Below are 111,922 nucleotides of genomic sequence, written 5' to 3' on the forward strand. Positions count from 1 at the left end.
CCACCCCAACCACCGCGCCCGGCATGACCACCCTGCGCCCCACCTTGCACCTGGACCGGCTCGGGAGCGTGATCGCGGGGCTCATTGGCGTTGCGCTCTTCGCGAGCCCCTTCGTCACGTACCGGGCCAACCGCATCGTCTCGGGTGAAGGGCGCCTGCTCGTCGATGCCCTGCCGCCCGCAGGCGCTGTCGGCACCATCGCGGTGGTGCTCGGCGTCGCGCTCTGCGCGGTGCTGGCCCGCAAGGCCCTCGTGCGGCTGGCCGCCGCCTCCCTCGGATTGTCCGTGATCTTCCCCGCAGTCGGCTTCTCCGCCGGCTTCGTCACGCCGGCGGGCAACACCTTCGCCCGCGTGTCGCCTGCTCTCGGCTTCTGGCTTCTCGCCCTCGCCTTTGCGCTGTTGGCCGCCGACGCGCTGACGCGCCTGCGCTTCGGGCCTTGGGGCAGGCTTGCGGCTTTGAGCATCGCCGCCGGAGCGCTGGCGCTTCTGCTGCTCTCGGGAGCCTGGAGCGACCTCTCCCTGATGAAGGAATATGCGAACCGGGCGGAGAGCTTCTGGCGCGAGGCGCGCCAGCATCTGTGGCTCGCCTTCGGGTCGATGCTGGCCGCGTGCCTCGTGGGATTGCCGCTGGGCCTCGCAAGCCATCGCTTTCGCGTCTTGCGGGCAGCGATCGTGCAGGGGCTCAGCATCGTGCAGACGGTTCCGAGCATCGCACTGTTCGGCATTCTGATCGCGCCTCTCGGCTATCTTGCGGCGAATGTTCCGCTGGCCGCAGCGCTCGGTATTCGGGGCATCGGCGCGGCGCCCGCCTTCATCGCGCTGTTCCTGTATTCCCTGCTGCCGTTGGTGGCCAACACCATGGCAGGCCTGAGCCAGGTGCCGGCCGATGTGACCGAGGCCGCGCGCGGCATGGGCCTGTCGTGGCGGCAGCGTTTGGTTCAAATCGAACTTCCCCTCGCGCTGCCCCTCATTCTGGCGGGCATCCGCATCGTGCTGGTGCAGAACTTCGGGCTTGCCACGATCGCCGCGCTGATCGGAGGAGGAGGCTTCGGCACCTTCGTGTTCCAGGGCATCGGCCAGTCGGCCATCGACCTGGTGCTGCTCGGGGCCCTTCCGACCGTGGCCCTGTCCTTTGCCGCCGCCGTCGTTCTCGACGCGATCATCGACCTGACACGACGGGGCGCGCATGATCGAGATTGAGCATCTCAGCAAGCGCTATGGCGACACCATCGTGGTCGATGACGTGTCCTTCACGGTCGGGGAGGGTGAGATTGCGGTCGTCGTCGGCACCTCGGGGGCAGGCAAGTCGACCCTGCTGCGCATGATCAACCGGCTCGTCGCTCCCGATGCGGGTCGCGTTCTCATCGACGGACAGGACACGACAACCGTCCCGGAGGATGAGCTCCGTCATCGCATCGGCTACGTCATCCAGGGCTACGGGCTGTTCCCGCACCGCACGGTCGCCGAGAACATCGGTACGGTGCCGCGCCTTCTCGGCTGGGACAGGCGGCGCATCGCGGCCCGCGTCGAGGAACTGCTCGATCTGTTTCAGCTTGAGCCAAGCGAGTTCGCGCAAAAATTTCCGCATCAATTGTCCGGCGGCCAGCAGCAGCGCGTCGGCGTTGCTCGCGCGCTTGCAGCAAAGCCCGCGCTTCTCCTGATGGACGAGCCTTTCGGGTCCCTCGATCCTGTCATTCGCGGCAAGGCGCAGGACGACCTTCTGACGATCCAGCGGCGGCTCGGCACCACCATCGTGCTCGTCACGCATGACATGAACGAAGCCTTCCATCTGGGAGACCGCATCGCCGTCATGGATCAGGCGCGCCTCCTGCAATATGCAAAGCCTGCCGATCTGCTGACCCATCCGGCGGAAGCCTTCGTCGAGCAGCTCGTGGGCACGGCGGAGCGGCCTTTCCGCCTGCTGTCCCTCGTGACGGTGAAGGATGCGATGGAGCCCGGATCCGCAGAGGGAGAACCGATCATCGTCACGGCGACCTTGCGCGATGCGCTGGCGCGGCTGATCTGGCGCGGCCTCCCCGCTCTTCCCGTGGCCGACGCATCGGGTGCGCCCATAGGGCGCATCAGCGTCGACGGCATCCTCAAGCACGGGCGGGCGTCCCTGTCATGAGCGCGCGTGCCGTCATCCTGCGCATTGCGGCGCTGCTCCTGCTCGTGGCCTTCGTGACGGCGCCGCAGCTCTTCGCCTTCGCATTCGCGCCGCTGACCGCCAACAACGCACCGGCCATCTACAATCAGGGCAGCCTGCTCGCTCTCACCCTGTCGCACCTGCGCATCGTGGTCCTGGCGACGCTCGCCAGCACAATCCTGGCGGTGGCGCTCGGCATCTTCGTGACCCGCCCTGCGGGGCGCGAGTTCCTGCCGCTCTCTCGCAGCCTCGTGAATATCGGCCAGACCTTTCCGCCCATCGCGGTGCTGGCGATCGCCGTGCCGCTCGTGGGTTTTGGGGAAAAGCCCACCTTCATCGCGCTGTTTCTCTACGGCCTCCTGCCGATCTTCGAGAACACGCTGGCCGGCCTGACGGAGGTGTCGCCCCGCACGCTCGATGCCGCCAGGGGCATGGGCATGAACGCGCGCCAGCGCCTGTGGCAGGTGGAACTGCCGCTCGCCCTGCCGGTGATTCTTGCCGGCATCCGCCTCTCGGTCATCATCAGCTTAGGCACCGCCACCATCGGCTCCACCGTTGCGGCGAAAGGGCTGGGGGAGGTGATCATCGCCGGGCTTCAATCCAACAATGTCGCGTTCATCCTTCAGGGTGGATTGGTGGTTGCCTTGCTGGCCGTTTTGATTCACGACGGGTTGGGATTGGCCGAGCGGGCGGCTGCCAGGCGGCTGGGCCGTCCCTTGGACGAGATTGCATGACGATTTTGGCGCGACTCAAGCTGGAGACCCGGGCGGCGCACGACCGGATCGAGGCAGCGATGGACCTCGACCGCCGGATCGCCTCGCGCGATGCTTACCGGGACCTGCTGATCCGGTTCTACGGGTTCCACAAGGCCTGGGAGGAGAATGCAGCCGGCAAGGCGCCCGACCGGGGCTTCTTCGAGCGCCGCCGCAAGACGCAGCTCCTGGTCCAGGATCTCGAGGCCCTAGGACTAAAATCTGAAGACATCATCCGTTTGCCACAATGCCAGCCTCTGATGCCGCTTCCAGCCCCGGAGGCGGTGCTGGGAAGCATGTATGTAGTCGAGGGTTCCACGCTCGGCGGCGCCATCATCGCGCGTGACGTGGAGCGCCGGCTCGGATTGACCGCGGAGACGGGCTGCGCCTATTTCCGCAGCTACGGACGTGATATTGCGGCCATGTGGAAGTCGTTTGGCGAGGTGCTTCTGGAAGCATCGTCGCCGGAAGTCGACGATCTGATCGTCGAGTCCGCACAGAAGACCTTCGATGTAATGCATGACTGGCTGTGCGAGACCCTATGACCCTGCAGACGCAAGATATCGACCTGACCGCCTGCGAGCGCGAGCCGATCCACATCCCGGGCAGCATCCAGCCGCACGGGCTCCTTCTGGCGGTTCGGCTCGCTGACCGGACCCTGGCCTATGCCAGCACCAACATCGCGGAGGTCTTCGGGCTCGACCCGGCTGGCACCCTGGGCCGGCCCTTCGCCGAGATCCTGCCGGATCTGAGCCGGGAATTCGAGGCACCGCTCGCCGATCCGCCTCCGGCCGGCACCACGCGCTATCTGCGCACGGTCGAGATTGCGACAGCCCAGGGCCAGCGGACCTACGAGGCCGCGATCTCCCGCTCGGGCGAATGTGCCGTGCTGGAACTTGAGGAGACGCCCCCGGAGGCCGTCTCGAGCCTCGACTCGCTCTATCCCACCCTGCGCCGCTTCGTGGAACAGCTGCAGGGCGCCTCCAGCATCGATGTCCTGTGCGGTCTCGCGGCGCAGGACATCCGCCGCATGACGGGGTTCGACCGGGTGCTGATCTACCGCTTCGACGAGCTCTGGAACGGCACCGTCATCGCCGAGGACCGCAACGAGGTCCTGCCGTCCTATCTCGACCTGCGCTTTCCGGCCTCCGACATTCCGGCCCAGGCGCGGGAGCTTTATCGGCGCAACCGCCTGCGCATCATATCCGATGCCAACTACACGCCTGTCCCGATCCAGTCGCGGAGCCCTGAGCCGCTGGACTTGAGCGACTCGGTGCTGCGCAGCGTTTCGCCTGTGCATCTCGAATACATGCGCAACATGGGGACGCTCGCCTCCATGTCGATCTCGATCCTGCGCGACGGCCAGCTGTGGGGCCTGATCTCCTGCCACAACAAGGCGCCGAAGCGGGTCTCGCTGCAGGTGCGCAACGCCTGCGATTTCCTTACCCAGATCTTCTCCCTGCAGCTCGAGGCGCGCGAGAACACGACGCTTGCCGAAGACCGGGTGCGTCTCGGCGCCGTGCAGACGCGGCTTCTCGCCCATATGGCGGCGGAGGACCATTTCATCGCCGGTCTCGTGAACCATCCGGACGACCTCATGCTCCTCGCAGGAGCGGAAGGTGCGGCCGTCCTCACGCAGGACCATTGCTGGTGTCTCGGCCAGACTCCCGCCGAGGAGGACGTCAGGACCCTGTTCGCCTGGCTCTCGCGTCACCACCAGGAGGATGTCTTTGCGACAGACTGCCTGTCTCAGGTCTACCCGGCGGCGAAAGCCTATACGGATCGAGCGAGCGGCCTCCTGTCGATTTCGATCTCGAAGGCGCATTCGAGCTATGTGCTCTGGTTCCGTCCCGAGGTGGTGCAGACGGTGAAATGGGGCGGCAATCCCCAGAAGCCCGTGCAGGAAGAAGCCGGCACCTCGCGGCTCCACCCGCGCCGCTCCTTCGAGATCTGGAAGGAGACCGTGCGGGAGCAGTCTCTCGCCTGGGACCGGAGCGAGATCGAGGCGGTCAGGGAGCTGCGCAACGCCATCGTGGGCATCGTGCTGCGCCGGGCCGAGGAGCTGGCGTCCATCTCCGAGGAGCTGCGCCGCTCCAACAAGGAGCTGGAGGCCTTCTCCTATTCGGTCTCCCACGACCTGCGCGCGCCGTTCCGGCACATCGTGGGCTATTCCGAACTCCTCAAGAAGCAGGAATGGGCGGATCTGTCCGAGAAGGGCAAGCGCTACATCGACACGATCATCGATTCGGCCTACACGGCCGGAACCCTCGTGGACAACCTGCTGCGGTTCTCGCAGATGGGCCGCACGGCCCTGAAACCCCGTCGGGTGGACATCCATCACCTGATCGACGAAATCCGGCAGCAGCTTACCGTGCATGCGGCCAGTCGCCGGATCGACTGGGTGATCGGCGACCTGCCCGAGGTGACGGCCGATCCGGTGCTGATCCGGCTGGTGTTTGAAAATCTTCTCGACAACGCGGTAAAATACACCCGCCCCCGGGAGAAGGCCCGCATCGAGATCGGCTCCACGCGCAACGACGGGGAGACGGTGTTTTTCGTGCGGGACAACGGCGTCGGGTTCGATATGAAGTACATCGACAAGCTGTTCGGCGTCTTCCAGCGGCTGCACCGGATGGAAGACTTCGAGGGAACCGGCATCGGGCTCGCCAATGTTCGCCGCATCGTCGAACGGCACGGGGGCCGGGCCTGGGCCGAAGGCGCGCTCGACCGCGGCGCGACCTTCTCCATCGCCCTGCCGGACCATATTATGACTGAAGGAGCGGCGTGAATGCCGGATTTGAAACCGATCCTGCTGGTTGAGGACAACCCGAAGGATCTCGAACTGACCCTGGCAGCCCTGGAGCAGAGCCAGCTTGCCAACGAGGTCGTCATCGTGCGCGACGGCGCCGAGGCGCTCGACTTCCTCTACCGCCGCGGCGCCCATGAGAGCCGCAACACCAGCGACCCCGCCGTGGTCCTGCTCGACCTCAAGCTGCCGAAGATCGACGGGCTCGAGGTGCTGGAGAAGGTGAAGTCCGACCCGCATCTCAGGCAGACCCCGGTCGTGATGCTCACCTCCTCGCGGGAAGAGAGCGACCTCGTGCGCAGCTACGAGCTCGGGGTGAATGCCTTCGTGGTGAAGCCGGTGGGCTTCCGCGAGTTCTTCGATGCGATCCAGGATCTCGGCGTGTTCTGGGCTATCCTCAACGAACCGCCGCCGCGGCGCAACGGAGGGTAGCGCCACCGATGAGCGTGCAGGCCCATCCCCAGTCCGGCCCGATCCTGCGCATCCTCCTCCTGGAGGACAGCGCGCTCGATGCTGAGCTGGTGACGGAGGCTCTGGCCTCCGCTGACCTGAATATCGCGGTGGAGCGCGTCGACACGGCTGCGGACTTCACGAGAGCGGTGCAGGACGGGCGCTGGGACATCATCCTGGCCGATTACAGGCTGCCTGCCTTCGACGGGTTGAGCGCGCTGGAGATCGCGCAGGCGCGGGCTCTCGGCACGCCTTTCGTTTTCGTGTCCGGAGCGCTCGGCGAGGAGGTGGCGGTCGAGGCGCTCAAGCGCGGCGCCACGGATTACGTGCTCAAGCACAGCCTCGACCGGCTCCCGGGCACGGTTCTGCGCGCCCTTGCCGAGGCCCACGAGCGGACGGAGAAGCGGCACGCGCAGGATGCCCTCCAGACGCTTCTCGAGCAGCGGACGGCGCTTCTGCACGAACTCGACCACCGGGTGAAGAACAACCTCCAGCTCCTCCTGTCCCTGATCGGGATCGAGATCCGCCAGGCCGACGACGATCATGTGCGGCAGGTGCTGAGTCGCATGAGGGAGCGTCTGCAGGCGCTGGCTGCGGCGCATCGGGATCTCTATGACGGCAGGGGCGCGGCGCGCTTCGACGCGTCCAGCTTCGCAAAGGGACTCTGCCAGGAACTCACGTCTGCGCTTCCCGACGTGAGGATCGTACCGGAATTCGAGGTCGAGAACGTGGAGGTCGAGCCCGCCAAGGCGGCCCCCATCGCGCTCCTGTTCAATGAGATCGTCGTCAATGCCCTCAGCCACGCCTACCAGGAGCGTCACGGCAAGCTGAAGCTGACCTTGCGCATCCGGGACGGGGTTCTGCTGTTCCAGCTCTCGGACGATGCCTTCAGCCCGGAGGAGAAGCAGGCGGCGCAGAACAGCGCGTCCGGCACGATCCTGAAAGCCCTGTCACGCCAGCTCGATGCCCAGGTGGAATGGCCGCTGAGCGAGCCGGCGACTCTCGTGCGCGTCACCATGCCGGCGCAGGACGTGAGCTAGCTTCATGGTGCGGGAACCCAGAGCCGGAACGAACGCGATGGATCGTCCCGAAAGAGCCCGAACATCCCTGCGTCAGGTGCTATGGGGGTTGGTGCTCGCCATCTCGCTGCCGATCATTCTGGTGGCGGCCGGAGGCTTCTACTCGGGTTACAGGGCCGAGCAGCAGGCCGTCGACCAGCGCATGCAGGAAACCGCCCGGGCCATGAGCCTGCTGCTGGATCGTGAAATCGACAAGTCGGTACTGGTCATGCGGGTCCTCGCCCAATCGCCAACCATTGCCAGTGGCGACTTCGAGGGTTTCTACAGACGGATGAAGGATGCTCGTCTCGCAGATCCTTTCTGGATCGCTCTCTTCGAGCCGGACGGTCGCACCGTCTTCAACACCCGAGTCCCATACGGCGTCCGCCTGCCGGACAGCAACCGACTGGATGTTCTTCGGCAGGTTCGGGAAACGCGCGAGCCCCATGTCTCGAATCTCTATACGGGCTCCCTGTCGGGAGAGCGCCTCATCACCATCGATGCCCCGGTCATCATCGACGAGACGGTGGCCTATATCCTGACGCTCGCCATCACGCCCGAGGCTTTTCAGAACATCATCCGCGATCAGAGAATCGTCGACGGCTGGAATGCCGCCGTGCTCGACCGCGGCAAGCGGATCGTGGCCCGGTCCCGCGCGCCGGAGCGGTTCGTCGGCCAGATGGCCAGCGCCAATGTTCAGGATGCCCTCGCTGCGTCCTCCGAGGGCATCCTCCAGAGCGTCACGCTCGATGGCGTTGCGGTTCGGACCTATTTCAACCAGTCGCCGGCTTATGGCTGGTCCTTCATCATCAGCGTCCCGACCTCGGAGCTGGCGCAGTCGATCCAGCGCTCGCTCTTCTGGCTCATGATCTTGGCCGGGGTTGTCCTCGGCGGGCTCATCTTGGCGGCCCTTCTGGCACGGGCCATTGCGAGACCCGTGGATCAGCTCGTTGCGGCAGCCCAGGCGCTCGGCCGCCGGGAGAGCGTCTCCGGTCCGGACAGCACCCAGGTTCTGGAGTTCGACACGATCAGGACGGCGCTGGCAGAAGCATCGGCGGATATCCGCACACACGAGCGCGACAGGGAGGACGTTCTCGCCCAAATGGCGGAGAGCGAAGCCCGCCTGCGCTTGGCGCTCAATGCCGGGCATTTCGGCTCCTGGGAGTTCACGCCGGAGACAGGCACCTTCATCACCTCCGCGACCTGCCGGGCCAATTTCGGCCGCGGCCGCGACGAGCCGTTCTCTTACGCGGATCTGGTCTCGTCCATTCATCCCGAAGACCGTGCCATGCAGGCCGAGGCCGTCGCGCAGGCGATCGCGGACAACACGGACCTTCATGTGGAGTATCGCACGATCTGGCCTGACGGGAGCGAGCATTGGATCCGTGTCAGCGGGCGGACGCGGATGGGAGAGAACGGCCAGTTGTCCATGGTCGGCGTCTCGCAGGAGATCACCGAGCGCAAGCTTGCCGAAGAACGACAGAGGCTTCTGCTGCACGAGTTGAACCATCGCGTGAAGAACACGCTGGCCACCGTTCAGTCGGTGGCCTCGCTGACCCGCCGTTCGGCTCAGAACACAGATCCTGCGGCCTGGAACGCCTTCATGGATCGTCTCCACGGGCTCGCCAAGACTCACGATCTTCTGACGACCACCCACTGGCAGGGCGCGCTCCTGGAAGATGTGCTGAAGAACGAGCTTGATCCTTATCAGGACGCCATCCGCCAACGCATTCGCCTGAGGGGGCCGAGGATCAACCTGCAGCCGAGCGCCGTGCTGGCCTTGGGGCTCGCCATCCACGAAATGGCGACGAATGCCGTCAAATACGGCAGCCTCTCGGTTCCGGACGGAAAGGTGCATGTGATGTGGGCTGTCACGTCGGGAACCGTCCCGCCCTCGCTCCTCGTCGAATGGACAGAGAGCGGCGGCCCGACCGTGAAAGAGCCGGAGCGTCAGGGCTTCGGAACCAAGCTCATTCAGCGCGGCCTAGCACAGCAGCTCGGAGGCGAGATCAAGCTCGATTTCGCCCCGTCGGGCGTTCGCTGCGTGATCACCTTCCCGATCGAGACCATGATGGCCGATGCCGACGATGCCGGTGAGACCCGGCAGCGCTATGCGTCCTGAGGCGGAAAAACCGGCTGCTTTTCAATCGTGTGCCCTCTGGGTCGTTGACACAGCTCTCCGGGTCAGCACGATGTTCTAAGTTGAACCATCCGGTGCTCTCATGACGACCATCCGCAGCAAGCTCGAAACCATCCTGGAGCGTCTCGACGCGCGGGCCGCCGACGAGCGCGTGTTCGTCCGTCTCTACCGGGATGCGGCCCTGGCCGCTGCCGACGCTGCCGACGCGCGCCGGAATGCGGGCATTTCCTTGGGCCCGCTCGATGGGGCCATCGTCTCGATCAAGGATCTGTTCGACGTGGCGGGCGAGACCACGCTCGCGGGCTCCATCGCCCTGCGCGACAGCCCTCCGGCGGCCAGGGACGCCGTCATCGTCCGCCGTCTTCGCCAGGCCGGTGCCGTCATTCTCGGCAAGACCAACATGGTTGAGTTCGCCTATTCGGGCCTCGGCCTCAACCCGCATTACGGCACGCCGGGCAATGCGGCCGATCCCCTGCGCATCCCGGGCGGCTCGTCCTCGGGTGCCGGCGTCACCGTGGCGGAGGGCACGAGCGAGATCTCCATCGGCAGCGACACCGGCGGGTCGGTGCGCATTCCGGCGGCGCTCAACGGCGTGGTCGGGTTCAAGCCGACCGCGCACCGGGTGCCGCTGGACGGAGCTTTTCCCCTTTCGCCGTCGCTGGACTCGGTCGGGCCGCTCGCGCTGTCCGTTCAGGACTGCGCCACCACGGACGCCATCCTGGCCGGCGAAGAGCCGTGGACGGTGAGCCCCCACCCTCTGTCGGGATTGCGGATCGGCATTCCACGGGGACGCCTGTTCGCGGACACGGAACCGCTCGTGGAGCAGGCCTTCGAGAGAGCGTTGAGCCGCCTGTCCCAGGCCGGCGCGAAAATCGACGACCACAGCATCGAGGATCTGCTCACGGCGATGGCGGAGACGACCGCCGCAGCGTCGATTGCTTCCATCGAGGCTTCCGAGGTTCACGCGGACTGGCTGGAGACCAAGGCCGCGGAGATCGATCCGCGCGTGCGATGGTCGATTGCGCGCAGCGGCACCGTTCCGGCACCGGCCTATATCCGCATGATCCGCCACCGCCGGGCGCTGGCTGCCGCCATGGACGAGCGGCTGTCGCCGGTCGACGTGCTGGCGCTGCCGACCACGGCCGTCTCGGCGCCCCTGATTGCGCCGCTCGAGGCCGACGACAGGCTCTACAACAAGACGGACTGGCACATCCTGCGCAACCCGATGTTCTGCAATCAGTTCGACCTCACGGCCATCTCGCTGCCCGTGGCCGGCTGCGAGCGCCCGGTGGGCTTCATGCTGGTGGCGCGCCACGGGCAGGATCGCCGCCTGCTGGAGATCGCGGCCGGCGTGGAGCGCGTATTGGCCAGCTGACCCAACCGCACCGACATCCTCTTTCGTCCGAGGCGGGAAAGATCGCGTCGATCGGGCCGCTGGCACCGATCAGGCCAACAGACGTTATGATCCTTTCTGCACGCCCTGGAGAGTCCGAGCCGGATGATGCGCCACCTCTATCTCTGTCTCGGCTACGCAAGCCTTGCCCTCGGGGTGATCGGGATCTTCCTGCCGGTTCTGCCGACGACGCCGTTCGTGCTCCTCGCCGTCTGGTGCTTCGCCCGGTCGAATCCGGCTCTCGCCGAGCGGCTCTACAGGCATCCCCGCTTCGGGCATCTGCTGACCACGTGGCGCGATCAGAAGGCCATTCCGCGACGCGCCAAGATCTATGCCTTGAGTATGCTGGCCGTCTCCTACGGCTTCGTCCTGTGGCTGACGGACATCGAATCGCTGCCCTTCATTCTCGCGATCATCATGGGGAGCGTTGCGCTCTACATCGCCACGCGCCCGGTCCCACGTGACAGGCCGGAAGATCGGATCCCGGAAGCCTGAGACGAGTGGGATCGGAGGCTTCTCGCATTTGGCCAGGGTTGCGCCATGTTGCGGTCATGGTTCCGGTTAGGCTGCTGGCATCTTCACGGGGAGGGATGTCGTGCGCAGTCTCAGTCTGTCTGTCTTCCTGCTTGCCTCGGCCGCGATGGTCGCACCGCTTCTGATTGCCATGGCCTATGCGGCCAGCATCGTGACCTCAGCCCTGATGTTTCCCTGAAATCTCACGACGACTCAGCGCCGACAAGTTCATTCAGCTGCGCGGATTCGCGATCTCCGCCGTCAGCTTCGGCAGTTCCTTGGTCATCCAATCGACCATCTGATCGCTCGTCTTCAGGTGAGCCGGCATGGGGATGAAGGGACTGTGCGATTCATAGATGGCCGTGGGATCCCTGGGTCCCAGAATAGGATCGAGATCGTCCTCGATCTCCGGCGTGATGCTTCTGCTGCCGAACCAGGTCAGGAGCAGGAGGAGCATTCCGATGGCGCCCGCGAGGACGACCAGCAAGGATATCGCCAAGTCTGCCACCTGTTCCTTCCCTGCGATAAGAGGCCCACTTTGCTCGACTTCGAGCTTACCATCGAACGATCTTTCTTCCAACGATGCAAGCCGCAGCCTTGCGACATGATGTTCCCTGTTTGATGTCGGGCCGTTGAGGTCTACAATTGGTGCAAGAGCAGGCCTCATGGCGGCTCATCGATTGGGAAGGGGGCGAGGCGATCGATCCTGTTGCAGGGGAGGCGCTCATGCGAACCTATTACGTGTTCCAATCCAAGGCGGAGCCCGGTCTCCGCGGATTCGCCGAAACGGCTACAGGCGATGCCTTGCCGGCCGATGTGGGGCCATGGGTCCTCACGCAGCAGATCGGCCCGAACGAGGAGTGGAACCAGGGCATCAGCCGCGCCATCGTTGCGGCCGGGATTCTGGAGAACGGCTTCTACCTCTGGGGGGCTGTCAACCGGGCAACCTCATCCCATCCGGTGATCGAAAGCGACCGGGTGGAAGGCACCGCCGTCTACAATCCGCACGGGACGCAGATCGGCACCATCAAGCGCCTCCTGATCGAGAAGGTGAGCGGTCGCGTGCTCTATGTCGACGTCACCTTCGGGGGCTTCTTCGGACTGGGTGTCCATCACCGCACGATCCCGTGGGACAAGCTGTCCTACGACAAGGAATTCGAGGGCTATCGCACCGACGTGACGGAGGCGCAGGTGCAGGGTGCGCCGGCCTTCTACGGCGACGATACGGTCTGGCCAGACCGCCGGCGCGAGCAGGAGATGCGGGACTACTGGCACGACATCCCGCGAGGGCCGATCTGACATCGTCGCTCCGTCATATCTTGCATATCTTGGAGGATGGCCATGATCGCGCATGTGTTCAAAGTCGGCCAGGCCGTCAGGCCCGGTCCATCCTGCCGCGCTCTTCCGAACGATGTCTTCAGGGTGCTGCGCCTGCTTCCGGCAACAGCCGGCGGCATGCCGCTCTACTGCATCAAGGGCGAGATGGAGATGATCGAGCGCGTCGTCGAGCAGAACGAGATCGAGGCTGCGCCGCGTTGATGGTTTCGCGCAGAATCGCGGAAACGTGCATGATCGCGGAACCGGCTCGAGGCTTGGCCGTTGATCTCCTGAATCCCTTCGTTCCCTCTGGCAACTCGACGGCCTGACGGTCATCCGTTCAGGCCTTTTCTTTGTGGTGCCGGCTCGACTCAGCGGTCCGCGAACGTGGATCGCAAGATCCTGTGTGGCTCCTGCATTACGCCGCTGCGGGCTGATGCGTGATCGCCGGTGTCATCATGCGCCCGCGATTGATCAGAGTGGCGGCGCAGGTCGCGAGCGCGAGGGCAGCCCGATCCGAGCGCCTCGTCCGCAGGCAGACCACGTAAAGGCGCATCACTTCGACGGTGACATAATGGAAAGCCACGTCCGACCCCCGGGCGAGCCTCATGCGCCGGGAAGCCGTGTCGAGCTTGTCGAGATAGAGCGCCTGCTCGGTCTGCGGCTCCGCCAGGAATCCGCTCAAGCCCCCGAAGGTATCCTCGAAGTGTCCCCACAGGAGCGCCAGGTTCCGGGCGGCCTTGTCCTGCTGGTCGGGCGCAAGCGTTTTGAACTCCCCCAGCAGGTGCCAGATCGGGTCCTGCTCCAGGGCCTCGTCCTCAGCGCTCTTCACCAGCGGAACGAAGGGAAGCAGGGTTCGTGCATTTGACATCAGGATGGGGCGCAGCCTGTCCCACTCGGCAAAGACTTTGGGGAGCACGATCAACGCAGTAGCCAGAGCTGTCTGATCGAGCACCCTGCCGATTTGCCGAAGCGCAGGGCGGGCCGCTTCGCCGTATTGCTGCACGATGCGCCAGCGCAGATGGCAAAGCCTGTAGACCTGTTCGAGCTTCTCGACGAGTTCATGGCGCGACCGGTCGTCAGCAGACCAGGGAAAGGCAAAGCCGTCTCGAGACTGTGGCGAAGAACTCATGGTGCTGACGGTTCGCTCCGCAAATCACGCGATGTGTGACGCTCCGCTCATACCGGGGCAATCGCGGCAACTTTGAGGCTCCGGCACAGGAATGACATGGCTGCGGCGATGCTAGCCGACTTGCATGAGTGCGATAGGACGTTGGTCTCAACAGACGAAAGATTTCACCTCCCGGAGACAAACTCTGCTCCGACAGTCGCGACAGAGGAGGGCGCAACATCATCTGTCCCGCCGAGCCGATCTTGAACCGCGACCGTTCATGCTTACGTTTCGAACAGACCCCTGATCCGGGCCCCTCTGACGCAGGAAGCGGTGGCGCTTGCGTGATGTCGGATCGTTACCGATCCGTCCGCCGGCACAGAGATGATCATGTTTCAAGAAATCCTGGCTTCCCTCGTCAGCCTGCTGATCGTCGATCCGCTCCAGGCGGAGATCAGCGAGCGCCTGACCCAGGTCCGGGCGCCTCAGGCCGTCATTGCGGATGTGAGAACCTGCGCTGAGGCCTCGCTGCCGGGGTTGGCCGAGCGCGCCATGGCCGAGCCCCTTTGGGTCGTGAGCACAGCCCTGAACGTCTGGACCGGCCAGACCGCTCCCGAGACCATCCTCGGCAATACCCCCCAATGCGAGGCCGCCCTCAAGTCGGCCCGTGTGTATCTCGAGAGCCGCGGGGCGTGAGCGGACATACGACAGGTCGGTCCCGCGCTCCTGCGGGACCGATAAAGATGCCAAGGTGAGCAGAGCACTCCTCAGTGCGCTGTCGCCGCACTCCCTTCGCCAGGTGCAGAACTGGCGACTGGCGACTGGATCGGATCCATCTTATGAGCCGATGGACGCGCCACCTGTGTCGGTTCGAAAGCCTGCATGAATTGTGGTCGGTTGCGCAGATCCATCAACGAACGCAATTCCGTCGCCGGCAGATCCATCGACTTCGCGTCCCTCCAGCGCCTGCGGAACTTGCGCTTCTGCGAGAAGAGCCCCCATGTGCTCTCCACTTCCTCTTCGACCTGCAAAATGATCCGTCCGGAAAAAGATTTCCTGAGATTAAAACGCCCCGTCAGAGCCATTGTTATTGTCCTTTGATCTGGATCTTTGACCCAGAAGAACTCATAGCAACAAAGTATCGAAAAAGCTTTAAGACATAAGGTAAATGCCGCAGACCTGTGTGAGGCGGCACGCGCCCTTACCCGAACTTGCCGGAAGGCCCGCGCACTCTGAGGCCAGCCGGACGCCGTTTGGACGAGTTCAGGGTGTGAGACCGTTGCGGCGGCAACGTCGTAAAACGGCTTGAAGCGATCAGGCCCGCATCAGCGGCGAGCGTATGCAACGCCGTTGTCCTACAGGAATATAGCGGTTTCAGTGATAATGCTGTAGAATCAGAGACTTGGTGGAGCTGAGGGGATTCGAACCCCTGACCTCTGCAGTGCGATTGCAGCGCTCTCCCATCTGAGCTACAGCCCCGGTCGATCACATCGAGCCAAGTGGCGGAAGTTTTAGGCCCGGCGGCTTTGGTCTGTCAATCGGCCGGAGGAGGGGCCTTCAGGGCTTCCGGACCGGGAAGTGGCCCACTCGTGAAGCGGTTATGGGTTGTTCAGCCCCGCTTCAATCGTTACATGAGCAACGCCGATCCCTGACAGGTTTCCCATGCGCGCGCTCCTCAATGTCATTCTTCTGGCCCTCCAGCTCTACACCTATCTCATCATCGCCTCGGCGATCCTGAGCTGGCTGGTGGCCTTCAACGTGGTCAACACCCGCAACGACTTCGTCCGCTCGATCTGGAATTTCCTCGATGCGGTCACCCAGCCGGTCCTGCGGCCGATCCGGAACATCCTGCCGAACCTCGGTGGCGTCGATATTTCGCCCATCATCCTGATCCTGCTGATCATTTTCATCCAGAACCTGATCATCGACTACCTGATGCCGATCGCCTTCTAAGGGCACCGAGCCGTGCCCTGGCGCATCCGTCCCGAGGGCCTCGAGGTCCGGGTGCGCGTGACGCCCCGGGGTGGGCGCGATGCCATCGACGGAGTCGAGACCCTTTCGGATGGTCGGCCGGTGCTGAAGGTCCGGGTCAGGGCGGTGCCGGAGGACGGGGCGGCGAACGAGGGCGTCCGGCGGCTCCTCGCCAGGACCTTGAAGCTTCCGGCCTCGGCGGTGAGCCTGGAGGCCGGCGCCACCGCCCGACTGAAGACCTTTGTGATTTCAGGCGAGGGCGAGGCGCTGGCCGAAGCCCTCGCCGCCGTGACAGGACGGGAGAGCCCATGAGCGCCACGATCATCGACGGGAAAGCCTACGCGGAAGGCCTGCGCGGCCGCATTGCCGGGGCCGTGAAGTCTCTGGCCGGGCAGGGCGTCACGCCGGGGCTTGCGGTGGTGATCGTCGGCGAGGATCCGGCGAGCCAGCTCTACGTGAAGAACAAGGCGCGCCAGACCGTCGAGGTGGGGATGCGCTCCTTCGAGCATGTGCTGCCCGCCTCCACCCCTGAGACGGAACTGCTCGATCTCGTCGCCCGGCTCAATGCCGATCCGGCCGTGGACGGCATTCTCGTGCAGCTGCCGCTGCCGGGGCAGATCGATGCCCAGAAGGTGATCGAGGCCATCGATCCGGCCAAGGACGTGGACGGTTTCCACCCCATCAATGCCGGCCGGCTCATGACCGGCGTGCCGGGCCTCGTCTCCTGCACCCCGCTTGGCTGCCTGCTGCTGGCGCAGTCGGTGCGTCGCGATCTTGCCGGGCTCAACGCCGTGGTGGTCGGGCGCTCCAACATCGTGGGCAAGCCCATGGCGCACCTGCTTATCGCCCAGAGCTGCACGGTGACGGTGGCGCACTCGAAGACGCGCGATCTGCCGGATGTATGCCGCAGCGCGGACATTCTCGTCGCGGCGGTCGGTAGACCTGAGATGGTGCGCGGCGACTGGATCAAGCCCGGCGCCATCGTGATCGACGTGGGCATCAACCGGGTGCCGAACCCCGCCGCCGGCGAGGGCAAGACCCGGGTGGTGGGCGACGTAGCCTATGCGGAAGCGGCCAACGTGGCTTCCGCCATCACGCCGGTGCCTGGCGGCGTCGGCCCCATGACCATCGCCTGCCTGCTGCGCAATACGCTGGAGGCCGCCTGCCTTCGGCGCGAACTCAGCATGCCGGCAGTAGATTTCGCCGCCTGATCAGTTGGCCGCGAAGCAGTAGAACAGGCCTGCGCCGCCGGTGCCCCGCAGGGCGTCCTGGCTGCATCCGCCCCGTGTGGCGTGCGACGAGTTCCAGGACTTGGCCGGCGGCGACTCGTCGAGGCCCATCCGGTCGTGGTGTCCCGTCATGGCAGCGCCCTCGGTGCCGCTCTTCGTCCAGTTGCCGCAGGTCATGTCCTGATTGCCCGCGAAGGCGGTGCCGTCGGGCTGCGATCCGGTGAGGATGTCGTGCTGGTTCGGCTGATCGCCGCGGCCCTTCACCAATTCGCCCTTTTCGGTAAGCGCCGTCTGCTTGGTGATGTTGTTGTTAGGCCCGTGCAGGTCCGCCACGTCCTTGGCGACCACGGCGCCCTTGGCGTTCTGCCAGGGCCCGCGGCCAATCCTGTCCTTGGCGTTGACGGCGTTCGCGCCCTGGGTCGAGAGATAGGCGCGCCACATCTTGCCACGAATGCCGGCGGCTTCGGCAAGAGTCTCGCAATGCCGGTCCGCGCCGTCCAGGCCGCCGAGATCGGCGCCCTTGCCCGACCCGACGCTGGTGACGAAGAAGGTGGTGTCGGCCGAGGCCGTCTGCGCCTGGGCGATGCCGGGAGACCCCAGAGCCATAAGGCCGATGAAAGCCGTGAGCTTTATGCCGTCCATTCCACGCATTGTTTCCTCCAAGGAATTCAGCCCCGTCTAAGACTGACGGTTTCGAGGCAACAATCATCCCCTGATCACGGCGATTTGAGCATCGGGACCCGGCAATTTATTGCCGCCCATAGGGCGCCTGCCTCAAGCGCCCTTGCGCAGATGCTCCACCAGCTGCCGCGCCGAGGCCGGCAGATCCTTGAGCGAGCGGATGCACAGGGTGAGGTCGCGGGCGGCCCAGGGATCTTCCAGGTCGACCGCCCCGATCGCCATGGTGCGGGCGGCGCGGCGGGCCGTGGTCTCGGGCACGATGCCCAGCCCCACGCCCGCCTCGACCATGCGGCAGACGGCGTCGAAGCTGCGCAGCTGCACCCGAAGGCGAATAGGCTTGCCGGTGCGGCTGGCCTTGCCGGCCAGGAAGCGCTGGAGGGCGCTGGCCCGGTCGAGGCCGACGAAATCGTGCTCCAGCACCTCCGTGAAGGAGATGCCCGGCCGGGAGGCGAGGGCGTGATCCTGCGGCACCACCAGAACGAAGCGGTCGCTGCGGAACGGGTAGGTCTCGAGCTGCCCGGTATCGACCGTGCCGGCCACGATGCCGATATCGCCGACGCCCTCGGCGATGAGCCCCACGATCTCATCGCTGAGGCGCTCCTCCAGGTCGATGGAGACCTGCGGGTGCCCGGCGAGAAACGCGCCGAGCGCCTCGGGCAGGAACTCGGTCAGGGCATTGGTGTTGGAGAGGATCCGGATCTGGCCCGTGAGGCCGCCGGTGTAGGCGCCCAGATCCTCCCGCAGGCGCTCGGCCTGGGCCAGGAGGGTCCGGGCGTGCTGGAGCAGGGTTCGGCCGGCCGGCGTCGGGGTCACGCCCGCCCGGGTGCGCAGGAGGAGGGAGGCCCCGAGGGACTTTTCCATGTTGCGGATGCGCGTGCTGGCAGCGGCGAGCGCCAGATGAGCCCGCTCGGCCCCATGGGTGATGCTCCCGGCCTCAACCACATGGCGGAAGAGGCTCAAGTCCGTCAGATCGAATTGCATAGGTTCCCTTCGTCTTTGGCGAAGGCAGATAAGAATTATTAAAGATTGCACTCTATGGGCGCTTGAGCAATCTTCGCGGCTGACGAAGTATGTGCCTCTGTCACCGGATTGGGCGGAAGGCGCATTGCGGTGCCGCCGCGCATCTTATACGAACCGTTCCAAACGACACGCGACCGGCGGTCGCCGATCAGGAGTGAACATCATGGCTGAGGCGAAAGTGGCCCCGAGGCCCCTGTCCCCGCATCTTCAGATCTACCGGTGGAGCTGGACGATGGCGATGTCCGTCGCCCACCGCATCACCGGCACCGCGCTCTATGGCGGCATCGCGCTCTTCGCCATCTGGCTCGTGGCCCTGGCCTCCGGACCCGATGCCTTCGACACCGTACAGTGGTTCTTCGGCTCGCCGATCGGCTACCTGATCCTGTTCGGCTACACCTGGATCCTCATGCACCACATGCTGGGCGGCGTGCGCCACCTGGTATGGGATTTCGGCCATGGCATGGAAGCGGCTCAGCGCATCAACATGGCCCGCTTCACCCTCATCGGCTCGGTCGTGCTCACGCTCGCGATCTGGGTCGTGGCCTTCCTCGCGTTCTAAGGAGACCGGACCATGGCCGACAACAGGGCTGACGCCCGCGTTTCCATGCGCACCCCGCTCGCCCGTGTGAAGGGCCTCGGCGCCTCCGGGCATGGCGTCGAGCATTGGTGGATCCACCGCATGACGGCGGTGTCGAACATCCCGCTCATCATCGCCTTCGTGATCATCGTGGCGGCGCTCGCCGGCTCCTCGTATCAGGAAGCGATCGCCATCATCTCGCACCCGCTCGTCGCGATCATCCTGCTCCTCGCGGTCCTCTCGGTGGCGAACCACATGCGGCTCGGCATGCAGATCATCATCGAGGACTACGTGCACGACAAGGGCCTCAAGATCATGGCCGTCATCGCGAACAATTTCTATGCCGTGATCATCGGAGTGGCCTGCCTCTACGCCATTCTCAAGGTCAGCCTCGGCCGCATCCTGGTTTAAGGAATTTTTCCATGGCTCAAGCAACGAACGGCGCAGCCATCAACGGCAAGGCCTACACCATCATCGACCACACCTTCGACGTGGTGGTGGTGGGCGCGGGCGGCGCGGGTCTGCGCGCCACCGTCGGCTGCTCGCAGGCCGGTCTTCGCACCGCCTGCATCACCAAGGTGTTCCCCACGCGGTCGCACACGGTGGCCGCACAGGGCGGCATCTCGGCCTCGCTCGGCAACATGGGGCCGGACGACTGGCGCTGGCACATGTACGACACCGTGAAGGGGTCGGACTGGCTTGGCGACCAGGATGCCATCGAGTATCTCGTGCGCAACGCGCCCGCGGCCGTCTACGAGCTGGAGCACTGGGGTGTTCCCTTCTCCCGCACCAGCGAGGGCAAGATCTACCAGCGTCCCTTCGGCGGCATGACCACCGAGTTCGGCAAGGGCACGGCGCAGCGCACCTGTGCCGCCGCCGACCGCACGGGCCACGCGATCCTGCACACCCTCTACGGCCAGGCGGTCCGCAACCAGACCAACTTCTTCATCGAGTACTTCGCCCTCGACCTGATGATGGATTCCGACGGCCGCTGCATCGGCGTCGTGGCGCTGAACCAGTCCACCGGCGAGATCCACCGCTTCCGCGCCCACATGACGATCCTGGCGACAGGCGGTTACGGACGCGCGTACTTCTCGGCCACCTCGGCCCATACCTGCACGGGCGACGGCAACGCCATGGTGCTGCGCGCAGGCCTGCCGCTGCAGGACATGGAGTTCGTGCAGTTCCACCCCACCGGCATCTACGGCTCGGGCTGCCTCATTACCGAGGGCGCGCGCGGCGAGGGCGGGTATCTCACCAACTCGGAAGGCGAGCGCTTCATGGAGCGCTATGCGCCCTCCGCCAAGGACCTGGCCTCCCGTGACGTGGTCTCCCGTGCGATGACCATGGAGATCCGCGCCGGCCGCGGCGTGGGCAAGAACAAGGATCACATCTACCTGCATCTCGACCACCTCGACCCGAAGATCCTGCACGAGCGCCTGCCCGGCATCTCGGAGAGCGCCAAGATCTTCGCGGGCGTGGACGTCACCAAGGAGCCGATCCCGGTTCTGCCGACCGTGCACTACAACATGGGTGGCATTCCGACGAACTATCACGGCGAGGTGCTGACCCTGAAGAACGGCAACCCGGACACGGTGGTGCCGGGCCTGATGGCGCTGGGCGAGGCGGCCTGCGTGTCCGTGCACGGCGCGAACCGCCTCGGCTCCAACTCGCTCATCGACCTCGTGGTGTTCGGCCGCGCGGCGGGCCTGCGCTGCGCCGACATCCTGGAGCCCAACGCCCGCCACGCGGACCTGCCCAAGAGCGCCGACGAACTCGCGCTCTCGCGCCTCGACAAGTTCCGCTATGCCAACGGCTCCACCTCGACCGCGGAGCTGCGCCTCCAGATGCAGAAGACCATGCAGAACAACTGCGCGGTGTTCCGCACCGGCGAGGTGCTGGAGGAGGGCAAGCAGCTCATCCACCAGGTCTGGTCTGCTGCCGCCGACGTGAAGGTCACCGATCGATCGCTGATCTGGAACACCGACCTCCTGGAGACGCTGGAGTTCGACAACCTGATCGGACAGGCGGTCGTCACCATGGAGGGCGCGGCCAACCGTCAGGAATCCCGCGGCGCGCACGCCCGCGAGGACTTCTCTGAGCGCGACGACAAGAACTGGATGAAGCACACGCTCGCCTGGCTCGACGACACCTCCCACAAGGTGACCCTCGATTACCGCCCGGTGCACACCTACACCATGTCGAACGACATCCAGTACATCGAGCCGAAGGCTCGCGTGTACTAAGGATGATGCGAATGAAGTGCCGCATCTGGCGCACCCAGGTCGTTCCGGACCGGTTCGGGGACTACGAACGGTTCGCCCGTGAAACTTCACTGCCGATGTTCCGGTCCCAAACGGGCTATCGGGGCGTGATGATGGCGGGCGACGGTGCGGATCGCGTCGTCATCACCCTTTGGGAGAATGATGACGCGATTGCGGCGCTCGACGCATCGCCCACCTACCGCGAGACCGTTTCCAAGATCATCGCCACAGGATTCCTGACAGGCGATCAGTCTGTCGAAGTTTATGACACCCACCTGTCGGATCTCGACGCGATCCGCGTGTGAGTGACCCAAAGGATTAGGGAGAAGTCGCCCATGGCTCAGTTCACGCTTCCCAAGAACTCCCAGTACACCGAAGGCAAGACCTGGCCGAAGCCGGCCGAGGGGGCGAACCTTCAGGCGTTCCGCATCTACCGCTGGAACCCGGATGACGGCGCCAATCCGCGCATCGACACCTATTATGTCGACCGCGACGATTGCGGCCCAATGGTTCTCGACGCGCTGTTGTGGATCAAGAACAACGTCGACTCGACGCTGGTCTTCCGCCGCTCCTGCCGCGAGGGTATCTGCGGCTCCTGCGCCATGAACATCATGGGCAAGAACACGCTCGCCTGCACCCTCGGGATCGAGGATTGCGACAGCGACACCATCAAGATCTATCCGCTGCCGCACATGCCGGTGCTCAAGGATCTGGTGCCGGATCTCACGAGTTTCTTCGCCCAGCACGCGGCCATCGAGCCCTGGCTGCAGACGCAGACGGCGGAGCCCGAGACCGAGTGGCGCCAGACGCCGGAAGAGCGCTCCAAGCTCGACGGGCTCTACGAGTGCATCCTGTGCGCCTGCTGCACCACCTCCTGCCCGAGCTACTGGTGGAACGGCGACCGTTTCTTAGGGCCGGCAGCCCTGCTCCAGGCCTATCGCTGGCTCATCGACAGCCGCGACGAGTCCACGGGCGAGCGCCTCGACAACCTGCACGATCCGTTCCGGCTCTACCGCTGCCACACGATCATGAACTGCGCGAACACCTGCCCGAAGGGCCTGAACCCGGCCAAGGCCATCGCCGAGATCAAGAAGATGATGATCGCGCGCGCCGTCTGAGGCGTCCTCGCAACACTTTTACCAAAAGGCGCCAGAGGCGCCTTTTTTTATGATTTGCGATCCCATATGTCGAAGCCGGAACGATGTTGGTCTAGGTTCATATTCCTCAGGATAGCCTGAGGCCAAACACTAAGCCGTCGTTGAAGGCGGCTCCGCACAAGAGGATCACGATGAAAGCTTCCTTCTGGCTCGCGACGGCCGTGATGGGCTCCGCTCTCGCTCTCGGAGCGTGCTCCTCGACCCGTCTCGGCGGTCCGCCGGTCCGGAGCGCGAATGCCGCTCCCATCGTCGAGGCGCCGCCGGTCGAGGCGGTCCCGTCCGGACCCATCGAGGCGACTCCCCTGCCGCCTGTCGCCGGCGCCCCGGTGCCTGCCGACCCCATGGCGCCCCCGGCTGGAGGCACCGACATCGCCGGCCTGCCGCCCGCCCCGCCACCGCCGACCGTGCCGGCGCCCGCGCCCGCAGCGGCCCCGGCGCCGGCAAGCCGCACCGCCATGGTCGGCAACTGGAGCGCCCAGACGTCGGGCGGCAGCTGCCGCATCCAGCTCTCGAGCTCGCCGGCGCTGGATCTCTATCGCGCCTCGGCCTCGGGCTGCTCCAACCAGGATCTGTCCCGGGTGAATGCCTGGGATTACCGCGACGGCGAGGTCTATCTCTACCAGACCGGCGGTGCGGTCGCGGCACGCCTGCGCGGCTCGTCCGCTTCGCTCAGCGGCGTTCTGGCCAAGTCCGGCGCCCCGCTGTCGCTCTCGCGGTAAAGCATCGGACCTGAAAGTGGATCTGCACTTTCGGGCTCCATCCTGTGCTTCCTTTCGGAAGCGGCGTTAAGACGTTTGCCCTGATGCTTCGAGAGGGGTATCGATCATCCCGTGAACGACACCCCCTTCTCCTCGCCCCATTCCATCACGGCCCGCTACAACGCTCTGGTCGCGTCCGGCGCCATCGAGCGCGACCCGGCGCAGGTGGCGCTGCTCAAGCGTCTGGAGGCGCTGGCCGCGGCCCTCGGCTCACACCGCCTCGCCCGCAAGCCCAGCGCCCTCGGGTGGCTCTTCGGCAAGAAGAGCCCCGCGCCACCGAAGGGCCTTTACGTCTGGGGTTCGGTCGGGCGCGGCAAGACCATGCTCATGGACCTGTTCTTCGAGGCGGTGCCCGAGCGGCGCAAGCGCCGGGTCCATTTCCACGCCTTCATGTCGGACGTGCACGAGCGCATCCATGCCTATCGGCAGAAGCTGAAAAGCGGCGAGGTTTCGGGTGACGATCCCATCGCACCCGTGGCCGAGGCGCTCGCCGATGAGGCCTGGGTGCTCTGCTTCGACGAGTTCACCGTCACCGACATCGCCGACGCCATGATCCTCGGGCGCCTGTTCACGGCGCTGTTCGCCCATGGGGTCGTGGTGGTGGCCACCTCCAATGTGGAGCCGGACAGACTTTATGAGGGTGGCCTCAACCGCTCGCTCTTCCTGCCCTTCATCGGGCTCCTGCAGGAGCGGATGGCGGTGGTGAAGCTCGAATCCCGCACCGATTTCCGCCTCGAAAAGCTCGCCGGCAGCCCGGTCTTCTACACACCGGCCGATGAGCCGTCTCGAGCGGCCATGACCCGCGCCTTCAAGAGCCTCACGGGCCGGGAGCAGGGCAAACCCGTGACCCTGACCGTGAAGGGCCACCCGGTGGAGGTGCCGCAGGCGGCCGGCGGCGTCGCGCGCTTCTCGTTTCCGGACCTGTGCGCCAAGCCCCTGGGTGCCGCCGATTACCTTGCGGTCGCCGAGGAGTTCCACACGGTCATCCTGGAGAACATCCCCCGGATGACCTTCGATCAGCGCAACGAGGCCAAGCGCTTCATCATGCTCATCGATGCGCTCTACGATGCCCGTGTGAAGCTGCTGGCCTCGGCGCAAGCCGAGGTGCCGGAGCTCTACCATGCGGATTCAGGCCGCGAGGCTTTCGAGTTCGACCGCACGGTCTCCCGCCTGATCGAAATGCGCTCCGAGGAATACCTGTCCCTGCCGCACGGCCGTTCGGACTCGGAGGCCTCCGGCAGCACCACGGGGCTAGCCGAGACATGAAGCGGCCGGCCGGCAGCCTGGGGAAGGGGGCGGATTCCGCCCCGGCCGACACCCGGCTCCTTGCCATCGCGGCCGATCAGCTGAAAGAGTTCGGGCCTAAGCACATCACTGTGGTTGGCATCGCCGATGCCGCTGGCATGACCCACGCCAACGTCTACCGCTACTTCACCAACAAGGCCGCCCTCATTGATGCGGTCGCCGGCCAATGGCTGCGGGAGATGGAGGCGACGATTGCCGACATCGCGGACTCCCCCGATCCGGCCGATGACAAGCTCGAGCGCCTGATCCAGGCCTGGGCGCGGGTTCACCGGGATCTCCTGAAGGAGGACCGCCACCTCTTCGATGTCTATTGCACGGCCACCGAGACCTCGCGACCCCTCGTCCGCAAGCACCGGGCCCGCATGCGCCAGCTCATCGAGCGGGTGCTGGACGAGGGCATCGTCACGGGCAAGTTCGACCCCCGGGATCGGGAAAGGGCCCACGCCTTCATCAGCGATGCGGTCTATCGCTTCATCAATCCCCTGACCGTGCGCCTCGATGCGGAGGTGCCTCAGGACATCCTCGACCAGCGCTTGGCCGCCATGATCCGGGTGGTGCTGAGGGCCTTGGCGAACGGCAGCGTCTAGGGACAGTTACAAATTTCGAAAAATGTAACAGGAAAATTCCGAGCTCCTTGAGCCAGCAAGTTCCTGTAACTACGAAGTATTTCCTGATTGTTAAGCTTGAGAACACTTTTCCGGGGTCTCGAAGCCTGGCCTGTTAACCTTTTGATCGCTTGATGGCTGCCCATTTCTGGTGTCATACAGCGCCACCTCAAAAAGGCTCATGCCAACAATCCAAGGACAGACCATGGCCCGGAAAAAGATCGCGCTCATCGGTGCAGGCCAGATCGGCGGGACGCTCGCCCATCTCGTCGGCTTGAAGGAACTCGGCGACGTTGTTCTCTTCGACATCGCGGAAGGTATCCCCCAGGGCAAAGGTCTCGACATTGCGGAATCCGCGCCGGTCGACGGGTTCGACGCCAAGTACAAGGGCGCGAACGACTATTCCGCCATCGAAGGCGCCGACGTGATCATCGTCACCGCCGGTGTGCCGCGCAAGCCGGGCATGAGCCGCGACGACCTCATCGGCATCAACCTGAAGGTCATGGAAGCCGTCGGAGGCGGCATCAAGCAGTACGCTCCGAACGCCTTCGTGATCTGCATCACCAACCCGCTCGACGCCATGGTGTGGGCGCTCCAGAAGTTCTCGGGCCTGAAGCCTGAGAAGATCGTCGGCATGGCCGGCGTGCTGGACTCCGCCCGCTTCCGCCACTTCCTGGCCGAAGAGTTCAACGTGTCGGTCGAGGACGTGACCGCCTTCGTGCTCGGCGGCCACGGCGACGACATGGTGCCGCTGGTGCGCTACTCCACGGTGGCCGGCGTGCCGCTGCCCGACCTGGTGAAGATGGGCTGGACCACCCAGGAGAAGCTCGACGCCATGGTCGAGCGCACCCGCAAGGGCGGCGGCGAGATCGTCAACCTGCTCAAGACCGGCTCCGCCTTCTACGCGCCGGCCGCGTCCGCCATCGCCATGGCCGAGAGCTACCTCAAGGACAAGAAGCGCGTCCTGCCCTGCGCGGCCTACCTCAACGGCCAGTACGGCGTGAAGGACATGTTCGTGGGCGTTCCGATCGTGATCGGCGAGAACGGCGTCGAGCGCATCGTCGAGGTCGAGTTCTCCGGCGAGGAGAAGGCCATGTTCGAGAAGTCGGTGGCGTCCGTGCAGGGCCTCGTCGACGCCTGCAAGCAGATCAATTCGACCCTCGCTTAAATCTTGCACGTCATGGCCTCCCCGGACTTGTTCCGGGGATCAGCCGGCCATCCACGTCTTCAACCGCTGCCGCGGAGAGAAACGAATGAACATCCATGAATATCAAGGCAAAGCTGTCCTGAAGGAGTTCGGCCTGCCCGTCTCCCGCGGCGTCGCCATCTTCTCCGCCGACGAGGCGGAAGCCGCCGCCAAGGAACTCGGCGGTCCGCTCTGGGTCGTGAAGTCTCAGATCCACGCGGGCGGCCGCGGCAAGGGCAAGTTCAAGGAAGCCGATGCCGGCGAAAAGGGCGGCGTGCGCCTTGCCAAGTCCGTCGACGAGGTGAAGCAGTTCGCCCAGCAGATGCTCGGCAAGACGCTCGTCACGATCCAGACGGGCGAAGCCGGCAAGCAGGTCAACCGCCTGTATATCGAGGACGGCTCCGACATCGAGAAGGAGTTCTACCTCTCTATGCTCGTCGACCGCGAGACCGGCCGCGTGGCCTTCGTGGTCTCCACGGAAGGCGGCATGGACATCGAGCAGGTTGCCCACGACACCCCTGAGAAGATCCTCACCTTCTCGGTCGATCCGGCCACCGGCGTGATGCCGCATCACGGCCGCACCGTCGCCAAGGCGCTGGGCCTCACCGGCCCGCTCGCCAAGGAAGCCGAGGACGTGGTCGCCAAGCTCTACAAGGCCTTCATCGCGAAGGACATGGAGATGCTGGAGATCAACCCGCTCATCGTCACCAAGGACGGGCACCTCAAGTGCCTCGATGCCAAGATCTCCTTCGACGGCAACGCCCTGTATCGCCACCCTGACGTGGTTGCTCTGCGCGACATCACGGAAGAGGACGAGAAGGAAATCGAGGCCTCCAAGTACGACCTCGCCTATATCGCGCTCGACGGCACCATCGGCTGCATGGTCAACGGCGCCGGTCTCGCCATGGCGACGCTGGACATCATCAAGCTCTACGGCGAAGAGCCCGCGAACTTCCTCGATGTCGGCGGCGGCGCATCGGAAGAGAAGGTGACGGCGGCGTTCAAGATCATCACGGCCGATCCGAACGTGAAGGGCATCCTGGTCAACATCTTCGGCGGCATCATGAAGTGCGACGTCATCGCCCGCGGCGTGATCGCGGCGGTGAAGACGGTCGGCCTGCAGGTTCCGCTGGTGGTGCGCCTCGAGGGCACCAACGTGGAAGAGGGCAAGCAGATCATCCGCGAGTCCGGCCTCAACGTGATCCCGGCGGACGACCTCGACGACGCCGCCCAGAAGATCGTGAACGCCGTGCGCGGCGGAAAGTAAGGTTTCGACCCGATGTCCATCCTCATCACCAAAGACACCAAGGTCATCTGCCAGGGCTTCACTGGCAAGAACGGGACCTTCCACTCCGAGCAGGCCATCGCCTACGGCACCAAGATGGTCGGCGGCACCTCGCCGGGCAAAGGCGGATCCACCCATCTCGGCCTGCCCGTGTTCGACACGGTCATGGAAGCGCGCGAGAAGACCGGCGCCGACGCCTCGGTGGTGTACGTTCCGCCTCCGGGCGCGGCCGATGCCATCTGCGAGGCCATCCAGGCCGAGATCCCGCTCATCGTCTGCATCACGGAAGGCATTCCGGTGCAGGACATGGTGCGCGTGAAGCGCTCGCTCCAGGGCTCCAAGTCGCGCCTCATCGGGCCGAATTGCCCCGGCATCGTGACGGCGGGCGAGTCGAAGATCGGCATCATGCCGGCCAACATCTTCAAGCCCGGCTCGGTCGGCATCGTGTCGCGCTCCGGCACGCTCACCTACGAGGCCGTGTTCCAGACCACCAATGAAGGCCTCGGCCAGACCACCGCGGTCGGCATCGGCGGCGACCCGGTGAAGGGCACCGAGTTCATCGAGATGCTCGACATGTTCCTGTCCGACCCGAAGACCGAGTCGATCGTCATGATCGGCGAGATCGGCGGTTCGGCCGAGGAAGAGGCGGCCGAGTTCATCGCCCGTGAGGCCAAGAAGGGCCGCAAGAAGCCGATGGTGGGCTTCATCGCCGGCCGCACGGCGCCTCCCGGACGCCGCATGGGCCATGCCGGCGCCATCATCTCCGGCGGCAAGGGCGGTGCCGAGGACAAGATCGCCGCCATGGAGGCCGCGGGCATCCGCGTGTCGCCGTCGCCGGCCCGCCTCGGCAAGACCCTCGTCGAGGTTCTCAAGGGCAAGTAACCGATAAAGGCCGCCTCGAACCCGGGGCGGCCCACAGTCATTTTGAAAATCGAGTATTGTCATGGCACGCCAAGACGCCAACGAAAAGCTTCTCAACACCGCCTTCCTCTATGGGGCGAATGCGTCCTACATTGAGGACCTTCACGCCCGCTACGAGCAGGACCCGTCCTCGGTCGACGCCGAGTGGCAGGCCTTCTTCGGCGCCTTGAAGGACGACAAGCAGGCTGTCGAGAAAGCCGCCAAGGGCCCATCCTGGGAGAAGGCGAACTGGCCGATTCACGCCAATGGCGAACTCGTCTCCGCGCTCGACGGCAACTGGGCGCAGGTCGAGAAGGCGGTCGGCGACAAGATCAAGGCGAAGGCGCAATCGAAGGGCGCCGAGATCAGCCAGGCCGACGTGCAGCAGGCCACCCGCGATTCCGTACGCGCCATCATGCTGATCCGCGCCTACCGCGTGCGCGGCCACCTGCATGCCAAGCTCGATCCGCTTGAGATCAACCCGCGTCCGAACGATCAGGAGCTGCACCCGTCCCATTATGGCTTCACGGAAGCCGACTGGGACCGCAAGATCTTCCTCGACAACGTGCTCGGCCTCGAATTCGCAACGATCCGCGAGATCGTCGCCATCCTCGACCGCACCTACTGCCAGACGCTCGGCGTCGAGTTCATGCACATCTCCGATCCGGTCGAGAAGGCCTGGATCCAGGAGCGCATCGAAGGTCCCGACAAGGAGATCACCTTCACCAAGGAAGGCAAGCGCGCCATCCTCAACAAGCTCGTCGAGGCGGAAGGCTTCGAAAAGTTCCTGGACGTGCGCTACACCGGCACCAAGCGCTTTGGCCTCGACGGCGGCGAGTCGCTCATTCCGGCCCTTGAGCAGATCATCAAGCGCGGCGGCAATCTCGGCGTGAAGGAAATCGTGCTCGGCATGGCCCATCGCGGCCGCCTCAACGTGCTGACCCAGGTGATGGGCAAGCCGCACCGGGCGCTGTTCCACGAGTTCAAGGGTGGCTCCTTCGCTCCCGACGACGTCGAGGGCTCGGGCGACGTGAAGTACCATCTCGGTGCCTCGTCGGACCGCACGTTCGACGGCAACAACGTCCACCTGTCGCTGACCGCCAACCCGTCGCATCTGGAGATCGTCAATCCCGTGGTGCTCGGCAAGGTGCGCGCCAAGCAGGACCAGCACGGCTGCACGCCGGACAACCGCACCGCCGTCATGCCGCTCCTCATCCACGGCGACGCGGCCTTCGCCGGTCAAGGCGTGGTGGCGGAGTGCTTCGGGCTGTCGGGGCTTCGCGGCCACCGCACCGGCGGCTGGATTTCCTTCATCATCAACAACCAGATCGGCTTCACCACCGATCCGCGCTTCTCGCGCTCCTCGCCCTATCCGTCGGACGTGGCGAAGATGGTCGAAGCGCCGATCTTCCACGTGAACGGCGACGATCCGGAAGCGGTGGTGTTCGCGGCAAAAGTCGCGGCCGAATACCGGCAGAAGTTCCAGAAGCCTGTCGTCATCGACATGTTCTGCTACCGCCGCTTCGGCCATAACGAGGGCGACGAGCCGGCCTTCACCCAGCCGCTCATGTACCGCAAGATCCGGTCGCATCCGGCCATCGTGGAGCTCTACTCCAAGAAGCTCCTCGCCGAGGGCGTCGTCACCGAGGCCGAGCTCGAGGAGATGAAGTCGAGCTGGCGCTCGAAGCTCGATGCCGAGTTCGACATCGCCGGCAGCTACAAGCCCAACAAGGCCGACTGGCTCGACGGACGCTGGTCGGGCCTCAAGGCCGTGCGCGAGGATCAGGACGATCCGCGCCGCGGGCAGACGGGTGTTGCGGTCGAGACCCTGCAGCAGATCGGCAAGGCGCTCACCACCATTCCGGAGGGCTTCCACCTCCACCGGACGATCCAGCGCTTCCTCGACAACCGCAAGAAGATGCTGGAGACCGGCGAAGGCTTCGACTGGGCCATGGCCGAGGCTCTGGCGTTCGGTTCGCTCCTGCTCGAAGGGCACCGCGTGCGCCTCTCCGGCCAGGACGTGGAACGCGGCACCTTCTCGCAGCGCCACTCGGTTCTCACCGACCAGGAGAACGAGGAGCGCTACACCAACCTTAATCACATCACCGAGAACCAGGCTCGCTACGAGGTCATCAACTCGATGCTCTCGGAAGAGGCGGTGCTCGGGTTCGAGTACGGCTACACGCTCTCCGAGCCCAATGCCCTGACCCTGTGGGAGGGGCAGTTCGGCGACTTCGCCAACGGCGCGCAGGTGGTCTTCGACCAGTTCGTGTCGTCGGGCGAGCGCAAGTGGCTGCGCATGTCGGGCCTCGTCTGCCTGCTGCCGCACGGCTACGAGGGCCAGGGACCGGAGCATTCCTCGGCCCGCCTGGAGCGCTTTCTCCAGATGTGCGCCGAGGACAACATGCAGGTGGGCTACTGCTCGACCCCGTCGAACTACTTCCACATCCTGCGCCGTCAGCTGAAGCGCGACTTCCGCAAGCCGCTGATCCTGATGACGCCGAAGTCCCTGCTGCGCCACAAGCGCTGCACGTCCTCGCTCGCGGACATCTCGGAGGGAACGTATTTCCACCGGGTCCTGCAGGACGATGCGCAACGCGGCACGGACGGCGTCAAGCTGGTGAAGGACGACAAGATCCGGCGCGTGGTGATCTGCACGGGCAAGGTCTATTACGACCTGCTCGAAGAGCGCGAGAAGCGGGGCATCGATGATGTCTACCTGCTGCGCGTCGAGCAGCTCTATCCGTTCCCGGCGAAGTCGCTGGCGGCCGAGATCGCCCGCTTCAAGAAGGCCGACGTGGTGTGGTGCCAGGAAGAGCCCAAGAACATGGGCTCCTGGACCTTCGTCGAGCCCTATCTCGAGTGGGTGCTCAAGACGGCCGGCTCCAAGGTGGATCGCCCGCGCTATGTGGGCCGCCCCGCCTCCGCCGCCACCGCCACCGGCCTCATGTCCAAGCATCAGGCCCAGCTGCAGGCCTTCCTCGACGAGGCTTTCGCGGCCTAAAACCCGCGAAATCCCTCATCCGATTCCGAGGGGCCGGGAAACCGGTTCCGCAAAGACCAAAAGACGACCATGGCAACCGAAATCCGCGTACCCACCCTTGGCGAATCCGTGTCAGAGGCCACCATCGGCCGCTGGTTCAAGAAGCCCGGCGATCCCGTGAAGGCCGACGAGCCCGTGCTCGAGCTCGAGACCGACAAGGTCACCCTCGAGGTCAACGCGCCGGCCAGCGGCACGCTGGGCGACATCATCGCCAAGGACGGCGAGACGGTGAGCCCCGGCGCGGTGCTCGGCTCCATCGTCGACGGTGGCGCGGCGGCGGCTCCTGCCGCTGCCCCGAAGGCTGAGGCTCCCAAGGCCGCCCCGGCTCCCGCTGCAGCGCCTGCTCCGGCAGCTGCCGCTCCCGGCGCTGCCACGGACCATGGCCCGGCGGTCGCCCGTCTTGCTGCCGAGAGCGGCGTGAGCCCGTCCAATGTCGGCGGAACCGGTAAGGATGGCCGCGTGACCAAGGGCGACATGCTCGCCGCCATCGCCACCGGCAGTGCCCAGGCTCCCGCACCGGCCGCGCCGGTTCAGGTGCGCGCGCCTTCCGCGCCGAGCGATGCCGAGCGCGAAGAGCGCGTGAAGATGACCAAGCTGCGCCAGACCATCGCGCGCCGCCTGAAGGACGCTCAGAACACCGCCGCCATGCTGACCACGTTCAATGACGTGGACATGAGCGCGGTGATGAGCTTGCGCAGCCAGTACAAGGACGTGTTCGAGAAGAAGCACGGCACCAAGCTCGGCTTCATGGGCTTCTTCACCAAGGCGGTGATCCAGGCGCTCAAGGACGTGCCGGCGGTGAACGCCGAGATCGACGGCCAGGACCTCGTTTACAAGAACTACTACCATATCGGCATCGCGGTCGGCACCGAGAAGGGCCTCGTGGTGCCTGTCGTGCGCGACGCGGACGACCTGTCGGTCGCCGGCATCGAGAAGAAGATCACGGACTTCGGCAAGCGCGCCCGCGACGGCAAGCTCTCCATCGACGAGATGCAGGGCGGCACCTTCACCATCACCAACGGCGGCATCTACGGCTCGCTCATGTCGACGCCGATCCTCAACGCGCCGCAGTCGGGCATTCTCGGCATGCACCGCATCGAGGACCGTCCGGTGGTGCGCAACGGCCAGGTGGTCGTGCGTCCGATGATGTATCTCGCGCTCTCCTACGATCACCGCATCGTCGACGGCAAGGAAGCCGTGACCTTCCTCGTGCGGGTCAAGGAAGCCCTGGAGGATCCGGCGCGCCTCGTGCTCGATCTGTAATCGCAACACTCCGTCATGCCCGGCCTCGTGCCGGGCATCCCGATTTTCAAGCCGGGCGGCCGTCCCAAGATGTGGATGGCCGGGACAAGCCCGGCCATGACGTCCAAGGGGATAACTCCCATGTCCTACGATCTCATCGTCATCGGCACCGGCCCCGGCGGCTATGTGTGCGCCATTCGCGCCGCCCAGCTCGGCCTCAAGACTGCCGTCGTGGAGAAGCGCAAGACCCATGGCGGCACCTGCCTGAACATCGGCTGCATTCCCTCGAAAGCCCTGCTGCACGCCTCGCACATGTTCCAGGACGCGCAGCACTTCGCCGACATGGGCATCGGCGTGAGCGCGCCGACCCTCGATCTGCAGAAGATGCTGTCCTTCAAGCAGGAGGGCGTCGAGGGCAATACCAAGGGCGTCGAGTTCCTGCTGAAGAAGAACAAGATCGATGCCTTCATCGGCACCGCGCGCATTGCTGCTCCGGGCCAGGTCGAGGTGACGGCCGAGGACGGCTCGAACCAGATGCTGGAGACGAAGAACATCGTCATCGCCACGGGCTCCGACGTCACGCGCCTGCCGGGCATCGAGATCGACGAGAAGGTGATCGTATCGTCCACCGGAGCGCTGGAGCTCGAGAGCGTGCCGAAGCGCCTCGTGGTGATCGGCGCCGGCGTGATCGGCCTGGAGCTCGGCTCAGTGTGGCGCCGCCTGGGCTCCGAGGTGACGGTGGTGGAATATCTCGACCGCATCCTGCCCGGCATGGACGGCGAGGTCGCCAAGAACTTCCAGCGCATCCTCGGCAAGCAGGGCTTTCAGTTCAAGCTCGGCGCAAAGGTCACCAAGGTCGAGAAGACCGGCAACGGCGCAACGCTCACCGTGGAGCCCGCCGCCGGCGGCAATGCGGAAACCATCGAGGCCGATGTGGTGCTCGTGGCGGTCGGCCGCGTGCCTTATACGCAGGGCCTCGGGCTCGATCATGTTGGCGTCCAGCTCGACAACCGCGGCCGCATTCAGACGGATGCGCATTTCTCCACCAACGTCACCGGCATCTACGCCATCGGCGACGTGATCGCCGGCCCCATGCTCGCACACAAGGCGGAGGACGAGGGCGTTGCCGTGGCGGAGATTCTCGCCGGCAAGGCGGGCCACGTGAACTACGACGTGATCCCGAGCGTGGTCTACACCTTCCCCGAGGTCGCCTCCGTCGGCAAGACCGAGGAGGAGCTGAAGGCAGCCGGCATCGCCTACAATGCCGGCAAATTCCCCTTCACGGCCAATGGCCGCGCCAAGGTCAACCGCACCACGGACGGGTTCGTGAAGATCCTGGCCGACGCCTCCACCGACAAGGTGCTCGGCGTCCACATCGTCGGCCCGGAAGCGGGCAACCTCATCCACGAGGCGGCCATCGCCATGGAGTTCGGCGCGTCGTCGGAAGACATGGCCCGCACCTGCCATGCGCACCCGACGCTTGCGGAGGCTGTGAAGGAAGCAGCACTCGCGGTGGAGAAGCGCGCCATTCACATGTAAGATGGTGAGATGGCAAAGCTCCACTTCATCTACTCGGTGATGAATGCAGGCAAGACGACCCATCTCCTGCAGGTTCGCTACAATTACATCGAGAACGGCGGCAACGTGCTGCTGTTCACCAGCCTGATCGACGACCGTTTCGGCGTCGGCAAGGTGAAGTCGCGCATCGGCCTTGAGGCCGATGCGATTCCCTTGCGGAAGATCGACGATATCGGTGCCATCGTGGCGGCCGAGCATGCGAAGAAGCCGGTCACGGTGGTGCTGGTCGATGAAGTCCAGTTCATGACCGCCGATCAGGTCCGCCAGCTGGCCTGGATCGTGGACGAATTGAACGTGCCCGTCATGGCCTACGGGCTGAAGAACAATGTCTACGGCACCCTGTTCAGCGACGCGATCATCGCCATGATGGCGCTGGCGCAGGATTTTCAGGAAATCAAGCAGCTCTGCCATTGCGGCCGCAAGGCCACGATGATCCTGAAATACGACCGTAACGGCGAGGCTGTGCGCTCGGGTCCCGTGGTCGAGATCGGCGGCGAGGGACGCTACGTGTCCGTCTGCCGCCCGCACTGGACCGCGGGAGACATCGGGCCTGCCGCACGGCAGCTGCTGGCCGAGGCCGTCGTCGCTGCGGAATAAGCTCGATTCTCGTCGATCGTCTTTGAGACGAGCCCTGCTCCCAACTGTGCCATCCTCCACGTCATCCCCGGACTTGTTCCGGGGATCCATGTCTTTGCGGCGGCTGCAGATGTGGATGTCCGAGACGAGCCCGGCCATGACGCAGTGAGGGTGAAAGTATGTTCTCATTTTGTTCTTGATTTTGGTCCTAAGCTGGGCTATAGCTATGGACATCCTCGCCCGACGAGGGGCGCGCTCGCGAGGCGTCGCAGATGCGGGGCAAGGAGCGGTCCCGCCGCAGGTCTCGCAAACCTGTGATCGCGGGTGGCCGATCCTGGCTTGATCCAGGTCCGCTGAAACAAACCGTGCGTGACGAGCAGCTTGGCTCTCACCTTCCACACCATAGCATCGAGCCGGGCTGCCCGACGCGCCACCCTCGACACACCTTCAGGCTCGCAGCTCACGCTGCGGGCCCACAGGTGCTGGCTCTTTGACAAATCACCACCAGCGTCATCCCGGACGGCAAAGCCGATCCGGGATCGGGCAAACCAGTCCAGCCCTGTCATCCCGGGGCGGCGCAGCCGAGCCCGGGATCCATAACCACTAACCATATTGAACGAGGCTTAAGCCCGATCGCCCTTCTTGACATGTCCGGCGGTTCTGGATCCCCGCCTGCGCGGGGATGACAGTTGAAGTTCAGGCGCTCGATTCTGGCGATCATCCCGCTCCGCTAGTCCGGGATGACGCTATCCTTCAAACCCCTGCTTCACCCTGGCTCTCGGATGCGCCGCATTGAACGCGTCCATCAGCCGGGCCGCATCCACCTTCGTGTAAAGCTGCGTGGTCGAGAGCGAGGCGTGGCCCAGGAGCTCCTGGATGCCGCGCAGGTCGCCTCCCTTGGCCAGCAGATGCGTGGCGAAGGAGTGGCGCAGGGCATGGGGCGTGGCGCTGTCGGGCAGCCCCAGGGCGCCGCGCAGCTCCTCAACGGCCAGTTGGATGATCCGGGGCGAGAGCGGCCCGCCGCGGGCCCCGACGAAGAGCGGCCCCTCGGGCGGGATCGCGTAGGGGCAGAGCGCCAGGTACTCCTCCACCGCCCGCTGGATCGGCGGGATCACCGGCACGCTGCGCACCTTAGCCCCTTTGCCGGTGACGGTGATAGCGTCGAGCCCGTTGATGGGCGCGTCCCGCCGCTGCAGGCCGAGCGCCTCGGAAATGCGCAGCCCGGCTCCGTAGAGCAGCGACAGCACGGCCGCGTCCCTGGCCAGGATCCAGGGCTTGCGGTTCTCGGACGCCCGGGTCTCCGCATCCGTCACGGCCACCGCCGAGGAGGCGGAGAGCGGGCGCGGCAGGTTCTTCTCCACCTTCGGGGTGCGAATCGCCGCAAAGGCCGAAGCGGTCCCGAATCCCTCCCGCTCCAGGTGCCGGGCGAAGGAGCGCAGCGCCGCCAGCTGGCGCATGAGGGACCGGCTCCCCACGGAATTCATCCGCCGGGCGGCCAGGAACGCGCGGATGTCGAGAGGCTTCAGGCCCAGGATGCCTTTGACGCTCGGCGGCTCGCCGAGATGGTTCGTCAGAAAGACCAGGAACTGGCGCAGGTCCCGCGCATAGGCCTCGACGGTTTTTGCCGACAGGCGCCGCTCCTTGGCGAGCGAAGCGAGCCACGTCATCGCCTCCCGGCGGGTGTCGTCCGCGCCGGGCAGGACAAGATCGAGTGCATTTGGCGTGGCGCTGCTTGACATGAGTCCCATTTATGCAAGGGCAGAACCCTAACAGCCACAGGTTAACCTCTTATCCAATGACAAGCCGCATTGCCGATGTCCTCATCCCGCTGGCGCTGGACACGGCCTATTCCTATGCCGTGCCGGACGGCCTCGGCCTTGAGGAGGGCGACGTGGTGCAGGTGCCGCTCGCCAACCGCGAAGTGGCAGGCGTCGTCTGGTCCATGCGCGAAGGGCAGGGCGGCAACCTGAAGAAGGTCTCAGGCCTCATCGACGCGCCGAATCTCTCGCCGAAGATGCGCAAGTTCCTCGACTGGATCGCCTGGTACACCCTGGCGCCCAAGGGCTCGGCGCTCGCCATGGGCCTCAAGATCCCCGACGCTGACCGGCAGGAAGTCGCCCGGGTCGGTGTGAAGATGGCGGGCGCTCTGCCGAAGCGCATGACCCCCGCGCGGCAGAAGGTGGTCGAGATTGCCCAGGATGGGGTCGTGCGGCTCAAAAGCGAGCTTGCCCATGCGGCGGGTGTCAGCAACGGCGTCATCGACGGGCTGATCGACGAGGGGACGCTTGAGACGGTGACCCTCCTGGCCGAGCCGGTGGCCGAGATGCCCAATCCTGCCTTCGGCAACACCGCTCTCTCGGACGGGCAGGGCGAGGCGGCGCAGGAACTCGTCGCTGCCATGGGCGAGGAGCATCCGCCTGTGATCCTTTTGGAGGGCGTCACGGGCTCCGGCAAGACGGAGGTCTATTTCGAGGCGGTGGCCGAGGCTTTGCGCCATGGCCGGCAGGCCCTGATCCTCATGCCGGAAATCGCCCTTACCGCCCAGTTCCTCGACCGGTTCGCCGCCCGCTTCGGCGTCAAGCCCGCCACCTGGCATTCCGGGGTCACGGGCCGCAGGCGCGAGCGGCTTTATGCAGCCATTGCCTCGGGCGAGGTGAAGGTCGTGGCGGGCGCCCGCTCGGCCCTGTTCCTGCCTTACGCCGATCTTGGCCTGGTCGTGGTCGATGAGGAGCACGAGACCGCCTACAAGCAGGACGACGGGGTGCATTACCATGCCCGCGACATGGCGGTGGTGCGTGGCAAGATCGAGAACGCCACCGTCATCCTGGCCTCGGCCACGCCGTCCATCGAGAGCCGGGTCAATGTGGAGCGCGGGCGCTACCGCCATGTGAAGCTGCCCGAACGATTCGGTGGCCGCTCCATGCCGAAGATCCGGGCCGTGGACCTGCGCCGGGAGGACATCCCCAAAGGCCGCTGGCTCTCGCCGACCCTTGTGATGTCCGTCGAGGACACCGTCGCTCGCGGCGAGCAGGCCCTGCTGTTCCTCAACCGGCGCGGCTATGCCCCGCTGACCCTCTGCCGGGCTTGCGCCCACCGATACGAATGTCCGAACTGCTCCTCCTGGCTGGTGGAGCACCGGTTCCGGCGCTCCCTGGTCTGCCATCATTGCGGCCATGTGGAGCGCACGCCGCAGGCTTGTGTCGAATGCGGCAGCGTCGATTCGCTGGTGCCCTGCGGTCCGGGCGTCGAGCGGATCGCCGAGGAAGCGGCGGCTTTGTTCCCGGACAAGCGCTGTATCGTGCTCTCCAGCGATTTTCCCGGCGGCACCGAGCGGCTGCGGGCGGAGCTTGCCGCCATCGCGGCGGGCGAGTTCGACATCGTCATCGGCACCCAGCTCGTGGCCAAGGGCCACAACTTCCCGCTCATGACCCTCGTGGGCGTGCTCGATGCCGATATCGGCCTCACCTCCGGCGATCCGCGCGCGGCCGAGCGCACCTTCCAGATGCTCCAGCAGGTCACGGGCCGGGCCGGGCGCGGCGAGAAGCCGGGCCGCGCCCTGGTGCAGACCTGGCAGCCGGACCATCCGGTGATCGCCGCCCTGATCTCGGGCGACGCCGAGCGGTTCTACGAGGAGGAGACCCGGGTCCGCGAGATGGCGGGCCTGCCCCCTTTCGGGCGCCTGGCCTCCCTCATCGTCTCGGCCGCCGAGCGCGAGGCGGCGGAGGCTCATGCCCGGGCCATGGCGCTGGTGGCCGAGCCTACCCCTGGGGTCACGGTCCTCGGGCCCGCCGAGGCCCCGCTCGCCCTGATCCGAGGCCGCTACCGCTTCCGGCTTCTGGTCAAAACCGAACGGGAGGTGGACCTCCAGGGTTACCTGCGCGGCTGGATGGCCCGCTGCCCCAAGATCCGCGGCAACACGCGGGTCTCCATCGACGTGGATCCCCAAAGCTTTTTGTGATCAGCCCAATAATCATTGAGACAGGTACCATGCCCAAGATCGTCCACTGCATCCGCCACGGCCAATCCACCTTCAACGCCCACTGGGCCGAGCACGGGGAGGACCCGGGGCAGTTCGATGCCCCCCTGACGGAGCTTGGCCGGAGCCAAGTGGCCGAGCGCGCCCTGGAGTTGCGCCAGCACCCTTATGAGCTCGTCGTGACCTCGCCGCTCACCCGGGCGATCCAGACCACCATGGGGCTGTTCGGGACCCATCCCGCGTCCCCGACGATCCTGGTGGAGTGCCTCCACCGGGAGCACCTGGAGAGCAGCTGCGACGTGGGCCGGGCGGTCTCCCACCTGGCTCAGGACTTCCCTCACCTGCATTTCGGCCACCTGGACGAGGTCTGGTGGCACAACGAGGGCGAGGTGAACGAGCGGGGCTTCGTCTACGAGCCCGCCCATGTTTTCGAGGAGCGGGTCGAGCGGTTCCGCGGCTGGCTGGCGGAGCGGCCGGAAGCCATGATCGCCGTGGTGGGCCACGGCACCTTCTTCAGCCGCCTCACCGGGCGGTTCCTGGCCAACTGCGAAGTCGCGACCCTGGAACTTTAGCCTCAGCCCGACCGGCGCCCGGTTTTTCCCGGACGAACAGGGCTCAGCTCGCCTTGCGCCTCAGAAAAACCCATGCTAGTGCACCCTCGCCTGACGGGCGGAGAAGGCTCCCGTCCCGGGCTCATTTCCACACCTGACGGGTCTCCCGGATGCCGCGTTCGCAGGCTTTCCCGGTCCGAGGCCCGTTATGACAAGAGAGACGGTTACGTGGCGCAAAGCGGTTCCCAAGAAGGACCCCTCCTGTCGGGCGTAGCGTTGCGCTATGCTTCGGCGCTGTTCGAACTCGCCCGCGAAGCGAACGCGGTGGACGCTGTCGCCGGCGATCTCGCCCGCTTTGACCAGCTGATCCGCGGCAGCGAAGACTTGCAGCGCCTGATCTCAAACCCCATTTTCACGGCTGAAGAGCAGTCGAACGCGATCGGTGCCATTCTCGACAAGGCTGCTTTGTCCGGCCTTGCGGGCAATTTCATCCGTCTCGTGGCGTCCAAGCGCCGGCTCTTCGCCCTGCCGGACATGATCCGCGCCTACCAGAACCTGGTGTCCGACGCGAAGGGCATCGTTCGGGCGCAGGTCACCCTGGCGGAGGCTCCCTCCGACACCGTTCTGAACGAAATCAAGGCGGCGCTGCGCGACGTCGCCAAGGCTGACGTTGCTGTCGACGTCAAAATCGACCCGAGCCTCATCGGCGGTCTCATCGTGAAGATGGGCTCCCGCATGGTGGATGCCTCGGTGCGCACCAAACTCAATTCCATTCGTCTAGCGATGAAAGAGGTCCACTGATGGACATTCGAGCCGCTGAGATCTCCGCGATCCTCAAAGAGCAGATCAAGAACTTCGGTACCGAAGCTGAAGTCACCGAAGTCGGGCAGGTTCTGTCCGTCGGTGACGGTATCGCCCGTTGCTATGGCCTCGACAAGGTTCAGGCCGGCGAGATGGTCGAATTCGAGAGCGGCGTGCGCGGCATGGCCCTCAACCTCGAGACCGACAACGTCGGCGTCGTGGTGTTCGGCTCCGACCGTGAGATCGCCGAAGGCCAGACCGTGAAGCGCACGGGCGCTATCGTGGACGTGCCGGTCGGCAAGGGCCTGCTCGGCCGCGTCGTCGACGCGCTCGGCAACCCCATCGACGGCAAGGGCCCGATCCAGTCCACCGAGCGCCGCCGCGTGGACGTGAAGGCTCCCGGCATCATTCCCCGCAAGTCGGTGCACGAGCCGATGGCCACGGGCCTCAAGGCCATCGACGCCCTGATCCCGGTCGGCCGCGGCCAGCGCGAGCTGATCATCGGCGACCGCCAGACCGGCAAGACCGCCGTCGTGCTCGACACGATCCTGAACCAGAAGCCGCTCAACCAGGGCAACGACGAATCGCAGAAGCTGTACTGCGTCTACGTCGCGGTCGGTCAGAAGCGCTCCACGGTCGCCCAGTTCGTGAAGGTTCTCGAAGAGCAGGGCGCGCTGGAATACTCCATCATCATCGCGGCCACCGCCTCGGACCCGGCTCCGATGCAGTTCCTGGCGCCTTTCTCGGGCTGCGCCATGGGCGAGTTCTTCCGCGACAACGGCATGCATGCCGTGATCGTGTACGACGACCTGTCCAAGCAGGCTGTCGCCTACCGTCAGATGTCGCTCCTGCTGCGCCGTCCGCCGGGCCGCGAGGCTTACCCGGGCGACGTGTTCTACCTGCACTCCCGCCTGCTCGAGCGCGCCGCGAAGCTCAACGACAGCCAGGGCGCGGGCTCGCTCACCGCTCTGCCGGTCATCGAGACGCAGGCCAACGACGTGTCGGCCTACATCCCGACCAACGTGATCTCGATCACCGACGGCCAAATCTTCCTTGAGACGGACCTGTTCTACCAGGGCATTCGCCCAGCGGTGAACGTCGGTCTCTCGGTGTCACGCGTGGGCTCCTCGGCCCAGACCAAGGCGATGAAGAAGGTCGCGGGCAAGATCAAGGGCGAGCTGGCGCAGTACCGCGAGATGGCGGCCTTCGCCCAGTTCGGCTCCGACCTTGACGCCACCACCCAGCGCCTGCTGAACCGTGGTTCGCGCCTGACCGAGCTCCTGAAGCAGCCGCAGTTCTCGCCGCTGAAGATGGAAGAGCAGGTCGCCGTGATCTACGCCGGCGTGAACGGCTACCTCGACAACCTGCCCCTCAACCGGGTGCGTGCGTTCGAGGACGGTCTGCTCTCGCTCCTGCGCGGCAAGCACGCCGATATCCTCGATGCCATCCGCACGTCGAAGGACCTGTCGAGCGACTCCGAGGCGAAGCTGAAGGACGTCGTCCAGAACTTCGCCAAGTCGTTCTCGTAAGCGTCGTTCTCGTAAGATCCAGCCGGAACTCCGGAGAGGGTAGGGCCGCTCGATGCCGAGCTTAAAAGACCTTCGTAACCGCATCGCCTCGGTCAAGGCGACGCAGAAGATCACCAAGGCCATGCAGATGGTGGCCGCCGCGAAGCTGCGCCGCGCGCAGACCGCGGCGGAGGCCGCTCGTCCCTATGCGGAGCGCATGTCCTCGGTGCTCGGCAACCTCGCGTCCGGCATCGTCGTCGGGCCCGAGACGCCGCGCCTGCTCGCCGGAACCGGTTCCGACCGCGTTCACCTGCTGATCGTCTGCACCGCCGAGCGTGGTCTCTGCGGTGCATTCAACTCCTCGATTGCGCGTCTTGCCCGCGATCATGCCAACCGGCTCATGGCCGAAGGCAAGACGGTCAAGATCATCTGCGTCGGCAAGAAGGGCTACGACATTCTGCGTCGCCAGTTCGCCCAGCAGATCATCGAGCTCATCGACCTGCGCTCCGTGCGCCAGCTCGGCTTCGAGCAGGGCGACATGATCGCCCAGAAGGTCCTCGCCCGCTTCGAGGCCGGCGAATTCGATGTGGCGACCCTGTTCTACTCGCGCTTTCGCTCGGTGATCGCCCAGATCCCGACGGCGCAGCAGATCATCCCGGCGCAGATCGAGGCTTCCGGCACATCGTCCGACGCGGTCTACGACTACGAGCCCGAGGAAGGCGAGATCCTGGCGACGCTCCTGCCGCGGAACCTCACCGTGCAGATCTTCCGCGCGCTGCTCGAGAACGCCGCTTCCGAACAGGGCGCCCGCATGAGCGCCATGGACAGTGCAACCCGCAACGCGGGCGAAATGATCAAGAAGCAGACGATGACCTACAACCGGTCGCGTCAGGCGATGATCACCAAGGAACTGATCGAAATCATCTCGGGCGCCGAGGCGCTCTGACGAAATCCGAGAGGAGCCAATCATGGCCAACACCGCTACCCCCGCCCGCAAGGCGACCGGTCACATCACCCAGGTCATCGGCGCCGTCGTCGACGTGCAGTTCGAAGGCCACCTGCCTGAGATCCTGAACGCCCTCGAGACCACGAACGGCGACACCCGCCTCGTGCTCGAAGTGGCCCAGCAGCTCGGCGAGAGCACCGTGCGCTGCATCGCCATGGACACCTCCGAAGGCCTCGTCCGTGGCCAGCCGGTCACCGATACCGGCGCCCCGATCTCCGTGCCGGTCGGCACCGCCACGCTCGGCCGCATCATGAACGTCATCGGCGAGCCGGTCGACGAAGCCGGCCCCATCGTCGGCGAAAGCACCCGCGCCATCCACCAGCCGGCTCCCTCCTATGCCGAGCAGTCCACCGAGGGTCAGATCCTCGTGACGGGCATCAAGGTCGTCGACCTGCTCGCTCCCTACGCCAAGGGCGGTAAGATCGGCCTCTTCGGCGGCGCAGGCGTGGGCAAGACCGTGCTCATCATGGAGCTCATCAACAACGTCGCGAAGGCCCACGGCGGCTACTCCGTGTTCGCCGGCGTCGGCGAGCGCACCCGCGAGGGCAACGACCTCTATCACGAGATGATCGAGTCGAAGGTGAACGTCGACCCACGTGAGAGCGGCTCGGCTGCCGGCTCCAAGTGCGCCCTCGTGTACGGCCAGATGAACGAGCCCCCGGGTGCCCGCGCCCGCGTCGCGCTCACCGGCCTCACGGTCGCCGAGAACTTCCGCGACCAGGGTCAGGACGTGCTGTTCTTCGTGGACAACATCTTCCGCTTCACCCAGGCAGGCTCCGAGGTGTCGGCGCTTCTCGGCCGTATTCCTTCGGCCGTGGGCTACCAGCCGACCCTGTCCACCGACATGGGCGCCCTGCAGGAGCGCATCACCACCACCACCAAGGGCTCGATCACCTCGGTTCAGGCCATCTACGTGCCCGCCGACGACCTGACCGACCCGGCGCCGGCCACGTCCTTCGCCCACCTCGACGCCACGACCGTGCTGTCGCGTTCGATCGCCGAGAAGGGCATCTACCCGGCCGTGGACCCGCTCGACTCGACCTCGCGCATGCTCTCGGCGGCCATCGTCGGCGAGGAGCACTACAACACCGCCCGCCAGGTCCAGCAGGTGCTGCAGCGCTACAAGGCGCTCCAGGACATCATCGCGATCCTGGGCATGGACGAGCTCTCCGAAGAGGACAAGCTCACCGTCGCCCGCGCCCGCAAGATCGAACGCTTCCTCAGCCAGCCGTTCCACGTGGCGGAAGTGTTCACCGGCTCGCCCGGCAAGCTCGTGGCACTTGAGGACACCATCAAGGGCTTCAAGGGTCTCGTCGACGGCCAGTACGACCACCTCCCCGAGGCTGCCTTCTACATGGTCGGCACCATCGAGGAAGCCGTCGAGAAGGCCCAGCGCCTCGCGGCCGAAGCTGCCTAATTCAAGCTCATGCCATCCCGGAGCCGTGCTCGCACGCTCCGGGATGACTTTGTCCTAGCGTATCTCCCAAACGACTCCCGATCATGATCGGGATGACGAGGAGCTCCAATGGCTACCTTCAATTTCGAACTCGTGTCTCCTGAGCGCGTGCTGTTCTCCGGCGACGTGGATGCGGTCGTGCTGCCGGCCACGGAAGGCGACATGACGGTTCTGGCCGGCCACGCGCCGACCATGACGGCGCTCAAGACCGGGTTCCTCGTCATCACCAGCAATCCCGGCAACGGCCGGCGGATCCTGGTGCGTGGCGGCTTCGCCGACATCAACCAGAACGGCCTTACGGTTCTGGCCGAGCGGGCTCTCCCGGCCGAGGAGCTGACCCAGGAAACCCTCGATCACGAGATCCTCCAGGCCGAAATGGCCTACGACGCCACCAACGATCCGGCCGCCAAGCACGCGGCAGAATCGGCCGTCGCGCAGTTGCGCGAAGCCAAGGCGGCGCTGAACTTCTGAACCTGAAACAACCCGGCCCCGAGCCGGGTTTTTCCTTTCATGGACAAGACCGCACCGCTCATCCTCACGCTCCAGCTCGACGAGCGCTCCTTCGCATTCTTCGACGAGCAGCGACGGCGCTACTTCCCAAAAGGGCGCAACTTCATCCCGGCACACCTGACGCTGTTTCATGCTCTACCGGGTGAGCAGCTTGCGGCTATCCAACACGACATCGAGGCCGCGATCTCCGGTCAACAACCTTTCAAGCTCGACGTGACAGGCCTACGCTCCCTCGGGCGCGGGGTCGCCTATGCGCTCGAATCCTCCGAGCTGAACAAGATGCGTCGTCATCTCGCGTTAGGGTGGAACGACTGGCTCAAGCCACAGGACCGGCAGAATCATAATCCGCATGTAACGGTGCAGAATAAGGTGGATCCAACACAAGCAAGGGCTCTGCTTGGCGACTTGAGAGAAGGATTTCAGCCGTTCGAGGTCACGGGAATGGGGCTGGACCTGTGGTGGTATCGCGGCGGGCCCTGGGAAAAGGTGCGGACCTTCGTGTTCGAGCGATAACCTACCCAGGTCACGGCCGGCCTTGTGCCGGCCATCCCGATCCCGTGAAACGCTACACCTCTCCAAGCGGGATCACCGGCACAAAGCCGGTGATTGGATCGAGCAAATGATCCGGATGTGGAGCACTACTCACCCATGGCGATCAGGTTCGCATTGCCGCCGGCGGCGGCCGTGTTGATCGTCACCGTCTGCTCGGTGGCAAAGCGCAGGAGGTAGTGCGGACCGCCCGCTTTGGGCCCTGTGCCGGATAGCCCGTGCCCGCCGAAGGGCTGCACGCCGACCACGGCGCCGATCATGTTGCGGTTCACATAGACGTTGCCCACCGACAGGGCCTCGACCACGCGCTCCACCGTGGCATCGATGCGCGAATGCACGCCGAGCGTCAGGCCGTAGCCTGTGCCCTCAATCGCTCGCAGCACCTCCTCAAGGCGACCGGCCTTATACCGCACCACGTGGAGCACCGGGCCGAACACCTCCTGGGCGAGATCGTGCGGCTTGTTGAGCTCGAAGATGTGCGGCGCCACATAGGTGCCGGTCGCCGGCGCCTCCCCGGCATAATGCACCTTCGCCTGCCGCTTCATGTCGGCAATATGCGCGTCGAGCTTGTCCTTCGCCTCGCGGTCGATCACGGGGCCCACATGGGCCGAGATCTCGCGCGGATCGGCAAGCTTCAGCTCGCGTGCATTGCCGGCAACCATTTCGATCATGCGGTCGGCCACGTCCTCCTGCACGCAGAGCAGCCGCAGCGCCGAGCAGCGCTGCCCGGCGGACCGGAAGGCCGAGGTCACCACGTCGTCCGCCACCTGCTCGGGCAGGGCCGTGGCGTCGACGATCATGGCGTTGATGCCGCCGGTCTCGGCGATCAGCGGCACGATGGCCGCGTCCTTGTTCGCGAGCGTCCGGTTGATAATGCGCGCCACCTCCGTGGAGCCGGTGAAGACCACGCCGGCCACACTTTCATGCTCCACAAGGCGCGCACCCACACGCCCGTCACCTGGCACGAGATGAAGGGCGGTCTTCGGCACGCCGGCCTCGTGCAGGATGCGCACGGCAAGATCCGCGATCAGCGGCGTCTGCTCGGCTGGCTTCGCCACGACCGCATTGCCGGCCATGAGAGCGGCGCTGACCTGACCGAGGAAGATGGCGAGCGGGAAGTTCCAGGGCGAGATCGCCACGAACACGCCGCGGCCGCGCAGGCGCAGCATGTTGCTCTCGCCGGTTGGGCCCGGCATGAGATCGCCTTCATCGAAGAGAGCGCGGCCCTGAATGGCGTAGTAGCGCAGGAAGTCGACCGCCTCGCGAACTTCGGAGAGGGCATCGTCGAGGGTCTTGCCGGCTTCGATCTGCAGAAGGTGCAGCAGCGCGCCGCGCCGCTCCTCCAGCAGGTCGGCGGCGCGCTGCAACGCCTTGGCGCGCGCGTCCGCATCCGTGCGGCTCCACTTCGTGAAACCGGCCTGGGCCGCCACCATGGCACGTTCCGCCACCTCCGGCGAGGCCTCCGTCACCTGGCCCGCAACGGTGCTGCCATCGATGGGACTGACGATGGCCCGTGATGTTCCGGAGGCCGCCTTGCCGTCGATCAGGGCTTCTGCCTTGAAGCTCTGCTGCCCGCTTTTCCTGATCTCCGCCAGAAGCGCATCGAGGGATGCTTGGTGACCGAACTCCACGCCCCGTGAATTCGCGCGCTCGGGCCCATAAAGATCGCGCGGCAGGGGCAGCTTGGGATGACGCGCCTTGTCGGCGGACACGATGATGTCGGCTGGACGCTTCAGCAGCGCCTCGACAGGCACGTTGGGATCAGCCGCCACGGACACGAAGGAGGAATTCGCGCCGTTCTCCAAGAGACGGCGCACGAGGTAGGCCAGGAGATCGCGGTGGCCGCCTACCGGCGCATAGGCGCGGCAGGCGAGACCGGGGTTGTCCTCCAGAAGACGCCCGTAGAGCGCCTCGCCCATGCCGTGCAGGCGCTGGAACTCGTAGCCTTCCGTGCCGCCGGCGCGTTCGATGATGGATGCGACGGTCAGCGCGTTGTGGGTGGCGAATTGCGGGTAGATGCGCGGGCGGAGGCTCAGCATCTTCTCGGCGCAGGCCATGTAGTGCAGGTCCGTCATCGCTTTGCGGGTGAAGACCGGGTAGTCGTCGAGCCCACGCTCCTGGGCGCGCTTCACCTCCGTGTCCCAATAGGCGCCCTTCACGAGGCGCACCATGAGCTGGCGGTCGTACTTCTCCGCCATGGCCGCGATGGCATCGATCACCGACCCGGCGCGCTTCTGGTACGACTGGATGGCAAGCCCAAAACCCTTCCAGTCGGCGAGTGACGGATCGGCCAGCACGGCCTCGATCACCTCGAGCGACAGTTCGAGCCGGTCCGCCTCCTCCGCGTCGACGGTGAAGTTGAGATCATAGGACTTGGCCTGTCGAGCGAGCTCGATCACCAGCGGCACGAGTTCGCGCATCACCCGCTCCCGGCTCGTGGCCTCGTAGCGCGGGTGGAGGGCGGAGAGCTTCACCGAGATGCCGGGGCGGTTCGGCAGGGGCTCGTTGCCGGCGGAGCGGCCGATGGCATCGATGGCCGATGCATAGGAATCGAAATAGCGGCGCGCATCATCGGCCGTGCGGGCGCCTTCTCCCAGCATGTCGAAGGAATAGCGGTAGACGCGGCCCTTTGACGAGCCGGCGCGTTTCAAAGCTTCCTCGATGGTCTGGCCGAGCACGAAGTGGTTGCCCATCACCCGCATGGCCTGACGGGTGGCGGTGCGCACCGCCGGGAGACCGAGGCGCTTGGTGAGCTGGCCCAGAATGCTCTCCGGCGTCTCACCGGGCTGGATGACCCGCGCCGTGATGCCGAGCGCCCAGGCCGAGGCCGAGACGAGGAAGGCGTCGGACTTGGACTCATGGCCGGCGAAATCCGCCTGTCCCAGCTTGTCCTCGATGAGGCGGTCGGCGGTGGCAGCATCCGGCACCCGCAGCAGGGCCTCGGCCAGCACCATGAGGGCGAGCCCCTCCTTGGTGGAGAGCGCATATTCCCGCAGCATCTCCTCGACGCCGCCGAGCCCGCCGCCCTTGGCGCGAATCGCCTCGATCAGGCGGCTGGCCTGCGCGTCCACCCGCTTCTCCCGTTCGGGCGACAGCCGGGAGTTGGCGAGAAGGCGGGCCGCAATGGCCTTGTCGTCTTCCGCATAGGGCGGGTTGAAAGGCAGGGCAGTGCCGGGGGCAGGGGTCATGGCGATTTCCTCTGGGTGTTTCCCGGAATATATGAGGTCCCTGACCGTGCTTCGATGGCAAAATAGCTGACATCGCCTTATGAAACGCGGGGAAAAATGTAGAAGGCCGCGATAATGACGGATTTGGACAGGACCGATCGCAAGATTCTGAAGGCGCTTCAGGCCGATGGCCGCATTGCCAATGTAGATCTGGCCGAAAAGGTCGGGCTGTCGCCCACCTCCACGGGCGACCGGGTGAAGCGCCTGCAGCGGGAGGGCTTCATCGCCGGCTACGGGGCGAGGCTCGACCCGCACCGGCTCGGGCTGGGTTTGCTGGTCTTCGTGGAGGTGTCCCTCGACAAGACGACGCCCGACGTGTTCGAGAAATTTGCCGAGGCGGTGAAGCGCGCCCCGGAGGTTCTGGAATGCCACATGGTGGCGGGCGGCTTCGATTATCTGGTGAAAACCCGGGTGGCCGACATGGCCGCCTATCGCCGTTTCCTCGGAGAGATCCTTCTCGCCCTGCCGGGCGTGAAGGAGACCCGCACCTATGCCGTGATGGAGGAGGTGAAAAGCGACGGGATGCTGCCGGTGTAGACATGAAAAAGGCGGCTTCGAGCCGCCTTTTCCTTTTTCAGTATCCCTTACGGCATCAGCCGGAAATGGCCTCCTGCTCGTCTTTCGTCTTCCACAGGGAGAAGACGACGCCGCCCACAATCAACGCGAGGGTCACGCCGAGCGAGATGGTGGGGTCGAGCTTGCCCACGAGCTGGTTCCAGAAGATCTTGCCACCGATGAACACGAGCACCAGGGCGAGAGCGTACTTCAGGTAGTGGAACCGGTGCACCATGGCGGCGAGCGCGAAGTAGAGCGCCCTCAGGCCCAGGATCGCCATGATGTTGGCCGTGTAGACCACGAAGGTGTCCGTAGTGATGGCGAAGATCGCCGGCACCGAGTCCACCGCAAAGATCAGGTCGGCGACGTTGATCACCACGAGGGCGAGGAAGAGCGGCGTCGCCCAGGTGACGATCCTGCCGGTCTTCGGGTCCGGCTCGCGCACGAAGAAGTGCTGCTCGTGCAGACGGTTCGTCACCCGCATGTGGTTGCGCAGGAAGCGAACGAGCGGGTTTTTCTCGAAATCGGGATCGCTCTCGGGCACGATCAGCATCTTGATGCCCGTGGCGATCAGGAAGGCGCCGAAGATGTAGAGCATCCAGGCATATTCCTGCACCAGGGCGGCGCCGAGTGCGATCATGATGCCGCGCAGGACGATGACGCCGATAATGCCCCACACGAGAGCGCGGTACTGATACTTTCGAGGAATCGCGAAGTAGCTGAAGATCAGCGAGATCACGAAGACATTGTCGATGGACAGGGACTTCTCGATGAAGAAGCCCGTGAAGTAGGAGATGCCCGCATGGCTGCCGTCCTGGGTCACCAGGAGGCCGGTCTCGAACGACCACCAGATATAGGCACCGAAAGCACACGCGATGCCGATATAGAAGGCAGAGAGAAGAAGGCTCTCCTTCACGCCGAGTTCTTTGTCCTTTTTGTTCAGGACACCGAGATCGAAGGCGAGGAGAAAAACGACAAGGCTCAGGAAGGCCGTCCACATCCAGACGGGCTTTCCCAGCCATTCCATAAGCAGGAATTCTGGCATAACCGGACCTTTGATTGCTTCTGTTCAAGCATCGGCTCCGACATCGCAGTCGCGGTTGCGTCCTGCCAGAGGGGCCCGGTCGCCGATAAGGTTCAACGTGGGGAGGGCCTCCGAGACCGTCAAGAGCCCCGGCTTCTGGAATTTTTGCTCAATTTTCTGTCAGATGCCGGTTCCAACGGCAGGGATGCTGCGGCAAGAGACTTGACCCCCGCTTCCTTTCTGCTTGCATGGTCAAGAACAGGGCAGGCGGCTTAAAAGGGCGTCATGAGGCCCGGACAATCATAAAACAGAGGTGACAGTGATGTTTGCGGATCGTTCAATGAAGGCAGGATGGATCAGGGGAATGCTGGCAGGCGCCGCCGTGCTGCTCGGGTCCGCGGCTGCCCAGGCCCAGACGCCCGTGCGGTTCTCCCTGGACTGGCGCTGGGAGGGGCCGGCGGCGCCCTTCGCGGTGGCCCTCGACAAGGGTTACTTCAAGGCCGAAGGCCTCGATGTCACGATCGATCCGGCCGCAGGCTCCCGCGAGCCGATCTCCCGGGTGGCCTCCGGCACCTATGACATGGGCTTTGGCGACGTGAACTCCCTCGTGCGCTTCCGCGACGAGAATCCCGGCACCGACATCAAGGCCGTGATGGTGGTCTACGACCGGCCGCCCTTTGCCCTCATCGGCCGCAAGAGCCGCGGCATCAGCAAGGAGGTGTCGAGCCTCCAGGGCAAGAAGTTCGGTGCGCCGGCCGCCGACGGCGCCTATGCGCAATGGCCGATCTTCAAGGCCGTGAACAAGATCGACGACTCCAGCATGAAGTTCGAGAACGTGGGCTTCCCGGTCCGGGAGCCCATGCTGGCGCAAGGCGAAGTCGATGCGGTCTTCGGCTTCTCCATGTCGTCCTACATCAACCTGAAGTCCCGCGGCGTGCCGGCGGACGACATCGTCGTGATGCTCATGAGCGATTATGGCGTGGACCTCTACGGCAACACGATCATCGTGTCGCAGAAATTCGCCCAGGAGAAGCCCGAGGCCGTGAAGGGGTTTCTGCGTGCCTTCATGAAGGGCGTGCAGGACACGGTGAAGGATCCGTCGAGCGCCGTTGACTCGGTGATCAAGCGCAACGACGTGGCCAAGAAGGACGTCGAGCTCGAGCGCCTCAAGATGGTGCTGGAGCAGAACATGATCACCCCGTGGGTGAAGGAGAACGGCTTCGGCGGCATCGACAAGGCCCGCTTCGCCAAGGCCCTCGAACAGATCGGCCTGACCTTCACCTACAAGGCCAAGCCCAATGTGGAGGACGTGTTCACGGACCAGTTCCTCCCGGCCGCCGACCAGCGCAAGGTGAACTGAGATCCTCCCTTACCCTCCCCTTGAGGGGGGAGGGTCGCGAGCATAAGCGAGCGGGGTGGGGTGGAAATGCTACGTTCTGCAAGGTCACGCTACTCACCCCACCCCGGCCTGACGGCCGACCCTCCCCCTCTAGGGGAGGGTGAGACCACGGAGCGCTCTGTGTCTGCTTTCGTCGACATCCACGACGTGACCCACGTCTATGCGCGGGCCGAGGACGGTCTGCCGGCCGTCCAGAACCTGAATCTCAAGGTGCAGGAGGGCGAGTTCGCCGCCATCGTCGGCCCCTCGGGCTGCGGCAAGTCCACCCTGATGAAGCTCGCCACCGGATTGCAGTTTCCCCGTGAGGGAACCGTGATCGTGGATGGCAAGGAAGTGGGAGCTCCTGTCAAACTGGCTGGCATGGCCTTTCAAAACCCCACGATGCTGCCCTGGCGGACCACCCTCGACAACATCCTGTTGCCGCTCGAAATCGTGGAGCCGCATCGCTCCCGGCTGCGCCGCCACAAGGCGGAGTATGTGGCCAAGGCCGAGAGCCTTCTCGCCCAGGTCGGCCTGAAGGGGCAGGGTGACAAGTTCCCCTGGCAACTCTCCGGCGGCATGCAGCAGCGCGCCTCGCTCTGCCGTGCGCTCATCCACGAGCCCAAGCTCCTGATGCTCGACGAGCCGTTCGGCGCGCTCGACAGCTTCACCCGCGAGGAGTTGTGGTGCGTGATGCGCGACCTGCATGCGGCCCAGAAGGTCACGATCATCCTCGTCACGCACGACCTGCGCGAGGCGGCGTTCCTGTCGGACCGCATCTTCTGCATGAGCGCGCGGCCCGGGCGTATCGTCGCCGAGCGGGAGGTGGAGTTCCCGAGACCGCGCGACCTCGAGATCACCTACACGCCGGAATTCTCCGCCCTCGTTCACGAGCTGCGCGGCCACATCGCGCAGGCGCGCCAGGCGGCCTGAGGAACCCATGAAAACCAAGAACAAGCTTGCCCTCGCGCCATGGGTCTTCACGGTCGGCTTCTTTGCCCTGTGGGAGATCCTCTGCCATACCTTGAAGATCTCGAGCTTCATCCTGCCCGCACCCTCGACGATCCTCTGGGCCGTGTGGGAATACCGGAACCAGCTCACCTACCATGCCATGCACACCCTCTGGATGACGCTCGCGGGCTTCGGTCTCGCGGTCGGCTTCGGCCTTCTGCTCGGGATGGTGCTCGGCTCCTCGCGGCTCATCAATGCGGGCACCTATCCGCTGCTCGTCGGCTTCAACTCGATCCCAAAGGTCGCCGTGGTGCCGATCCTGGTGTTCTGGTTCGGTGTCGGCTGGGTGCCGCCGGTGATGACCGCATTCCTGATCTCGTTCTTTCCCATCGTGGTGAACGTCGCGACGGGCATCGCCACGGTGGAGCCCGAGATGGAGGACGTGCTGCGGGCCCTCGGCGCCTCGAAGCGGGACATCGTGTTCAAGGTCGGCGTACCGCGCGCCATGCCGTATTTCTTCGGCTCGCTGAAGGTGGCGATCACGCTCGCCTATGTGGGGTCCGTCATCGGCGAGCAGAACGCGTCGAATGTGGGCATCGGCAACCTGCTCACGCGTGCGTCCGCCGCCTTCGAGGTGCCTCTCGTGTGGGCCGCCCTCGTGGTGCTCGCGGTGCTCGGCGTCATCATGTACGCCATCACGGCCTATGCGGAGCGCTCCATGACCGGCTGGGCGCAGCGCTCGCAGATGGCGGCGTGATGCAAACACCTCACACGACTCTACCCTCATCCTGAGGAGCCGCTGAAAGCGGCGTCTCGAAGGAGCCTCCAGAATTCGCTGGAAACGCCTCGTCCTTCGAGACGCGAGCAAGCTCGTTCCTCAGGATGAGGCTCTGGTTGGAGATCCGCGAAAGGTGCTCACCGCCTCAACGACAGCGGATTATCCGACAGCGCCGCCGCATCGGGCCGGTCGACGGCGGGCTTGCCGAGGAAGGCGTCCCAGAGCTTCTCCACGGTCTCGCGTTCGAGATCGTCGACGATGAACACGATGCGGCTGCGCCTGTCCTCGCTCGGCCAGCGCGGCAGCACGGCCGGCACGTGGATCACGTGCTGCACGCCGTGGATCACCACCGGATGCTCCGGATCCTCGGCCAATGCCACGAGCCCCTTCACGCGCAGGAGCTTCGATCCCTGCGAGGAGCGCAGGAGGTCCAAGAACATGTCCAGGGTGCCCTGGCGGATCGGCTGCTCGCTCGTGAGGCAGAAGGCGCGGATGCGCTCGTCGTGCCGGTTCACGTCGTGATGATGGTGGGAATGGTCATGACCGTGATGGTGGTGATGGTGCCCGTGCTGGTGCGCGTGGCTTTCGCGTTCGGCCTCTTCGACGGCCTCCGTCTTCAGCCACTCCGCCACATCGGCGATCCTGCCGTCGAGATCGAACAGGCCGCCGGCGATGACGGCCTCGGCCGGCGCATCTGCTCCGAGCAGGGTTGCCCCGGGATTGAGCTGACGCAGCCTCTCCCGCAATTCGGAGAGCTTTGATTCATCGGTCACGAGATCGGTCTTCGACAGGACGATGCGCTCGGCCACGGCGGCCTGCTTTACGGCCTCACGATGGGCGTCCAGGGTCCCGGTGCCGTTGACGGCATCGACCACCGTCACCACGCCCTCCACGGCGTAGCGCATGGAAAGATACGGATGATAGAGCACCGCGTGCAGGATCGGGGCCGGATCGGCCAAGCCCGTGGTCTCGATGATCACCCGCTTGAACGGCATGATGCGGCCGTTGTCGCGCTTGCGCAGCAGGTCCTCCAGCGTCGCGATGAGGTCGCCGCGCACGGTGCAGCAGAGGCAGCCGGCGGAGAGGAGCACCATGCCTTCGTCGACGGTCTCCACCAGCAGATGATCGAGGCCGATCTCGCCGAACTCGTTGATGATCACGACGCTGTCCTGCAGCGCTGGATCCTTCAGAAGCCGGTTGAGCAGGGTGGTTTTGCCCGAGCCAAGAAAGCCCGTGAGGATGGTGAGCGGAAGAGGGGCGGGTGGAGTCATCGGGCTGTTCGTCATCGTGTTCAATCCGCAATCGGCACCAGGGGCGCGTCCCTCAGACGGCGCTGCTCCAGCACAACGTTGGCCATGATGGCCCCAAGCACAAGGGCGCCGCCTGCAATCTGCAGGGGAGACAGGACCTCATCGAGAATGAGAGCCGACGAGATGGCGGCCACCACGGGCTCGGTGCAGTAGATGATCCCGGCAGCCACCGCCGTGATGCGCCCCAGCGCCAGGAACTGCAGCACGAAGCCGAAGATGTAGCCGCCGATGGTCATGGCGACGGCGAAGGGCGCTGCGGCCAGCGAGGAGGGCGGCGCAAGCTGCCCGGCCGCCAGGCTGATGAGCGCTGCGGTGGGCAGGACGAGCACATGGATCCAGAAGGTCTTGGCCATGACGCCGGTCCTGCGGCAGCGCGCGGCGGCGAAGAACTGGATGGCCGTGGCGATGCTTGCCCCGAAGGCAAGCGCAAGGCCCCGCCAGTCGAGGCCGCCGAAGGCCGGGCCGACGACGAGGGCCACCCCGAGAGTGGCCACGGCCACGACGCCCAGCAGTGACGGCGTAAGCCTCGTGCCCTCCACGAAAGGGCTCGCGAGCACGATCAGGATCGGGAAGGTATAGAACACCACGGCCGCCACGGTGACCGGGATATAGGCGACGGACGAGAGATAGCAGATGCCCACGAAGGCCGTGGCGACGCCGAGCAGGATCAGGGTGCCGCGCTCCTCCTTCGCCGCCTTCAGCGATTTCCCCATGATTGCCGCCACGATGCCCACCAGAACGAGCATCAGGAACACCCGATACACCACGATGGCCGAGCCGCTCGCGCCGGCAAAAGAGGCTATGCGGGCATACACGATGTTGAAGCCGTAGAGGCTCGCCGAGACGAGGGCGAAGAGCAGGCCGCTGGCGGGGGAGGAGCGATTCATGTCGGGCTTTGCATGGCGGGGCCGAAGGGTTCGCCCGGACGCACCGGAATTGCAAGAGCTAAGAAAAACGCCCGGTCGATGACCGGGCGTTGCGAGAATGGGTCTTCTTGTTCCCGTCGGCTCAGTTGGCGACGGATTTGGGCTTTCCGGCCGCATCGGCCTTCTGAGGCGCCTTGGCCTTCGCGTCAGTCTTGGCCTTGCTGTCCGTAGCAGGCTTGGCATCCGGCTTCGCACCCGTCACCGGCTTGACGGTGACGCTGACCCGCGGCGTGGCCTTGCCTTTGTCCGCGCTCTTGGCCGTGGGCTTTGCGGGTTCGCTCTCGGCAGCCTTGGTGTCGTCCTGCGTGGCCGCATTCTCCTGCTTGGCCGCAGCCTTGCCCTTCTTGGGAGCGGCCGCCTTCTTGGTCTTGCGAGCCTGCTCGGCTGCAGCCTCGGCAGCTGCCTGAGCGGCGATCTCGGCCTCGCTGGGCGGATTCAGACCCACCCAGACCCGCTCCGGCTGCACGGCGGTGCGGGGACCAAGCACGGTGCGCACCGGCTTGTCGGCGGCTGTGCCGGCAAAAGCCATGACCTCGGAGGAGAACAGGTTCGGAATGTTGCTGTCGGTCTCAGCGACGGCCGGGGTGTCTTCTTCCTGCGGCATCGGTCCGCGGCGGTCGCAGATGACCGGGCGCATGTCCGGCGGGCTGGTATTGCCCGAGGCCGGCAGTGCTGCAAGCTCCGGATTGGTGAAGTTCACCTTGCTGTTGAAGCCGCGGTCGAACAGCTCGGCGGCCTTGATGGTGCGCTCGTTGGCCGACGGCGCCCCGAGCACGACCGTGATGAGGTGACGGCCGTCGCGGTGGGCGCTCGCCACCACGTTGAAGCCGGACGAGCAGATGAAGCCGGTCTTCATGCCGTCCGCGCCGGGGTAGCGGCCGATGAGGCCGTTGGTGTTGCGCATGATGCGGCGGCCGAACTGGACGGCCCCGATATCGAACAGGTCCCTGTGGTCCGGGAACTCCTTCAGCAGCGCGCGGGCGAGGAGCGCCATGTCGCGGGCCGTGGTCTGGTTGCGGTCGTCGGGCAGGCCGTGGGGATTGGCGAAGCGGCTGCTCACCATGCCGAGGCGCCGGGCGTGGGCGTTCATCAGCTCCGAGAAGCCGTCGATCGACCCGCCGATGTTTTCCGCAATGGTGGCCGCGACGTCGTTCGCCGACTTCACCATCATGATCTTGAGGGCGTTGTCGAGCCGGATCTCCGTGCCGGGCTTGAAGCCCATCTTCGACGGGGGCAGGGCGGCGGCGCCCTCGGACACGATCAGAAGCGTGTCCATGCTCATCTGGCCGGAGCGGATCTTGTCGAGGGCCACATAGGCCGTCATCAGCTTGGTGATGGAGGCCGGGAACCAGGGATCGGTGGCCCGCTCGGCGTGGAGAACGCGGCCGGATTCGAGTTCGACGACAAGCGCAGGGCCGCCGGCGGCCAGAGCCGAGCCGCTCATTAGGGCGGCAAGGGCAAAGGCAGTCACGCGGAGGACACGGCTAACGTTCATGCGGAACGACTCCTTGGCTTCGTTCGACGAAAGGTGAGGATGGATCAGCCCCGCCTGTCAGCTGGGCTATTTCTAGTGCCAAACCTTGGCCTTGGCTAGGTTGGGCCGCTTGTTGATTGCTTAAACTCCCCTTCTTAACGAATTCCATGGCAAGAGAGTGGCAAGAGCCGCGCGGATTGAAGACCGACATGACGACCTCCCTTCTCTGGATTCCCGTGACCTTGGCAGCCGCGGCCGCCCAGACGGGCCGCAACGCCACCCAGCGTCGCCTCACCGAGACGATCGGAACCGTGGGGGCGACCCAGGTCAGGTTCCTTTACGGTTTTCCCTTCGCGCTCCTGGCCTTGGCGGGAATGAGCCTCGCCACCGGTGAGACGCCGCCTGCCCCCAACGCCGCCTTCCTGGCCTATGCGCTGACGGGTGCCCTGACGCAGATTCTCGCCACCGCGCTCATGCTCTCGGCCATGCGGGAGCGCGCCTTCTCCGTGGTCACCGCCTATACCAAGACCGAGTCGGTGCAGGTGGCCCTGTTCGGGTTGGTGCTCCTCGGCGATCCGCTCACCCCGGCCATGGCGCTCGCCATCGTGGTTGCCACAGGCGGCGTGCTGCTCATGTCCGTGAAGCCGGGCACGAGCCTGACCTCGTCCGGCCTCAGGCCGGTTCTCTTCGGGATCGCCTCGGGAGCCTTCTTCGCCCTGGCCGCCATCGGATTTCGCGGCGCGATCCTGTCCCTCGACGGGGGCTCGCCGCTCATCCGGGCGTCCACGACCCTGGTCTGGGGTCTCGGCCTGCAGACCGCCGTTCTCCTCGTCTGGCTCGGCCTTTTCGATCGCAAGGCGCTGGCGGCGAGCTTTGCGGCGTGGCGTCCGTCCTTAGGGGCAGGCTTCCTCGGGGCGCTGGCGTCCCAGTTCTGGTTCATCGGCTTTGCGCTCACCACGGCTGCCAATGTGCGCACCCTCGCCCTGGTGGAGGTGCTGATGGCCCAGGCCGTGTCCCATCACTTCCTGGCGCAGGCGACCACGAGGCGCGAACTCTTCGGAATGCTGCTGATTCTCGGAGGGGTTGCCCTGCTCCTCATGTCCCAACGTTAGCTTGTCGCTGCGGCAGTCGCGTGATAACGAACAAAGTTGCATTGATCGTGAACGTATTCTGGATTGCCGATGACCGACGCCGCCGCTCCTGACACCCTGCAGCCTGCCTATCGTGTCCTCCAGGTTGGGGATCCGGTTCCGTGGTTCAAACAGAACTCGACCAGCAATCCGAACTTCAGCTTCGACACGGTGGCCGGCCGCTATGTCGTCCTGTGCTTCTACGGCATGGGCTCGGACGAGGTCGGCCGTGCGGCTCTGGCATCGTTTCAGGACCAGCACCGCTCCCTCTTCGACGACGACAAGATCGCCCTGTTCGGCGTGAGCGTCGATCCGTCGGATCAGTCCGAGAGCCGAGCCAGGCAGATCATCCCGGGCATCCGCCACTTCTGGGATTTCGACGGCACCGTCGGCCGCCTCTACGGCGCCCAGCCGCGAAACGTCCAGCCGGGGCAGGGTCCCGTCCCGATCCGCCGCTTCTGGATGGTGCTCAATCCTTCCTTGCGCGTGCGCGCTATCTTCCCGTTCGAACAGGATGGCAGCGACCGGGAGAAGGTGATGGCCTACCTGCGCGACCTGCCGCCGGTCAGCCACTATGCAGGCTTCGAGCTGCCGGCGCCCGTTCTCGTCATCCCGGACGTGTTCGAGCCCGAGTTCTGCCGCCACCTGATCGGTCTCTATGAGGAGCATGGCGGCGAGGAATCGGGCTTCATGCGCGAGGTCAACGGCAAGACCGTTGCGGCGCACGATCCGAACCACAAGCGCCGCAAGGACTATACGATCGACGATCCCAACCTGATCCGGCAGGTGCAGCACCGCATCATCCGCCGCATCAATCCCGAAATCGAGCGGGTGCACTTCTTCAAGCCCTCACGCATGGAGCGCTACATCGTCTCCTGCTATGCGGCTGAGGACGGCGGGCATTTCCGCGCTCACCGGGACAACACCACGAGCGGCACGGACCATCGCCGCTTCGCGGTCTCGATCAACCTCAATCACGACTTCGAGGGCGGCGAGGTGAGCTTCCCGGAATACGGACCGCGCAGCTACAAGGCGCCGCCCGGGGGCGCCGTGGTGTTCTCCTGCCCGCTCCTGCACGCGGTTTCCAAAGTCACCAAAGGCCGCCGCTTCGCCTTCCTGCCCTTCCTCTACGACGAGGAGGCCGCGAAGGTGCGCGAGGCGAACAACGCCCATCTCGGCGAGGGTGTGGGGGCCTATAGAGCGTAAGCCTGATTAGCGCTCGCCCGCCTTGATCCACTTGTCGACCTTCGGCGGTTCGTAAGCGCGAATGGCTTGAATCAGGGCCGCCGGGTCACTCTCCACGATCAGCATGGCGCGGTGGATCGGCTTCACGAAGCCGCGTTCCACCACGTCGTCCAGGAAGTCGGTGAGCTTGTCGTAGAAGCCCCCGGCATTCAGGAGCGCGCAGGGCTTCCGGTGATAGCCGAGCTGCGCCCAGGTCCAGACCTCGAACAGCTCCTCGAAGGTGCCGAGGCCGCCGGGCAGAGCGATGAAGCCGTCGGCGAGCTCCGCCATCAGGGCCTTGCGCTCGTGCATGGAGCCCACCACCCGCAGGTCGCTCAGGCTCTTATGGGCGATTTCCTTGTCCACCAGCGCCTGCGGCATCACCCCGGTCACGTCGCCGCCCTTGGCGAGAACGGCATCGGCGACGGCACCCATGAGCCCGACCGAGGCGCCGCCATAGACTAGGCCGATGCCGCCCGCGGCCAAGGCTTCCCCAAGGGCGCGCGCCGAGGCGATATAGACAGGATCCTGACCGGCATTCGAGCCGCAGAAGACGCACAGGCGCATGGGCCGTCCCTCATGATTCGCTTCGCGCCATGATGAACCGCAGCTTGGCGCCGATCTCAAGACGGCATCCGTCTTGCTGAAAGGCGCAAAGAGGGCCACTTTGTGCCTCAACAGCACAATTCTTGAGGAGATCCCCATGACCGCCTGCATCGTCGGCTGGGCCCACACCCCCTTCGGCAAGCTCGACGCCGAGACCGTCGAGAGCCTGATCGTCCGTGTCGCCGGAGAGGCGCTGGAGCATGCGGGCCTCAACGCCGAAGACGTGGACGAGGTGGTGCTCGGCCATTTCAACGGCGGCTTCTCGGCTCAGGATTTCACCGCCTCCCTGGTGTTCCAGGCCAATGACCGGTTCCGCTTCAAGCCTGCGACCCGGGTCGAGAATGCCTGCGCCACCGGCTCGGCCGCCGTGCACCAGGCGATCAAGACCATCGAGGCCAGGCGCGCCAAGACCGTGCTCGTGGTGGGCGTCGAACAGATGACCCGCACGCCGGGGCCTGAGATCGGCAACATCCTGCTGCGCTGCTCCTACGTGCCGGAAGACGGCGAGACGCCCGGCGGCTTCGCCGGCGTGTTCGGCAAGATCGCGGGCGCCTATTTCCAGCGCCACGGCGACCAGTCCGATGCGCTCGCCCTGATCGCCGCCAAGAACCACAAGAACGGCGTCGACAATCCCTATGCTCAGATGCGCAAGGATTTGGGGTTCGACTTCTGCCGGGCCGAGAGCGACAAGAACCCGTTCGTGGCGGGCCCCTTGAAGCGCACCGACTGCTCGCTGGTCTCGGATGGCGCCGCGGCCCTGGTGCTGGCCGATACGGAAACGGCGCTTCGCATGAAGCGCGCGGTCGCCTTCCGGGCCACGGCGCATGCGCAGGATTTCCTGCCCATGTCGAAGCGCGACATCGTCCAGTTCGAGGGCTGCACGGAAGCCTGGCGGCGAGCGCTGTCCCAGGCCGGCATCCAGCTCTCCGACCTGTCCTTCGTGGAAACCCATGACTGCTTCACCATCGCCGAGCTCATCGAGTACGAGGCCATGGGCCTGACCCCTCGCGGCCAGGGCGCGATCGCCGTGAAGGAAGGCTGGACCAACCGCGACGGCAAGCTGCCGGTGAACCCGTCCGGCGGCCTCAAGGCCAAGGGGCATCCCATCGGGGCCACGGGCGTGTCCATGCACGCGCTGTCCGCCATGCAGCTCTGCGAGGAGGCCGGTGGCATTCAGGTGAAGAACCCGGTGCTCGGCGGCATCTTCAACATGGGCGGCGCCGCGGTGGCGAACTACGTCAGCGTGCTTGAGCGGATCAAGTGACAAAGCCCTAGGGCTTTGTCATCCTCAGGCCAAGCGGAGCGAGGGAAGGGGATCCATGGCGCCGAGCGTGCTGGTGGTTTCCCTTCCCCTCCGCTGCGCTCCGGCCGGGAATGACACTGAGATAAACAGCCTACTCCCCCGGCGCCTTGGCCTGGATCGCCAGGGCGTGCAGCCCCCTGTCGAAAGCGCCCTTCAGCGTGTCGTTCACGAGGCGGTGACGCTCGACCCGGCTCTTGCCGGAGAACGCCTCAGACACGATATGAATGTGGAAGTGAGTTTCACCGCCCTCCCGCCATCCCGCATGGCCGTGATGCTTCTCTGATTCGTCGGTGACGGTCAGTTCGGTCGGATGCAGGTTCTCCTGCAAAGTCTGTGTGATCCAGTGGGTGAGGGTCATGCTGATTGATCAATCCTTTTTGAACGGGTCTGCGGCCAAAAGCGCTCAGGCCTTGGCTCAGGGCCTGAAGCCACTCATAATCGCTGAATCATGGATCTCAACTCGCCTCTTTTCGACCGCATCCGCATCAAGTCCTCCTGTGACGAACCGCAGGAGACCAAGGGGCCTGTCTGCGAGCATCCGGCCTGCAAGGCCGCTGGCGAATACCGCGCGCCCAAGGGGCGTGACCGGGAGGGCCAGTACTGGCGCTTCTGCCTCCAGCATGTGCGCGAGTACAACGCGTCGTACAATTATTTCGCCGGCATGTCCGATACCGCCGTGGCGGCTTTCCAGAAGGATTCCGTCATCGGCCACCGACCGACCTGGGCCATGGGGGTGAACTCCGCGGCCTCCGGCGAGGGGCAGGGCGCCAAGGCCGAGCCCCGCGAGTGGGAATATGTCGATCCGCTCGGGGTTCTCCGGGGAGAGGACTTTACCCAGGCCCGCGCGCGCCGGGCCTCCCCTGAGCCGAAGCGGCCGCGCTATACGGGGGCGGTGCGCCGGGCCCTGGATGTCCTCGGCCTGGACGAGGCCGCCGACGGGCCGGCCATCAAGGCCCAGTACAAGGCCCTGGTGAAGCGGTTCCACCCGGATGCCAATGGGGGCGACCGCTCCTTCGAGGAGCGCCTGCGCGACATCATCAAGGCGCACGACATCCTCAAAAGTGCCGGCCTCTGCTGAAGACGATATCCTTTCAGGCAGACCCGATAGGCTTATTAGGAAATTGCACCATCCGGTTATGGGGTTTAAGAAACCCATGACACCTTCACGACATGTATCCGAACAAGAGGCCCCTTATGACGGCACATACCGAGACAGCGACCCTTACGCCTGACATGAAGGTGTCCGTGCGACAGGTCTTCGGCATCGACTCGGATCTGGAGGTCCCGGCCTTTTCGCAGGCCGAACAGCATGTGCCCGACCTCGACCCCGACTACCTCTTCGACCGGGACACGACCCTGGCCATCCTGGCGGGTTTCGCGCGCAACCGCCGCGTGATGATCACCGGCTATCACGGCACCGGCAAGTCGACCCATATCGAGCAGGTGGCCGCCCGCCTGAACTGGCCCTGCGTGCGCGTCAACCTGGACAGCCACGTCTCCCGCATCGACCTCGTCGGCAAGGACGCCATCGTGCTCCAGGAGGGCAAGCAGGTCACGGCCTTCCAGGACGGCATCCTGCCCTGGGCTCTGCAGAACAACGTTGCCCTCGTGTTCGACGAATACGATGCCGGCCGTCCCGACGTGATGTTCGTGATCCAGCGCGTGCTGGAGCAGTCGGGCAAGCTCACGCTCCTCGACCAGAAGCGCGTGATCCGGCCTCATCCGGCCTTCCGGCTGTTCGCCACCGCCAACACGGTGGGGTTGGGCGACACCTCGGGCCTCTATCACGGCACGCAGCAGATCAACCAGGGCCAGATGGACCGCTGGTCCATCGTGACGACCCTCAACTACCTGCCGCACGACAAGGAGGTGGACATCGTCCTCTCCAAGGCGAAGCACTACCAGGAGGATCCGGCCGGCCGGGACATCGTCAACAAGATGGTGCGCGTGGCCGATCTCACCCGCTCGGCCTTCATGAACGGCGACCTTTCGACCGTCATGAGCCCGCGCACGGTGATCACCTGGGCGGAGAACGCCGAGATCTTCGGCGACACGGGCTTTGCCTTCCGCGTCACCTTCCTCAACAAGTGCGACGAGCTGGAGCGCACCCTCGTGGCCGAGTTCTACCAGCGCTCCTTCGGCAAGGAACTGCCTGAGAGCGCCGTGAATATGGTTCTGTCTTAAAACGGCCCTGTCATTCCGGGGCGGCGCAGCCGAGCCCGGAATCCATAAACGCTGACGTCTCAGGATTAGGTGGATACGCAGCAACCATCCTCATTCTGTCGTGGTTATGGATCCTTAGCCTTCGCGGGGATGACACAAGACGAAGCGTCAGGGAGGTGAGATGTCCATCTCGAACCGCAAGCCAGGTGAGAAGAAGGAAGCGCCGGCGGAGCCGCTGAAGCGCTCCATCGCCGGCACCATGAAGGCGATCGCCAGGAAACCCGACCTCGAGGTAGCCTTCGCGTCCGACCGCCCGGTGCTCATGGGCCAGGACAAGGCCCGCCTGCCGGAGCCGCCGCGGCGGCTGACCTCGCAGGACGTGGCGATCCTGCGCGGCAATGCCGACGCCATGGCGCTCAGGCTCGCCTGCCACGACACCAATCTGCACCGCAAGCTGGCTCCTGACGGTCAGGCGGCGCGTGCCGTGTTCGACGCGGTCGAGCAGGCGCGCGTGGAATCCATCGGCTCGCGCCGCATGGCCGGCATCTCGTCCAACATCACGGCCATGCTGGAGGATCGGTATCATCGCGGCGGCAAGTACGAGGAGATCACGGATCGGGCCGATGCGCCGCTCGAGGATGCGCTCGCCCTCATGGTGCGCGAGCGCCTGACGGGGCAGAAGCCGCCCGCTTCGGCGGCCAAGATCGTCGATCTCTGGCGCGACTTCATCGAGGACCGCGCCGGGCGCGACCTCGACGGCCTGCTCAAGAACATCGAGAACCAGCGCAGCTTCGCCCGCAACATCCGCGACCTGCTCTCCTCCCTCGACATGGCCGACGAGGCCTCCATGGATTCCGAGGACGAGGAGGACGAGGAGGAGAACGAGTCCGAGCAGCAGGAGCAGCAGGGCGAAGGCGAATCCGAGCAGGAGAGCCAGGGCGACCGCGCCGAAACGGAGATCAGCGAGGACTCCAGCGACGAAATGGAGGACGGCGCCACGGAAGAGGCCGACGGTCCTTCCGGCGAGATGCCTGAGGAATCCGAAGAGGCCGAGTCGGAAGATGCCGGCGAATCCTGGCGCCCGCCGTCGCGCTCGAACGAGGCGCGAGGCCCCGACTACAAGGCCTACACTCAGAAATTCGACGAGATCATCCATGCGGAGGATCTCTGCGATGCGGACGAGCTGACGCGCCTTCGCGCCTATCTCGACAAGCAGCTCGCCCATCTCCAGGGCGTGGTCGGGCGTCTGGCGAACCGCCTGCAGCGCCGCCTCATGGCGCAGCAGAACCGGTCCTGGGAATTCGACCTCGAAGAAGGCACCCTCGATCCCGTGCGGCTTCCCCGCATCATCATGGACCCGTACCAGCCCCTCTCCTTCAAGCAGGAGCAGGACACGAATTTCCGCGACACCGTGGTCACGCTGCTCCTGGACAATTCAGGTTCCATGCGCGGACGCCCGATCACGGTGGCGGCCACCTGCGCGGACATCCTGGCGCGCACGCTCGAGCGCTGCGGCGTGAAGGTCGAGATCCTCGGCTTCACCACCCGCGCCTGGAAGGGCGGGCAGGCCCGCGAGAACTGGCTGCAGGCCAGCAAGCCGGCCAATCCCGGCCGCCTCAACGACCTGCGCCACATCATCTACAAGTCGGCGGACGCACCCTGGCGGCGCGCGCGCAAGAACCTCGGCCTCATGATGCGCGAGGGTCTCCTGAAGGAGAACATCGACGGCGAGGCCCTCGACTGGGCGCACAAGCGCCTGCTCGGCCGGCCCGAGCAGCGGCGCATCCTGATGGTGATCTCGGACGGCGCGCCGGTGGACGACTCGACCCTCTCAGTCAATCCCGGCAACTATCTCGAGCGGCACCTGCGCTACGTCATCGAGGAGATCGAGACCCGCTCGCCCGTGGAGCTCATCGCCATCGGCATCGGCCACGACGTGACGCGTTATTACCGCCGCGCCGTGACCATCGTCGACGCCGAGGAGCTCGGCGGCGTCATGACCGAGAAGCTTGCGGAGCTGTTCGAGGAGAATGCCGGGCCGCCGGCCCGCGGGGCTCCCCGCCGCAAGGCCGTCGCTTGAGGCTCACCCGGCGCAGCTTCCTGATCGGCGGCGGTGCCGCTGCCGCGACGCTCGCCTGCACGGGCGTCGCCGTGGCGCAGCGCCCGCAGGCTTTCAAGGCGGCAACGGCGATCCGGGTCGAGGCGCAGCCGATCAGCCGTCTCTCGACCACCGATCCCGACCGCAGCCGCTTCGGCGCGCTGATGTTCCGCTCCGGCGCCATCCTGCGCTCCGACGTGCCGGCCTTCGGGGGCTTTTCCGGCCTGTGGCGCTCAGCCAGCGGGCAGGAGATCATCGCTCTTGCGGACAATGCGCAGATCCTGAAAGCCCGAATCGAGACGGCGGACGGGCGGCTCGCGGGCCTGTCCGGCCCGGTCCTCTCTCCCCTGATCCTCGGCAACGGCGTCCCGATGCGGCGCTCGCGCTACTACGACACCGAGAGCTTCGCACTCTCGGGTAATAACGTGTTCATCGGCACCGAGCGCAACCATGCCGTCATCCGTTTCGAGCGCAATGCTGCGGGCAGCATCATCCGGGGCGTCCCGATTCCGGTTCCTCAGGCTTTGAAGGACCTGCCGAGCAATGGCGGCCTGGAGGCGCTGGCCGTTGCGCCGCAACGCTCGCCCCTGAGCGGTGCTCTGGTGGGCATCGCCGAGGGTGGCAGCGGCTTCATTCTCACGGGAGGCCGGCAGGGAGCCTTTCAGGTGGCTCTCACCAATGGCTTCGACGTCACCGATCTGGCCTTCCTGCCCGATGGCGACGCGGTGATCCTGGAGCGGCGGTTCTCGCTCTTCGGCGGCTTCGCGTGCCGCCTGCGCCGCCTCGACGCGGCGGCTGTCCGACCGGGAGCACGGGTCGACGGGGAGGTGCTCTACGAGAGCGAGCCCTCACATCAGGTCGACAATATGGAAGGACTGGCGATTCACCGCGAGGGCGGCGAGACGGTTTTGTCCCTGATCTCCGACGACAATTTCAGCGCGCTGCAGAAAACCGTGCTGCTGGAGTTTTCCCTAGTCGCCTGAAATCCGGCCGCCTGAATCAGGCGTGCCGCTGCAGCCGCGGGCGCATGAACGCCAGGATGGCCCCGTAGGGGGCAATCGCCATGGTGGCCAGCGCAAGCTTCACCCCGTAATCCGCGACCGCGAGGTTGACCCACGGGAGGGCGATGCACTGGTCCACGATCCCCGTCTGGCCCAGCATCTCGCTGATGGTGAGACTGACGCCCGGCACCACGCCGCAATAGAAGGCGAATGAGAAGAAGATCGCCGTGTCGAGCCCCGAGGAGATCACCGAGGAGATGAACGGCGGCATCCACCAGGCCTTGTCGCGCAAGCGGGCGAAGATGCTGATGTCGAGAAGCTGGGCCGTCAGGAAGGCCGCGCCGGACGCGATGGCGATGCGCGGCGTCGCCAGGACGACCGAGAGGGCCACGGCCAGCACGAAGCCGACATAGACCACGCGACGGGCGCCCTTCGTCCCGAAGCGGCGGTTCGACAGGTCCGTGACCAGGAACGAGAACGGATAGCTGAAGGCGCCCCAGGTCAGGTAGTCGCCCATGCCCCAATGGGTGAAGGGATGCTGGACCAGGATGTTCGACGAGAGGACGACCAGGGTCATTGCGGTGAGCGCAATGAGGAAGTCGCGGCGATCAATCCGGGTCATAGACATTCTCTTCCAGGCAGAGCTTAAACACCAACGCAAAACGGGCGGCACCAGGGCCGCCCGCAAAGCCAATTTTCCGGCGATCCGAGATCAGCTCGCAGCGGCGAGCTTCTTCTCGAGTTCGCGCTTCACCGCCAGCGCGGTGGTGGAGAGCTCCTCAGCCTTGGCCTTGGCCAGGAAGGCATCGAGGCCGCCGCGGTGCTCGACCGAGCGGAGCGCATTGGCGGTGACGCGCAGGCGGAAGGAGCGCTGCAGGGCGTCAGATTGGAGCGTGACGTTGCAGAGGTTCGGCAGGAACTTCCGCTTCGTCTTGCGGTTCGAGTGGCTCACCAGGTGGCCACTCAGCACGGCCTTGCCGGTCAGTTCGCAACGGCGCGACATGGGTTCAATCCTATTCGTCGTGTGAGGGTCGCGACCACAATTCGCGGGTTTGCAAGATCGCAGATCCCACGCGGCCGGACACCAGAAGTCCTTGGAAGGTGCGAGCCTATAAGCCGAAACAGGGGTGTGGGTCAAGAATAGCGCGACGTCGCACCCTCTTTTTTTCGGCCGCGTGGTCACGATTTATTGCGAATCTCGTGCGATGCAACAGAATAGACTATCGGAACAGCCCTATGCGCCTCACCGCCTCAGCTCTCGTAACCTTGGCCTTTGCAGGAACGGCGTCGTTCGCTCATGGGCAGACCCTCAAGGTGACGTACGACCTCTCTCTCGCTGGCTTGCCCCTGGGGAAAGCAGACTTGGTCTCGTCCTTCAAGGGCAAGAAATACCAGATGCAGGGCAATGCGAAGCTCACCGGCCTCGCCATGATCCTGACCGGCGGCAAGGGCGAGGCTTCCGCGTCAGGCACTCTCGCCGGAGCCGGCCCGCGCTCGACGAGCTTCGCCGTGGTGTCCAAGACCTCCGACAACCAGCGCAGCGTCCGCATGGGGTTGAAGGGCGGGCACGTGGCCGACGTCGAGATCGACCCGCCCCTCGAGCCCAAGGAAGACCGCATCCCGGTCCAGCCTGCGGACAAGAAGGGGGTCGTCGATCCCATGAGCGCGCTGCTCATGCCGGCTCTGGCGTCGAAGGCTCTGACCGATCCGGACAATTGCAACCGGACCCTTCCCGTCTTCGACGGCGCCTCCCGCATGAACGTGGTTCTCAGCTATGCGGAGACCAAGAACGTCGAGGTGGCGGGCTATTCCGGTCCGGTTCTCGTCTGCAATGCCCGCTATGTGCCGGTCTCCGGCCACAGGCCCGAGCGGCCGGCCACCAAGTTCATGCAGGAAAACCGGGACATGTCTGTCTGGCTTGCTCCCGTCGAAGGCCCGCGCCTGCTCTTCCCCCTGAAGGTCTCCGTGCGCACGATGATCGGCGTCGGCGAGATGCAGGCCTCAGCCTGGTCGCTCGAAGGGGACGGCAAGGCGTCCCGGCCCATGCGCCGGGCCGTGCGGGCGGACGAGGCCGTCCAGGCCGGGGCTGTCCAATAGGCTCTCAGATCAAGCCCAGAGAATCCTTGGCGAAAGCACTTGTAGCGGGTGGCGAAAGTGGCGCCCGTCCCCATATAAGGGCATAGCCCGCAGCCGGCCGCGAGGGCCGGGCTGCCTTGAAGAGAAGGCTTCCGGCTCCGGCATCCGGCCCGCACAGCCTCTCGTATCCGGGACGTTCAAGCATTACCCGTCATCCAGGCATGGCCCGTCGTTCCCTTCCCCCGCAGGCGCGCTCGCGCGGCGTCACGGCCGTGCTCGGCCCGACCAATACCGGCAAGACCCATCTGGCCATCGAGCGCATGCTCGGCCATGACAGCGGCATGATCGGCCTGCCCCTGCGCCTGCTTGCGCGCGAGGTCTACAACCGCGTGGTGGAGAAGGCCGGACCCCACAACGTCGCCCTGGTCACCGGCGAGGAAAAGATCAAGCCGGATCGGCCGCGCTATTGGATCTCCACCGTCGAGGCGATGCCCCGGGATCTCGATGTCGCCTTCGTGGCCGTGGACGAGATCCAGCTCGCCAGCGATCTCGACCGGGGCCATGTCTTCACCGACCGCCTGCTGAACCAGCGTGGGCGCGAGGAGACGCTGCTCATCGGCTCGGCCACCATGCGCCCGGTGATCGAGGCGCTGATCCCGGGCGTTCACGTGGTCACCCGGCCGCGCCTGTCGCAGCTCTCGTTCGCGGGCGAGAAGAAGGTTTCGCGCCTGCCCCGGCGCTCGGCCATCGTGGCCTTCTCGGCCGAGGAGGTTTACGGCATCGCCGAGCTCATCCGCCGCCAGAGCGGCGGCGCGGCCGTGGTGCTCGGGGCGCTTTCGCCCCGCACCCGCAACGCCCAGGTCGAGCTCTTCCAGAATGGCGACGTGGATTACCTCATCGCCACGGACGCCATCGGCATGGGGCTCAACCTCGACGTGAACCATGTGGCCTTCGCGTCCGACAAGAAGTTCGACGGGTTCCAGTTCCGCAAGCTGAACAATCCTGAACTGGCCCAGATCGCCGGCCGCGCCGGCCGCTACATGCGCGACGGGACCTTCGGCACCTCCGGCCGCTGTCCGCCCTTCGATGCGGAAACCGTCCAGGCGCTCGAAAACCACGTCTTCGACCCGGTGCGCATCCTGCAATGGCGCAACCCCGATCTCGACTTCTCCTCGCTCGCCCGCCTGCGCGATTCGCTTGGGAGCCAGCCGCGGGAGCATGGGCTCGTGCGGGCCCCCACCGGCGAGGACGTCACGTCTCTCGAAGTTCTGGCCCGGGAGGACGACATCCAGGCCATGGCCCGCTCGCAATATGCCGTGGAGCGGCTCTGGCAGATCTGCCAGGTTCCGGACTACCGAAAGGTTTCTCCGCAGACCCATGCGGATCTTGTCGGCCAGCTCTACCGTTTTCTCATGAAGGACGGGGCCATCCCGGCCGACTGGTTTGCCCGCCATCTGTCCGCTATGGATCGGACCGATGGGGATATCGATACCCTCTCCAACCGCATCGCCCAGGTCCGCACCTGGTCCTTCGTCGCCAATCGTCCCGACTGGTTGAAGGATCCGGAGCATTGGCAGGATGTTGCGCGTCAGGTAGAGGACAAGCTATCGGATGCGCTCCATGAACGCCTCGCCCAAAGGTTCATCGACCGGCGGACGAGCGTTCTCATGCGGCGCTTGAGAGAGAACAAGATGCTCGAAGCGGAAATTACGACCACCGGCGACGTCACCGTCGAGGGTCAGCACATCGGTCACCTGCACGGCTTCCATTTCGTGCCGGATCCCCAGGCCGACACCACGGAGGTCAAGACCCTGCGCAACGCCGCCAGCAAGGCGCTGGCCGGCGAGATCGAGGCGCGGGCGGACCGGTTCGCCGAAACCGCCGACACGATGCTCGTGCTGTCCAACGACGGCACCATCCGGTGGATGGGCGACCCGGTGGCCAAGCTGGAGCCCGGCGACAAGCTGTTCGATCCCAAGCTTCGCATCCTCTCGGACGAGCACCTCACGGGTCCCGCCCGGGACAAGGTGGACATCCGCCTGCGCGCCTGGCTCAAGGCCTATGTGGTGCGCCTGCTCGGCCCCCTGCTGCAGCTTGAGGACAGCCAGGAACTCACGGGCCTGGCCCGCGGCATCGGCTTCCAGATCGGTGAGGCGCTCGGTGTCCTGGAGCGGTCCAAGGTTCTCAACGATGTCCGCAGCCTCGACCAGGATGCCCGAGGCGCCCTGCGCAAGGCGGGCGTGCGCTTCGGCGCCTATCATCTCTACCTGCCGGCCCTGCTGAAGCCGGCGCCCCGCGTGCTCGCAACCCAGCTCTGGGCCCTGCAGAACGGCGGCCTCGACCAGAAGGGCATCGACGAGATCGCCCATCTGGCCCAGTCCGGCCGCACCTCGATCCCGGTGGATCAGGAGATCGCCCACGGGCTCTACCGGGCCGCAGGCTTCCGGGTGCTCGGCGGCCGCGCCGTGCGCGTCGACATCCTGGAGCGACTGGCCGATCTCATCCGTCCGGCGATCGCCTACCGTCCCGGCATCACCCCCGGCGAGCCGCCGGCGGGCGCGGCCGACGGCGAAGGCTTCGTGCCGACGGTCGCCATGACGTCCCTCGTGGGCTGCGCCGGCGAGGATTTCGCCACGATCCTGAAGTCGCTCGGCTATGTGATGGATCGTCGCGCCGGTCCCGCCATCACGGTTCCGCTCGTGGAGGCCCCGCGGGCCATCGAGGCCCCAACCGCGCCTCCCGAGGGCGACGCTGCCGCTCCGGCCGAGGAAGCCTCGTCCGAGGCAGCTCCCGCTGAGACGGCCGAGGCTGCGGTCGGCACCGATGCAGTCGGCACCGAGGAGATCGGCGCGGTTGCCGTGGAGGCTCCCGAGGCGTCCGTCTCCGAGCAGGAAGTCGAGGCCAGCGCCGCCGAGGCCGTGGCTTCGCCCGAGGGCGACGCGATGGCTCCCGCGGAGGCGTCAGCCGAAGTTCCTGCTGAGGAGGCAGCTCCCGCCGAGCCCGAGATGATCGAGGTTTGGCGCCAGGGCCGCCGCCATCACGACGGCGCTCAGGCTCATCGCGGTCGCGACGCCCGTGGCGGCCGTCACGATCGCGGCGAGCGTTCCGACCGCCAGGAGCAGCGCCAGGATCGCGGCGACCGTCGCCCGCGCCATGGAGCAGGCCAGGGCGACCAGACAGGCGAGCGCCGGCCGCGTCCCGAGCGCCGGGAAGCGCAAGGGGAGGGCGGTCGTCCGCAGAACCGCCCGCCGCGCGGCCCCCATCAGGGGGAAGGCCGTCGCGGGGAGGAGCGCCGCGGTCCGCGTCCCGACAAGCGCGCCGACAACCGCCAGGACGGCGGCCGCGAGCGGCGTGAGAAGCAGCCGGATCCGAACTCGCCCTTCGCCAAGCTGATGGCCCTCAAGGCCCAGCTCGAGGACAGCAAGAAGTGAGGTCCTGAGTGCATGCGTGAGGACCGTCAGCGGCTCGACAAGTGGCTGTGGTTCGCGCGCTTCGCGAAAACCCGGACGCTGGCCGCCAGGATGGTGACCAGCGGCCATGTCCGCCTCAACGGACAGCGCACCGACAACGCCGCCAAGGCGGTGGCCATCGGCGACGTGGTGACCATCGCGCTCCCCCGGGCCACCCTCGTGGTCCGGATCGAGGGGCTCGGCGAGCGCCGGGGCCCTGCACCGGAAGCAAGGCTGCTCTACCTGGATCTCAGCCAGGACAACGGGGCGCTTGTCAGCGCCTCCGACAAGGGCTAGAGCGGCATCAACCCTTTCTCTCGATTGGAACAGACTCCGAAGGACCGTGCATGACCTACGTCGTCACTGAAAATTGCATCAAGTGCAAATACATGGACTGCGTCGAGGTCTGCCCTGTCGACTGTTTCTACGAGGGCGAGAACATGCTCGTCATCCACCCGGACGAGTGCATCGATTGCGGCGTCTGCGAGCCGGAATGCCCGGCCGAGGCGATCAAGCCCGACGCGGAGCCTGGCCTCGAGCAATGGCTGAAGCTCAATGCCGACATGGCCAAGAGCTGGCCCAACATCACCCTTAAAAAGGATGCGCCCGCCGACGCGAAGGAGTTCGACGGAGTGGCGGGCAAGTTCGAGGCGTTCTTCTCGCCCAATCCCGGCGAAGGGGACTAGCGCGGCCCGTCTCGAACGGGTCTCTTTAACGCTATGCTTTGAAATATTTTTGCTTTTTCGGCCGGACTGTGGTAGGGTCCGTGAATGCCGTCGCTTGCGCTCAAGCCGTGCACCGTCCCCGCAGACTGGCGGTTCACATAATGAAGCAAAGATTCGCGTCCTTTGACTTAAGGGAGCGTTGCTGCCTTGGTCAAGGGCATGAGCGTTTGTAGCCGCTGGCTTACATCAGGGAGACGAGCGGAGCAGTCAAGTTCCGCGACACTCACATCCTATCCTCGTTCCACCGGGACCCTGTCCGGTGGGGCAACAGCTCCCTCGCCGTTCAGGCGAGGGCCATGCAAGGAGGCCTCTCTCGCATGACAACCGCCAAGAAGTCCGCCCAGCGCCTTGGGTTCAAGTCCGGTGAAGCCATCGTTTATCCCGCTCACGGTGTCGGCCGCATCACGGCCATCGAAGAGCAGGAAATCGCCGGCTTCAAACTGGAGCTGTACGTCGTCTCCTTCGACAAGGACAAAATGGTCCTCCGTGTCCCCACGGGTAAAGCCTCCAGCGTCGGCATGCGCAAGCTCGCCGAACCGGCTCTGGTCCAAAAGGCCCTGGACGTTCTGACGGGTCGTGCCCGCGTGAAGCGCACCATGTGGTCGCGCCGCGCCCAGGAATATGAGGCCAAGATCAATTCCGGCGACCTGATCGCCGTCACCGAGGTCGTACGCGACCTCTACCGCTCCGAGGCCCAGCCCGAGCAGTCCTATAGCGAGCGTCAGCTTTACGAATCCGCCCTCGACCGGATCGTGCGCGAGATCGCGGCCGTGAACAAGATCACGGATACTGAAGCGCTCAAGCTCATCGAGCAGAGCCTTGCCAAGTCCCCGCGCCGCGTGAAGGGCGCCGAGGGGGATGGCGACGCAGAAGGCGACGACATGCAGGAAGAGGCCGCCTGAGCGGACGCCTTTCAAGGTTCAAAAGCCCGGCTCGCAGCCGGGCTTTTTTGTGCGCGGAGCCTTGTTTTTCAAAGGCCGGAATCTATTTTGCGGAACTTGGCTGCTGGAAGTGAACTTTTTGCGGCTCCGCTCGTTGTGTCTCTGCCAAGGGAGAGCACACAATGGGAGAAATCTCAGGGGTTCGCCGCCGGTTCGTCCGCGCTGCCATGAATGCGCCTTTTCTCGAAAGGGAAGAGGAGCACCTTCTTGCCGTGCGCTGGAAAGAGAACCGCGATGAGGCGGCGCTTCATCAACTGACTGCTGCCCATATGCGCCTTGTGATCGCGCTGGCAGCTCGTTTCCGTCATTATGGCCTGCCCATGGCCGATCTGGTTCAGGAAGGCCATGTGGGTCTTCTTGAAGCCGCGGCCCGGTTTGAGCCCGAACGGGAAGTTCGCTTCTCGACCTACGCGACCTGGTGGATCCGCGCCTCCGTGCAAGATTACATCCTTCGTAACTGGTCAATCGTCCGCGGCGGAACGAGTTCCGCCCAGAAGGCCCTTTTCTTCAATCTGCGCCGCCTGCGCGCCCGTCTGACCCGCGGCGGGGAGGAGCGCATCTCCTCCGACGTGCACGCAAAGATCGCCGAGGCGATCGGCGTGTCGAAGGCCGATGTGGCGCTGATGGATGCCCGCCTGTCGGCGCCGGACACCTCGCTCAACGCGCCGGTCATGGATGCCGACCCGTCGAATTCCGCCGAGCGGGTCGAGTTCCTCGTCGACACCAGCCCTCTGCCCGACGAAACCGTCACCGACTCGATCGATACCGAGCGTCGCGTGCGCTGGCTTCAGCAGGCGCTGGAAGTTCTCAACGAGCGTGAATTGCGCATCCTGCGCGCCCGCCGTCTCGACGACGAGCAGGTGACCCTGGAGTTCTTGGGAGATCGTCTCGGAATCTCGAAGGAGCGCGTCCGTCAGATCGAAAACCGCGCCCTGGAAAAGCTCAAGCGCGCCTTGGTGGAGCGCTATCCTCAAGCCTCCGGCGCGTTCGTGTAAGGCACGGGATTTTCCTGGAATCATCATCGGCGAGGCAGGCAACTGCCTCGCCGATGCCGTTTTATGGTCCGGGAACGAGGCTCTATTCCACGACGATCTTATAGCGGTCGCCCACCTTGAGGGGGGCATTCCTGTCGAGGCCGTTGAGCAACAGGAAGCGTTCGAGCGGCCGGTCGATCGGCATGCGGGCGGCGAGCGCCTGCGCGGTGTCGCCCTGCTGACCGGTGACGATCTGCAGCTTCAGGGGCCTGATCCGTCTAGCCTCTTCGGGCTGCACCTGCCGGACGCTGTTCAGGGTCTGCTGGAAGATCGCATCCAGATCGCCCCTGTTGCCCCGGGTCGCCATGATGAGCCGGTAGGTGGTGCTGCCGATCCGGACGGCCGAGAGGCGGAAGGTCCATTCCTTGCCGTTGGACAGGGCCGTCACCACAGGAAGGCCGTTCACCGTGCCGGGCGTGAGGGTGCCGGGCTCGATGGTGTCCGTCCAGGTGGAGCGCAGCACGTCTTCCAGGCTCTGGCCCTCCGGCGTATCGGCGGCGTCGAAAAGCAGGCGCCGCTCGCCGTCGGCCGAGGATCCGAGCACCGCCTGGGAGGTGTTCTCGAGGCTGAAGCCCTCAGGTGCCTCGAAAGCAACCCCGAGCCGAGAATGAATGAAGCGGCGGCCCTTGACCACACCGTCGGCCGGATCGTCGCCATAGGACAGGCCATCCAGGGCGGTGAGATAAGCCAACCGCCCGGTTTCGCCGCCGCCCGGCAGTTCCGTCCGCCGCGCGGCCTGCAGGGCCCGTGAGACGCGGTCGTTCGTACTCGGATGCGAGGCCAGCCGGTCCCCCGTCTGGCTGTCGGAACTCGTGCCCGAGCGCCCAAGCGACGTCAGGAAGCGCGGTGCCCCGAAAGGATCGAAGCCGGCGCGGGCGAGAACCTTCACGCCCGTCTGGTCCGCCTCGAGCTCCTGCGCCCGGGAGAAGCTGGCCAGCGTCGAGCGGGACTGGCTCTGGGCCGTGGCGGCTTCCTCGGCGTCGTTCAGCACGTTCTCGGCCACCCGTTCGATCAGGGCCGAGCGGGCCTGCAGCTCGGTGCGCTGGGAGGCGTGGCGCAGGGTGACGTGGGCGATCTCATGGGACAGGACCGCGGCCACCTCGGAGGTGTCGTTGGCCAGCGCCAGGAGCCCGCGCGTCACGTAGAGCCGTCCGTTGGGCAACGCGAAGGCATTGACCGCGGGCGAGTTCAGGATCGTCACCTGGAAGGCCTCTTCCGGCCTGTCGGTGGCCATGACGAGCCGGTTCGTCACATCGGTCAGGAGCTGCTGGAGCTGCGGTGCGCGGCCCTCGCCGCCGAAGGCCCTGACGAGGCGCACATGATCCCGGTCGCGATCCGGGCCGATCACCCGCGGGGCGTTTGCCGGCAGAGAGACGTCTCCCCCAAAGCCGGAGCAGCCCGCGAGAAAGGCCGCGAGCATGAGGCTGCTGAGAATTCCGGTGCTACCTGGTCGACGTGTTGTGATCATGCTCGTTCATCGTGGCAGATGATCGCCTTCGAGACGTTCGATCATGTCCGGTATGACAATCGAAAAAGCAGTGCCTTGCCAAGGCTGCAAAATGCCTCGGGCCCTGATCCGCCGGCCTTTGAGGGAGTCTGCGCCCAGGCCGCGATCCGACATCTGCTTCCAGGTTGCCCTAGAAATGATGATCGTGAAGTCTTCTGCCCAGAGCCCCCCGAAATTCAAATAGGTGCGCTGCTTGCGCTCGCCGATGCTCCTGACGCGGCCTTCGATCAGCGCGAAGCTGCCGATCCGCTCGCGCAGGCGCTCGGAATGATTTGCATCAAGGGGTTTATAGCGGTCATCGGCCCAAACACCAAGGCGTCGTTCGCGGGCCGTGGCCTCGATGGCGAGGAGTTCGGGCTGGCAGAACACCCTGTCCGAGCCCGGATCCACCAGGGCGAGGCCGGCCTCGACCAATCCATGGGCCCAATCGAGTGACGCGGGCTCGCCGGACGATCCGATGCGAACGGACGCTCGATCCCACCGGGCGCGCCTGTCAGGGCCCTGCATGAGGACCGTCTCGCCGATTCGCGCCCTCAGCCAAGAGAGGGCGTCCTCGCGATGGGGAGGCGTGTCGGGCAGGCGAATTCCGGACAGGCGAGCCAGTTGTCCCGAAGCCAGGATGAGATCATCCTCCGGCGTGAGGCCCTGCAGCCGATCGCTGCGAGCCTCACTGAGGCATTCCGCAGGCCGCTGCATGGAACGCGCCTGTGCATGGGCCTCCTGGATTCCGATGTCCAGGGCAGGTCCGAGGCACAGGGCCAGCAGCATCCGCAGGGTCGATCCCGTCATGGGACGGGATCATACCCTTTCAGACCCAAACGGCTACGCTCAGGATGTCCGGATCAGTGCTTTTCCTGCGCCGGGCTGTGCTGCTGTGGCTTGTGCCCGCTCTGCCCCGCGTTGTTGTGCTTGTTGTGGTCGCGGCTTTCCTGGTGGGTCGCGCCGCCCTGCTGGCCGATTTCGGGCTTGCCGCCCGCGTTGACGTTCGGCTCGTCGTGCTCCTGATGGCCCGAGATGCGCGTCTGGTTCGGATTGCTGCGGTTGCCGGTGCTGCTCATGACTTCTTCTCCTGCTGCCGCTTCTGGGCGCCGTTGCCGTCCTTGCCCTGCTGGGCTTGAGTGCCGCGCGTGTTCGAGCCGCCATGGCCTTCCTGCGGGATGCCTTCCGGGTTCGTGCGGGAGCCTGGGATGTTCTTCGTCATGGTGAGATCCTGACCGATTTTCATTGTGTTCTGGAGCGGCATTCCGGGGCCCGGATGCCGCCGCCATGGCAAGTCAATCGAGGAGCCACCAAATCGTTGCGGCCAAGATCGGCAGGTTTTATCGGCGGATTTTCGCCAGGAAAGCTGCTTCTTTCAGGCTACCAGCGGATCACCACAACCCGTTCTTTGCCGTTCCCGAGTTCCACCGCCTCAGTGCCTTCCGCTTTCCGATTCTGAGACTTCGCATCCTCGATGATCTCGATCTCCGCCACATGGGCGGCGAAGGCCTCGTCCACCTCGGCGACGCAGAGCAGGGTGTCGGGGGGAAGGTTCTCGACCTGTTTCAGGAAATCGCGAAGCGTCTGCGCCATGTTGTGCCTCCAGTTGCCTTCACCAACCGGCTTGGCCGTGGGGAGTTCCTTCGGCCTGACGCGACAATCGTTCGGGAGAGCCGCGCGATCCCGAGCTCGCGGCCGCAACCCACTGGAATGCCCCTGCCGACCGTGCTAAATCCCGTTTCGTCAGCGGTCCCGTAGCTCAGCAGGACAGAGCAGCGGTTTCCTAAACCGAAGGTCGGAAGTTCGAGTCTTCCCGGGATCGCCAGTTAAATCCTTGTTCTTTTTCACTCTTGATCTCCAGTGGTCTAGCCCGGCTAGCTGGGTTTGACACTTTCAGACGCCCGGTTTGACAACCTTCGTGCGCCGTTTGTTCAATTCGCTATCGAGATCCTTGACCATCCCAAGCATCTTTGGACGTAAATCTGCACCCTTCGCGTAGTGCCTTGCCATTTCGATAGTCTTCTGCCCCAAGGCGTCGGCGATATCTCGCTCATCGCGACCCATCTCTCTCAGGATCACAGCGATCGTGTGCCGGAGGCCATAAAGCGTGAGACCGGAATTGATCTCGCTGTTCTGTTCAAGTTGGAGTCGCACCTTTCGCCAGGAGGCCCGAAATCCGTCGTTTGTCCACGGCAAGCCTGCCGAATTGGCACACAAGGTAACGGCGGTATGTGTCGGGGCCTCTGCTAGAGCTTGCACAAGCGGGGCAGGAGCAGGCCAGTACACAGGCTCGCCAGTCTTCGAACGCCGCGTTGCAATCTCCCCCTCACGGTAGAATGAACGTGGTAGGGTAAGTGCGTCGTTTGGTCCTAATCCGGTGAACATCATCAGTGCAAGTGCAGACTTCATGTGCGCTGGGGCAGCGTTGAGAACAGCCTCGCGTTCATGATCGGTCCATGGGCGATTTGCTTCAGGTGCGCCGCGAGGGCGGCGAATGCCTTTGATCTTCTCGGCCGGGTTGCTCTTGAGATGGCCTCGTTCTACTCCCCAGGCAAACAGTGTAGAGAGGAAGGAACGGGTATAGTTTGCAAAGCGCCTGCCCTTACTTGTTGCCTTGTCCCTCACCTGGACAACGTAGGCTCGATCAAAACGCGCCAAGGAAACGTTCGATAAAGGGGCAAGGTAGTTGAGAATACTCTGATAGTCGGCCTTTGTACGGGGTGCGAGATCGAGGAAGGCAGGATTGGCCCGGTACTCGGTCACAAGCAGGCCGAACGTCCCAGCTTTCGGGGTGATAGCCTTAACTTGATCTGCGATGCGGTTGCATTCAGCAAAAAACTCGGCCGACCCAATTGGAGCCTTGTTGATGTCCACAGGTGTACGAGTCTTTCGGTGGTAGCAACGCCACTTACCGTGGCGGTCCTTAAAGATTTGAAAGCCCTTCACACGGATGACTGTCATTAAAGCCTCGCCAGAGCTTGGTCAGCCTCATCCAGAGAGCCTGTTTTCAGACCATCAATCCAACGATCGAGATCTTGGACATCCCAAAGAAGGTCCCCATCGGCCATCTTTAGTGGCGGAATCGGGCATTGAACCTCAAACTTTCTGACTGAGCGGCGGCAATAATGTGCAGCCTCTGTCTTTGTAAGGAGACGGTAGGGTTGGACCCGGAGGTTGAGGGTTGCACTGGCCATCGATCACATAGCCTCTGGGTGTCCTAGGCCGAGCATCCGGCGTAGAGGCGCAGTTGGTACCCGAATTGCGCCGCCAACTTTCACAGTTGGGATTTGACCTCGCTTGGCCGCTGCGTAGGCTGCGTTGCGCCCGATCCCTAATGCTCTGCCTGCAGTCTCGACATTCACAGTCAAGCCTGTGAGAGCTTTCTTGATTTCATTATCCATCATCGGCCTCATATTAATGGCACGTAATATTACGTGCCATTAATCAACATTGATTCCAATGATCGCGCTTGTCAATATATAGCACGTGATTTAGCGTGCATTTATGTGATGAGATGGTACGGACAGGACAGCTTCCTGATGACAACAAAGCCTGAGACAAAGCGCCGAGGCCGACCCGCTAAGCCAGAGGGCACTACTAAGCGGGGAAATCTCACCTTCAGGACACGGGATGCGCTCCGCCAAATGCTTGCTGCTGCCGCTGCTCAGTCAGGCAGGTCCATAAGCGAGGAAATCGAGAGGCGAGTGGAGAAATCGTTTGAGCCCGATGCTCTCGAAAGGAACCTTGGGATCGAGAATGCAAACGACCTTATAAAAGAGATCGGCCTCATAATCGTCTTCCAGCTCGCTGAGTCGGGTAAAGATTGGCAGAAGGATAGAGCCACTCGCGATGCAATACGGGCTCATATCAACAGCCTATTCGAATCCTTAGATGATGAAAGTGGACACGCTGCGAAGAAAGCCTCTCAGAAGCTGTATGAAGACAGAGTAGCTAATGCGTGGAAGTCTCCTTCCCAACACGAATCCTTTGCTCGTGAAAGTCCTTTTGAAGACGAAAGATAAATTACTATGATTCATCGTCGACTAGGGGACTGACGTGGCACATTGGCAGAATGGAACGGGAATACTGTCTGCACCTAGTATCGCTTGAGGGACAATGAAAACTAACGGACGTGCGATGCAGCTCACCCGGCAGATTGGGGAGCATCTTGTTGCTGCGGAACTCGGGCGCCGGGGCTACCTAGCCGCCCCATTTGCCGGAAATGTTCCGATGTTCGACCTCTTAGCGGCCGATGCACGCGGATATTCAATCCCTGTCCAGGTCAAAGCGATCAACGGAGGGTCATGGCAGTTCAGCGCCGACAAGTTTCTTGAGATCGTAACGGAGAATGGCACACAGGAAGTCAGGGGTAGGATTACATTGCTGAATCCCGAGCTTGTGTGCATTTTCGTTGTACTTAAGGGCCTTGGCAGGGACGAGTTTTATATCTTCCAGCTTCGTGATCTTCAGGACCATTGTGAGCTGGTTTACAAGCCGAGAGGCCCCGGCTCCAAAAACCCCACCTCGTTCCATTGTGCTGTCTCACCTAAGGAGTTCGAGCGGTTCCGCGATAATTGGGACCTGTTGGAGCGCGCTTTCGAGGCAATGCAGTCAACAGGCTCCCCTCTTCTATGGGACTGATTACGCAAACCGCTCGATAATGCGGTTCGCCTATTTCGCGTGCTCTATGCTACGGAGCGCCTAATAGCCGAGCCAGCCAGCTTCGACGCTTTTCGGCGGGAGGTGCCGCATCCGGAGTTTGTAAGTCTCTATCGAAGTTAGATGCGACGCCAGCTATTCCCATGGTCTTTAACTCTGCCTGTGAGGCATTACGGTAAGCGGCAATGCATTTGTCGATTTCGTCTAGCAAACGTTGCGCTACGTTCTCAGCGTAAACAGCACCTTGCTCCTTTGCAGACTTGGTCCCCTGCGTACGCATTGTCTCGGCAAAATGCTTCGCCACCATGGCATTGGAGATGACACCCCAATGGTCCCCGCTTTGTCGGGCCGCTTGACGTTTCCGGGCTATTTCGGAGGCATGCAACGAAGCGCGATCAATCTCAGCACCGCTATAGGATCTCAGGGCCGAGCATCCGACGCGCTTTACATCGTTGAAGGACATTCTCGCGATTTCGCTGACCGCCAGTATCGAAACGAAACCAAACTCGACTTGAGCCGATCGGTTCTTATCGAGATGGTCGAAAAGCTTATTGACGTCGCGCATGATAGTATCAAGCAACGACAGAGCTTTCTGCTCCTGCATCAGGCGGTTAATATCATTATCGTCAATCATCGACTTGCTCCCCAGAGCTTCTTTAACTGACAATAATTCAAAAAATTACTAACTTTAGCAGACTAGGTTCTGTAAGTTTACGGCTCGGTCAATGATGCGCCTCACCTGTGTTGCCTGCCAAACCTCAGCCCCACGCGGCGTCGGGAACTTGCCAGTCAGAATGTCGGCTAGGTCCTTGTAGGTCGTGATGCCCTTCGCCTGCCATTTCCTGATCTCGCCAATGATCGACTGCGCATAGGCATCAGCCTTTGCCTTTGCGCCATCGTGCATCCGCTTGGTCTGTTCTGGCGTCCCATTGTTGGGATTGCCGAGCCGCACTGGCTTCCCTGTTTTCGTCACGCCCCGCTGTTTCAGGGCGGCGAGCCCCGCAACGGTGCGCTCCTGGATGAAACGGGCTTCCTGCTCCGCCATCACGGCCATGATCTGGATAGTCATGCGGTTTGCATGGGGATTATCGCAAGCAACGAACTCAACGCCGCTGTCCATGAGCTGGCTGATGAACGCAACGTTGCGTGCCAGCCGATCTAGTTTGGCGATGCACAGGACGGCGTTCTCTTCTTTCGCCTTCGCAATGGCCTTGTGCAGCTCGATCCGGTTCTCGTGGCTCGTTCCGCTCTCACGTTCCACATAGGGCGGGGCCAGCAGCTGACCGCCAGCCTGCGCAATGTACCGTTCCACCGCCTCGCGTTGCGCATCGAGCCCGAGCGACTGCTTCTTCGTGCTGACCCTGAAATACGCAACGAACTTGCGAGACATCATGACCTCCCCAGTACGTTTACAACCTACATCGACCGATGATGATTGTAACTGACAGGAGTAAAGGCATCGTTAGATAACTTCTCCTGTGGACTCGGCATGGTTTCTCTTGCCAGATTGATTGAGCTACGGCCTCGCAGAATGAGGCGTCAAAGGGGGCTTCATGGAGCTGAGTGAGTTTGTCGAGGAGACGCTAGCGCAAATCCTCCAGGGCGTGAGGGCCGCACAGAAGCGCGAGGATGGCACCAACATCGCTGCGGAAGGCATGTATGGGAAGATAACGGACCACCTGCTCATCACTGGGGATGCCGCCTTCACTGTGGTTGATTTCGATGTCTCAGTCGTCGCTGAAACCAAGGGCGGCGGGAAAGGTGGCATCAAAGTGTGGGGAATCGAGGCCGGGGGCGGCATTGATCGGGCTGTGCAGAACACAAGCAAGGTCAAATTCGCCGTGCACCTCATGCTTCCCACAGGGGCAAAACAGCCCCCTGCCTCACCGCTCCCCGAACGAAATAAGGATTGGGTGGCATAGCGTAATGATCTGGGCGGCAATCGTCGTGATCGTTCTTGCGGGGTTCAGTTACCCGAGCGAGTTGGACCGGGCGACTGGGGCGAGCTGGTGGCCCTTCATCTTCTGGTGTGTCGTCGCCGTGGTGCTCGGTGTGTTCAACCGGCTCGCCTAGAGCCGGTCATAAACCAATAATCTTCCTATAAAGAGGGGCATATGAAAGTTTCACGTATAATTTGGGCAGTTGCCCTTTGCTTCGCTGCCGCAGTTGTGCAGCCGAGTAGCAGCAGAGCAGAAGACGAAGAAGAAGGCTTCGAAGTTGTGATTGGAAAGGACGCCAAAGCCTTTCATCTCCCACGCGGAAATAAGCGCGTTAAGATCGTTCCAGCGTTCGAAGACTACCTTTTTATGGTGGAAGACGTATGCAGTAGCCTCTCCATAAAAGGCGACGATTGCCTGATCTATACGATGAATGGTGAGGTATCCAACGCGCTTGCAGCTGTGATCGAAGGCAACAAGGTCATCATCTATGACCGGCGACTTTCTGGCCTCGTCGGGTCATATGAGGGCGCTATGGGCATCTTAGCTCACGAAGTTGCCCACCATTATTGCAGACATCATTTCGATGTTTCCAAGAACAACTGGCAGGCAGAGCTGGAGGCCGACCGTTTTGCCGGAGCCTCATTCAAGCGCATGAAATACCCTCTTGAAGCTGCGCTTGCCATGGCGGTCGTCCTCGATGAGAGGCCATCGACCTCGCATCCCCCTGCCGATCTACGGCGCAAGGCAATCGAAGCGGGATGGAATAAGCCTGAGACCGGAAAGATGTGCCGCTCAACCTGATAGCTCGCCTAGAGCCAGTGGTGCACCAATAGCGCGAAGCCAAGGGCAACGATCATGTTGCTCAGGTTCTTGGCATGCTGGCGCAACTCTGCCGCGTTGCGCCGGTCATAATCGTTGAGCCATTCAAAGAGCAGATCGTTCCGATATTCGATATAGACCCGCGTAGTCTCATGCTCGTCCTTGGCATGATCGAACCGATCCTTCCAATACAAGGCACGCTCGCGGGTTTTCTCCTCCCGGCGCTCCTCCAGCATCTTATCGTACTTGGGCGTCTTGGGAGGGCCGAACCCGAACATCAGCTTGCCTTTCCAAAGGGCCACCAGCCCCGGCGCGGTGCAGGAGCTCCCACAGGGGCAGGAAGGGCGAGGCGTTCAGCCTGCTTTGCCCAGCGGTCGCGGTCCTCGCGCAGCTCCTCAGCCCGTTGCTTCTCGTTCTCAAGGATCGTCTTTAAGGCGTTGATTTCAGACTCTAATTGCGCGTTGCGGACCCGCAGCTCATCCGTTGCAGGAGCTGGTGCGCCTTGTCCCACAGGGGGTGTTGCGGCCTGTTCCGCAACGTCCCGCGCAACATCGGAATCCGGTGCCTTGGGAGGATAGGCGCGGAACAGCTCAGCGGGGTCGATCTTAAAGTTGCGGTCATCATCCCGCTGGGCAGACATGCGCCCTGCCTGAATGGCACGAAAGATCGTAGACTTTGAAACGCCGGTCTGTTCCGCCGCTTCACGAAGGCTGAGAGTCGTCATTGCGTCCTGTCCCATGGCACACTTCATGGAACGTTGCAGAAGGAATGGTTAACGGACCATTGAGTGGAAGCTGGTTGAGCATTACCTTGGGCTCACGACACAAGGAGCCGCTTATGTCGATGGTCCGGGACGAAGAGGTTGTGCTGGAAGCGAAGGCATTGCTTCGTGAAACAATCGAGCGTTCTGGATGGTACCCGGTCATGGATGAGCGGGAGCGGCGGCAGCGCATCGAAACCGATGTTGAGCTGCACTGGCACCTAATGGCCTCTGACGCTCGCAGGCGGTTAGAGGCACGGATCAGCGGAATCCGATAAACAGAGCCTTCCTTGGCGCGAACAAGCCGTTCGTGTCAGAGTTCAGTGTCATGTTATATAGTTATATAGAGTATCTGCACATCATCATCACTGTTATTCTGTTTCTTCATCATCGCGACTGGTGGGGACGGACAAGAGGAGGGGGCTTCGGCCCCCTTTCCGCCCATGTGGGTACATGCGTCAATCCGCCGCGCCCAAAAACAGCCCCTAAAGGCCAGTCGAACGGGCTGGTTTGATAAATAGAAGGTAGGAGAAGCAAGCCCTACCTGTTCCGAGACGGTCGAGGAACTGAAGCATAAGAAGGGAGAATCCCCGATGTTGGAGTTCGCCTATACACTGATCGCCGCTGGATACATTCTGGCCGTTATCGCACACTTCATGCACTGATGACTGGGCGGGTAGGTAATACTACCCGCATCAGCATCTAACCTTTGTCATAACGATATGCTTGGGCTGTCCGGGGAGCTAGGTTCTCCGGGCGGCATGAACGGGGCCAACTCTGTCGCGTCCTGTCCCATGCAATGTTGCACGCCAAAGCGGGACGGTACATCTAACGCGGCAGGGATAGGGACTGAGCAATGACAGAGCTAACTGAAGAACAGATGCAACAAGCTGCAAGCTGGATGGTGCGATACCAAGAGACTTACGAGATGGTCGGTGAGTTTATGTGGCACTTCGCCATGCTGGAGGATGACTTAAACAATCTGGTCGAGCAGATGATGGGGCTTGAAACCATCAACGGAGCTATCCTCATCAATCACCTAGATATCGCCAAAAAGGTCAACCTTGCGATTTGTGGAATGCAGTTGCAGCCTATAAATCAACAGGCGGCAATTAAAGATTTGAACAAAATTTTCGGCATTAATGATGACAGAAAGATTGTTGCCCATTGCTTATTTGGGCCGACCAAAGAAGGTGGAGCGGTCGAGTTTCACAGGACGACTACAAACAAGAAGCTTAGTCTAGACTTGGTAGTTTGGACGAAGGACGACTTCAAAGCCAAATTTGAGAAGATGACTGCTTTACGCAAAAGTCTCGTAGACCTGACCAATACTGTCAAAATTGTTCAATCAGAGCTCTTCTCGACTTGGTTGGAAGGAAACCCTCCAGGCGGGAGCGTGCCCCTCAACGATTGACCCCCGGCAACTCGTTGCACTGAGGCGTGAGGGCGATTGATGCCCTCAGCCCTATGACGCCTCACAGGCCGGGGGAGAGCCCTAAAAATTTGAGATTCTTCAATAGCTTGGTTGAAGCTGGGGCAGAAGCCCAAAAGTTGTCCAAAACAAAAACCCGTTTTTGCCTGGATGAGCCCGGAAAAATTAGGAACTGCGCATCTTCGGTTTCTGTTCTCTCATTGAGCAACGACCACATGACGTGGTCGGCCGGGGGAGTCTGCAAGTTTTAGCGGGCTCGTAAAACTCCCCCGGCGCTCTCCACACAAACCCCGGAGAAAGCTCCATGAGTATGCGTAAGCGAAAACATAACATCTTTTCGTCTGGCAGGGAGCCAGAGAGAGAGACTCTCAAAGAAAGAAAGAGAGAAAGAGACTCTCGCAAAAGGAAGCGCAGGCTCGACGAAATGTTCCGGATTATCAACCGTTTTAGCCGGATTAATCCGTTAATAATCGTCGATCTGATTTTCGTCACGAGTGCGCTCCTTCATCAGGCTACTGGGTTTTCGGAGGAAATACGCCAATGGCGCAACCCACCGATCCAGCAGACTGAAGCGCCAGAAGCAGCCAAAGCCTAAGATCCAAGTTGGCAGGGCGCGGATCTTTTTTCGCGCCCTTGCTCCTCTGTGCTTGGAACGTTGGTTACCTCAAGCCAGGTCTTGGCTGTGCAGGTCAGGTTCAACGACTTCGTACTCGACGCCCCCGAGCCGGACGGGGCCACCGTCAGCTCCTGTGGTCTCGACGCGGGTCGAATAACCTCTGTGCTTCCCTTTCCTTTCGAGGAAGAAGCGGATCGCCTTCATGTCCCCCGCCTCAACGGCTCGGGCGAGATGGGCTTCTGCAGTATCTAGCAGGGCCTCGGTGGCTTCCTCTCGGACCGCCTCCAGCTCGGGATTGTTGGCGATGAAGCGGTAAAGGGTGCTGCGCTGGACGCTCAACACCACCGCCGCCTGAGCGATAAGGCCGCCCTGCTCCCGCAAAGCCTGCTCAACCCGCTGATATTTCAACTTTGGACCAGCCATGGTCAGATTCCGTTTCGAGGGTGAAAGGGGTGACCGGGAGAGGTGAGGACTAGGGAAAACCCGCCTCCCCCGGTCGGTGCAGGTGTGAGGGAGTCCCGTCGCCCACACCCGCTAGATGGCTACGCGGCATTGCGCTCAAGGATCGTTTCAACCGGCATTAGCGCATTGGGATCACGCTTCCAGAAACCCGGGACGTGAACCGTCCGGAAGATCGGCTGGCACGTTTGATAGCCCTCCACGAACTCGCCCAGCAGGGGATGAGCCACCAGCGGCGCGGCCCCTGCCGGCAGGTCGGCGTTTGCCTTCTCGACGGCCTTCGCAGCCTCGCATCCCTGCACCAGCAGCTGGCGCATCTCATTGCAGAGGGTGTTCCACCGGGCATCCAGATCAGCGCCCACAGTGGCCATTGCGGCCTTGGCTCGCTCGTATTGCTCCCGTTTCCGGGCCTGTTCCTCCCTGTTGCGTGCCGTCCCAAGCTCCGTTTCAAGCTGGGACAGCGCAACGTCCAGGCGCTCAATCTCGAACTCGAGATCCGCGCTCTGCATCCGGCGAGCTTTCGCCGTGTCGGGCTGCGTGAGCAGGTCCAGGGCTTCGGCCTCGATCCCAGCCCGTTCAGCGGCGAGGCGGTCCCGCTCGGCGCGAACATCAACGGTAAGGGCGACGATGCTGGCAGATGACACATCCGCCGCGAGGACACCAAGAATGCGGTCGTAAAGAGTGGACATTAGCGGGACTCCTTCCATGCGTTGGAAATGCGGTGCTCGTAGGCCTGTTGGGTGTTCTCCTGGCCCACAGGCGGGGTGTGCGGGGCTGGCTGCGGGAAGGTCGGTGGGTCCTGCCAAGCGGTGTTGAGGCGGCGCTCGTAGGTCTCATAACTGCGCTCAACCAGCAGCTCGTTGGCCTTGCGCTCGCCCTGAGCCTCAAGCCGGGCGATCTCGGCGTTCAGCTCGGCGAAGGTCTTGAGCTTCTTCGGCTGATTGTCGCGGAGCATCACACCGCCGCTGATGCGATAGCCGTTGCGCAATGTCCCATTGGCCTCACAAGCCTCTGTTTCAGGGACAGCGATGCCGTCTGATGCACGAATGAACGTTTTCATTGGATTGCCCCCTTCTTGGAGAGCCAGGGTTGCGGAATTTGGGGCTGGGTTTGAACGGTCGGGTATTGGTCCCGATTGGCCTTGAGCAGCAGGGCGCGAAACGCGAGCTTGCGGAGCCCCGTCTCGTTGATGAGCACCCGATTGAGGCGCCGACCGCCCAAGCGGTCATCGAGCATGGTGCAATCTTCGGGGTTCAGGACCGCAAAGTGCCGCTGGTAGGGGTTCAGCGACATTGAGTTGGCATCGACCAAGCCCAAAACTCGGCAGGCATCCGTTCCAACGTACCAGACGCTGCCCCGATAGAGGACGCCGCGCAGCTCGTCTTTGACTTCCTGGGCCCGCTGAATGGCTGCGGGATTGTTCGCAGCATCCCGATAGGCGACAAACTTCCCAGACAGACGCCCTCGACCCCTCCTGGGCACACCGCTCAATTCCTGAGTGCACATTGGCCCCTCTCATTGCAAAGCCCAGCAATCTGGTTGTCGTGGATGATCGCAATGAGCGAAGCGCCGACCGCTTTCGACAGGCTCGGGACGTTCGCCAGATCACACAGGCTCATCCGCTTTGCCTTCCCCATCGCAACCACCCGCAAATTCGGATGCTGGACACCAATCCAATCTTCGATTTCCTGGCCGATGTATTGCCCTGCTCGGATCTGCATCTTCAGGACAATGTGCGAAGTATTTCCGCGCTTTCGCCGCTTAAGTGCTGTGACCCTCACAGGATATCGACCATCTGGAAACCTTGAACCCATAACGCTCGCCAAATCGACTACGTCGGAGTCCCTGATACAAAATCGTATAAAACGATCAGATTGGCACTGTAAAATTTGCAATTACTTGATAATTTAATGTGCTATATTTGGGTATACTTGCAGGCAAGGAGCAATGTTTTTCCCACAGAGGAGGGCGAGTTGCGTTTTGCGGTCGATGTGTTGCGAGTCCTATCGCCTGACCATTACCCTTAACCGTCGCAAACAGGGGCTGCACAAGGGTTTCTGCCCTTCCCTGCCCAACACCTCATCAGGCGATACAACGCCATCACGGCTCAGCTTTAAGGGGGATCGAGGTGCAGGATTCAGCGCCCACAGGGGGAGTGTGGGGGCCGTCTGAACGTCGCCCCAATTTGCGTGTCGTTTCCCTTTAAATACGCATATAAAGGGAAACGACACGCAAATAACGAAGGGGCCGGATCGACAGCCCTAAGGGTCACAGGGGCGCATACTGCCCCTGTGGGAAATTGTCTCAGTGTCGGGTTGATTGCTGCCCAGACATTCGGGCCTGCAAAGCCTGTCGGGCTCGCAATTGCAGGGCGCTCAATGCGGGGGCTTCGATCTCAGGGACTTCGGCCACAGGGGGCGTTTGTTCACCGATAGGGGCTTTCCGCCCGACAACAACCCGCCCCGCCTCGTCCACGCCCACAGAGGCGGCAGGGGCGCCGGCAACGGGGGCTCGCGGGGCCCGGATCACATCGCAGAACGCGAGCTCATCCCCCTCGCAAAGACGCGTCTCCAACCAAGCGCGGGGATCCGGCACAACGGCGGGGTTGAAGTACGCCTTGCGGGTCTGTTGGCCTCGGCCTGTCGGGCGATACTCAACGATGCCCCAGGCTGCAGGGATTTCCGTGTCGTTTCCCTTTATAATCTCCCTAAAGGGTCTCGACACGGAAATCATGGCCCTGCTGCGCCAAGCGTTCACGGCGTCACGCGATGCCCAAACCTCGGGCCAGGCCTTCGCCATATCCGTTGCGCTTTGCAGGATCATCCCGTCAACGATCATCTCAACTTCGCGGCCAGCCGGGATGACAGCCGCAACGACTTCGTCAGATGCTTTCATTTCATCAACCTCTTGGCTTTCTTCATCATTCGGCTGTTTCCAGACTTTCAGCTCATCGACCGGAAACCCATCTAGCTGCACATCGGCCAGGATACGGATATCGAGCGGCTTGGAGGCGTCACGGTTGACGGCTCGGGCGCGACCAATGGCCTGCACCAGCTCGGCGTCACAGGTCAGGGTGCGCATGTCCTCCGCTGTGGGATCAGGGTGTTTCAGGTCAACTTCAAACGAGTACGCCGCGCCGTCCCGCGTTGTGACGAGCTTTTCCGTGGGGTCGTACCAAGTCCAATTGTTCTTCTTCACGCTCGCCGGCATCGGCATTACGCCGGTGAGCGCCCCTGCCATCAGCTCGACTTCCTCAGGTCCCGGCAGAACGCGGCCAAGGGTGATGAGCAGTCGGACGCCGCCGTAATCGTTGATGCCGGTCAAGTTGTTGAAGTGCTCGACAGCAATTTCCTTTGGCAGGTTCGCCTTGAGCCAGCTCGCAACCTCTTTCTGTGCAATGACCAGTGCGGACTTGCGCCCGACTGCGAGCCATTCTTGCAGGATGTAGCGACGAAGAGCTTGCAGGTTGCGCAAAATGGGGGCGTTTTCCCTCATCCGGTCAAACAGCTTCGTCTTGGCGACAGGAGCGCCCAAAACCTGCTCGATCCGCACATGCTCACGCGGCAACGCAACGTTGCGTAGATTGGCGACCTGCACCACTCCCTGTGGGAAGAAGGCGTTCAACACGCGCAACGGCGGCAACGTTGCGTCGAGCAGCAGCGTGTCAATCTCATGCCAAGCCGCGTCGATCTCGCGGAGCCCTTGCGTCTGAGCGACCCTAATGCGCCCCTGCTCGGTGCCCTGGAACTCAACGAACAGCCGACCGGACGCGGCCTCCGTGTCAGACTGTTCCAGCAGATGTTGCGCGGCACGCCACATGCGAGCCATCCGGCGCACAAACGTCGGCGGCCGCTTCACCCGCGCAATCTCGGCTTGACGCTCCTCGGCAGGCATGCCGGGGTAAAGCTGCGGCTGCTCGACCAAGGACCATTCATGTTTCACGGCGGCTTCGCGGCACTCCTCGACCGTGAGCCCCGCCGCAACGAGCCAGCGCTGTTCCACAGGAGCAAGGCGGTCGCTTCTCAGGCGTTCTGGTTCGGGCTGCATCCGTAACGCCTGGGCCATCTTGCCGCGAGTGGCAGTCAGCTGCGGCATGAACTCAACGGGAGCTTCCAACTCCTCGACCGTGAGCCCCTTGCCCTTGCGATCTTTGGGCAGGGTCAGGAGGCCGGATTGTGAGAACCCTTCGTCTATGATGAGCTTTGCGACCTGTCCGAACGCCTTGGGCTTGCGGAACAGGTACTCATGCGAGCCGATCCACACATCAGGGTCAGACTGCTTTTGTCGTTGGAAGCCGCACTGATCGAAGAACGGGCATCGAACCATTGTTCCATCGGGCCGCCGGTCCTCACAGCAGGAGGCTTCGACCGAAGTGCCAACGCTGTTCGCAGCTTTCACGGCGGGCAGGTCATCGCACATCTTCTTGCCGGGACGGTTCGGGTCGTCAGCCTCGCGCCCTCGGTAAACCTGCGCCTGCACCCCCAACGCAGCGAAGTCCTTAACGATCTGGTCACCGAGCTTGTGCAGGGGCACCAACAGGGCGATTTTGCGCTGGTCCCCTTGGTTTCGCAGCTGCCGCACATAGTCGACGATTTCATAGGTGGTCGTTCTAGTCTTGCCGACGCCGGTGGCGACGGCGATGGCCTGCACTAAGGTGAGCTGACGAGCTGACGGCACAGACCAACCTTGCGTCCAGACGATAGGCATGAGCTCCCGACCGCTGTTCTTAAAGAACGATTGGACGGCTTCCTTGATGAGCTGGCGAGCATGCAACAGCTCGATTTGTTCGACCGTGACGACGGCAGGAAGGCGCTTGATGCGCCCCTTGTCCCTCTGTGGGACCTTCTCAGCGGCGTCCTTGCCGAGCTTCTTGACCCAAACCCGCTCGATGTCCTTGCGCAGTGTCTCCGGGGTTGCAAAGCGGCTGACGCACCCTTGCCGATGCTGGAGGCAAAGCGCCTCAAAGTCATCGGGGGTCAACCCTTCTTCGACCGCGACGGCGACAGCCTCAAAGAACTGTTCCGACCGCTTCCCCTGTGGCACAAGGCGGGTGAGCAGCTGGACGACCTTTTCGCTACCCTTGCCCGACCGCCCCACAGGGAGGGCTGCGTCTGATAGTTTGCGCTCAACGACGGCGGGAAATCGGGTCGTTAGCTCGTCATGGGTCCAAACCCTACTGCCTTGCGAGGCGAGTTTGACCGGCTCGACGGCGAAGCGGCCGCGCTGTTGTTTCGTCTTGGTAGGGTAGTTGAGCGTTCCGGCGACACGATAGGGCTGTGTCACAACGCCTGTTGCGCTGTCCGCCCCTGTCGCCGCACGAATGGCCGCGCCAAGGGGCCTCGCCTGTTCTGCCGTCAACGCTTGGTCGAGGAACAACCAAGGCTGGAAATTACCGGGTGAAGTCTCGACAACGAGTGAAGGCTCAAAGTCGATGTGCCCCGCCTTGCCCTTGTCGGCATCGGAATCCACCACGAAGGCGAACACCCCGCGAGTGTAACTTAGATCGCCGCGCCTACCGGGTGGCGTGTTCTTCGCAATCGTGCGGGCTTCAACGTATACGTTGTATCCCTCTTGGGCGTACATGACCGCGGCTTCGGTCATGTTCTCAACGTCGCCAATTGCGAAAGCCTGTCGCCCCTGCTTGTTTTGATCTCTGTCAGCGAGGGCCGGATGAATAACGACGAGCGGCAGCATGCCGGGCTCATGGGCACCAGCGAGCGCCCGAGCGGCTGAGGTGTGAATTAGCTCAATGAAAGCACGAACAGTACCTACGTCAGCTTTTCCCTGTGGAGCTGCACCCCACGGGTTTGACAAATCTGTGCTAAGTCTTTGATCGCAGGTCCAGCGGTTTACAGCCTCTTGTGCGCCATGCCCTTGATCTTCCAGAGATAACTGAGGCTTCCTAAACCGAAGGTCGGAAGTTCGAGTCTTCCCGGGATCGCCAGTTTTTCCAGCGACAGCCTGCCTATCGTCCGACCCGCGCGACGGCGGCTTTCGCGTCGTCGAGGTCCGGCGCGTCGATGTGGCGGTAGCGGGCCTGGATGAGGCCGAAGAGGCCGAAGGCGAAGAGGCCGAGTGCCGTCAGCGCCAGGAGCACCCAGCCATAGGGCTGCTGCTGCAGGGCATCCAAGGCGCCGCCGAGGCCGCGCACCTCGGATGAGGAGGCGTGGTAAGCGGCAAGAACCAGGAAGCCGCCGATCATCAGGAAGACCACGCCGCGGGCGGCAAATCCCATGCGACCGATGGTGACGAACCAGTCCCGCTTGTCGGCCGGCAGGGAGAGGCGGTCCGCCACCCGTCCGCGCCAGGCCTTCACGATGAAGGCGAGGCCCACGCCGATCACCACGAGCCCGACGAGGCCCACCAGCCACCGGCCGAAGGGCTGGCTCATGAGCCAGGCCGTCCAGTCCTGCGCGCCCTGATCCTCCCCGCCGCCTCCCTGGCTGCGCCCGAGGGCGAGGTTCAGGGCGAAGATCGCCAGACCCGCATAGATGATGCCGCTGATCAGATGGGCTCCCCGGATGGCCCAGCCCTTCATGTCGGAGCCGCGATTGTCGGCATCGGTGAGGGCCTCCAGAACCCGCCAGGCGCAGAAGCCGAACAGACCGAGCGCAATCAGCACGAGCCAGACCTTGCCGAAGGGCTGGGAGAGAAGCGTCTGCAGGGCGCTGCGGCTGCCGCCGGTCTGCCCGCCGGACCCGATGGCCGCGAGAAGCGCTAGGGCGCCGACGAGGCCGTAGACTACGCCCCTTGCGCCATAGCCGAACCGGGCCAGGGTCTCGACGGGGTTTCGGCTGAGATTCGGCATGGGTGACGGCTCCACTCTGTCATGAGTGAACCGCCAAGCCTTCATTGATGTTCCGTGCGCTGAGACAGCACCCCATGCAAGCGGTTCAACGCCTGCCCAACTGGCGGCCCAGGGTCGACGCATCCTCGGCCAGGGGAGGCCCGGCGAGCAGGAGAAGCAGGAGCGCGAAGGGGAGGGCGAACAGGAATCCGGCCTGGCTGAAGCCGATGGCGCCGGTGACGCCGCCGATGAAGAAGGCGGCGAGCAGCAGGGCGAGCAGGCGCAGCTTGGGCCGGTCCGCCAGGACCCGGTCCGGATTGTCCGGGTTCCGGTTCCAGTAGAGGAGCTTGCCGAGCTCGATGCCGATGTCGGTGGCGATCCCTGTCACATGGGTGGTGCGCATGCGGGCGCCGGAGAGCTTGGTGACGGTCGCGTTCTGCAGGCCCATGATGAAGCACAGGAGCGGGACGGCGAGCGCCACGAAGGCCGGAGACGGATGGGCGATCCAGCCCAGAAGGCCGAAGGCCAGCAGCAGGAAGGCTTCCAGCATCAGCGGCATGGCATAGCGGCTGCCGAGATGGTGGCGGCGTCCCCAGTTGATCAGCATGGCCGAACAGGCCGCTCCCGCGATGAAGGGCAGGAAGGCCAGGAGCCCGAGACCCACAAGCTCGAGGGAGCCGAGGGCGATGTTGTCGGCCATGCTGGAGAGGATCCCCGACATGTGCGAGGTGTACTGGCCGACGGCCAGGAAGCCGCCGGCATTGATCGCGCCGGCCACGAAGGTGAGGGCCATGCCGAGCAGGGTATCGGCCGCGCCGGTCCGCTCATGGGCCACGATGGCCTTCACGGAACGGATGGTGAAGTCGCGGGGCTCCGGCTTGGTCGACTGAGCGCTCATGAGCGCAAGCTTAGCGCCATTTGCTTAAGAGGTTCAATGCATCACAGACTGCCCGAACAGCACTGTTCGGGCAGTCTGCATTGTCGATTACTGCGCGACGCTGGTGGAGGCGGAAGCGCGTCGCTCCATGGGCGGAATGCGGAAGGTCTTCATGATCTCGGCCTCGCCAATCGGCTCGGCGAGCGACGAGCCGCCGACGAAGACCTGGATCGCGCCCGCCTCGACCAGATAGGTGCCGTCATCGAGGTGGAAGCCGAGCGATTCCACGGGCACCCGCAGGGTCACGCGCTTCGTCTCGCCGGGCTTGAGGGCGATCTTCTCGAAGGCCTTCAACTCGCGCAAGGGTCGGCTGCGGCTCGCCACCGGGTCGCGGGTGTAGAGCTGCACGACCTCCTGGCCTTCCCGCGCGCCGGCGTTCTTCACGTTCACCGTCACTTCCAGCACCCCGCCCTGGTCGAGCTGCTTCTGCGCCATCGCGGCATCGGAATAGGAAAACTGCGTGTAGCTCAGGCCCCAGCCGAACGGGTAGAGCGGCGCGATCGCCTCGTCGATGTACTGCAGGGTGAAGCGGTTGTTCTCGAGCGTCGGCCGGCCGGTGGGCAGACGGTTGTAGTACAGCGGCAGCTGTCCGGTGGCGCGGGGCCAGGTGAGAGGGAGCTTGCCGCTGGGGCTCACGTCGCCGAACAGCACGTCGGCCACGGCAGGGCCTGCCTCCGTGCCGGGATACCAGGCCATGAGGATGGCCGGGATGCGCTCGGCCACAGGTCCCAGCACCTGCGGCCGTCCGCCCAGGAGGACGAGCGCGACCGGCTTGCCCGTTTTCGCAAGCTCTTCCAGCACCTCGATCTGCTTCCCGTTGAGGTCGAGACGGACCCGGGAGGCAGCCTCGCCGGAGAGTTCCTGCGGCTCGCCGAAGACGGCGATCACGACATCCGATTGCTTCGCGGCATCGAGGGCAGCCTGGAGCCCGCTAGTGTCGCGGCAGAACAGGTCGCAGGCCGGTGCATGGCGCACCGTGATGCCGGTGCCCTGCGCGCGACGGCGGATGCCCTCGAGAATCGTGACGCTGTCCTCCTTGTGACCGCGGGCGGCATGCGGCCCCATCTGGTCGTGCGGCGCATCGGCGAGCGGACCGATCACGGCGATGGAGCGGGCGCTGGCCGGCACCGGCAGCACGCCGCCGCGGTTCTGCAGCAGCACGAAGGTTTCGCGTGCGACCTCGCGCGCCATCTGGCGCGATTCCGCACTCGGGAAGATGGAATCGGAGCGGGACGGATCGATATCCGGGCGGTCGAACAGGCCCATGCGGAACTTGGTGCGCAGCACCCGACGCACCGACTCGTCGATCACGCTCTCCGGCACCCGGCCGGCGCGCACCTCGTCGGGCAGGTGCTTGATGTAGAGCAGTCCCATCATGTCCATGTCGACGCCGGCGAGGATCGCCTTGCGGGCGGCCTCCGCGCCGTCGGCCGCGATGCCGTGGTTGATCAGCTCGCCGATGCCGACCCAGTCGGAGGTGACGAAACCGTCGAAGCCCCATTGCCGGCGCAGCACGTCCGTCAGCAGCCAGGGATTGGCCGTCGAGGGCTCGCCGTTGAGCGCATTGAAGGCGGCCATGAAGCTGGCCGAGCCCGCCTCCACGGCGGCCCGGAAGGGCGGCAGGTAGGTGTCGTACATCTCCGCACGCGGGATGTAGGTGGTGTCGTAGTCGCGCCCGCCCTGGGGCGCGCCGTAGCCGGCGAAATGCTTCGTGGAGGCTGCAAGGCCTCCCTGGCGGAAGCCTTCCACACGGGCGGCCGTCAGGACGGAGCCGAGATAAGGATCTTCGCCGAAGCCCTCGACGATGCGGCCCCAGCGGCTGTCGCGGGACAGATCGGCCATGGGCGCGAAGGTCCAGTTCACGCCGACGTAAGCGGCTTCCCGGGCGCCCCATTCGGAGGCCAGGCGCGAGATGCGCGGGCTGAAGGCCGCGGCTTCGCCCAAGGGAAGCGGGAACTGGGTGCGGAAGCCGTGCAGCACGTCGAGGCCGAAGAGCGGCGGGATCTTGAGGCGGCTCTGGCGGGCCAGGGCCTGGGCGCGGGCCACGTCCTGGGCGCTGTTGAAGTTGAGCAGGGCGCCGGCCTTGCCCTCGGAGATGTCCTCCCAGCGCAGGGGCGGGCCGTGCGAGAACAGGTTCAGCTGGCCGACCTTCTCCTCCAGGGTCATCTGCCCGAGAAGCTCGTTGACGCGGCGCTCGATGGATTGCTCGGCGGTCTCCTGCGCTCTGGCCTGCGGGACGAGAGAGGCCGTCAAAACCACCGCGAGCGCCAGCTTGGCCAATCCTTGGACATCAGAAAGCCGCACAATCATCTCCTTTGTGGGACAGTAACACTTTATCGCGAGGCGACCGCGCTTGCCCTCGGTTCGTGCTACACAAGATAGCGGTTGGAAGTGGCGTCTGAGCGGCGCCGGGTCAATCCATATTTTCGGGAAGCTTGAGTGCCTGTGCTGCCTGCCCTGTTGAAGCTGTCACTGCTGGCCCTGTCCTGCGCCCTGATCCTGTCGGGTTTCGCGCTGGCCGGCGCTGCCTTCTTCAGGGATTCCACGCTGATTGCCGCGGCGGCGGGCCTGTTTCTGGTGCTGGCTGCCGGGGCTCCGCTGCTCATCGGGCGGCAGATCCGGCAGGCTCTCGGGGACAAGGACGTGGACGAACCTGACGAATTCTCCGTGTTCGAGGATGTCACGGCCGGCCAGATCCAAGAGCCCGCCGTCCCGTTCGCTTTCGCCGAGGATGCCTTTCCCGATACGGCGTCCGCATCGGACGAGGACGAGGCCCTGCGCCGCCTCCAGAAGGCGGAAGCCGTCGACCGGCTGCGCGACGGCATCACCCATGACCTCAACAACCGCCTCATGGTCATCAGCGCCAATATTGACGCTGCGGCCCGCCAGCTGAAGGAGCAGCCGATCCTGCAGCGCAAGCTGCTGTCGGCCCTCGTGGCCGCCGACCAGGCCGCCAAGCTGATCGCCAAGTCGACGGCCTTCGCCCGCCAGGGCGAGGCAAAGGTCCAGTACGTGAACATCGCCGAGCAGGTGAGCTCGGTGGCCGATCTGATGAGCCGTTCGCTGCGGCGCGATACCGTCGACATGCGGCTGTCGCTGGCAGACGATCTCTGGTCCGTGGAGGCCGATCCGGACGACATCCAGACGGCCATCGTGATGCTCAGCGGGCATGTGCGGGACGCCCTGCCTCAAGGAGGCACCATCGCGCTCGAGGCCTGCAATGTGCAGATAGAGAAGGGTGCGCTGCCGGACCTGACGCGAGAAGGGGATTTCGTGCAGCTGACGATCCGCAGCTCAGGACCCGATGACGGGCGCCGCGCCCCGGAGGCGGATCTCGAGCAGGCCTTCGTCCTGCGCAACCTCGATCTCTCGTCCTGGCTGTCCCTGCGGCAGAGCCTGCATTTCCTGGAGGGCCTCGGCGGCGCCTCGGAGGTGCGTCGGGACGAGAACGGCACCGCGATCATCCTCTATCTGCCCCGGGCCGATGCCGCGACCCTGCTGCCGCCGGGCCTGCCGAGCGAGGACGAGGCGCCTGAGGAGCCGGTGCCCAACCACACCGAGGTTCTCGTGGTGGACGACGAACTCGAAGTGGCGCTGGCTCTTCAGTCGAGCCTGGAGGAGTTCGGCTACGTGACCAGCATCGCCACCGATGCCGCGCAGGCGATCAGGTCCCTGAACACCCGCAGGCCTGCCCTGGTGCTGGCGGATATCGCCATGCCGGGCACGATGAACGGCGTGATGCTGGCGCGCGAAGTCCGGCAGATCGCACCGGCTCTGCCGGTTCTGCTGATCACGGGCAATCCCGGAGCAGTCGGCGAGGAGAGCGAATTCCCGCTGCTGCAGAAGCCCATCGTCAGCCGCGACCTGCACGCGGCGATCCAGCGACACCTGAACCCGCCGCGCGACAGCAAGGTGATCCCGCTCTTCCCGCGCACCTCCAGGCGCGCTCGTTGATCTAGAGCGCCAGTGCCGCCGCCGAGAGGGGAACCGTCGCCTCGCCGGCGGCTTCGGTCAGCGCCGCGAACAGCCTCTGGTGCGGCTTCTTCCAGACCAGCAGCTCAGGGTGCCATTGAACGCCGAGCAGAAACGGCGCGCTCCGGCTCTCGACGGCCTGCACGATGCCGCTCTCGTCACGGGCCGCGATGCTCAGGCCCTGCCCGAGCCGGTCCACGGACTGATGGTGCAGGGCATTCACGAGACAGGGGTTGCAGCGCAGGATCCGGTCCAGGCGCGATCCCTTCTCGACGGACACCGTCTTGCGCGGCAGAACCGTTCGCATCTTCGGCGCCTGCACATAGACCTCATAGATATCGGTGTGCAGGGTGCCGCCCAGCGCCACGTTGATCATCTGCGATCCGCGGCAGATGCCGAGCACCGGCAATTGGGCCGGAAGAGCCGCCTTGAGAAGGCCGAGTTCCAGCTTGTCGCGCTCGGGATCGATGCGCACGTCGGGCAGAACGCTGCCGCCATAGATCTCCGCGCCGATGTCGTCGCCGCCGCCGATGACGAGGCCGTGGAGCGGCTCCGTCGGCAGGGAATCGCCCGGCACGAGCCGTATGGAGCGTGCGCCCGCGCGATACAGCGCCAGCCGGTGCATGAGGTAGCTGCGCCATCCGCCTCGGCGAGACGTGGTGACGCCGATCAGAGGTCTGGTCATGAGCGTACGACCTGCTCCATCACGTTGGCCCAGCTTTTGTCCTCGCCCTCGAAGGCGAGATAAGCCGAGCCGACCGCATCCAGCTTCTCGCGATCGGCAGCCAGGCGCTCCACGCAGACCCAACGGTTCCAGTCCGGCGCGATGCTCCAGCCTGGATCGCTCACCCGCGCGTCGGGCAGACGATAATGAAACGTGGGGCGGCCGTTGATCTTCTCGTTCGGCAGCACGGCCCGCACGCGCTTCGCATCGAGATGGTGCAGGAGCGGCAGAAGATCGAGGTCGCGGTTCCGCGTCGGGTTGTGGCTCAAGTAATCGTCGATGAAGGTCGCGATATCCGGCTGGTAATCCGGCTGGACGATCCTGCGCACATATTCGGCCGGGAAGGGGTCGGCGAAGCCGAGAAGGTTGCGGGTGGTGTCCGGGGAAGCCTCGCGCCGGAGCCATGGGTTGAGCAGCACGAAGCTCTTCATGAAGGCCGTGAGGGTGGACGCGTCCTGGCGTGGGATCTCCGGGTTGAAATGCAGCCCGAAGGCATAGAAGGGCGCATCCTGTGTGCCCTTGGCGCCGAGCCTGCGCAGGATCGTCAGGATGCGGTTCAGCTCTTCGAGCCGGTCGATGGGCGTCGGGGCGGTGACGAGTTCGCAGGGCACGAGATAGCTTGCGGCAAAGCCGAAGAGAGCCGCGATCTTGGGCAGCACGCCGCGCTGCGTGCCGGCCTGCTTGCCCGGGTGCAGGATCCGGCTGTCGAGTTCCACGGTCAGATCGCCGATGGCCGATTCCTTCAGGGCGAAGGCATGCGGGTCTTCCTCGATGAGCCGGCCCCCCAGCGCCTCCTGCAGGGCTTGGACTGTCTTCTCGGCCGAAGGGCCGACGAACTCGATCTCGACCCCGACCGTGCGCACCTCGCCCCGCTCATTGTGCAGGACCGGCGGCAGGACGAAGTCGATTGCGGTGGAGAGCGCCGGCTGCGCCATGAAGAACTCCGGGAAACCAACACGAAAACGTGAGCAAGGAGGTGAACGGACGCGCTGGAGCTCAGGTTCCTTCACTCAGGGTCCTCATGGCTTCAGAGTTCCGGCTGTGGCTTTCCGGCGGCAGGTTGGCTACAAGCCCGTCACCATGATTCACCGCACCGCACTGACCGAGCGCGCCGCATGGCTGGCGGAGCTCCGCGCCACCCTGGCCCTCGGCTGGCCCCTCGTTCTCGCCACCCTGGCGCAGAACGCCCTGATGACGACCGATGTCATTCTAATGGGCTGGATGGGCTCGGAATCTCTCGCGGCGGGTGCGCTCGGCACCAATCTCTACTTCGCCTTCCTCATTTTCGGCATCGGCCTCGTGAACGCCACCTCGCCGATCATCGCCGAGGAGCTTGGCCGCAAGCGCCATTCCGTGCGCGAGGTGCGCCGCACGGTCCGCCAGGGCTTGTGGGCTTGCGTGACGGTTGCGATCCCGATCTGGATCGTCGCCTGGAACGGGGAGGCGATCCTGCTCGCCATCGGCCAGGAGCCGCGGCTTGCCCACAATGCCGGCCATTACATGCGGGCGCTTCAGTGGAGCCTGCTGCCGTTCCTGTTCTTCCTGGTGCTGCGCTCCTTCCTGGCCGCCCTGGAGCGTCCGGGCTGGGCGCTGTTCATCGGGCTGCTGGCCATTCCGGTGAATTTCGGCGCGGCCTACGCTCTGATGGTCGGCGCGCTCGGCCTGCCGGCCCTGGGGCTGATCGGCGTGGGGCTCGGCACGGTGCTCTCGAGCACGTTCATGTTCCTGGGACTTGCCCTGGTGATCGTCCTCGACCCGAAGCTCAGGCGCTATCATGTGTTCGGGCGCTTCTGGCGAGCCGATTGGCCGCGCTACCGCACCCTGTGGCGGATCGGTGTTCCCATCGGCCTGACGCTGATGTTCGAGGTCACGATCTTCAACGCGGCCGCCATGCTCATGGGCCGGCTCGGCGAGAGCGAGCTCGCCGCCCACGCGGTGGCGCTGCAGATCGCCTCCTTCTGCTTCTCGGTTCCGCTCGGCATCGGGCAGGCCGTCACGGTGCGCGTGGGCCGCGCCTATGGCGCGCAGGATGCGCCAGGGGTCACCCGCGCCGGCTGGACGTCGTTTGCGCTCGGCACCGGCTTCATGGTGATTACGGCCTCGCTCATGATGTTCGCCCCGCACCTGCTGCTCGGCGCCTTCCTCGACCTGAGCGATCCGAAGAACGCGCTCGTTGTCGACCTCGCGCGCTCGTTCCTGGTGGTGGCGGCCATCTTCCAGCTGGTGGACGGCGCGCAGGCGGTCGGCGCCGGCATGCTGCGCGGGCTGCAGGACACCCGGGTGCCGATGATCTACGCGGCTTTGGGTTATTGGGGCGTTGGCCTGCCGCTCGGCATTGTCCTGGCCTTCAACACGCCGCTTCGCGGCATCGGCATCTGGATCGGGCTCGCCAGCGGCCTTGCCGTGGTGGCCGCCCTGATGCTGTGGCGCTGGCTGCGCCGCGACCGGCTCGGTCTGGTCACGGCCACCCCGCCCGACGTTCAGGAAGCGTTTGCGAGCTGATTGACGAGACGTGACAGGTCGACGGGCGCGAACTGCGCATCCTCACGGGTCACGCTCACCTCCTCCACCGTGAGGCGCCGCCACTGCGCGAGCCGCGCCAGGGCCTCCTGCACCAGATCCTCGGGCGCGGAGGCGCCGGCGGTGAGACCGATGACGGCGGCGCCGTCGATGAAGGACAGCGTCAGATCCTTCGGATCCTGCAGGAGGAGCGCCTGGCGGCCCTCGTTGACGGCGACCTCGCACAGGCGGTTGGTGTTCGAGGAATTGCGCGCGCCGCACACGATGATCCGCTCCGCCCGCCGGGCGATGACGCGCACCGCCATCTGCCGGTTCTGCGTCGCGTAGCAGATCGTCTTGACGTCCGGTCCCTGGATCCCCGGAAAGCGTGACTTCAGGGCAGCGATGATCTCGCGCGTGTCGTCCACGGACAGCGTGGTCTGGGTGATGTAGGCGATGCGCTCCGGGTTTAGAACCGGAACGGTGAGCGCCTCCGCGACGCTCTCGATCACATGCACTGTCCCGTCGATCTGCCCGGTCGTGCCCTCGATCTCCACATGACCCCGGTGGCCGATGACGATGACCTCGCGGCCGGCCTTGGCATGGCGCTGCCCTTCGAGATGCACGCGACGCACGAGCGGGCAGGTGGCATCGAGCACGGAGAGCCCGCGTCCTGCCGCTTCGCGCTCCACCGCGCGGGACACCCCATGGGCGCTGAAGATCGCGACCGCCCCGTCGGGAATCTGCGCGATGTCGTCGACGAAGACCGCGCCCTTGCGCTTGAGATCGTCCACGACGCGGTTGTTGTGCACGATCTCGTGGCGCACATAGACGGGCTTTCCCGTCCGCTCCAGGGCATCCTCGACGGCCTGGATGGCGCGCTCGACACCGGCGCAGAAGCCGCGCGGCGCCGCGAGCAGGACGGTGAGCGGCGGGTGGTCCTGAATCATGCCGCATTCTCCGTCTTCAAGGCCCGTTCTTTGGAGAGAGTGGCCCGGGTGCCGCGGGCATGGCGCAGAATGGAAGCGGCATGCTCGCCGGCCATCACGGCGCTCTCGACGGTGGCGGGAAGGGACCCGATCCAATCCCCGGCCAGCGCCAGATTCGCGAGCGGCCGCAGGGGCGGCTGCGGCAGCATCTCGGCGGCCTGGCGGATCGTGGCGCGCTTTTCCTTTACCACACGCGTTTCGGGCTGCCGGTCGGGATCCGCATCAAGCCCAAGGGAGCGCAGCGCCGGCACGATCTCGCGCCAGATCCGCGCCGCCACATCGGATGCGTTCTGATCGACCACCGCGTCGGCGGCCGAAACGGTGACGCTCACGTGGCTCGGGCGGATCAGCGCCCATTGGGCAAGGGTGCCGGTGAAGCCGATGAAGCGCGGATGCTCCAGACCCTTCATGCGGTAATGCATGTTGAGGATCGGCTCGAACCGGGTCGGTACGGGCAGGTCAGGCAGAAGCCGCTCCACCTCGTAGGGTGGAAGCGCCAGGATCACGCGGTCGTCGGGGCCGAGCATGATCGTGCGGTCGCTCAGCGCCAGCCCGATGACGCGCTCGTTCGCCGTAAGAAGCATGCGCAGACGCTGTCCGGTGAGAACGGGCACGCCTCTGGCCTGCAGGGTCGCGACGGCAGGCTCGATCAGGTCCTGGCTCAATCCGTTCCTTGCCACCAGCAGGCGGCCCGCACCGGGGCGGATGAGCTGGCGCAGCGCACAGGCAAGGCGCTGCGCGGAGGCCTGCTCGGGCGGCGTGTTGAGAACCGCCACCGTCAGCGGCTCGATCAAACTGTCCATGATCGGGCGCTTCCCGATGATGGAGGCGACCGGGCAGTCCTTCGCGGCAAAGACCAGGCGCAGGATGCGCATGAGATCGGGTACGGTCAGCCCCTGCGGGCGGCGGGACGGCAGCAGCCAGGACCAGGGCGAGAGGCCGACGCGGCGCATCTCGCCGGTGCGACCGTCATAGAGCGGAAGGCCCTTGGGCTCGGGTTCGACCCAACGCTCGCGCGCACCCACCGTCCTCAGGAAATCAAGCGCACGCCCATTGGCCGTGAACAGCACATGGGTGCCATTGTCATGATCGAACCCATCGATCGGGTGCAGGGTGCGGCAGCGCCCGCCCGGATAGGGAGCTGCCTCGTAGAGCACGGCCTCGCCGCCATCGAAGGTCACGGCAAGCGCCGCGCTCAAGCCCGCGACTCCCGCTCCGACGATATGGGTGCGCCGTGCCGTCATGCGGGCCTCATGGCGCGGGTGATCAGGTGCAGGCGATCCGTTGTGCTCAGGCGCAGCCGCCCCTGGCGCGTGCCCCAGCCGCGAGCCTGCAGGCGTGCGAGCACGCGGCGGTAATTCTCCATCATCAGGATCGCGGGTTTCAGCGCCGCGCGGTCGAGGCGCGTCAGCGCAGCATCCGCAGCCGCAAAGCCGGCGTGTGCCTCTTCGGCCAAACCTTCGCAGACGCGGGCGAAACGCGGATCGGCCACGAGGGTGACGGCGGGCGCATCCTGCAGCCCGAGCTGCGCCAGCCGCGAGAGGGGAACATAGACGCGCTCGCAGGCCGCATCCTCGTCCACGTCGCGAAGAATGTTCACGAGCTGCAGGGTGCGCCCGAGATTGAGGGCGAAATCATGGGCCGACGGCACGCCGAAGATGCGGATCGACAGGGCCCCGACCGAGCCCGCCACCCGGCGGCCGTAGAGATTGAGTTCGTAATCGTTCGTGATCCGCAACCGCTCCGCGCTGTCCATCTCCATGCCGTCGAGGAGCGCGTGGCATTCCTCCACCGGCAGCTTGAAGAGGGTCGACGCACGGGCGAGCTCCCGCCCGATGGGCGTTTCCGGCGCGCGGTGCAGCCGGTCGAGCTCGCGCCGCCATTCACGCAGGAAGGCGCGCTTCTCGGAGGGCGGCGCAGCCCCGTCGGCGATGTCGTCGACGGCGCGGCAGAAGGCATAGACCGCATGCATGGCGCGTCGGCGCTCGCTGTGCAGGCTCTGCATGCCGAGGCGGAAGGACGATCCGGACCGCCGCACCATCGCGGCGGTGATACGATGGTCGCCGTTCACCGGCCGGCGCAGCATTCCGCGAAAGCCCCGCAGGAACGCCATGCAGGCGTCAGACTTGCTCACCTGTACCCGTTCCAGAACCGGGTCGCCGCGGCGCAGACGCTCGCTTAAGCGACGGGCAAGAGCAATGGTGGCGATGCTCTGCGCGCGCAGGCGCCGGTTCTGCACATGCTCGGGCAGGGATTGCGCCTGATCGATCAGGGCATCCACCCGGTCGAGCATGGCATCGACCACGCTGCGACGCAGACCGGCCTGGGCCGGATCGAAGAAGCCCTTTTCGGAGCCTGCTCCCATCATCCAGCGCAGGGGGATGTAGATGCGGCCGAGATCCTGATGATCCTTGCCGCAATCCTGCAGGTGGTTGAGGATCTGCAGCGCCGTGCACAAAGAATCCGCCGGAGCCTGGGCGGCGCTGCGCTCGTTGTGGATGCTCAAGAGAAAACGGCCGACCGGATTGGCCGAGAAGCGGCAGTATTCGATGAGCTCCGCCCATTCGTTGTAGCGAGCCTTGACCACGTCCTGCCGGAAGGCGCGCAGGAGATCGCGAGCCTGGACGATCCCGGCCTTGTGCCGCTTGTCGGCAGCATGCAGGCGCGCGGCTTCAGGGATGGCTGCATCGCCGGCGATGAGCGCCTGCTCGAGCGCATCGAGCCGCTCGAGCTTTTCGGCCGCTTTCAGCCCGGGCGCATCGGCAATGTCGTCGGCCATGCGGGCGAAGGCATAGAAGGCCAGCGTCGCATCCCGGTGCTCGGGCGAGAGCACCAGCGAGACCACCGGAAAGTTCTCGTCCCGCGGTCGCTTCGTCGCTTGGGGAATCGCTGCACTCATGGCTTCACCCCCACGGGATAGAGCCTTCCCTTCCATCCAGCGCTGCGGGTCGTGCCGATCCTCAGGAGCACGCTCCACTGGATCGCGAGCCCGACAAGCATGGTGAAGGGATGCAGGGGAATGGACCAGAGGCTCTCCCGCGTCGCCACCGTCACGAGCGTCCGCGTGGCAAGCGAGAGCAGCGCCGCAGCCACGACGAGAAAGGTCGGTGCGAAAGGAAGCAGTGCGAAGGGCAGGACATGCCCGCCGAGAAGAAGAACCGTCCAGATCGGCAGGGCGACCGGCGTGGCCATGCCCTCATGGGCATTCTTGGCAAAGCCGTTCCAGGCCTCGTCGAAGCGGGTGTACATCCGGCAGGAGGCGAGGTGATCGCCCGGCACGAGATCCGTCATGAAGCCCTTGCGGCGGAAGAGCCGCGCCAGCTGAATGCCGTCATGGATCCGCTCGCGGATGGCCGCATGGCCGCCGCTTGCACGATAGGCCTCCCGCTCGACGAGCATGAGCTGGCCGCAGGCCGCCCCGAGGCCGGGATCGCGCGACAGGCGCATGAAACCCATGGGCAGATAGCCGAGAAGCAGCAGGTTGATCGTCGGCACCGTCAGCAGTTCGCCTGGCGAGCGCATGATCTGCCGCGGTACGGCGCTCACCAGGCCGGCATTGGTTTGCTGCGCATGGCCTGCGAGACGGGCGGCCGCATGCGGAGCCACACGCACATCGGCATCCACGAACAGGAAATGCGTGCCCTTGGCGGCCTCAGCGAGATGATGGCAGGCGTGGACCTTGCCGGTCCAGCCGTCTTCGAGGGGAGGGGCGGTGAGAAGGCGCACGCGCGCATCCTGCGCGGCGTGGCTTCTGACGATCTCCGGCGTGGCGTCCGTGGAGCCATCGTCCATGACCAGGATTTCGACCGGCACACCGATGCTGGCGAGAGCGGCATCGAGGGCAGGGCCGATGTTCTTGGCCTCGTTGCGCGCAGGGATCAGGATCGACACGAGCACATCGCCCTTCGGCACGTGAGCCGGGGTCGCACGCAGGATGCTCAGGTTCACGAGAGCCAACGCGAAGGGAAGCGCTGCAAGGCTCAGGAGGATGAGGCCGAGAACGATCATGAGGCACGTCCCTCATGAGACGGATCGAAGGTCCGGCCCCGGAGTGCTGCGATCGTGCGGCGCCATCCGTCATAGATGCCGCCGACGCCGGCGCGGCCTTCGAGCATCGCGCGGAAGCGCGCCGACTCGCGGCTCTGCACATCGGCGCTCAACCGGTCGAGGGTGGTTGCGAGCTCCGCCTCGAGACGTTCCAGACGGGCGGGGCGTGAAAGCCCCAGAAGATCCTCACCGCGAATGGGTTTGCCGAAGGCGAGGAACGCCTCGGCGCCGCGCTCCAGCCAGAAGCCGTATTCGAGGGCGAGCGGAATCACCGTGCAGTCGGGCGCGAGTTCGGGAAGCCGCGCGACGCCGGGCTTGAGCCCGAGCGGACGCTCGCGCACATCGCTGAAGCGGCCTTGCGCCGTGACCCAGAGGGCACGGTTCGGCGACGACAGGATTTCGGCGCTGGTGCGCAGGAAATCCGCCGCGCCGCGAGGGCTCTCCAGATCGACCCCGAAGGCGCCGATGCGGCCGAAGACGCCGTATTGCCTGAGCATGGCGGCATCGATGGGCGCGTAGCTTTCATGTGCGGGAAGGAAATGATCCGCGGCCAGGATGTAGACCGCCGCGTCCCACCACGCCGGATGATTGGAATAGACGATGATCGGTCCGGTGTTTGGGGTAGCCGGCACGCCCCACGAGGCGACCCGCAGCGCGTTCATGTGCCGTGTGAAGTAGCGCCGGAACGTGGAGACCATGAAGCGATGGATCAGGGGAGAGCGACGCGCCACGGGAGACGATCCCGCCCGGTGAGGCGGGGAGCGTTCTCCGGCGGTCGTGGTCGCTTCCTGCCTCAAGACACGTTCCGTAGATTCTCGGCCTTGCTGTCCGCATCGAGGGCGTCGGCGGCGATCCAGCCCGACATCATGACCATCGGCATCCCGGGGCCGGGATGAGCCGCGCCGCCCGCGAGATAGAGCCCCTGCACCTGGCGGCTGCGGTTGCCCGGCTTGAACGCACCCATGAACTTGCCGTGGCTCGCGAGCCCATAGATGGCCCCGTTGAGCACCTTGTAGCGGTCGTGAATGTCCTGCGGCGTGAGGTGGCGCTCGACGACGATGCGCTCCTCGATGTCCGCCATTCCGGCCGTGCGTTTGAGCTTGTCGATGATCACTTGGCGATAGGCGGGGAACATCTGCGACCAGTCGTGGTGCGGGCGCAGGTAAGGCGTGTGCACGAGGACGTAGAGCGCCTCGCCGCCTTCCGGCGCGACGCTCGGATCGGTCGCGGCCGGTGCCGCGAGATAGCAGGTCGGATCCGGCGCAGGCTCGCCGCGGCGATAGATGTAGTCGAACTCCTCCTCCGGATCGCGCGAGAACACGAAGTCGTGGTGGAGGACGTGGTCGTAGCGCTTGTTGAGGCCGAGATAGAGCACCACGCCGGAGCAGGCCGGTTCGAAATCCTTGCGCGCGTAATGCTCGCCCACCTCGCCGCCGACAAGCTCGCGGTAGGTGCGGATCGAATCCATGTTGGAGATCACGTTGTCGTAGGCCACCGTCCCGCCGTTGGCGAGAACGACGCCTTTCACCGCACCGTTCTCGATCTTGAGGGATGCAATGTCGCTGTCGGTCTTGATGCTGGCGCCGAGTTCGGTCGCGAGCTTCGCCAGCGCTTCGGCCACGGCGCGGGTGCCGCCCATGGGATACCACACGCCGTCCGCCGCCTGCATGTGGGCGATGGCGCAAAGCACGGCGGGCGAACCATAAGGCGACGAGCCGACATATTGCGTGAAGTGATCGAGCATCTGCGCCAGACGCTCGTCCTTGACCTTGGACCGGATCGTGCCGGCCACCGACGAGCCCATGCGCAGGGACAGCACGTCCCGCAACGTCCCCGGATTCATGTTCGCCCGGATGTTGATGGTGTCGAACAGATCTTCCACGGGCTTCCAGAAGAAGAACTTGTTCGAGATCTCGTGAAGATGGGCGGAGATTTCCTGGAAGCGCTTGTAGCCCTCGCCGGTGTTCTTGCCCGGGGCGAAGCGATCCATGGCCTGCGCCATGGCATCGATGTTCTCCTGCAGGTCGATCTGCGTGCCGTCATCGAAGAAGCAGCGCCATTGCGGATCGAGCCGCACGAGGTCGAGATAGTCGGAGAGGTTGCGCCCGGCCTCCGCGAAGATGCGCTCCAGAACCCGCGGCACGGTGAGGATCGTCGGGCCCATGTCGAACCGGAAGCCGTCCTCGTGCAGCACCGCCGCCTTGCCGCCGATCCAGGCGTTCTTGTCGTAAAGCGTGACCGTGTGGCCGCGGGCTGCTGCAACGCAAGCAGCCGCCAATCCGCCCAGTCCTCCGCCGATGACTGCAACCGAACTTCCTTGAGCGCTCACGATGTCCTCCCGCAGGGCACAAGCCTAGTCGTTCCAAGGCCTATGTCCAGTTGTGTTGGTTCTAGGAATGGCATGACCCACTTCAAGGCAGATCACGCAGGTTTGGGCGACGGGCGCAGATCATGCGCAGGGACTGCCGGCCCGGCGCCCGGATCACCGGATCGAAGCCGGCCGCTTCCAGAAGCGGCTTGATGCGCGCCATGTCGCGGGTGTTGCCGCCCCAGAGCAGGTTCTTCAGCCGGTTGACCGCCGAGGCCTTGCCCGAACCGTCGTGGGAGAGCACAGCGACCAGGAGCCAGCCGCCCGGCTTCAAGGCCTGAAAAATCCGGCGGAGGGCCTCCTCGATGACCGCGTCGGGCAGGAACATCTGGGGCAGGAAGGCAAGGTCGAAAGCCCTGTCCTCCCGCAACTCCTCCACGCGCTCCCGCCGGACCGCGATGCGATCCGCCAGACCGGCCTGCCGCACGTGCCTCTCGCCAAGCTCCGCCGGATGCGGCGCCGGCTCAAGCGCCACGGCGTTCAAGCGAGGGAAGTGCCGGCAGAGCGCAATGGAGAGACCCGCCGCGCCCGCTCCCACATCGAGAAGCGCCGCTCCTGGGGCCTCGAGCTGCGGGACGAGGCCCGGCAGGAATTTCAGCTTCGGCAGCGCCCGCGCGGTCCAATGCCGGGTCAGCGTGCCCTGCGCTTCGATGATGGCGTCATCCGTATGCGACCAGCCGTCGAGGCGTAAGCTCCCGGTCGTCAGCTTGTGCCGGAAGTCTTCGGTCTGCAGCAGCGGCGCGCGCAGGGCCGCCCTGAAGGTTTCGACCCCCTCGGAGGACGTGAACGGCATCAGCGCAGGCGAGGCCCGCACCCTGCCGTCCTCCCACGTGACGAAGCCGAAGGATGCAAGGCTGTCGATCAGGGTCTGCACGAGAGCCGGCGGAAGCGACAGGGCCAGGGCCAACTCGCCGATGGTGGCCGGCTGCCCGAGCCGCGCGAGCAGGCCGCTCTCGGCACAGGCGGACAGGGCGCTTGCCGACCAGATGGCGGTGTCGGCCTCTTCGAGCACCTTCAGGACATCGTCAGCTTTTCGGAAAGCCGGCAGGCTGGCAGGCATGCGCCACGAGCCGAGCCCGACGGAGCCGAGGCCGAAGCGGTCTCCTCCATGAGACAGAAGGGCATAAGCGCGCCACAGCATGGGACGCTAGTGAATCGATGGTGAAATCGTCATCGAGAGGTCCTCGACGATGATCCAGGCCGATTGGATGGCTTGGGTGCGGATGAGGGAACGAGAAACAGAAATGCGAGCAATCCGATCCGGCTCATGGCATGTTCCCTCACACAGCGGCTTCGCCCACCGGCGCAACGACCGGCTCCGGCTCGCCATTTCCGGCTTTGCGACGCTCCCGGTCCTCAAGCAGCAATCGCGTGGTGATCCGTGCGCCCTCGTAAATGACAGGCAGGCCGCTGCCCGGATGCGTGCCGCCGCCCACCAGATAGACGTTGCGGCCGAAGCGGTTATGCGGGCGGAAGTAGAGCATCTGCGTGAGGTTGTGCGCGAGATTGAAGGTGGCGCCCTCGAAAACCGCAAAGTCCTCTTCCCAGCCGCGCGGCGTCACCACACGCTCATAGCGGATGCGGCTCTCAACGTCGGAAAGACCGAGCACTTTCAGCCGCTCCAGCGCAATCCTGCGATAGCGCGGCGCCTCGCGCTCCCAGTCCACATCGCAGCGCAGATTCGGCACGGGAACCAGCACGTAGAGGCTCGTATGGCCTTTGGGTGCAAGCGACGGATCGGTGACGCCGGCATGATGCACGTAGATCGACGGCTCGTCGGGGAGAATGCCGTTGGTGATCTCGTGAATGTTGCGCTCGTATTCCTTCGACAGCAGGATCGTGTGATGGGCGAGATCGCCCACGCCGCCTTCGATCCCGAGATAGAGCATGAAGGTGGAGCAGGAGATCTTGGCGCGATCGAGCTTCTTGTTCTTCCAGCGCGGGCGCATCTCCTCCGGCACGAGGCGGCGCATGGCATGGCCGAAATCGCCGTTCACCACCACCGAGCCGGCCGCATACCGCTCGCCGCTGGCCTCGATGCCCACAGCCTCCCCGTTCTCGTAGACTATGCGATCCACGGGCGTGTTGAGCCGGATGTCGACGCCCATCTTGCGGGCCACATTCGCCATGGCGTCCGACACTGCGCCGCAGCCGCCCATGGGGTGAAACACGCCGTGCTCGTATTCGAGGAACGACAGGATCGTGAACAGGCTCGGGCACTGGAAGGGCGACATGCCGAGGTATTTCGTCTGGAACGAGAAGGCCAGGCGCACGCGCGGGTCGGAAAAATAGCGCTTGAGATCGCCGTCGACGCTCGAGAACGGCCTGAGCTTCGGCAGCGCCGCCAGCATGGCGGGCGAGAAGAGATCCGCCGGGCTCGAAAAGCCCTGTTCCAGCACGGGCCTGAAGGCTTCGAGCTTCTCGCGGTTGTCGTCGAGGAAGCGCCGCACGTTGCGGGCGTCCGCGGGAGCAAGCCGGGCGATCTCCTGCTCCAGGCGGTCGAGGTCATAGGTCGCGCGGATATCGCCGCCGCCTTCGAAGACGAGGTGGTATTGCGGGTCGAGGCGCTTGAGCTCGACATGGTCCTCCAGGCGCTCGCCGCAGGCCTCGAAGATGTCCTTCAGGACGCGCGGATA

108 protein-coding genes, 2 tRNA genes and 1 pseudogene (1 of these 111 cut by a window edge) are annotated in these 111,922 nt (G+C 64.6%); 67 read left to right on the top strand and 44 right to left on the bottom strand.

From position 1 onward, the window contains the following. The first annotated feature begins 23 nt into the window (after positions 1–23). The 10 genes from MA07_RS24045 (at position 24) to MA07_RS24090 (ending at position 11,239) form a co-directional block, all read left to right on the top strand. On the top strand, positions 24–1,199 hold the full coding sequence (locus tag MA07_RS24045) for an ABC transporter permease (RefSeq protein ID WP_036358082.1): 1,176 nt from the start codon (positions 24–26) through the stop codon (positions 1,197–1,199). Further along, positions 1,186–2,127 (top strand): ABC transporter ATP-binding protein, encoded by a 942-nt coding sequence (locus MA07_RS24050; protein ID WP_036358085.1) that lies wholly within the window; start codon positions 1,186–1,188, stop codon positions 2,125–2,127. Before MA07_RS24045 ends, MA07_RS24050 begins: the two co-directional genes overlap by 14 nt. After that, the gene (locus MA07_RS24055) at positions 2,124–2,879 is read left to right on the top strand and encodes an ABC transporter permease (RefSeq protein ID WP_036358087.1); all 756 of its coding nucleotides are present in this window, start codon (positions 2,124–2,126) and stop codon (positions 2,877–2,879) included. Before MA07_RS24050 ends, MA07_RS24055 begins: the two co-directional genes overlap by 4 nt. Then, positions 2,876–3,442 (top strand): biliverdin-producing heme oxygenase, encoded by a 567-nt coding sequence (locus tag MA07_RS24060; protein ID WP_036358089.1) that lies wholly within the window; start codon positions 2,876–2,878, stop codon positions 3,440–3,442. The genes MA07_RS24055 and MA07_RS24060 overlap by 4 nt, the downstream gene beginning before the upstream one ends. Beyond that, entirely contained in the window at positions 3,439–5,685 is a 2,247-nt protein-coding gene (locus tag MA07_RS24065; RefSeq protein WP_036358092.1) for an ATP-binding protein, read from the top strand. Before MA07_RS24060 ends, MA07_RS24065 begins: the two co-directional genes overlap by 4 nt. Next, positions 5,686–6,135 carry a response regulator gene (locus MA07_RS24070; RefSeq protein WP_036358095.1) on the top strand — a complete coding sequence of 150 codons (450 nt, stop codon included), beginning with the start codon at positions 5,686–5,688 and terminating at the stop codon, positions 6,133–6,135. It abuts the gene before it with no gap. A gap of 8 nt (positions 6,136–6,143) precedes the next feature. Further along, positions 6,144–7,193 (top strand): histidine kinase dimerization/phosphoacceptor domain -containing protein, encoded by a 1,050-nt coding sequence (locus MA07_RS30295; RefSeq protein ID WP_052003492.1) that lies wholly within the window; start codon positions 6,144–6,146, stop codon positions 7,191–7,193. Between the two features lie 37 nt (positions 7,194–7,230). After that, positions 7,231–9,333, top strand: coding sequence for an HWE histidine kinase domain-containing protein (locus MA07_RS28160; protein WP_160195492.1), 2,103 nt, complete (start codon positions 7,231–7,233; stop codon positions 9,331–9,333). Between the two features lie 100 nt (positions 9,334–9,433). After that, positions 9,434–10,726 (top strand): amidase, encoded by a 1,293-nt coding sequence (locus tag MA07_RS24085; protein ID WP_036358098.1) that lies wholly within the window; start codon positions 9,434–9,436, stop codon positions 10,724–10,726. Between the two features lie 126 nt (positions 10,727–10,852). Further along, positions 10,853–11,239, top strand: a complete 387-nt coding sequence (locus tag MA07_RS24090) for a YbaN family protein (RefSeq protein ID WP_036359079.1) — start codon at positions 10,853–10,855, stop codon at positions 11,237–11,239. A 250-nt stretch (positions 11,240–11,489) separates the two neighbouring features. Here MA07_RS24090 and MA07_RS24095 read toward each other — a convergent pair whose 3' ends face one another. Next, on the bottom strand, positions 11,490–11,756 hold the full coding sequence (locus MA07_RS24095; RefSeq protein ID WP_152569006.1) for a hypothetical protein: 267 nt from the start codon (positions 11,754–11,756) through the stop codon (positions 11,490–11,492). A gap of 149 nt (positions 11,757–11,905) precedes the next feature. On the opposite strand from MA07_RS24095, the gene MA07_RS24100 reads away from it, so the two are divergent. Both MA07_RS24100 and MA07_RS24105 read left to right on the top strand, forming a co-directional pair. Next, complete coding sequence (locus MA07_RS24100) at positions 11,906–12,556, top strand: PRC-barrel domain-containing protein (RefSeq protein WP_244445354.1); 651 nt, start codon at positions 11,906–11,908, stop codon at positions 12,554–12,556. A 42-nt stretch (positions 12,557–12,598) separates the two neighbouring features. Further along, the gene (locus tag MA07_RS24105) at positions 12,599–12,796 is read left to right on the top strand and encodes a hypothetical protein (protein ID WP_036358104.1); all 198 of its coding nucleotides are present in this window, start codon (positions 12,599–12,601) and stop codon (positions 12,794–12,796) included. Between the two features lie 196 nt (positions 12,797–12,992). On the opposite strand, the gene MA07_RS24110 is transcribed toward MA07_RS24105, so the two are convergent. Continuing rightward, entirely contained in the window at positions 12,993–13,706 is a 714-nt protein-coding gene (locus tag MA07_RS24110; RefSeq protein ID WP_036358107.1) for a hypothetical protein, read from the bottom strand. A 369-nt stretch (positions 13,707–14,075) separates the two neighbouring features. On the opposite strand from MA07_RS24110, the gene MA07_RS24115 reads away from it, so the two are divergent. After that, the gene (locus tag MA07_RS24115) at positions 14,076–14,381 is read left to right on the top strand and encodes a hypothetical protein (RefSeq protein WP_152569007.1); all 306 of its coding nucleotides are present in this window, start codon (positions 14,076–14,078) and stop codon (positions 14,379–14,381) included. A 71-nt stretch (positions 14,382–14,452) separates the two neighbouring features. Here MA07_RS24115 and MA07_RS28165 read toward each other — a convergent pair whose 3' ends face one another. Both MA07_RS28165 and MA07_RS24125 read right to left on the bottom strand, forming a co-directional pair. Continuing rightward, on the bottom strand, positions 14,453–14,770 hold the full coding sequence (locus MA07_RS28165) for a hypothetical protein (protein WP_052003494.1): 318 nt from the start codon (positions 14,768–14,770) through the stop codon (positions 14,453–14,455). A gap of 318 nt (positions 14,771–15,088) precedes the next feature. Continuing rightward, positions 15,089–15,164: transfer RNA gene (locus tag MA07_RS24125), tRNA-Ala, on the bottom strand. Positions 15,165–15,347: 183 nt separating this feature from the next. On the opposite strand from MA07_RS24125, the gene MA07_RS24130 reads away from it, so the two are divergent. The 3 genes from MA07_RS24130 to folD are packed head-to-tail and all read left to right on the top strand — an operon-like array spanning position 15,348 to position 16,867. Next, on the top strand, positions 15,348–15,638 hold the full coding sequence (locus MA07_RS24130) for a YggT family protein (protein ID WP_036358112.1): 291 nt from the start codon (positions 15,348–15,350) through the stop codon (positions 15,636–15,638). A 12-nt stretch (positions 15,639–15,650) separates the two neighbouring features. Beyond that, on the top strand, positions 15,651–15,968 hold the full coding sequence (locus MA07_RS24135) for a DUF167 family protein (protein ID WP_036358115.1): 318 nt from the start codon (positions 15,651–15,653) through the stop codon (positions 15,966–15,968). Then, positions 15,965–16,867: a bifunctional methylenetetrahydrofolate dehydrogenase/methenyltetrahydrofolate cyclohydrolase FolD gene (gene folD / locus MA07_RS24140; protein ID WP_036358118.1), complete on the top strand. Its 903-nt coding sequence runs from the start codon at positions 15,965–15,967 to the stop codon at positions 16,865–16,867. The genes MA07_RS24135 and folD overlap by 4 nt, the downstream gene beginning before the upstream one ends. On the opposite strand, the gene MA07_RS24145 is transcribed toward folD, so the two are convergent. Both MA07_RS24145 and MA07_RS24150 read right to left on the bottom strand, forming a co-directional pair. Then, positions 16,868–17,536, bottom strand: coding sequence for a hypothetical protein (locus MA07_RS24145; protein ID WP_052003495.1), 669 nt, complete (start codon positions 17,534–17,536; stop codon positions 16,868–16,870). 123 nt (positions 17,537–17,659) lie between these two features. Then, complete coding sequence (locus tag MA07_RS24150; RefSeq protein WP_036358120.1) at positions 17,660–18,547, bottom strand: LysR substrate-binding domain-containing protein; 888 nt, start codon at positions 18,545–18,547, stop codon at positions 17,660–17,662. Positions 18,548–18,749: 202 nt separating this feature from the next. On the opposite strand from MA07_RS24150, the gene sdhC reads away from it, so the two are divergent. The 15 genes from sdhC to MA07_RS24225 all read left to right on the top strand — a co-directional run bounded on the left by sdhC (position 18,750) and on the right by MA07_RS24225 (position 35,083). After that, positions 18,750–19,145 (top strand): succinate dehydrogenase, cytochrome b556 subunit, encoded by a 396-nt coding sequence (gene sdhC, locus MA07_RS24155; protein ID WP_036358122.1) that lies wholly within the window; start codon positions 18,750–18,752, stop codon positions 19,143–19,145. 12 nt (positions 19,146–19,157) lie between these two features. After that, positions 19,158–19,574: a succinate dehydrogenase, hydrophobic membrane anchor protein gene (gene sdhD, locus MA07_RS24160; RefSeq protein ID WP_036358125.1), complete on the top strand. Its 417-nt coding sequence runs from the start codon at positions 19,158–19,160 to the stop codon at positions 19,572–19,574. A gap of 11 nt (positions 19,575–19,585) precedes the next feature. After that, positions 19,586–21,409 carry a succinate dehydrogenase flavoprotein subunit gene (gene sdhA / locus MA07_RS24165; RefSeq protein WP_036358128.1) on the top strand — a complete coding sequence of 608 codons (1,824 nt, stop codon included), beginning with the start codon at positions 19,586–19,588 and terminating at the stop codon, positions 21,407–21,409. 11 nt (positions 21,410–21,420) lie between these two features. Continuing rightward, positions 21,421–21,732: a hypothetical protein gene (locus tag MA07_RS24170; protein WP_036358131.1), complete on the top strand. Its 312-nt coding sequence runs from the start codon at positions 21,421–21,423 to the stop codon at positions 21,730–21,732. Positions 21,733–21,762: 30 nt separating this feature from the next. Continuing rightward, entirely contained in the window at positions 21,763–22,545 is a 783-nt protein-coding gene (locus tag MA07_RS24175; protein ID WP_036358134.1) for a succinate dehydrogenase iron-sulfur subunit, read from the top strand. A gap of 170 nt (positions 22,546–22,715) precedes the next feature. Beyond that, entirely contained in the window at positions 22,716–23,303 is a 588-nt protein-coding gene (locus MA07_RS24180; RefSeq protein WP_036359090.1) for an AprI/Inh family metalloprotease inhibitor, read from the top strand. 111 nt (positions 23,304–23,414) lie between these two features. After that, entirely contained in the window at positions 23,415–24,608 is a 1,194-nt protein-coding gene (gene zapE / locus MA07_RS24185; protein ID WP_052003496.1) for a cell division protein ZapE, read from the top strand. Then, the gene (locus tag MA07_RS24190) at positions 24,605–25,234 is read left to right on the top strand and encodes a TetR family transcriptional regulator (protein ID WP_052003497.1); all 630 of its coding nucleotides are present in this window, start codon (positions 24,605–24,607) and stop codon (positions 25,232–25,234) included. Before zapE ends, MA07_RS24190 begins: the two co-directional genes overlap by 4 nt. 223 nt (positions 25,235–25,457) lie before the next feature. Further along, positions 25,458–26,420, top strand: coding sequence for a malate dehydrogenase (gene mdh, locus MA07_RS24195; protein WP_036358141.1), 963 nt, complete (start codon positions 25,458–25,460; stop codon positions 26,418–26,420). A gap of 49 nt (positions 26,421–26,469) precedes the next feature. Continuing rightward, entirely contained in the window at positions 26,470–27,705 is a 1,236-nt protein-coding gene (gene sucC / locus MA07_RS24200) for an ADP-forming succinate--CoA ligase subunit beta (RefSeq protein WP_280114257.1), read from the top strand. Positions 27,706–27,717: 12 nt separating this feature from the next. Further along, positions 27,718–28,605, top strand: a complete 888-nt coding sequence (sucD, locus tag MA07_RS24205) for a succinate--CoA ligase subunit alpha (protein WP_036358148.1) — start codon at positions 27,718–27,720, stop codon at positions 28,603–28,605. Between the two features lie 61 nt (positions 28,606–28,666). Next, the gene (locus MA07_RS24210; RefSeq protein ID WP_036358150.1) at positions 28,667–31,627 is read left to right on the top strand and encodes a 2-oxoglutarate dehydrogenase E1 component; all 2,961 of its coding nucleotides are present in this window, start codon (positions 28,667–28,669) and stop codon (positions 31,625–31,627) included. A gap of 69 nt (positions 31,628–31,696) precedes the next feature. Continuing rightward, a complete protein-coding gene (gene odhB, locus MA07_RS24215; protein ID WP_036358152.1) occupies positions 31,697–32,929 on the top strand; it encodes a 2-oxoglutarate dehydrogenase complex dihydrolipoyllysine-residue succinyltransferase in 1,233 nt (410 codons plus the stop codon). Positions 32,930–33,049: 120 nt separating this feature from the next. Beyond that, the gene (gene lpdA, locus MA07_RS24220) at positions 33,050–34,447 is read left to right on the top strand and encodes a dihydrolipoyl dehydrogenase (protein ID WP_036359095.1); all 1,398 of its coding nucleotides are present in this window, start codon (positions 33,050–33,052) and stop codon (positions 34,445–34,447) included. 9 nt (positions 34,448–34,456) lie between these two features. Beyond that, on the top strand, positions 34,457–35,083 hold the full coding sequence (locus MA07_RS24225) for a thymidine kinase (protein WP_036358155.1): 627 nt from the start codon (positions 34,457–34,459) through the stop codon (positions 35,081–35,083). A 725-nt stretch (positions 35,084–35,808) separates the two neighbouring features. Here MA07_RS24225 and MA07_RS24230 read toward each other — a convergent pair. Beyond that, positions 35,809–36,801: a tyrosine recombinase XerC gene (locus tag MA07_RS24230; protein WP_036358158.1), complete on the bottom strand. Its 993-nt coding sequence runs from the start codon at positions 36,799–36,801 to the stop codon at positions 35,809–35,811. 56 nt (positions 36,802–36,857) lie between these two features. Here MA07_RS24230 and MA07_RS24235 point away from each other — a divergent pair, with 56 nt between their 5' ends. The 8 genes from MA07_RS24235 to MA07_RS24270 all read left to right on the top strand — a co-directional run bounded on the left by MA07_RS24235 (position 36,858) and on the right by MA07_RS24270 (position 45,383). Continuing rightward, positions 36,858–39,020 carry a primosomal protein N' gene (locus tag MA07_RS24235; RefSeq protein ID WP_036358161.1) on the top strand — a complete coding sequence of 721 codons (2,163 nt, stop codon included), beginning with the start codon at positions 36,858–36,860 and terminating at the stop codon, positions 39,018–39,020. Positions 39,021–39,049: 29 nt separating this feature from the next. After that, a complete protein-coding gene (locus MA07_RS24240; protein ID WP_036358164.1) occupies positions 39,050–39,610 on the top strand; it encodes a histidine phosphatase family protein in 561 nt (186 codons plus the stop codon). 207 nt (positions 39,611–39,817) lie between these two features. After that, positions 39,818–40,390, top strand: coding sequence for a F0F1 ATP synthase subunit delta (locus tag MA07_RS24245; RefSeq protein WP_036358166.1), 573 nt, complete (start codon positions 39,818–39,820; stop codon positions 40,388–40,390). Next, entirely contained in the window at positions 40,390–41,919 is a 1,530-nt protein-coding gene (gene atpA / locus MA07_RS24250) for a F0F1 ATP synthase subunit alpha (RefSeq protein ID WP_036358169.1), read from the top strand. The genes MA07_RS24245 and atpA overlap by 1 nt, the downstream gene beginning before the upstream one ends. Positions 41,920–41,971: 52 nt before the next feature. Then, positions 41,972–42,844, top strand: a complete 873-nt coding sequence (locus tag MA07_RS24255) for a F0F1 ATP synthase subunit gamma (RefSeq protein ID WP_036358173.1) — start codon at positions 41,972–41,974, stop codon at positions 42,842–42,844. A gap of 22 nt (positions 42,845–42,866) precedes the next feature. Then, positions 42,867–44,321 (top strand): F0F1 ATP synthase subunit beta, encoded by a 1,455-nt coding sequence (atpD, locus tag MA07_RS24260; RefSeq protein ID WP_036358175.1) that lies wholly within the window; start codon positions 42,867–42,869, stop codon positions 44,319–44,321. A gap of 108 nt (positions 44,322–44,429) precedes the next feature. Then, a complete protein-coding gene (locus MA07_RS24265; RefSeq protein ID WP_036358178.1) occupies positions 44,430–44,831 on the top strand; it encodes a F0F1 ATP synthase subunit epsilon in 402 nt (133 codons plus the stop codon). Positions 44,832–44,870: 39 nt separating this feature from the next. After that, positions 44,871–45,383: a 2'-5' RNA ligase family protein gene (locus MA07_RS24270; protein WP_036358181.1), complete on the top strand. Its 513-nt coding sequence runs from the start codon at positions 44,871–44,873 to the stop codon at positions 45,381–45,383. Positions 45,384–45,508: 125 nt separating this feature from the next. On the opposite strand, the gene putA is transcribed toward MA07_RS24270, so the two are convergent. Beyond that, entirely contained in the window at positions 45,509–48,607 is a 3,099-nt protein-coding gene (gene putA, locus MA07_RS24275) for a bifunctional proline dehydrogenase/L-glutamate gamma-semialdehyde dehydrogenase PutA (RefSeq protein ID WP_036358184.1), read from the bottom strand. Between the two features lie 114 nt (positions 48,608–48,721). Here putA and MA07_RS24280 point away from each other — a divergent pair, with 114 nt between their 5' ends. Then, positions 48,722–49,183, top strand: coding sequence for an Lrp/AsnC ligand binding domain-containing protein (locus MA07_RS24280; RefSeq protein WP_036358187.1), 462 nt, complete (start codon positions 48,722–48,724; stop codon positions 49,181–49,183). A 55-nt stretch (positions 49,184–49,238) separates the two neighbouring features. Here MA07_RS24280 and MA07_RS24285 read toward each other — a convergent pair whose 3' ends face one another. Continuing rightward, positions 49,239–50,228, bottom strand: a complete 990-nt coding sequence (locus tag MA07_RS24285; protein ID WP_244445344.1) for a TerC family protein — start codon at positions 50,226–50,228, stop codon at positions 49,239–49,241. A 361-nt stretch (positions 50,229–50,589) separates the two neighbouring features. Between MA07_RS24285 and MA07_RS24290 the strand changes: the two genes are divergently transcribed. The 3 genes from MA07_RS24290 to MA07_RS24300 all read left to right on the top strand — a co-directional run bounded on the left by MA07_RS24290 (position 50,590) and on the right by MA07_RS24300 (position 53,311). Next, complete coding sequence (locus MA07_RS24290) at positions 50,590–51,585, top strand: ABC transporter substrate-binding protein (protein ID WP_244445345.1); 996 nt, start codon at positions 50,590–50,592, stop codon at positions 51,583–51,585. 177 nt (positions 51,586–51,762) lie between these two features. Next, complete coding sequence (locus tag MA07_RS24295) at positions 51,763–52,536, top strand: ABC transporter ATP-binding protein (RefSeq protein WP_200879430.1); 774 nt, start codon at positions 51,763–51,765, stop codon at positions 52,534–52,536. A 7-nt stretch (positions 52,537–52,543) separates the two neighbouring features. After that, positions 52,544–53,311, top strand: coding sequence for an ABC transporter permease (locus MA07_RS24300; protein WP_036358196.1), 768 nt, complete (start codon positions 52,544–52,546; stop codon positions 53,309–53,311). 158 nt (positions 53,312–53,469) lie between these two features. Here MA07_RS24300 and MA07_RS24305 read toward each other — a convergent pair whose 3' ends face one another. From MA07_RS24305 to MA07_RS24315, 3 genes are all read right to left on the bottom strand, one after another. Further along, entirely contained in the window at positions 53,470–54,618 is a 1,149-nt protein-coding gene (locus MA07_RS24305) for a GTP-binding protein (protein WP_036358199.1), read from the bottom strand. Positions 54,619–54,623: 5 nt separating this feature from the next. Beyond that, positions 54,624–55,529, bottom strand: coding sequence for a DMT family transporter (locus tag MA07_RS24310; RefSeq protein WP_036358202.1), 906 nt, complete (start codon positions 55,527–55,529; stop codon positions 54,624–54,626). A 121-nt stretch (positions 55,530–55,650) separates the two neighbouring features. Then, a complete protein-coding gene (locus MA07_RS24315) occupies positions 55,651–57,063 on the bottom strand; it encodes a D-alanyl-D-alanine carboxypeptidase family protein (RefSeq protein ID WP_052003498.1) in 1,413 nt (470 codons plus the stop codon). 188 nt (positions 57,064–57,251) lie between these two features. Between MA07_RS24315 and MA07_RS24320 the strand changes: the two genes are divergently transcribed. Together MA07_RS24320 and MA07_RS24325 are read left to right on the top strand one after the other, a co-directional pair. Further along, entirely contained in the window at positions 57,252–58,154 is a 903-nt protein-coding gene (locus MA07_RS24320; RefSeq protein ID WP_036358205.1) for a DMT family transporter, read from the top strand. 69 nt (positions 58,155–58,223) lie between these two features. Beyond that, complete coding sequence (locus tag MA07_RS24325) at positions 58,224–59,378, top strand: 2OG-Fe(II) oxygenase (protein WP_052003499.1); 1,155 nt, start codon at positions 58,224–58,226, stop codon at positions 59,376–59,378. A 6-nt stretch (positions 59,379–59,384) separates the two neighbouring features. Here MA07_RS24325 and MA07_RS24330 read toward each other — a convergent pair whose 3' ends face one another. Next, a complete protein-coding gene (locus MA07_RS24330) occupies positions 59,385–59,963 on the bottom strand; it encodes a TIGR00730 family Rossman fold protein (RefSeq protein WP_036358208.1) in 579 nt (192 codons plus the stop codon). A gap of 136 nt (positions 59,964–60,099) precedes the next feature. Between MA07_RS24330 and MA07_RS24335 the strand changes: the two genes are divergently transcribed. Next, positions 60,100–61,266 carry an acetyl-CoA acetyltransferase gene (locus MA07_RS24335; protein WP_036358211.1) on the top strand — a complete coding sequence of 389 codons (1,167 nt, stop codon included), beginning with the start codon at positions 60,100–60,102 and terminating at the stop codon, positions 61,264–61,266. Between the two features lie 130 nt (positions 61,267–61,396). Here the strand turns inward: MA07_RS24335 and MA07_RS24340 are convergent, their stop codons facing one another. Beyond that, positions 61,397–61,663: a BolA family protein gene (locus MA07_RS24340; protein WP_036358213.1), complete on the bottom strand. Its 267-nt coding sequence runs from the start codon at positions 61,661–61,663 to the stop codon at positions 61,397–61,399. A 90-nt stretch (positions 61,664–61,753) separates the two neighbouring features. On the opposite strand from MA07_RS24340, the gene MA07_RS24345 reads away from it, so the two are divergent. From MA07_RS24345 to MA07_RS24360, 4 genes are all read left to right on the top strand, one after another. Next, positions 61,754–62,383, top strand: coding sequence for a DnaJ domain-containing protein (locus tag MA07_RS24345; protein WP_036358216.1), 630 nt, complete (start codon positions 61,754–61,756; stop codon positions 62,381–62,383). 116 nt (positions 62,384–62,499) lie between these two features. Next, a complete protein-coding gene (cobS, locus tag MA07_RS24350; RefSeq protein WP_036358219.1) occupies positions 62,500–63,489 on the top strand; it encodes a cobaltochelatase subunit CobS in 990 nt (329 codons plus the stop codon). 160 nt (positions 63,490–63,649) lie between these two features. Next, positions 63,650–65,548: a cobaltochelatase subunit CobT gene (cobT, locus tag MA07_RS24355; RefSeq protein ID WP_036358222.1), complete on the top strand. Its 1,899-nt coding sequence runs from the start codon at positions 63,650–63,652 to the stop codon at positions 65,546–65,548. Further along, complete coding sequence (locus MA07_RS24360; RefSeq protein ID WP_036358225.1) at positions 65,545–66,549, top strand: esterase-like activity of phytase family protein; 1,005 nt, start codon at positions 65,545–65,547, stop codon at positions 66,547–66,549. Before cobT ends, MA07_RS24360 begins: the two co-directional genes overlap by 4 nt. Before the next feature lie 16 nt (positions 66,550–66,565). Here MA07_RS24360 and MA07_RS24365 read toward each other — a convergent pair whose 3' ends face one another. Both MA07_RS24365 and rpmB read right to left on the bottom strand, forming a co-directional pair. Next, on the bottom strand, positions 66,566–67,189 hold the full coding sequence (locus MA07_RS24365) for a queuosine precursor transporter (protein WP_244445346.1): 624 nt from the start codon (positions 67,187–67,189) through the stop codon (positions 66,566–66,568). 90 nt (positions 67,190–67,279) lie between these two features. Then, positions 67,280–67,570, bottom strand: a complete 291-nt coding sequence (rpmB, locus tag MA07_RS24370) for a 50S ribosomal protein L28 (protein ID WP_036358230.1) — start codon at positions 67,568–67,570, stop codon at positions 67,280–67,282. Between the two features lie 233 nt (positions 67,571–67,803). Between rpmB and MA07_RS24375 the strand changes: the two genes are divergently transcribed. The 6 genes from MA07_RS24375 to MA07_RS24400 all read left to right on the top strand — a co-directional run bounded on the left by MA07_RS24375 (position 67,804) and on the right by MA07_RS24400 (position 74,753). Then, positions 67,804–68,664 (top strand): DUF3108 domain-containing protein, encoded by an 861-nt coding sequence (locus MA07_RS24375; protein WP_036358233.1) that lies wholly within the window; start codon positions 67,804–67,806, stop codon positions 68,662–68,664. A gap of 200 nt (positions 68,665–68,864) precedes the next feature. Further along, the gene (locus tag MA07_RS24380; RefSeq protein ID WP_036358236.1) at positions 68,865–72,074 is read left to right on the top strand and encodes a helicase-related protein; all 3,210 of its coding nucleotides are present in this window, start codon (positions 68,865–68,867) and stop codon (positions 72,072–72,074) included. A gap of 12 nt (positions 72,075–72,086) precedes the next feature. Then, complete coding sequence (locus MA07_RS24385; protein ID WP_036358238.1) at positions 72,087–72,389, top strand: RNA-binding S4 domain-containing protein; 303 nt, start codon at positions 72,087–72,089, stop codon at positions 72,387–72,389. 50 nt (positions 72,390–72,439) lie between these two features. After that, entirely contained in the window at positions 72,440–72,778 is a 339-nt protein-coding gene (gene fdxA / locus MA07_RS24390; protein ID WP_036358241.1) for a ferredoxin FdxA, read from the top strand. 356 nt (positions 72,779–73,134) lie between these two features. After that, positions 73,135–73,719 (top strand): CarD family transcriptional regulator, encoded by a 585-nt coding sequence (locus MA07_RS24395; protein WP_036358244.1) that lies wholly within the window; start codon positions 73,135–73,137, stop codon positions 73,717–73,719. A gap of 161 nt (positions 73,720–73,880) precedes the next feature. Beyond that, positions 73,881–74,753, top strand: a complete 873-nt coding sequence (locus MA07_RS24400; protein ID WP_081929154.1) for an RNA polymerase factor sigma-32 — start codon at positions 73,881–73,883, stop codon at positions 74,751–74,753. 82 nt (positions 74,754–74,835) lie between these two features. On the opposite strand, the gene MA07_RS24405 is transcribed toward MA07_RS24400, so the two are convergent. The 5 genes from MA07_RS24405 to MA07_RS24420 all read right to left on the bottom strand — a co-directional run bounded on the left by MA07_RS24405 (position 74,836) and on the right by MA07_RS24420 (position 77,871). Further along, entirely contained in the window at positions 74,836–76,260 is a 1,425-nt protein-coding gene (locus tag MA07_RS24405) for a M48 family metalloprotease (RefSeq protein ID WP_036358247.1), read from the bottom strand. 6 nt (positions 76,261–76,266) lie between these two features. Then, positions 76,267–77,088, bottom strand: coding sequence for a hypothetical protein (locus MA07_RS24410; protein ID WP_052003500.1), 822 nt, complete (start codon positions 77,086–77,088; stop codon positions 76,267–76,269). A gap of 53 nt (positions 77,089–77,141) precedes the next feature. Continuing rightward, complete coding sequence (locus tag MA07_RS24415) at positions 77,142–77,357, bottom strand: hypothetical protein (protein WP_036358251.1); 216 nt, start codon at positions 77,355–77,357, stop codon at positions 77,142–77,144. Next, a complete protein-coding gene (locus MA07_RS30300) occupies positions 77,354–77,500 on the bottom strand; it encodes a hypothetical protein (protein WP_160195493.1) in 147 nt (48 codons plus the stop codon). The genes MA07_RS24415 and MA07_RS30300 overlap by 4 nt, the downstream gene beginning before the upstream one ends. A gap of 158 nt (positions 77,501–77,658) precedes the next feature. Further along, positions 77,659–77,871: a hypothetical protein gene (locus MA07_RS24420; RefSeq protein WP_036358254.1), complete on the bottom strand. Its 213-nt coding sequence runs from the start codon at positions 77,869–77,871 to the stop codon at positions 77,659–77,661. A 155-nt stretch (positions 77,872–78,026) separates the two neighbouring features. Here MA07_RS24420 and MA07_RS24425 point away from each other — a divergent pair. Beyond that, a tRNA-Arg gene (locus MA07_RS24425) sits at positions 78,027–78,103 on the top strand. Positions 78,104–78,171: 68 nt separating this feature from the next. Here the strand turns inward: MA07_RS24425 and MA07_RS24430 are convergent. Next, positions 78,172–79,239: a tyrosine-type recombinase/integrase gene (locus tag MA07_RS24430; RefSeq protein WP_036358257.1), complete on the bottom strand. Its 1,068-nt coding sequence runs from the start codon at positions 79,237–79,239 to the stop codon at positions 78,172–78,174. A gap of 683 nt (positions 79,240–79,922) precedes the next feature. On the opposite strand from MA07_RS24430, the gene MA07_RS24440 reads away from it, so the two are divergent. Together MA07_RS24440 and MA07_RS24445 are read left to right on the top strand one after the other, a co-directional pair. Beyond that, positions 79,923–80,300: a hypothetical protein gene (locus MA07_RS24440; RefSeq protein ID WP_036358262.1), complete on the top strand. Its 378-nt coding sequence runs from the start codon at positions 79,923–79,925 to the stop codon at positions 80,298–80,300. Between the two features lie 115 nt (positions 80,301–80,415). After that, the gene (locus MA07_RS24445; protein WP_036358267.1) at positions 80,416–80,919 is read left to right on the top strand and encodes a hypothetical protein; all 504 of its coding nucleotides are present in this window, start codon (positions 80,416–80,418) and stop codon (positions 80,917–80,919) included. A 49-nt stretch (positions 80,920–80,968) separates the two neighbouring features. Here the strand turns inward: MA07_RS24445 and MA07_RS24450 are convergent, their stop codons facing one another. Together MA07_RS24450 and MA07_RS24455 are read right to left on the bottom strand one after the other, a co-directional pair. Then, entirely contained in the window at positions 80,969–81,571 is a 603-nt protein-coding gene (locus tag MA07_RS24450) for a hypothetical protein (protein ID WP_036358270.1), read from the bottom strand. A 54-nt stretch (positions 81,572–81,625) separates the two neighbouring features. Next, positions 81,626–82,327 (bottom strand): recombinase family protein, encoded by a 702-nt coding sequence (locus MA07_RS24455; protein ID WP_052003501.1) that lies wholly within the window; start codon positions 82,325–82,327, stop codon positions 81,626–81,628. Between the two features lie 163 nt (positions 82,328–82,490). Between MA07_RS24455 and MA07_RS24460 the strand changes: the two genes are divergently transcribed. Genes MA07_RS24460 through MA07_RS29805 form a run of 3 tightly spaced genes read left to right on the top strand, consistent with a single transcriptional unit; the run spans position 82,491 to position 83,678 of the window. Beyond that, complete coding sequence (locus MA07_RS24460) at positions 82,491–82,859, top strand: trypco2 family protein (RefSeq protein ID WP_036358275.1); 369 nt, start codon at positions 82,491–82,493, stop codon at positions 82,857–82,859. A 4-nt stretch (positions 82,860–82,863) separates the two neighbouring features. Then, positions 82,864–83,010, top strand: a complete 147-nt coding sequence (locus MA07_RS30305) for a hypothetical protein (protein WP_160195494.1) — start codon at positions 82,864–82,866, stop codon at positions 83,008–83,010. A gap of 41 nt (positions 83,011–83,051) precedes the next feature. Continuing rightward, positions 83,052–83,678, top strand: coding sequence for a M48 family metalloprotease (locus MA07_RS29805; RefSeq protein ID WP_152569010.1), 627 nt, complete (start codon positions 83,052–83,054; stop codon positions 83,676–83,678). Between the two features lie 8 nt (positions 83,679–83,686). Here MA07_RS29805 and MA07_RS24470 read toward each other — a convergent pair whose 3' ends face one another. Both MA07_RS24470 and MA07_RS24475 read right to left on the bottom strand, forming a co-directional pair. Further along, a complete protein-coding gene (locus MA07_RS24470) occupies positions 83,687–83,974 on the bottom strand; it encodes a hypothetical protein (protein ID WP_036358280.1) in 288 nt (95 codons plus the stop codon). After that, positions 83,974–84,435 carry an excisionase family DNA-binding protein gene (locus tag MA07_RS24475; protein ID WP_052003502.1) on the bottom strand — a complete coding sequence of 154 codons (462 nt, stop codon included), beginning with the start codon at positions 84,433–84,435 and terminating at the stop codon, positions 83,974–83,976. The genes MA07_RS24470 and MA07_RS24475 overlap by 1 nt, the downstream gene beginning before the upstream one ends. A gap of 98 nt (positions 84,436–84,533) precedes the next feature. Here MA07_RS24475 and MA07_RS24480 point away from each other — a divergent pair, with 98 nt between their 5' ends. The 3 genes from MA07_RS24480 to MA07_RS29810 all read left to right on the top strand — a co-directional run bounded on the left by MA07_RS24480 (position 84,534) and on the right by MA07_RS29810 (position 86,483). Next, positions 84,534–84,734: a hypothetical protein gene (locus MA07_RS24480; RefSeq protein ID WP_036358284.1), complete on the top strand. Its 201-nt coding sequence runs from the start codon at positions 84,534–84,536 to the stop codon at positions 84,732–84,734. A 578-nt stretch (positions 84,735–85,312) separates the two neighbouring features. Beyond that, a complete protein-coding gene (locus tag MA07_RS24485) occupies positions 85,313–85,870 on the top strand; it encodes a hypothetical protein (protein WP_036358286.1) in 558 nt (185 codons plus the stop codon). A 322-nt stretch (positions 85,871–86,192) separates the two neighbouring features. Next, the gene (locus MA07_RS29810) at positions 86,193–86,483 is read left to right on the top strand and encodes a hypothetical protein (protein WP_152569012.1); all 291 of its coding nucleotides are present in this window, start codon (positions 86,193–86,195) and stop codon (positions 86,481–86,483) included. Between the two features lie 69 nt (positions 86,484–86,552). On the opposite strand, the gene MA07_RS24490 is transcribed toward MA07_RS29810, so the two are convergent. The 8 genes and pseudogenes from MA07_RS24490 to MA07_RS24530 all read right to left on the bottom strand — a co-directional run bounded on the left by MA07_RS24490 (position 86,553) and on the right by MA07_RS24530 (position 96,991). Then, positions 86,553–86,927 (bottom strand): helix-turn-helix domain-containing protein, encoded by a 375-nt coding sequence (locus tag MA07_RS24490; protein ID WP_036358289.1) that lies wholly within the window; start codon positions 86,925–86,927, stop codon positions 86,553–86,555. A gap of 119 nt (positions 86,928–87,046) precedes the next feature. Next, positions 87,047–87,652 carry a hypothetical protein gene (locus tag MA07_RS24495; protein WP_036358292.1) on the bottom strand — a complete coding sequence of 202 codons (606 nt, stop codon included), beginning with the start codon at positions 87,650–87,652 and terminating at the stop codon, positions 87,047–87,049. Further along, on the bottom strand, positions 87,652–88,023 hold the full coding sequence (locus MA07_RS24500; RefSeq protein ID WP_152569013.1) for a hypothetical protein: 372 nt from the start codon (positions 88,021–88,023) through the stop codon (positions 87,652–87,654). The genes MA07_RS24495 and MA07_RS24500 overlap by 1 nt, the downstream gene beginning before the upstream one ends. Further along, positions 88,020–88,469: a hypothetical protein gene (locus tag MA07_RS24505; protein WP_036358296.1), complete on the bottom strand. Its 450-nt coding sequence runs from the start codon at positions 88,467–88,469 to the stop codon at positions 88,020–88,022. The genes MA07_RS24500 and MA07_RS24505 overlap by 4 nt, the downstream gene beginning before the upstream one ends. Positions 88,470–89,267: 798 nt before the next feature. Continuing rightward, on the bottom strand, positions 89,268–92,657 hold the full coding sequence (locus MA07_RS24515) for a DNA-primase RepB domain-containing protein (RefSeq protein ID WP_036358302.1): 3,390 nt from the start codon (positions 92,655–92,657) through the stop codon (positions 89,268–89,270). Positions 92,658–92,928: 271 nt separating this feature from the next. Continuing rightward, entirely contained in the window at positions 92,929–93,771 is an 843-nt protein-coding gene (locus MA07_RS24520) for a DUF1206 domain-containing protein (protein ID WP_036358306.1), read from the bottom strand. Between the two features lie 121 nt (positions 93,772–93,892). Next, a pseudogene (locus MA07_RS24525) lies at positions 93,893–94,537 on the bottom strand (YoaK family protein); the annotation flags it as partial. Positions 94,538–94,735: 198 nt separating this feature from the next. Continuing rightward, on the bottom strand, positions 94,736–96,991 hold the full coding sequence (locus tag MA07_RS24530) for a glycoside hydrolase family 3 N-terminal domain-containing protein (RefSeq protein WP_052003504.1): 2,256 nt from the start codon (positions 96,989–96,991) through the stop codon (positions 94,736–94,738). 135 nt (positions 96,992–97,126) lie between these two features. Between MA07_RS24530 and MA07_RS28170 the strand changes: the two genes are divergently transcribed. Continuing rightward, on the top strand, positions 97,127–98,641 hold the full coding sequence (locus tag MA07_RS28170) for a response regulator (protein WP_152569014.1): 1,515 nt from the start codon (positions 97,127–97,129) through the stop codon (positions 98,639–98,641). Position 98,642: 1 nt separating this feature from the next. Here the strand turns inward: MA07_RS28170 and MA07_RS24545 are convergent, their stop codons facing one another. Beyond that, positions 98,643–99,344 carry a gamma-glutamyl-gamma-aminobutyrate hydrolase family protein gene (locus tag MA07_RS24545; protein WP_036358318.1) on the bottom strand — a complete coding sequence of 234 codons (702 nt, stop codon included), beginning with the start codon at positions 99,342–99,344 and terminating at the stop codon, positions 98,643–98,645. Then, the gene (locus MA07_RS24550; RefSeq protein ID WP_036358322.1) at positions 99,341–100,318 is read right to left on the bottom strand and encodes an amidoligase family protein; all 978 of its coding nucleotides are present in this window, start codon (positions 100,316–100,318) and stop codon (positions 99,341–99,343) included. Before MA07_RS24550 ends, MA07_RS24545 begins: the two co-directional genes overlap by 4 nt. 145 nt (positions 100,319–100,463) lie before the next feature. Between MA07_RS24550 and MA07_RS24555 the strand changes: the two genes are divergently transcribed. After that, a complete protein-coding gene (locus MA07_RS24555) occupies positions 100,464–101,885 on the top strand; it encodes an MATE family efflux transporter (RefSeq protein WP_052003555.1) in 1,422 nt (473 codons plus the stop codon). Here the strand turns inward: MA07_RS24555 and ispH are convergent. The 8 genes from ispH to crtI (MA07_RS24595) form a co-directional block, all read right to left on the bottom strand. Then, positions 101,864–102,832 (bottom strand): 4-hydroxy-3-methylbut-2-enyl diphosphate reductase, encoded by a 969-nt coding sequence (gene ispH, locus MA07_RS24560; RefSeq protein WP_036358325.1) that lies wholly within the window; start codon positions 102,830–102,832, stop codon positions 101,864–101,866. The two genes, MA07_RS24555 and ispH, sit on opposite strands and share 22 nt — an antisense overlap. Beyond that, a complete protein-coding gene (locus MA07_RS24565; RefSeq protein WP_036358328.1) occupies positions 102,829–104,115 on the bottom strand; it encodes an FAD-dependent oxidoreductase in 1,287 nt (428 codons plus the stop codon). Before MA07_RS24565 ends, ispH begins: the two co-directional genes overlap by 4 nt. Then, entirely contained in the window at positions 104,112–105,770 is a 1,659-nt protein-coding gene (locus MA07_RS28175; RefSeq protein WP_052003506.1) for a squalene/phytoene synthase family protein, read from the bottom strand. The genes MA07_RS24565 and MA07_RS28175 overlap by 4 nt, the downstream gene beginning before the upstream one ends. Then, positions 105,767–106,879 carry a glycosyltransferase family 2 protein gene (locus tag MA07_RS24575; protein WP_036358331.1) on the bottom strand — a complete coding sequence of 371 codons (1,113 nt, stop codon included), beginning with the start codon at positions 106,877–106,879 and terminating at the stop codon, positions 105,767–105,769. Before MA07_RS24575 ends, MA07_RS28175 begins: the two co-directional genes overlap by 4 nt. Next, a complete protein-coding gene (locus MA07_RS24580; RefSeq protein WP_052003556.1) occupies positions 106,876–107,616 on the bottom strand; it encodes a lysophospholipid acyltransferase family protein in 741 nt (246 codons plus the stop codon). Before MA07_RS24580 ends, MA07_RS24575 begins: the two co-directional genes overlap by 4 nt. A 95-nt stretch (positions 107,617–107,711) precedes the next feature. Then, positions 107,712–109,247 carry a phytoene desaturase family protein gene (gene crtI, locus MA07_RS24585; RefSeq protein WP_036358336.1) on the bottom strand — a complete coding sequence of 512 codons (1,536 nt, stop codon included), beginning with the start codon at positions 109,245–109,247 and terminating at the stop codon, positions 107,712–107,714. A gap of 82 nt (positions 109,248–109,329) precedes the next feature. Beyond that, the gene (locus MA07_RS24590) at positions 109,330–110,427 is read right to left on the bottom strand and encodes a methyltransferase domain-containing protein (RefSeq protein WP_036358339.1); all 1,098 of its coding nucleotides are present in this window, start codon (positions 110,425–110,427) and stop codon (positions 109,330–109,332) included. Between the two features lie 139 nt (positions 110,428–110,566). Next, a protein-coding gene (gene crtI, locus MA07_RS24595) for a phytoene desaturase family protein (RefSeq protein WP_036358342.1) crosses the window boundary here: on the bottom strand, positions 110,567–111,922 show its 3' portion. 195 nt of this gene lie beyond the right edge of the window; 1,356 of the gene's 1,551 nt are visible here — the last part of the coding sequence; its start codon lies beyond the right edge, outside the window — the gene reads right to left on this strand; the stop codon is at positions 110,567–110,569.

The organism is Microvirga sp. BSC39 (assembly GCF_000739015.1).
GTDB lineage: Bacteria > Pseudomonadota > Alphaproteobacteria > Rhizobiales > Beijerinckiaceae > Microvirga.

Excerpts from the sequence above, each read along its gene's own strand:
- MA07_RS24225 (WP_036358155.1), top strand. The coding sequence starts at position 34,457 with ATGGCAAAGCTCCACTTCATCTACTCGGTGATGAATGCAGGCAAGACG.
- MA07_RS24405 (WP_036358247.1), bottom strand. The coding sequence starts at position 76,260 with ATGATCACAACACGTCGACCAGGTAGCACCGGAATTCTCAGCAGCCTC.
- MA07_RS24310 (WP_036358202.1), bottom strand. The coding sequence starts at position 55,529 with ATGAATCGCTCCTCCCCCGCCAGCGGCCTGCTCTTCGCCCTCGTCTCG.
- MA07_RS24500 (WP_152569013.1), bottom strand. The coding sequence starts at position 88,023 with ATGAAAACGTTCATTCGTGCATCAGACGGCATCGCTGTCCCTGAAACA.
- MA07_RS30305 (WP_160195494.1), top strand. The coding sequence starts at position 82,864 with ATGATCTGGGCGGCAATCGTCGTGATCGTTCTTGCGGGGTTCAGTTAC.
- MA07_RS24235 (WP_036358161.1), top strand. The coding sequence starts at position 36,858 with ATGACAAGCCGCATTGCCGATGTCCTCATCCCGCTGGCGCTGGACACG.
- MA07_RS24430 (WP_036358257.1), bottom strand. The coding sequence starts at position 79,239 with ATGACAGTCATCCGTGTGAAGGGCTTTCAAATCTTTAAGGACCGCCAC.
- MA07_RS24325 (WP_052003499.1), top strand. The coding sequence starts at position 58,224 with ATGACCGACGCCGCCGCTCCTGACACCCTGCAGCCTGCCTATCGTGTC.
- rpmB (WP_036358230.1), bottom strand. The coding sequence starts at position 67,570 with ATGTCGCGCCGTTGCGAACTGACCGGCAAGGCCGTGCTGAGTGGCCAC.
- MA07_RS24210 (WP_036358150.1), top strand. The coding sequence starts at position 28,667 with ATGGCACGCCAAGACGCCAACGAAAAGCTTCTCAACACCGCCTTCCTC.
- MA07_RS24345 (WP_036358216.1), top strand. The coding sequence starts at position 61,754 with ATGGATCTCAACTCGCCTCTTTTCGACCGCATCCGCATCAAGTCCTCC.
- MA07_RS28160 (WP_160195492.1), top strand. The coding sequence starts at position 7,231 with ATGGATCGTCCCGAAAGAGCCCGAACATCCCTGCGTCAGGTGCTATGG.
- ispH (WP_036358325.1), bottom strand. The coding sequence starts at position 102,832 with ATGATTCAGGACCACCCGCCGCTCACCGTCCTGCTCGCGGCGCCGCGC.
- sdhD (WP_036358125.1), top strand. The coding sequence starts at position 19,158 with ATGGCCGACAACAGGGCTGACGCCCGCGTTTCCATGCGCACCCCGCTC.
- sucD (WP_036358148.1), top strand. The coding sequence starts at position 27,718 with ATGTCCATCCTCATCACCAAAGACACCAAGGTCATCTGCCAGGGCTTC.
- MA07_RS24495 (WP_036358292.1), bottom strand. The coding sequence starts at position 87,652 with ATGTCCACTCTTTACGACCGCATTCTTGGTGTCCTCGCGGCGGATGTG.
- MA07_RS24085 (WP_036358098.1), top strand. The coding sequence starts at position 9,434 with ATGACGACCATCCGCAGCAAGCTCGAAACCATCCTGGAGCGTCTCGAC.
- MA07_RS24255 (WP_036358173.1), top strand. The coding sequence starts at position 41,972 with ATGCCGAGCTTAAAAGACCTTCGTAACCGCATCGCCTCGGTCAAGGCG.
- MA07_RS24335 (WP_036358211.1), top strand. The coding sequence starts at position 60,100 with ATGACCGCCTGCATCGTCGGCTGGGCCCACACCCCCTTCGGCAAGCTC.
- MA07_RS24130 (WP_036358112.1), top strand. The coding sequence starts at position 15,348 with ATGCGCGCGCTCCTCAATGTCATTCTTCTGGCCCTCCAGCTCTACACC.
- lpdA (WP_036359095.1), top strand. The coding sequence starts at position 33,050 with ATGTCCTACGATCTCATCGTCATCGGCACCGGCCCCGGCGGCTATGTG.
- MA07_RS28165 (WP_052003494.1), bottom strand. The coding sequence starts at position 14,770 with ATGGCTCTGACGGGGCGTTTTAATCTCAGGAAATCTTTTTCCGGACGG.
- MA07_RS29805 (WP_152569010.1), top strand. The coding sequence starts at position 83,052 with ATGAAAGTTTCACGTATAATTTGGGCAGTTGCCCTTTGCTTCGCTGCC.
- MA07_RS24050 (WP_036358085.1), top strand. The coding sequence starts at position 1,186 with ATGATCGAGATTGAGCATCTCAGCAAGCGCTATGGCGACACCATCGTG.
- MA07_RS24545 (WP_036358318.1), bottom strand. The coding sequence starts at position 99,344 with ATGACCAGACCTCTGATCGGCGTCACCACGTCTCGCCGAGGCGGATGG.
- MA07_RS24190 (WP_052003497.1), top strand. The coding sequence starts at position 24,605 with ATGAAGCGGCCGGCCGGCAGCCTGGGGAAGGGGGCGGATTCCGCCCCG.
- MA07_RS24505 (WP_036358296.1), bottom strand. The coding sequence starts at position 88,469 with ATGTGCACTCAGGAATTGAGCGGTGTGCCCAGGAGGGGTCGAGGGCGT.
- MA07_RS24270 (WP_036358181.1), top strand. The coding sequence starts at position 44,871 with ATGGACAAGACCGCACCGCTCATCCTCACGCTCCAGCTCGACGAGCGC.
- MA07_RS24410 (WP_052003500.1), bottom strand. The coding sequence starts at position 77,088 with ATGACGGGATCGACCCTGCGGATGCTGCTGGCCCTGTGCCTCGGACCT.
- MA07_RS24330 (WP_036358208.1), bottom strand. The coding sequence starts at position 59,963 with ATGCGCCTGTGCGTCTTCTGCGGCTCGAATGCCGGTCAGGATCCTGTC.
- MA07_RS24365 (WP_244445346.1), bottom strand. The coding sequence starts at position 67,189 with ATGACCCGGATTGATCGCCGCGACTTCCTCATTGCGCTCACCGCAATG.
- MA07_RS24565 (WP_036358328.1), bottom strand. The coding sequence starts at position 104,115 with ATGACGGCACGGCGCACCCATATCGTCGGAGCGGGAGTCGCGGGCTTG.
- MA07_RS24175 (WP_036358134.1), top strand. The coding sequence starts at position 21,763 with ATGGCTCAGTTCACGCTTCCCAAGAACTCCCAGTACACCGAAGGCAAG.
- MA07_RS24415 (WP_036358251.1), bottom strand. The coding sequence starts at position 77,357 with ATGAGCAGCACCGGCAACCGCAGCAATCCGAACCAGACGCGCATCTCG.
- MA07_RS28175 (WP_052003506.1), bottom strand. The coding sequence starts at position 105,770 with ATGAGTGCAGCGATTCCCCAAGCGACGAAGCGACCGCGGGACGAGAAC.
- MA07_RS24485 (WP_036358286.1), top strand. The coding sequence starts at position 85,313 with ATGACAGAGCTAACTGAAGAACAGATGCAACAAGCTGCAAGCTGGATG.
- MA07_RS24180 (WP_036359090.1), top strand. The coding sequence starts at position 22,716 with ATGAAAGCTTCCTTCTGGCTCGCGACGGCCGTGATGGGCTCCGCTCTC.
- MA07_RS24440 (WP_036358262.1), top strand. The coding sequence starts at position 79,923 with ATGCTTGCTGCTGCCGCTGCTCAGTCAGGCAGGTCCATAAGCGAGGAA.
- MA07_RS24285 (WP_244445344.1), bottom strand. The coding sequence starts at position 50,228 with ATGGAATGGCTGGGAAAGCCCGTCTGGATGTGGACGGCCTTCCTGAGC.
- MA07_RS24380 (WP_036358236.1), top strand. The coding sequence starts at position 68,865 with ATGGCCCGTCGTTCCCTTCCCCCGCAGGCGCGCTCGCGCGGCGTCACG.
- MA07_RS30300 (WP_160195493.1), bottom strand. The coding sequence starts at position 77,500 with ATGACGAAGAACATCCCAGGCTCCCGCACGAACCCGGAAGGCATCCCG.
- MA07_RS24305 (WP_036358199.1), bottom strand. The coding sequence starts at position 54,618 with ATGACGAACAGCCCGATGACTCCACCCGCCCCTCTTCCGCTCACCATC.
- MA07_RS24150 (WP_036358120.1), bottom strand. The coding sequence starts at position 18,547 with ATGCAATTCGATCTGACGGACTTGAGCCTCTTCCGCCATGTGGTTGAG.
- atpA (WP_036358169.1), top strand. The coding sequence starts at position 40,390 with ATGGACATTCGAGCCGCTGAGATCTCCGCGATCCTCAAAGAGCAGATC.
- MA07_RS24490 (WP_036358289.1), bottom strand. The coding sequence starts at position 86,927 with ATGGCTGGTCCAAAGTTGAAATATCAGCGGGTTGAGCAGGCTTTGCGG.
- MA07_RS24320 (WP_036358205.1), top strand. The coding sequence starts at position 57,252 with ATGACGACCTCCCTTCTCTGGATTCCCGTGACCTTGGCAGCCGCGGCC.
- atpD (WP_036358175.1), top strand. The coding sequence starts at position 42,867 with ATGGCCAACACCGCTACCCCCGCCCGCAAGGCGACCGGTCACATCACC.
- MA07_RS24385 (WP_036358238.1), top strand. The coding sequence starts at position 72,087 with ATGCGTGAGGACCGTCAGCGGCTCGACAAGTGGCTGTGGTTCGCGCGC.
- sdhC (WP_036358122.1), top strand. The coding sequence starts at position 18,750 with ATGGCTGAGGCGAAAGTGGCCCCGAGGCCCCTGTCCCCGCATCTTCAG.
- MA07_RS30295 (WP_052003492.1), top strand. The coding sequence starts at position 6,144 with ATGAGCGTGCAGGCCCATCCCCAGTCCGGCCCGATCCTGCGCATCCTC.
- folD (WP_036358118.1), top strand. The coding sequence starts at position 15,965 with ATGAGCGCCACGATCATCGACGGGAAAGCCTACGCGGAAGGCCTGCGC.
- MA07_RS24445 (WP_036358267.1), top strand. The coding sequence starts at position 80,416 with ATGCAGCTCACCCGGCAGATTGGGGAGCATCTTGTTGCTGCGGAACTC.
- MA07_RS24315 (WP_052003498.1), bottom strand. The coding sequence starts at position 57,063 with ATGAACGTTAGCCGTGTCCTCCGCGTGACTGCCTTTGCCCTTGCCGCC.
- MA07_RS24145 (WP_052003495.1), bottom strand. The coding sequence starts at position 17,536 with ATGCGTGGAATGGACGGCATAAAGCTCACGGCTTTCATCGGCCTTATG.
- MA07_RS24055 (WP_036358087.1), top strand. The coding sequence starts at position 2,124 with ATGAGCGCGCGTGCCGTCATCCTGCGCATTGCGGCGCTGCTCCTGCTC.
- putA (WP_036358184.1), bottom strand. The coding sequence starts at position 48,607 with ATGACCCCTGCCCCCGGCACTGCCCTGCCTTTCAACCCGCCCTATGCG.
- MA07_RS24115 (WP_152569007.1), top strand. The coding sequence starts at position 14,076 with ATGTTTCAAGAAATCCTGGCTTCCCTCGTCAGCCTGCTGATCGTCGAT.
- MA07_RS24105 (WP_036358104.1), top strand. The coding sequence starts at position 12,599 with ATGATCGCGCATGTGTTCAAAGTCGGCCAGGCCGTCAGGCCCGGTCCA.
- MA07_RS24420 (WP_036358254.1), bottom strand. The coding sequence starts at position 77,871 with ATGGCGCAGACGCTTCGCGATTTCCTGAAACAGGTCGAGAACCTTCCC.
- MA07_RS24070 (WP_036358095.1), top strand. The coding sequence starts at position 5,686 with ATGCCGGATTTGAAACCGATCCTGCTGGTTGAGGACAACCCGAAGGAT.
- MA07_RS24110 (WP_036358107.1), bottom strand. The coding sequence starts at position 13,706 with ATGAGTTCTTCGCCACAGTCTCGAGACGGCTTTGCCTTTCCCTGGTCT.
- fdxA (WP_036358241.1), top strand. The coding sequence starts at position 72,440 with ATGACCTACGTCGTCACTGAAAATTGCATCAAGTGCAAATACATGGAC.
- MA07_RS24395 (WP_036358244.1), top strand. The coding sequence starts at position 73,135 with ATGACAACCGCCAAGAAGTCCGCCCAGCGCCTTGGGTTCAAGTCCGGT.
- sdhA (WP_036358128.1), top strand. The coding sequence starts at position 19,586 with ATGGCTCAAGCAACGAACGGCGCAGCCATCAACGGCAAGGCCTACACC.
- MA07_RS24590 (WP_036358339.1), bottom strand. The coding sequence starts at position 110,427 with ATGCTGTGGCGCGCTTATGCCCTTCTGTCTCATGGAGGAGACCGCTTC.
- MA07_RS24400 (WP_081929154.1), top strand. The coding sequence starts at position 73,881 with ATGGGAGAAATCTCAGGGGTTCGCCGCCGGTTCGTCCGCGCTGCCATG.
- MA07_RS24455 (WP_052003501.1), bottom strand. The coding sequence starts at position 82,327 with ATGTCTCGCAAGTTCGTTGCGTATTTCAGGGTCAGCACGAAGAAGCAG.
- MA07_RS24230 (WP_036358158.1), bottom strand. The coding sequence starts at position 36,801 with ATGTCAAGCAGCGCCACGCCAAATGCACTCGATCTTGTCCTGCCCGGC.
- MA07_RS24515 (WP_036358302.1), bottom strand. The coding sequence starts at position 92,657 with ATGCTGCCGCTCGTCGTTATTCATCCGGCCCTCGCTGACAGAGATCAA.
- MA07_RS24340 (WP_036358213.1), bottom strand. The coding sequence starts at position 61,663 with ATGACCCTCACCCACTGGATCACACAGACTTTGCAGGAGAACCTGCAT.
- MA07_RS24575 (WP_036358331.1), bottom strand. The coding sequence starts at position 106,879 with ATGATCGTTCTCGGCCTCATCCTCCTGAGCCTTGCAGCGCTTCCCTTC.
- MA07_RS24475 (WP_052003502.1), bottom strand. The coding sequence starts at position 84,435 with ATGGGACAGGACGCAATGACGACTCTCAGCCTTCGTGAAGCGGCGGAA.
- MA07_RS24460 (WP_036358275.1), top strand. The coding sequence starts at position 82,491 with ATGGAGCTGAGTGAGTTTGTCGAGGAGACGCTAGCGCAAATCCTCCAG.
- MA07_RS24265 (WP_036358178.1), top strand. The coding sequence starts at position 44,430 with ATGGCTACCTTCAATTTCGAACTCGTGTCTCCTGAGCGCGTGCTGTTC.
- MA07_RS24580 (WP_052003556.1), bottom strand. The coding sequence starts at position 107,616 with ATGGTCTCCACGTTCCGGCGCTACTTCACACGGCACATGAACGCGCTG.
- MA07_RS24450 (WP_036358270.1), bottom strand. The coding sequence starts at position 81,571 with ATGATTGACGATAATGATATTAACCGCCTGATGCAGGAGCAGAAAGCT.
- MA07_RS24550 (WP_036358322.1), bottom strand. The coding sequence starts at position 100,318 with ATGGCGCAGCCGGCGCTCTCCACCGCAATCGACTTCGTCCTGCCGCCG.
- MA07_RS24520 (WP_036358306.1), bottom strand. The coding sequence starts at position 93,771 with ATGCCGAATCTCAGCCGAAACCCCGTCGAGACCCTGGCCCGGTTCGGC.
- cobT (WP_036358222.1), top strand. The coding sequence starts at position 63,650 with ATGTCCATCTCGAACCGCAAGCCAGGTGAGAAGAAGGAAGCGCCGGCG.
- MA07_RS24280 (WP_036358187.1), top strand. The coding sequence starts at position 48,722 with ATGACGGATTTGGACAGGACCGATCGCAAGATTCTGAAGGCGCTTCAG.
- cobS (WP_036358219.1), top strand. The coding sequence starts at position 62,500 with ATGACGGCACATACCGAGACAGCGACCCTTACGCCTGACATGAAGGTG.
- MA07_RS24170 (WP_036358131.1), top strand. The coding sequence starts at position 21,421 with ATGAAGTGCCGCATCTGGCGCACCCAGGTCGTTCCGGACCGGTTCGGG.
- MA07_RS24060 (WP_036358089.1), top strand. The coding sequence starts at position 2,876 with ATGACGATTTTGGCGCGACTCAAGCTGGAGACCCGGGCGGCGCACGAC.
- mdh (WP_036358141.1), top strand. The coding sequence starts at position 25,458 with ATGGCCCGGAAAAAGATCGCGCTCATCGGTGCAGGCCAGATCGGCGGG.
- MA07_RS24300 (WP_036358196.1), top strand. The coding sequence starts at position 52,544 with ATGAAAACCAAGAACAAGCTTGCCCTCGCGCCATGGGTCTTCACGGTC.
- MA07_RS24240 (WP_036358164.1), top strand. The coding sequence starts at position 39,050 with ATGCCCAAGATCGTCCACTGCATCCGCCACGGCCAATCCACCTTCAAC.
- MA07_RS24470 (WP_036358280.1), bottom strand. The coding sequence starts at position 83,974 with ATGTTCGGGTTCGGCCCTCCCAAGACGCCCAAGTACGATAAGATGCTG.
- MA07_RS24090 (WP_036359079.1), top strand. The coding sequence starts at position 10,853 with ATGCGCCACCTCTATCTCTGTCTCGGCTACGCAAGCCTTGCCCTCGGG.
- MA07_RS29810 (WP_152569012.1), top strand. The coding sequence starts at position 86,193 with ATGAGTATGCGTAAGCGAAAACATAACATCTTTTCGTCTGGCAGGGAG.
- odhB (WP_036358152.1), top strand. The coding sequence starts at position 31,697 with ATGGCAACCGAAATCCGCGTACCCACCCTTGGCGAATCCGTGTCAGAG.
- MA07_RS24480 (WP_036358284.1), top strand. The coding sequence starts at position 84,534 with ATGTCGATGGTCCGGGACGAAGAGGTTGTGCTGGAAGCGAAGGCATTG.
- MA07_RS24065 (WP_036358092.1), top strand. The coding sequence starts at position 3,439 with ATGACCCTGCAGACGCAAGATATCGACCTGACCGCCTGCGAGCGCGAG.
- MA07_RS24290 (WP_244445345.1), top strand. The coding sequence starts at position 50,590 with ATGCTGGCAGGCGCCGCCGTGCTGCTCGGGTCCGCGGCTGCCCAGGCC.
- MA07_RS24045 (WP_036358082.1), top strand. The coding sequence starts at position 24 with ATGACCACCCTGCGCCCCACCTTGCACCTGGACCGGCTCGGGAGCGTG.
- MA07_RS24555 (WP_052003555.1), top strand. The coding sequence starts at position 100,464 with ATGATTCACCGCACCGCACTGACCGAGCGCGCCGCATGGCTGGCGGAG.
- MA07_RS24375 (WP_036358233.1), top strand. The coding sequence starts at position 67,804 with ATGCGCCTCACCGCCTCAGCTCTCGTAACCTTGGCCTTTGCAGGAACG.